Raw genomic sequence first — 109,574 nt, forward strand, 5'->3', positions numbered from 1 at the left:
TCAGGGTCTTGGCCAGGGTGCTGAACTGCGCTTGCAGGGCAGCATCCTCGGTCTGGGCGGCCAGGGCTTGTGCCCAGTACAGCGCCAGGTAGAAGTGGCTGCCGCGGTTGTCGATGTTGCCGACTTTGCGCGATGGCGACTTGTTGTTGTCGAGGAACTGACCGGTAGCCTGGTCCAGGGTCTTGGCCAGTACCAGGGCTTTCGGGTTGTTGTAGGTGTTGCCCAGGTGCTCGAGGGAAGCGGCCAGGGCCAGGAACTCACCCAGGGAATCCCAGCGCAGGAAGTTCTCTTCCAGCAGCTGTTGCACGTGCTTCGGGGCCGAACCGCCGGCGCCGGTTTCGAACAGGCCGCCACCGTTCATCAGTGGCACGATCGACAGCATCTTGGCGCTGGTGCCCAGTTCCATGATCGGGAACAGGTCGGTCAGGTAGTCGCGCAGTACGTTGCCGGTCACCGAGATGGTGTCCTTGCCGTCACGGGTGCGGGCCAGGGTGAACTTCATGGCTTCAACCGGGGACATGATGCGGATGTCCAGGTCGCTGGTGTCGTGATCCTTCAGGTAGGCCTGAACTTTTTCGATCATCACGCCGTCGTGGGCGCGCATCGGGTCCAGCCAGAAGATCGCTGGGGTGCTGCTGGCGCGAGCACGGTTGACGGCCAGCTTGACCCAGTCCTGGATCGGTGCGTCTTTGGTCTGACACATGCGGAAGATGTCGCCGGCTTCGACTTTCTGCTCCAGCAGCAGCTTGCCTTGGCTGTCGGTCACGCGAACCACGCCATCAGCCTTGATTTCGAAGGTCTTGTCGTGGGAGCCGTATTCTTCGGCTTTTTTCGCCATCAGGCCGACGTTCGGCACGCTGCCCATGGTGGTCGGATCGAACGCGCCATTGGCTTTGCAGTCTTCGATCACGGCCTGGTAGATGGTGGCGTAGCAACGGTCCGGGATCACTGCCTTGGTGTCGTGCAGTTGGCCGTCGGTGCCCCACATCTTGCCGGAGTCACGGATCATCGCCGGCATCGAGGCGTCGACGATCACGTCGCTCGGCACGTGCAGGTTGGTGATGCCTTTATCGGAGTTGACCATGGCCAGGGCCGGGCGGGCTGCATAGACGGCCTGGATGTCGGCTTCGATCGCGGCTTGCTGATCGGCCGGCAGGGCCTTGATGCGGGCGTACAGGTCGCCGATGCCGTTGTTCAGGTTGAAGCCGATTTCTTGCAGGACGGCGGCGTGCTTGCTCAGGGCGTCCTGATAGAACTCGGCAACGATCTGGCCGAACATGATTGGGTCGGAGACTTTCATCATGGTGGCTTTGAGGTGCACCGACAGCAGTACGCCTTGTTTCTTGGCGTCTTCGATTTCGGCGGCGATGAAGGCGCGCAGGGCCTTTTTGCTCATCACGGCGCAGTCGAGGATCTCACCGGCTTGCACGGTGGTTTTTTCTTTCAGGACGGTGGCGGTGCCGTCTTGGGCGATCAGTTCGATCTTGACGCTGTCTGCGGCTTCGATCAGCGCGGCTTTTTCGCTGCCGTAGAAGTCGCCGTTGCTCATGTGGGCAGCGTGGGACTTGGAGTCCTTGGCCCAGGCGCCCATCTTGTGCGGGTGCTTGCGCGCGTAGTTCTTCACCGACAGCGGAGCGCGGCGGTCGGAGTTGCCTTCACGCAGGACCGGGTTCACGGCGCTGCCCTTGACCTTGTCGTAACGCGCCTTGGCGTCTTTGTCGGCGTCGCAGGTCACGGTTTCCGGGTAGTCCGGCAGGGCATAGCCCTGGGCCTGCAGTTCCTTGATCGCGGCTTGCAGTTGCGGTACCGAGGCGCTGATGTTCGGCAGCTTGATGATGTTGGCTTCCGGGGTAACGGCCAGTTCGCCCAGTTCGGCAAGGTGGTCCGGTACCGCTTTGGCACCCAACTGCTCAGGGAAGCTGGCGAGGATGCGGCCGGCCAGGGAGATGTCGCGGGTTTCCACGGCGATATCAGCCGAAGCGGTGAAGGCTTCTACGATAGGCAGCAGGGAATAGGTGGCGAGGGCCGGGGCTTCGTCGGTGAAGGTGTAGATGATCTTCGAGCGGGTGGGCATATTCGGATTAACTCTCTTCTTTGCTAAAGCGTGCGCAGAAACTCGAGGTGCGCCGGGTAAGCGCTTTCGTTCAAAGGTCATCCATGAGCCGAATGTCGAGGTTTCTTCGCGGTGATGTTGGGTGCATCAGTCGAGCGTCAAGCGGGTGGGCTGCGGTAACAACCCGGCTTTGGGCGGCCATTCTCGGCTTGTTTTTTTCGGTAGCAGAGCGTTCGGCCGTCGTGACTCTGTGGTCAGCGGCGGCATTATACATAGGTAGCTAGCAAAACGCCGATGCTTCATAGGAGCCCGTTCTCGTCCATTGGTCTAAAGGTCGCAGGCGGGGGGTAGGCGTAGAGTCGCTCGAGGTGCTCGATTTTGGCACTTTTCCCTTTGCTTTCAGGCTTGTAGGCCGCGAACTGTGCAGCTTTCACGGCATATGGGTGGAACATGAGGTTCCCGTCCAGATTCAACTGGGTTACGCTCGAACGCAGCCAGATGTTCAATCCACACAACGGAGTTCAGCATGGGATACAAGAAGATTCAGGTTCCAGCAGTCGGCGACAAAATCACCGTCAACGCAGACCATTCTCTCAATGTTCCTAACAACCCGATTATTCCTTTCATCGAAGGCGACGGTATTGGTGTTGATATCAGCCCGGTCATGATCAAGGTTGTCGATGCTGCGGTTAAGAAGGCTTACGGCGGCGAACGCAAGATTTCCTGGATGGAAGTGTATGCCGGGGAAAAAGCGACTCAAGTGTACGACCAGGATACCTGGCTGCCTCAGGAAACCCTGGACGCGGTGAAGGACTACGTGGTTTCCATCAAGGGCCCGCTGACCACTCCGGTCGGTGGTGGCATCCGTTCCCTGAACGTGGCCCTGCGTCAACAGTTGGACCTGTATGTATGCCTGCGCCCGGTGCGCTGGTTCGAAGGCGTGCCTAGCCCGGTGAAAAAGCCTGGCGATGTGGACATGACCATCTTCCGTGAAAACTCCGAAGACATTTACGCCGGTATCGAATGGAAGGCCGGTACGGCAGAAGCCACCAAGGTCATCAAGTTCCTTAAAGAAGAAATGGGCGTTACCAAGATCCGTTTCGACGAAAATTGCGGTATCGGCGTCAAGCCGGTTTCCCTGCAGGGCACCAAGCGTCTGGCGCGCAAGGCGCTGCAGTATGTAGTGGATAACGACCGCGACTCGCTGACCATCGTCCACAAAGGCAACATCATGAAGTTCACCGAAGGTGCCTTCAAAGAGTGGGCCTATGAAGTGGCGGCTGAAGAGTTCGGCGCAACCCTGCTGGACGGCGGTCCTTGGATGCAGTTCAAGAACCCGAAAACCGGCAAGAACGTCATCGTCAAGGATGCTATCGCTGACGCCATGCTCCAGCAGATCCTGCTGCGTCCGGCCGAATACGATGTGATCGCCACCCTCAACCTCAACGGTGACTACCTGTCCGACGCCCTGGCGGCGGAAGTGGGTGGTATCGGTATCGCTCCGGGTGCCAACCTTTCTGACACCGTGGCCATGTTCGAAGCGACCCACGGCACCGCGCCCAAGTATGCCGGCAAGGACCAGGTCAATCCGGGCTCGCTGATTCTCTCCGCGGAGATGATGCTGCGCCACATGGGCTGGACCGAAGCGGCCGACCTGATCATCAAGGGCACCAACGGCGCCATCTCGGCCAAGACCGTGACTTATGACTTCGAGCGTCTGATGGAGGGAGCGACCCTGCTGTCTTCGTCGGCATTCGGTGATGCACTGATCTCGCACATGTAAGCGAATTTGGGCTGAAAGCAAACCGGCCGACTCAATCCCTTGAGTCGGCCGGTTTTTTTATGACTGGATGTTGGATGAATCAGCTCAGGGCGCTTTCGGTCTGGACCTCGGCGGTGACGATTTCGCCGGGTACCTTCAAGGCGCTGATTTTGATTGCATGCAGCCCCTTGGGGCCTTGGATGATCTCGAAGCTCACTGCCTGCCCGGCTTTCAAGGTCTTGTAGCCATCCATATCGATGGCCGAGTAATGGGCAAACAGATCGTCAGTCTTGCCCTCCTCATTAATAAAGCCATAACCCTTGGCATTGTTGAACCACTTGACCTTACCGCTAGCCATACTCATATCCCTCTGCAACAGACTCCATCACTGGAGTATCATCCAGTTCATCCGCCGCCAAACTTGGTAAAAAGGTTGACGCCGCGGACGTTTATTACCCAATGTGGGCCCTATTGGTTGTAACACCGTTTTGCCGATAGTCAAGGTGACCCGGCGGTCGGAGTTGAATTCCGTCCAGGGCGCCCCCACCACTGTATTTGCACAACTGACGAACCTTTCTTTCCATGCATGCAATCAGCCAGATTCGACTAACATTCAATCAGGATCGCCCGGACTTGCACGACGACGATTCCGCTGGCTTGGCTGTACAGGAAGCTAAGCCTGCGTTACAGGCGCCGCCGATGTACAAGGTGGTTTTGTTCAACGATGACTACACCCCGATGGATTTCGTCGTCGAAGTGCTCGAGATGTTTTTTAACCTGAATCGCGAGCTGGCGACCAAGGTCATGCTGGCCGTCCATACCGAAGGGCGGGCAGTGTGTGGATTGTTTACCCGCGACATCGCCGAGACCAAGGCCATGCAGGTCAACCAGTACGCCCGGGAAAGCCAGCATCCGCTACTCTGTGAAATCGAGAAGGACGGTTAACGCCGACCACTTGGGTATGAGGTGAAGCTATGTTAAACCGCGAGCTCGAAGTCACCCTCAATCTCGCCTTCAAGGAGGCCCGTTCGAAGCGTCATGAATTCATGACCGTCGAGCACCTTCTGTTGGCTCTTTTGGATAATGAGGCCGCCGCCACCGTTTTACGTGCCTGCGGAGCAAACCTCGACAAACTCAAGCACGACCTGCAGGAGTTCATCGACTCCACCACGCCGCTGATTCCTGTGCACGACGAGGATCGCGAGACTCAGCCAACCCTGGGTTTCCAGCGTGTGCTGCAACGTGCTGTCTTTCATGTACAGAGCTCGGGCAAGCGTGAAGTCACCGGCGCCAATGTGCTGGTGGCAATCTTCAGTGAGCAAGAGAGTCAGGCAGTCTTCCTGCTGAAACAGCAGAGCGTTGCCCGTATCGATGTGGTCAATTACATCGCCCATGGCATTTCCAAGGTGCCTGGGCATGGTGATCATTCTGAAGGTGAACAGGATATGCAGGACGAAGAGGGTGGTGAGTCGTCTTCTTCGGGCAATCCTCTGGATGCCTATGCCAGCAACCTCAACGAATTGGCCCGTCAAGGGCGGATTGATCCGTTGGTGGGTCGCGAGCAGGAGGTGGAGCGCGTTGCGCAGATCCTCGCTCGTCGACGCAAAAACAATCCGTTGTTGGTGGGTGAGGCGGGTGTGGGCAAGACCGCCATTGCCGAAGGCTTGGCCAAGCGCATTGTCGACAATCAGGTTCCAGATCTGCTGGCCAATAGCGTTGTCTATTCCCTGGATCTCGGGGCGTTGCTGGCGGGTACCAAATACCGTGGCGATTTCGAGAAGCGCTTCAAGGCGTTGCTGGGCGAATTGAAGAAACGTCCCCAGGCAATTCTGTTCATTGACGAGATCCATACCATTATCGGTGCCGGTGCGGCCTCCGGTGGGGTAATGGATGCCTCGAATCTGCTCAAGCCGCTGCTGTCTTCGGGTGATATCCGTTGCATCGGTTCGACCACCTTCCAGGAATTCCGTGGGATCTTCGAGAAGGACCGGGCCCTGGCTCGGCGCTTCCAGAAGGTCGATGTGTCCGAGCCTTCGGTCGAGGACACCATTGGCATCCTGCGCGGTCTCAAAGGTCGCTTCGAGCAGCATCACAGCATCGAATACAGTGATGAAGCCCTGCGTGCCGCGGCTGAGCTGGCCTCGCGCTACATCAATGACCGGCATATGCCGGACAAGGCCATCGACGTCATCGACGAGGCGGGCGCCTACCAGCGTCTGCAGCCGGCCGAGAAGCGCGTGAAGCGCATCGAGGTGGCTCAGGTCGAGGATATCGTGGCGAAAATTGCCCGTATTCCGCCAAAACATGTCACCAGTTCCGATAAAGAGCTGCTGCGCAACCTTGAACGCGATCTCAAGTTGACGGTGTTTGGCCAGGATGCGGCGATTGATTCGCTGTCTACCGCCATCAAGTTGTCCCGTGCGGGCCTGAAGTCTCCGGACAAGCCGGTGGGTTCGTTCCTGTTCGCCGGTCCTACCGGTGTCGGCAAGACCGAAGCGGCCCGGCAGTTGGCCAAGGCCATGGGTATCGAACTGGTGCGCTTCGACATGTCCGAGTACATGGAGCGGCACACCGTATCGCGCTTGATTGGTGCGCCTCCCGGCTACGTCGGTTTCGACCAGGGTGGCTTGCTGACCGAAGCGATCACCAAGCAGCCGCATTGCGTATTGCTGCTCGATGAAATCGAGAAGGCGCATCCGGAAGTCTTCAACCTGCTGCTGCAGGTGATGGATCACGGCACCCTGACCGACAACAACGGGCGCAAGGCGGATTTCCGCAATGTGATCGTCATCATGACCACCAACGCCGGTGCTGAAACCGCGGCGCGAGCCTCTATCGGCTTCACTCATCAGGATCACTCTTCCGATGCCATGGAAGTGATCAAGAAGAGCTTTACGCCAGAGTTCCGCAACCGTCTGGACACCATTATCCAGTTCGGTCGCCTGAGCCACGAAGTGATCAAGAGCGTGGTGGACAAGTTCCTTACCGAGCTTCAAGCGCAGTTGGAAGACAAGCGCGTACAGTTGGAAGTGACCGATGCCGCTCGCAGCTGGCTGGCCGCCGGTGGTTACGACGTGGCCATGGGTGCACGCCCGATGGCGCGTTTGATCCAGGACAAGATCAAACGTCCCCTGGCCGAGGAGATCCTGTTTGGCGAATTGTCCGATCATGGCGGTGTGGTACACATCGACATCAAGGATGGCGAGTTGACCTTCGATTTCGAGACCACGGCGGAAATGGCTTGATGGCCGCGTAACGCAGCAGTACCGCCAAAGGCACCGGAGGGTGCCTTTGTGCTATCTGGGGTTTGCCGGTTTATTCGAGACGAACAAAAACGCCCGGCATAACCGGGCGTTTTGTATTGACTTGCTTAGCGAGCGCGGTAAGTGATGCGCCCTTTGCTCAAGTCATAGGGCGTCAGCTCGACGCGCACTTTGTCACCGGTAAGAATACGAATGTAGTTCTTGCGCATCTTGCCGGAAATATGCGCGGTTACGACGTGCCCATTTTCCAACTCCACACGAAACATGGTGTTGGGCAGGGTGTCGACGACAGTGCCTTCCATTTCGAAGCTGTCTTCTTTCGACATGCAGTAAAGCCCTCGGTGTCCAATGAATGGCCCGGTGCAACTGCGCCAGGCAAAAGCGGCGTGCATTGTGCCCGAAAAGTGGGGTTTAAGCCAAGACCTTCTAGTTGAGGATCACCCATCTCTGGTTAACCAGCAGCTCTATGGGGCGATATTGGGTCTTGTAGTTCATCTTTTTGCAGTTTTTGATCCAGTAGCCGAGGTACACCGCGTCCAGTCCCAGGCGCAGGGTTTCGCCGATTTGCCAGAGGATCGCGTAGCGCCCCAGGCTGCGGCGCTCTTCATCGGGTTCATAGAAGGTGTAGACCGCCGAAAGCCCGTTGGGCAATAGATCGGTAACGGCCACTGCCAGCAGGCGCCCCTCCAGGCGGAACTCGTAGAAGCGGGAAAACGGCAGGTCACGCACCAGGAAGGTCGAGAATTGGTCGCGGCTGGGGGGGAACATGTCGCCGTCGGCGTGGCGTTGCTCGATGTAGCGTTGGTAAAGGTCGAAGTACTCTTCGCTGAAGCCAGGTTTGGCCGCTTGTACGCTCAGGTCGCTGTTGCGTTTGAGAATGCGTTTTTGCTGACGATTGGGTAGGAACTGCGCCACTGGAATGCGCGCCGGGACGCAAGCGTTGCAGTTTTGGCAGTGGGGGCGGTACAGGTGATCGCCGCTGCGACGAAACCCCATTTCCGACAGATCTGCGTAGACATGCACGTCCATGGGCTGGCTGGGATCGAGGAACAAGGTGGTGGCCTGTTCGTCGGGCAGGTAGCTGCAAGAATGGGGTTGAGTGGCATAAAACTTCAGGCGCGCCAACTCGGTCATGAGTCAACCCTCGGAATAAGCTTTGAAATTAAGTGTAAGCCACAGCCGTCAAACCCGCCTAGGAAACCCATGTGGCGCGGCTCGGCTGATCCAGGTGGCGCGCGAGGTAGTCGGCGAACTCGGGTCGGGAAATGGAGCGCGCACCCAGGCTGTGCAGATGCTCGGTAGGCATCTGGCAGTCGATCAATACAAATCCCCACTCCTTCAGATGCTGTACCAGAGTGGCGAATCCGAATTTCGAGGCGTTGTCGGCACGGCTGAACATCGATTCGCCAAAAAACAGTTGGCCCATGGCCAGGCCGTACAGCCCTCCCACCAACGTGCCTTGATCCCAGACTTCCACCGAATGGGCATAGCGGCGCTGATGCAATTGCAAATAGGCCTGTTGCATCGCCTCGCTGATCCAGGTGCCGTCGGCATAAGCCCGAGGTGCTGCGCAGGCACTGATGACCGCAGCGAAGTCCTGGTCGAATGTCACTTGATAGCGCTGTTTGCGCAACAGCTTGCCCAGGCTGCGGGAGACATGCAGCTCGTCCGGCAGTAGCACGGTGCGTGGGTCGGGGGACCACCAGAGGATCGGTTGCCCCTCGGAAAACCAAGGGAAGCAGCCGTGACGATAGGCCTGAATCAGGCGATCGGCGGACAGATCACCGCCCGCAGCCAGCAGCCCGTTGGGCTCGCGCATGGCCTTTTCCAATGGGGGGAAATCAAGCTTGTTGCGTTGTAACCAGGTCAGCATGGCATCCAGACTTACGGCAGGGGAGGGCGGTGGCGGGCCGATGATGGCCCGCCACAAGCGTAGGGCGAGGGCTTAGTTGTCGTCGAGGAATTTTTCTGCGTCCAGAGCTGCCATGCAGCCGGCACCGGCGGACGTAATGGCCTGGCGGTAGACGTGATCGGCCACATCACCGGCGGCGAACACTCCCGGGATGCCGGTGGCGGTGGCATTGCCTTCGCTGCCACCTTTGATCAGCAGGTAGCCGTCACGCATCTCCAGTTGCCCCTGGAACAGGTCGGTATTGGGCTTGTGGCCGATGGCGATAAATACCCCGGCCAACGCCAGGTCCTTGGTGGCTCCGCTGTGGCTGTCCTTGAGGCGGGCGCCGGTCACGCCGCTAGCATCACCCAGCACCTCGTCCAGATGCTGGTTCCAATGCAGGCGGATATTGCCGTTGGCGGCCTTGTCGAACAGTTTGTCCTGGAGGATTTTCTCTGCGCGGAGCTTGTCGCGGCGGTGCACCAGGTGCACTTCCTTGGCGATGTTGGACAGGTACAGAGCCTCTTCAACGGCGGTATTGCCACCACCCACCACTGCCACCACCTGATTGCGATAGAAAAAGCCGTCGCAGGTGGCGCAGGCGGAAACCCCTTTGCCGGCAAACGCTTCTTCCGATGGCAGGCCCAAGTACTGCGCCGACGCGCCGGTGGCGATGATCAGCGCGTCGCAACTGTAGGTGCCGCTGTCGCCGATGAGGATAAACGGCCGTTGCTGCAACTGAGCGGTGTGGATGTGGTCATAGACGATCTGGGTGTCGAAGCGCTCCGCGTGTTTCTGCATGCGCTCCATCAGCACCGGGCCGGTCAGGCCTTCGACGTCACCAGGCCAGTTGTCGACATCGGTGGTGGTGGTCAGTTGGCCACCGGCTTGCAAGCCGGTGATCACTGTCGGTTTGAGGTTGGCGCGCGCGGCATAAACGGCGGCGCTGTAACCGGCAGGGCCGGAGCCCAGAATGATCAGGCGTGAATGCTTCGCTTGGTTCATAAAAACACCTCATAAGCCTTTGTCACAAAAGAGAATGCATGCTCCAATTGAACAGTGCGTATTACGCAATTGGCTATGCTTAACAGACTGTTCTGACGTGGCATGGTGTGAACAAACCCGTACAATACGACGATGTACCAGGCTTATTCAGAATTGCACCGTTTCAGAAGCAAGGGGCAGAGTGTTAAAAGTAGCCCCAGTTACGCCGGTCAACTTTATTTACCTGCTCGGATTGAGCAGTATCTTGTAGTCAATCACCCGTTGGACGCGCTTATGGCGCAGGAAAAGACGCGTTTTGAAGAAATCCACCGCAGCACCTAAACCTGTTGTTCCGCTCTGGCGTCAGCAATTGCACTACCGGCTCAAGGAAGGTGCATTGATCGCCATTGGAGCCCTGTGCCTGTTCTTGATGATGGCACTTTTGACCTACGGTAAAGATGATCCGGGTTGGAGTCATAACAGCAAGATCGAAGATGTGCAGAACTTCGGCGGTCCCGCCGGCTCTTACAGCGCCGATATCCTGTTCATGGTGTTGGGTTACTTCGCTTATATCTTCCCGTTGCTGTTGGCGATCAAGACTTACCAGATCTTCCGCCAGCGCCATGAACCCTGGCAGTGGAGCGGCTGGCTGTTTTCCTGGCGGCTGATTGGTCTGGTGTTCCTGGTGCTGTCCGGCGCTGCGCTGGCCCATATCCATTTTCATGCCCCCACCGGCCTGCCTGCCGGTGCCGGTGGTGCCCTGGGCGAGAGCCTGGGCGACCTGGCCAAGAATGCCCTGAACGTGCAGGGCAGTACCCTGATGTTCATTGCCCTGTTCCTGTTCGGCCTGACGGTGTTCACCGACCTGTCGTGGTTCAAGGTGATGGACGTCACCGGCAAGATCACTCTCGACTTGTTCGAGCTGTTCCAGGGCGCGGCCAATCGTTGGTGGGATGCTCGCGTTGAGCGCAAGCAACTGGTGGCGCAATTGCGCGAAGTGGATGCCCGGGTCGATGAGGTGGTGTCCCCGAGCATTGCCGACAAGCGCGAGCAGGCCAAGGTCAAGGAGCGTCTGATCGAGCGCGAGCAGGCTTTGAGCAAGCACATGTCCGAGCGCGAGAAGCAGGTGCCGCCGGTGATCACGCCGGTAGCGGTCAAACCGCCAGAGCCCAGCAAGCGCGTGCAGAAAGAGAAGCAGGCGCCGCTGTTCGTCGACAGCGCGGTGGAAGGCACCTTGCCGCCGATCTCGATTCTTGACCCGGCGGAAAAGAAACAGCTCAATTATTCGCCCGAATCCCTGGCGGCCGTCGGCCATCTGCTTGAAATCAAGCTCAAGGAGTTCGGCGTCGAAGTTGCGGTGGATTCCATCCATCCCGGCCCGGTGATTACCCGTTACGAAATCCAGCCGGCGGCCGGGGTGAAAGTCAGCCGTATCGCCAACCTGGCCAAGGACCTGGCCCGTTCCCTGGCGGTGACCAGTGTGCGCGTGGTGGAAGTGATTCCCGGCAAGACCACCGTGGGCATCGAGATCCCCAACGAAGACCGGCAGATCGTGCGCTTCTCTGAAGTGCTCTCGACCCCGGAATACGACAACTTCAAATCCCCGGTCACCCTGGCCCTGGGCCATGACATCGGCGGCAAGCCGATCATCACCGACCTGGCGAAAATGCCGCACCTGTTGGTGGCCGGTACCACAGGTTCCGGTAAGTCGGTGGGGGTCAACGCGATGATCCTGTCGATCCTGTTCAAGTCCGGCCCGGAAGACGCCAAGCTGATCATGATCGACCCGAAGATGCTCGAACTGTCGATCTACGAAGGCATTCCGCACCTGCTGTGCCCGGTGGTCACCGACATGAAGGACGCAGCCAACGCTCTGCGCTGGAGCGTGGCGGAGATGGAGCGGCGCTACAAGCTGATGGCCAAGATGGGGGTGCGCAACCTTTCGGGCTTCAACGCCAAGGTCAAGGAAGCCATCGACGCCGGCACACCACTGGCCGATCCGCTGTACAACCGCGAAAGCATCCACGACGAAGCGCCGCTGCTGACCAAGTTGCCGACCATCGTCGTGGTGGTGGACGAATTCGCCGACATGATGATGATCGTCGGCAAGAAGGTTGAAGAACTGATCGCCCGTATCGCCCAGAAGGCCCGGGCCGCCGGTATCCACTTGATCCTCGCGACCCAGCGGCCGTCGGTGGACGTGATCACTGGCCTGATCAAGGCCAACATCCCGACCCGCATGGCGTTCCAGGTGTCGAGCAAGATCGACTCGCGGACCATCATCGACCAGGGCGGCGCCGAACAACTGCTGGGCCACGGTGACATGCTCTACATGCCGCCGGGCACCAGCCTGCCGATTCGCGTCCACGGCGCCTTCGTCTCCGACGATGAAGTGCACCGCGTGGTGGAGGCCTGGAAGCTGCGGGGCGCGCCGGAATACAACGACGACATCCTCAACGGTGTTGAAGAGGCGGGCAGTGGTTTCGAAGGCAGTAGCGGCGGTGGCGACGGCGATGATCCGGAAGCTGACGCGCTCTACGACGAAGCCGTGCAGTTCGTCCTGGAAAGCCGCCGGGCCTCGATCTCGGCGGTACAGCGCAAGCTGAAGATTGGCTACAACCGCGCTGCCCGGATGATCGAGGCCATGGAAATGGCTGGGGTGGTGACGGCGATGAACACCAACGGCTCCCGCGAAGTGCTGGCGCCGGGCCCGATGCGCGACTGATCCCTGTTTCGTTTTCAGCGGCGTGATGCCACGCCGCTCGCATACCCATCCAATTTATGAGGAATTCCATGCGCCTGATTCGCATGTTGCTGCTGCCGGTACTGGCTGTGACGTCCCTGTCGGCCCACGCCGACCCCAAAGACGTGGCGCGCCTGACCCAGTTGCTGGAAAAGTCCCAGACCCTGACCGCGCGTTTCTCCCAGCTGACCCTGGACGGTAGCGGCACCCAGTTGCAGGAAACCGCCGGCGAGATGTCCCTGCAGCGCCCGGGCCTGTTCTACTGGCACACCGATGCGCCACAAGAACAGCTGATGGTTTCCGACGGCCAGAAAGTTTCCCTGTGGGACCCGGACCTGGAGCAGGTGACCATCAAGAAGCTCGACCAGCGCCTGACCCAGACTCCGGCCCTGCTGTTGTCCGGTGATGTGTCGAAGATCAGCGAAAGCTTCGACATCACCTCCAAGGAGGCCGGTGGCGTGATGGACTTCACCCTCAAGCCGAAAACCCGCGACACCCTGTTCGACAGCCTGCGCCTGTCGTTCCGCAACGGCATGATCAACGACATGCAGTTGATCGACAGCGTCGGCCAGCGCACCAATATCCTGTTCACTGGGGTCAAGGCCAACGAAGCGATCCCGGCGTCCAAGTTCAAGTTCGACATCCCCAAGGGTGCCGATGTGATCCAAGAGTAAGCAGCCGCAGCCGCAAGGTTTCGAAGGTAGTCCATGGACCTGTTTCGTAGTGCCCCGATCGCCCAGCCACTGGCCGCACGCTTGCGTGCGACCAACCTGGACGAGTACGTCGGTCAGCAGCATCTGCTGGCTCGGGGCAAGCCGCTGCGTGAGGCCCTGGAGCAGGGTGCCCTGCATTCGATGATCTTCTGGGGCCCTCCGGGAGTGGGCAAGACCACCCTGGCGCGGCTGCTGGCGGAAGTCTCGGATGCTCACTTCGAAACCGTCTCGGCGGTGCTGGCCGGGGTCAAGGAGATCCGCCAGGCGGTGGAAATCGCCAAGCAGCAGGCCGGGCAATACGGACGGCGGACCATTCTGTTTGTCGATGAAGTGCATCGTTTCAACAAGTCCCAGCAGGATGCCTTCCTGCCCTACGTGGAAGACGGCACGCTGATCTTTATCGGTGCCACCACGGAAAACCCGTCCTTCGAACTCAACAATGCACTGCTGTCCCGGGCCCGGGTCTATGTGCTCAAGAGCCTGGATGAAGCGGCCCTGGGCACCCTGGTACAGCGCGCCCTGACTGAGGAGCGCGGTCTGGGCAAGCGCCAGTTGCGCCTGAGCGACGAAGGCTTCCAGATGCTGCTGTCGGCGGCCGATGGCGATGGCCGGCGCATGCTCAATCTGCTGGAGAACGCCTCGGACCTGGCGGAAGACGGCGGCGAGATCGGCGTTGATCTGTTGCAAAGCCTGCTGGGGGATACCCGTCGGCGTTTCGACAAGGGTGGCGAAGCCTTCTACGACCAGATTTCCGCGTTGCACAAATCGGTGCGCGGCTCCAACCCCGACGGCGCCCTGTACTGGTTTGCGCGCATGCTCGACGGCGGCTGCGACCCGCTGTACCTGGCCCGGCGCGTGGTGCGCATGGCCAGCGAGGACATCGGCAACGCCGACCCGCGGGCGTTGAGCCTGTGCCTGGCGGCCTGGGATGTGCAGGAGCGCCTGGGTAGCCCCGAAGGCGAGCTGGCGGTGGCCCAGGCCATTACCTACCTGGCCTGTGCGCCGAAAAGCAACGCCGTGTACATGGGCTTCAAGGCCGCCATGCGCGCCGCTGCCGAGCACGGCTCCCTGGAAGTGCCGATCCATCTGCGCAACGCCCCGACCAAGCTGATGAAGCAGTTGGGTTACGGCGACGAGTACCGCTACGCCCACGACGAGCCGGATGCCTACGCCGCCGGTGAAGACTATTTCCCCGAAGAGCTCGAGCCTTTGCCGCTCTACCAGCCGGTGCCCCGTGGCCTGGAACTGAAGATCGGCGAGAAGCTCAAGCACCTGGCCGCCCTGGACCGGGCCAGCCCCTTGCAGCGGAGAAAACCGTGATCCCCCTGATCCTCGCAGTTTCCGCCGGCGGCGTGGCCGGTACCCTGTTGCGCTTCACCACGGGCAACTGGATCAACGCCAATTGGCCGCGGCACTTCTATACCGCGACGCTGGCCGTTAATATCGTGGGCTGCCTGCTGATCGGCGTGTTGTACGGACTGTTTCTGGTCCGTCCGGAAGTGCCGATCGAAGTGCGTGCCGGTTTGATAGTGGGCTTCCTCGGTGGCCTGACGACTTTTTCATCCTTTTCACTGGATACCGTGCGTCTGCTGGAAAGCGGACAAGTGGCGCTGGCCCTGGGCTATGCGGCACTGAGCGTATTCGGCGGGCTGCTTGCTACCTGGGCCGGCCTGTCCTTGACCAAACTTTGATAAACGAGAGAACGACATGCTCGATTCCAAACTGTTACGTAGCAACCTCCAGGACGTAGCGGATCGTCTGGCATCCCGCGGCTTTGCCCTGGATGTGGCACGCATCGAAGCGCTGGAAGAACAGCGCAAGACCGTGCAGACCCGCACCGAGCAACTGCAGGCTGAACGTAACGCGCGCTCCAAGTCCATCGGCCAGGCCAAGCAACGCGGCGAAGACATCGCCCCGCTGATGGCCGACGTTGAGCGCATGGGGAACGAGCTGAGCACCGGCAAGGCCGAGCTGGAAAACATCCAGAGCGAACTGGACTCGATCCTGTTCGGCATTCCCAACCTGCCTCACGAATCGGTGCCGGTGGGTGAAGACGAAGACGGCAACGTTGAAGTGCGCCGCTGGGGCACCCCGACCACCTTCGACTTCCCGATCAAGGACCACGTGGCCCTGGGCGAAACCCACGGCTGGCTGGATTTCGAAACCGCGGCCAAGCTGTCCGGCGCGCGCTTCGCCCTGTTGCGCGGCCCTATCGCCCGTCTGCACCGCGCCCTGGCGCAGTTCATGATCAACCTGCACACCGGCGAGCACGGCTACGAAGAGGCCTACACTCCGTATCTGGTGCAGGCTCCGGCCCTGGTGGGCACCAGCCAGCTGCCTAAGTTCGAGGAAGACCTGTTCAAGATCACTCGCGAAGGCGAAGCCGATCTGTACCTGATCCCGACCGCCGAAGTGTCCCTGACCAACATCGTGGCCGGCGAGATTCTCGATCCGAAGCAACTGCCGCTGAAGTTCGTCGCCCACACCCCGTGCTTCCGCAGCGAGGCCGGTGCTTCGGGCCGCGACACCCGCGGCATGATCCGCCAGCACCAGTTCGACAAGGTCGAGATGGTCCAGGTGGTCGAACCTTCGACTTCGATGGAAGCCCTGGAAGGCCTGACCGCCAACGCCGAAAAGGTCCTGCAACTGCTGCAACTGCCGTACCGCGTACTGGCCCTGTGCACCGGCGACATGGGCTTCAGCGCGGTCAAGACCTACGATCTGGAAGTCTGGGTGCCGAGCCAGGACAAGTACCGCGAGATCTCCTCGTGCTCCAACTGCGGCGACTTCCAGGCCCGTCGCATGCAGGCGCGCTTCCGCAACCCGGAAACCGGCAAGCCGGAGCTGGTTCACACCCTCAACGGTTCCGGCCTGGCCGTGGGCCGCACCCTGGTGGCGGTGCTGGAAAACTATCAGCAGGCCGACGGCTCGATCCGTGTGCCGGACGTGCTGAAGCCGTACATGGGTGGTCTTGAGGTCATCGGCTAAATGGAATATCTGCCGCTGTTTCACAACCTTCGCGGCAGTCGTGTGTTGGTGGTCGGTGGAGGGGAGATTGCCTTGCGCAAATCCCGTCTGCTGGCCGATGCCGGTGCGCAGCTGCGAGTGGTCGCGCCTGAAATAGAAGCGCAATTGCAGGAACTGATCGTCGCCAGCGGCGGTGAGTCCCTGCTGCGCGGTTATGTCGAGGCAGACCTCGACGGCTGCACCCTGATCATCGCCGCCACCGACGACGAATCCCTCAATGCCCAGGTCTCCGCCGATGCCCGTCGGCGTTGCGTCCCGGTCAACGTGGTGGACGCGCCGGCCCTGTGCAGCGTGATCTTCCCCGCCATCGTCGACCGTTCGCCGCTGGTCATCGCGGTGTCCAGCGGCGGCGATGCGCCGGTGCTGGCGCGGTTGATCCGGGCCAAGCTGGAAACCTGGATTCCTTCCACCTACGGCCAGTTGGCCGGGTTGGCGGCGCGTTTCCGGGCCCAGGTCAAAGGCCTGTTTCCGGATGTGCAGCAGCGCCGGGCGTTTTGGGAGGATGTATTCCAGGGCCCCATCGCTGATCGCCAACTGGCGGGGCAGGGCGCGGAGGCCGAACGTCTGTTGCAGGCCAAGATTGCCGGCAAGGCGCCCCATGCGCCGGGCGAGGTGTATCTGGTGGGTGCGGGCCCGGGTGATCCGGACTTGCTGACCTTTCGCGCCCTGCGCCTGATGCAACAGGCCGATGTGGTGCTCTACGACCGTCTGGTGGCACCGGCGATTCTCGACCTGTGCCGCCGCGATGCCGAGCGCATCTACGTTGGCAAGCGCCGCGCCAATCATGCCGTGCCTCAGGAGCAGATCAACCAGCAACTGGTGAACCTGGCCCGGCAAGGCAAACGCGTGGTGCGGCTCAAGGGGGGCGATCCGTTCATCTTTGGTCGTGGCGGCGAAGAGATCGAAGAACTGGCGGCCCACGGCATTCCATTCCAGGTGGTGCCGGGGATTACCGCGGCCAGCGGTTGCTCGGCCTATGCCGGGATTCCCCTGACTCACCGCGACTACGCGCAGTCGGTGCGCTTTGTCACCGGTCACCTCAAGGACGGCACCAGCAACCTGCCCTGGAGCGACCTGGTGGCACCGGCCCAGACCCTGGTGTTCTACATGGGCCTGGTGGGCTTGCCGACCATCTGCGAGCAACTGATCAAGCATGGGCGCAGCGCCGACACGCCGGCGGCCCTGGTTCAGCAGGGCACCACCAGCAACCAGCGAGTGTTCACCGGTACCCTGGCCAACCTGCCGGCGCTGGTGGCGGAGCACGAAGTGCACGCGCCGACCCTGGTGATCGTTGGCGAAGTGGTCCAGCTGCGCGAGAAGCTGGCCTGGTTCGAAGGCGCTCAGTCCGAGGTCTGAAAAGCTTCGCCGGCAAGCCGGCTCCTACAGATCCCACTGTTGTAGGAACCGGATTGCCGGCGAAAGCGTCCTCAACCCCTGCACCACACCCCCATCCCGCTCAACCGTTGCCGATCATGGCCGCGACTGAAGTCCTGCAACGGCCCCTTTGGCACGATCCCGGTCGGATTGATGGTGCTATGGCTGGCGTAGTAGTGCCCCTTGATATGGGTAAAATCCACCGTCTCGGCAATCCCCGGCCACTGATACAGCTCCCGCAGCCAGTTCGACAGGTTGGGGTAATCGGCAATCCGCCGCAGGTTGCACTTGAAGTGGCCGTGGTACACCGCATCGAAACGGATCAGCGTGGTGAACAGCCGCACATCGGCTTCGCTCAGGTACTCGCCGGCCAGGTAGCGCTGTTTGTCCAGCAACGCTTCCAAAGCGTCCAGCTCGGCGAAGACATCATCGAACGCCGCCTCGTAGGCCTGTTGTGACGTGGCGAATCCGGCGCGGTACACGCCATTGTTCAGCGCGGGGTAGATGCGTGCGTTGAGTTCATCGATGCGTGCGCGCAATGGCTGCGGATAAAAATCCAGGTCATTGCCGGTCAGGCCGTCAAAGGCGCTGTTGAACATGCGGATGATCTCCGCCGACTCGTTGCTGACGATGCGCTGTTGCTGCTTGTCCCACAGCACCGGCACGGTGACGCGACCGGTGTAGTCGGCGCTGTCGGCGGTGTAGCGCTGGTGCATGTAGTCGAAGTGATCCAGTGCATCGCCGCTGGAGCCGTAGGCGCTGTCGAAGGTCCAGCCGTGCTCGCGCATCAGCCAGCTGACCACCGAGACGTCGATCAGCTGTTCCAGGCCCTTGAGCTTGCGCAGGATCAGCGTGCGATGGGCCCAGGGGCAGGCCAGGGAGACATACAGATGATAGCGCCCGGCCTCGGCGACAAAGCCGCCTTCGCCGCTGGGGCCCGGGCGGCCATCGGCGGTGACCCAGTGCCGGCGTTGCGCCTGTTCCCGTTGGAAGGCGCCGTCCTTGCCGCTTTCGTACCACTGGTCATGCCAGCGCCCATCGATCAGCAGTCCCATGGAATGCTCCTCAGCTATTGTGCGTTGGAGTGCAGTCTATGCCCCTGGGTTCGAACAAAAAGCGCAAAGCATGGGCGGTTTTGATCGATTAAATCGATCTGTCCCTGGCATCCCAATACTGCTGGGCCAGCGCGAAGGCCTGCTCCCGCGGCGTGCCCAAACCGCGCAAGGCCAGGGCCATGGTCGCCAGCAGGGCCAGTTGCGGGTAACTGTCCTCAACATCACCGCGCCACAGCGCCTTGAGGTGCTCGGGTTCCAGGCTGGCCGGCTTCACATGGCGTTGTGCCGACAATGCCGGCCACTCTTCGTCCCAGCTAACCCCGCCGGTGCTGCCGTACAGATGGCTGGTGGTGTCCGGGTTGATCTCGATCTCGCCGCCGTCGCCCTTGATCACGATGACGTTGTCCCCCAGCAGGCCGCTGGCATCGCGGTGCACTGCCTGGTAGCCGGGGTGGAAGATGCTCTGCAGGCCGCAACGGGCGCCCAGGGGGTTGAGCAGGCGCGCCAGGGAATGGATCGGTGAGCGCAGGCCGAGGATGTTGCGCAAATCGATCATCCGTTGCAGCTGTGGCGCCCAGTCGCCTAGCGGCATGAAGGCCAGGTTGCCCTGGTCCAGTGCCTGGCTGACCGATGGCCAGTCACGGCACAGGGGAATCCCCAGGGGTTCCAGCAACTGTTCGGTGTACAGGCGCCCGGCAGTATGGGCGCCGCCGCCGTGGAGCAGGATGCGCACGCCGCTCTGCGCCAGGCACTTGGCCGCCAGCAGGTACCAGGGCAGATGGCGCTTCTTTCCGGCGTAGGTCGGCCAGTCGAGGTCCAGGGCGATCGCTGGGGCGTTGAGGCGTTCGCGCAAGGCTTCGGTAAAGCCCGCCAGCTCTTCCGGGCTTTCTTCCTTGTGCCGCAGCAGCATGAGAAAGGCGCCCAGCTGAGTGTCCTCCACCTTGTCGTCCAGCAGCATGCCCATGGCTTCCCGGGCTTCCTCGCGGGTCAGGTTGCGCGCACCGCGCTTGCCTTTGCCCAGGATGCGCACGAACTGGGCAAAAGGGTGTTCTTGGGGGGTCTGGGTGAGCAGGGGGGCGAAATCGTTCATAGGCAATTGGTCGGCTTCGGCAGGCCCGCCAGCTTGGCGGCAAGTTTGGCGGGAGTGCCTTTGAACAGTCGGTTCAGGTGCAGGCTGTTGCCCTTGTCCGGGCCCAGCTTGAGGGCGGTGTACTTGATCAGCGGGCGGGTGGCTGGGGACAGCTGGAACTCTTTATAGAAGCCCTGCAGCAGTTCGAGGATTTCCCAATGCTCCGCGCTCAGCTCCAGCTCTTCGTTGGCGGCCAGGGCTTGGGCTACGTCGGCGGACCAGTCGTCGAGATTGACCAGGTAACCGTCCTTGTCCAGTTCGATGGCGCGAGCGCCCACAGTCAGGGTACTCATAGCCAGGTATTGACCTTGTCATGCTCAATCGACAGCTCGACGAAGCCTGGGTAATCCACCGCACGGGCCCAGGTCGGCAGCTCCAGTCCCCGGGCTTGCAAGTCCTCTTCCAGCACATACAGCTTCAGGTCGCTGCGGGCGCCCAGTTCGCCGTAAAGAGTGGTGCCCGGCTGCAGGGCATAGGCGGCATCGCCGCACAGCAGCAGGCCATCGGCGCTGCCCAGCAGGCGCAGGCAACTGCTCAGGCGGGTGTCGGTGAAGGGCGAGTGGGACAACACGTGCAAGGTCGACATCAGAGGGTAATCACCTGGTCAAAACGGTCGATGATCCCGGCCAGTTCCGGGGCGTTGAGCAGCTGTACCGCGTCAAGGCTCAAGGTTGCCGGGTCCAGACCACGAGCAGCAAGGCTGGCGCTACAGGCAAACAGTTCGTCGACGCCGAACAGCGACAGCGCCTGCAGGTTGGCGCTCAGGTCTTTCTGGCGCAGCAGCGACGCCTGTTGCCCCGGCGCCAGTTGCAGCACGCCATCGTCGAGAAACAGCAGGCCGATCGGCAGGTCGAAGGCGCCGCCGGCCAGGACGATATCCAGGGCCTCGCGGGCACCAGGGCCGGACCAGGGCGCCTGACGGCTGATCAACAACAGGGATTTGGCCATCTCACGCCCCTCCAAAACAGATCAGGCGGTCGGCGGCCTGTACCGCGTCATGCAATTGCCCGAGCCCCGACAGTTCCCAGGGCGCCTCGACGTTCACCGCCGTGCGCTGATAGCGCTGGGCTTCGTCGGCGTTCAACACACCCCGGCGCAGGGCGGCGGCGATGCACACCACACCATCGAGCTGATGCTGCTCGACAAATTCGCGCCATTCCCGGGGCAGGTCCTGTTCGTCCTGGGGCGTGACGATGCTGTTGGCGGCGTTGTAGACGCCGTCCTGGTAGAAAAACAGCCGGACAATCTCATGCCCGCCCGCCAGCGCCGCCTGGGCGAACAGCAGGGCGCGGCGCGAGGACGGCGCGTGAGCGGCGGAGAACAGGGCGATGGCGAACTTCATGACGGACTCGATGGATGAAACTGCGGCCATGATAAAGCTTTCTCCGTGGATCGGCTAAACCCCTTTCGTCCCGAAGGCTCTGGCTCCGGGAGCTCAGGACATATCGGGTAAAGCTTTGCCCGGGCCCTGAAGCAGCAACCAGGGATAGACTCGCGCCTTCAATCAACCTGGGACAAGGAGCAAGGGATGATGGATTTGAATTCGGCGGTGGTGGTGGTCACCGGTGCCGGTCGTGGTCTGGGCGCGGCACTGGCCATCAGTCTGGCGGACCTGGGCTGCAAACTGATTCTCTGTGGGCGTAACCCTGAAGCCCTGGCGCAGGTGAGTGCGGCCATTGAGACGCGCACCGGCCAGGCCGCCGATTGCGTGGTGGTGGATCTGGCCAGCAGCGACAGCGTCAAGGCGGCCCTGGCGGAGATTCATGTGCGTCAGCCCCAGGTGGACATTCTGATCAATAACGGCGCCATGTGGCTGGAGGCCAGCGAGCAGCCCCACAGCGCGGCCGAGGTCACCGGAGTGATCGATGCGGCCCTGACGGGCACCTTCCTCCTGACCCAGGGCCTGATGCCGGCGCTCAAGGCCTCCACGCGTCCGGACATCGTCACCATCGGCTCCATCAGCGGCTTGCCCAATGCCCCCCTGCACAGCGTGTCGCTGCCGTTCTATGCGGCCAAGCACGGGCAACTGGCCCTGGCCGACGGTCTGCGCCAGGTGCTCAAGGGCACGCCGGTGCGCTCGCTGTGTGTGCATCCGCCGTATCTGGAGGATATTTCGCCCCTGGACCCGGCCTGGCAGCAGGTTCCGGCACGACATAAGGGCGAGCAGGGCACCAACCGCGACGTGGTGGAAGCGGTGGTCTTCGCCCTGACCCGACCGCGGCACATCAGCCTGTCATCGATCGTCATCGATACCGACTGCGGCGGTCTGTTCGACTGATGGACGTACAGGTCAGCGGGTCTTGTAGCCCAGTTGCCAGCGGCGCGGAATCTTCAGTGACGCGATGCCCAGCAGGGCGGCAAGCAACCCGCTGACATACAGCGCCTGGAGCCCCAGGTGCTGTTCCAGCAAGGCACCCAGCACCGCTCCGGCGAACATCCCGCTCCACGGCACCAGCTGTACCCGCCAGCCGTTGCGCCGTTCGCCGAGCACCCATCTCCCCAGCCCGCGGCCAAAGCGCGACAGGGCCCCGGTGACGTAGGTCAGGCCGATGGGCAGGCCGTTCACTTCCTCCACCGCCGCATTGAGCATGCCCATGGCGATGATGGCCGCCAGCAGGGCCGGCAATTGCTGCTCGAAGGGCCAGGCGGCGGAGGCGCAGAGCAAGGCGCCAATGCTCAGCAGCAAGGGCAAGGCGCGGTGCCCGGCCAGGCGGCTTACCACCACGCCCAGGGCGTTGCCGACGACAAAGGTCGCCACCAACAGCAGCAGGCGCAGCACCAGGGCCGGTTCGCCATCGCTGATGGCCACCGCCATGCGCGTGGTGTTGCCGCTCATGAAGGACACGAAATCCCCGGTGGCCATGAAGCCGATGGCGTCGGTCATGCCAGCCAGCACCGAAAGGCAAGCCACCAGCCCGAGGCCGACCCGCCCGCGCCATTTCTGCGTGTGCTGCAGGGCGGCGCTGGCCGATTGGGTGGAAGTCGAAGGCAACATCGTCGGTTCTCCTGAACAGGGACTACGGGGGACGCGTGCAGGTCAAGGTTGTGGATCGAGAGAATGCAGGGCGCAGTATTCATCCCACGGCATGCCGGCCATTTCCGCCACTTCCCTGTGCACTTCAAGGCGCTGGGCGTGGAATTCCTCGGGGCTGGCGGCGGTCAGTTGCAGGCTCAACTCCCAGGCGAACAGCCCCAGGCGCTCGGCTTCGGCTTCAAAGGCTTCATGCAGGCGTTCGTTGCGGTACTGCTCGGGCGTCTCGCCCTTGACCTGGGCCTCCAGCGGATTGAGCTTGTCCAGGGCTTCGCGCAGTTCGGGGCGGGCGGCGAGAAATCTTTCCAAGGCTATTTCGTGGTGCAGGGCATCGGCGGGCATCGGGGCTCCTTGAGGGGAACGGGCAGTCTTCAGGCATCAAGCCCGGGACAGGGGGTGTGCTGGCATTTCACTGCGTATCTGCTGCAGATCCTTGTGCGGGATCACGTAGGTGCGGGCGAGCATATCGCCTATTCGCTGGCAGCGGCTTGATTCCACGCAGGCCATCAGCGGGACAAAGGCGAACGCGGCCTCCAGATAGCGGGTGGCGCTTCTGATCAGTACCTGGATCAGCGTCGGCGGCGTTCCGGCGGCGTTGATCACCACCAGGCCCAGGGCACACTTGCCGGGCGTGCGGCCCTTGAAGAAATACTCCCAGGCCACGAAGTACAAGGGCCAGACCAGCATGAACAGCATTGAGTGCAGGTAGGGCTCCAGCCCCGTCTGTTGCGCGAGGTCGAGCAAGCGTCTGACCGGCTGCAACGCCAGCACCCCGTGCAGGCTCAGCGACAGGAGCACATACACCGCCAGCGCCAGCACCTGGTCGAGCATGAAGGCGGCGGCGCGGCGCAGGATCAGTCGGGTTCTTGAGACTTCCATGGTCGATTCCAGAGTTTTTTCCATCATGTCGGGCGCAGTGTAATCCCCGCAGGGCGGGGAGTAGCAGTGGTTTTGGCGGGGGCCTACTGCACCCGCACCGAGTCAGCTGACCACGGGCTGTTCGCGACCGATCTCGCTGCGCAGTTGGGCAATCAGGTGCAGGCAGTGGGTGAGCCCCGGCGACGGCTCGCCGACCCGGCGGCTGAGGATGATCGGCGAGGTGGCCTCGGGTTCCTGCAGCGGGCAAAAACCGATGTCGTCGCGATGCAGCACCTGCACCGAGGCCGGCACCAGGGTGATGCCGATCCCGGCGCCCACCAGGCCGATGGCGGTCTGCAATTCGTTGGTCCACTGAGCGATCTTCAGGTTCAGGCCACGGGCACTGAACAGCGCGATCACATGGTCGGCGTAGCTCGGGCGCGGGTTGGCCGGATACAGCACGAAGGGCTCGTTGGCCAGTTGCTCAAGGCTCAGCTCTTGTCCCAGCAAGGGATGACCGGCGGGCAGGGCGACTACCAGTCGGTCCTCGGTCAGCACCCTCTGCACGATGGCCGGGTCGTCGATGTGAATCCGCCCGAAGCCGATATCGATGCGCCCGGCCTTCAAGGCCTCCACCTGTTGCAGGGTGGTCATTTCCGACAATCCCAGCTCCAGTTCCAGGGTTTCGTTGCTGCGCAGGCGGCGGATCAGTTGCGGCAGCACACCGTACAGGGTCGAGGGAGCAAAACCGATGCCTAGCCAGGTCTTGTGCCCCAGGCCGATGCGCCGGGTGTTGTCGCAGACCTTGCCCAACTGCTCCAGCACCCGGTTGGAATGCTCATAGAAAAACCGCCCGGCGGCGGTCAGGCGCAGCGGCCGGCCACGCTCCAGCAACAGCACCCCCAACTCGTCCTCCAACTGCTGGATCTGCCGGCTCAAGGGCGGTTGGGCAATGTGCAGGCGCTCGGCGGCGCGGGTGAAGTTGAGGGTTTCCCCCAGCACCTGGAAGTAGCGCAGATGACGCAATTCCATGACAGCTCCCCTGTAGAGATGTGCATACCTTTAAGGTATCAAGCCAGACCAATTCTATATTGGAACCCCGGAAAAAGCCGGGACAGAATCGAGCGCAGAACTTCAAGAACCTCACGGGTATGGACATGCACGCTTCTGCCATTGAATCGATCGAAACGATCATCGTCGATCTGCCGACCATTCGCCCCCACAAGCTGGCCATGCACACCATGCAGAACCAGACCCTGGTGCTGATCCGCCTGCGCTGCGCCGACGGCATCGAAGGCCTGGGGGAATCCACCACCATCGGCGGCCTGGCCTATGGCAATGAAAGCCCGGACAGCATCAAGACCAACATCGACCGCTTCTTCACCCCGCTGCTGATCGGCCAGGACGCCAGCAACATCAACGCCGCCATGCTGCGCCTGGAGCAGAGCATCCGCGGCAACACCTTCGCCAAGTCCGGGATCGAAAGCGCCTTGCTCGACGCCCAGGGCAAGCGCCTCGGCCTGCCGGTCAGCGAACTGTTGGGCGGCCGGGTGCGCGATGCGCTGCCCGTGGCCTGGACCCTGGCCAGCGGCGACACCGCCAAAGACATCGCCGAAGCTGAGAAGATGCTCGACCTGCGCCGCCACCGCATCTTCAAGCTGAAGATCGGTGCCGGTGAAGTGGACCGCGACCTGGCCCACGTGATTGCCATCAAGAAGGCCCTGGGCGACCGTGCCAGCGTGCGGGTCGACGTCAACCAGGCCTGGGACGAAGCTGTGGCCCTGCGCGCCTGCCGCATCCTCGGCGGCAACGGCATCGACCTGATCGAACAACCGATTTCCCGCAACAACCGCGCCGGCATGGTGCGCCTGAATGCCAGCAGCCCGGCGCCGATCATGGCCGACGAATCCATTGAATGCGTGGAAGACGCCTTCAACCTGGCCCGGGAAGGTGCGGCCTCGGTGTTCGCCCTGAAGATCGCCAAGAACGGCGGCCCCCGCGCCACCCTGCGCACCGCGGCGATTGCCGAAGCAGCGGGCATCGGCCTGTACGGCGGCACCATGCTCGAAGGCGGCATCGGCACCCTGGCCTCGGCCCACGCCTTCCTGACCTTGAACAAACTGAGCTGGGACACCGAGCTGTTCGGCCCGCTGCTGCTGACCGAGGACCTCCTCGCCGAGGCGCCGGTGTACCGGGATTTCCACCTGCATGTCTCACGGGCACCGGGCCTTGGCCTGAGCCTGGACGAAGAGCGCCTGGCGTTCTTCCGTCGCGACAAAACCACCCCCGTGCTGCATCACACCTGAGGAGGGCTGCATGCTATTCCACGTGAAAATGACCGTGAACCTGCCGGTCGACATGAACCCCGAGCGCGCCGCGCAACTGAAGGCCGAGGAAAAGGCCCTGGCCCAGCGCCTGCAGGCCGAAGGCAAGTGGCGCCACCTGTGGCGCATTGCCGGGCTGTACGCCAACTACAGCGTGTTCGACGTCGACAGCGTGCAGGAACTGCACGACACCCTGATGCAATTGCCGCTGTACCCGTACATGGCCATCGAAGTTAACGCCCTGTGCAGGCATCCTTCGTCCATTCATGAGGATGACCGCTGAGTTCGCATCAGCCCGTTCACCACTCTAATAAATACAAGATGAGGATTAATCATGAACGTCAGAATTTCCCAGACTGCCAGCGCCCAGCGTTTTCTTGAAGAAGCCAGCGGCCAGTTCACCGAAGGCGGCAACCCCCGGGCCAAGGCCATCGTCTACCGCATCCTGCGGGACACCGTGAACATCATCGAAGACCTGAACGTCACCCCGGAAGAGTTCTGGAAAGCCGTCAACTACCTCAACGTCCTCGGTGCCCGCCAGGAAGCCGGCCTGCTGGCCGCGGGCCTGGGCCTGGAGCACTACCTGGACCTGCTGATGGACGCCGCCGACGAACAGGCCGGCAAGACCGGCGGCACCCCGCGCACCATCGAAGGCCCGCTGTACGTGGCCGGCGCGCCCCTCAGCCAGGGCGAGGCGCGCCTGGACGACGGCCTCGACCCGGGCGTGGTGCTGTTCATGCAAGGGCAGGTGACCAATACCGCCGGCCAGCCCCTGGCCGGGGCTGTCGTCGATGTTTGGCACGCCAACACCGGCGGCACCTATTCCTACTTCGACGGCAGCCAATCGGAGTTCAACCTGCGCCGGCGCATCGTCACCGACGCCGAGGGCCGCTACCGTTTTCGCAGCATCGTGCCGTCTGGCTACGGCTGCCCGCCGGAAGGCCCGACCCAGCAACTGCTGGATCAACTGGGGCGTCACGGCCAGCGCCCGGCGCACATCCACTTCTTCATCTCGGCCGATGACCATCGCCACCTGACCACCCAGATCAACCTGGACGGCGACCCCTACCTGCACGACGACTTCGCCTACGCCACCCGCGACGAGCTGATCGCCAAGATCACCTTCAGCGAGGATCAGGCCCGGGCCAAGGAGCTGGGCGTGAGCGGCCGCTTCGCGGAAATTCACTTCGACTTCACCCTGCAGTCCTCGGCCCAGCCGCAAGAACAGCAGCGCCACGAACGGGTGCGTGCCCTGGAGGACTGACCCCCAGCACGGCAAGACCGAGCCACGGACGTCTTGTGCGGCCCGTGGCTTTTGTCGTTGTCGGTCTGGGCTTTTTGACCTTGCGTGATTGCCTGCCTGCGCGGCCTGCCACCGCGCGGTGCAGCCCCAACAAGAACAATCAGAGTGACCCGATTATGCAAATGCATCTGTTGAGTGAACGCAGCCGCGTGTTTGTTCAAGCCGATCCCCATGCCGTGTCCGGTTACGTCAATCAGCACGTGGGCAGCCACTGCATCCGCTTGCCCCGGGCGGGCCATCCCCAGGCCAGCCTCAACCATCGGGCGCTGGCCAGCCTGGACCTGTGCAGCCTCAGCTATGGCGGCAGCGTGCGCGTCACCTCGCCAGCGCTGGAAAGCATCTACCACCTGCAGGTGCTGCTACGGGGCCACTGCCTGTGGCGCAGCCGCGACCAGGAACACTGCTTCGCCCCGGGGGAACTGCTGCTGATCAACCCGGACGACCCGGTGGACCTGACCTATTCCGACGACTGCGAAAAATTCATCATCAAGATTCCCACGCCCCTGCTGGAAGCCGCCTGCCAGGAACAGCGCTGGCAGTACCCGGGGCAGGGCGTGCGCTTTCTGCGCCAGCGTTACCAACTGCAGGAACTGGAAGGCTTCGTACCTCTGCTCAGCCTGTTGTGCCAGGAGTCCGAAGCCCTGGAGGCCATGCCCAAGGTGCAAGAGCATTACGCGCACATCCTGGTGAGCAAACTGCTGGGCCTGATGCAGACCAATGTCCAGCGCGGCACCCTGAGTGCCTCGGCGGCGACCTTCGAACGCATTGCCGACTACATCGAGCGCAACCTCAAGCGCGACATCGGTTGCGAAGAGCTGGCGCAACAGGCGTGCATGAGCCTGCGTTCGCTGTACGCGCTGTTCGAACGCAACGTCCGCACCACGCCGAAGCACTACATCCGCCAGCAGAAACTGCAACGGGTGCACGCCTGCCTCAGCGACCCGCACAGTCCGGTGCGCAACGTCACCGAACTGGCCCTGGACTTCGGCTTTTCCCACCTGGGTCGCTTCGCCCAGAGCTACCGCCAGCAATACGGCGAACGGCCGTCCGACACCCTCAAGCGTCGCCACTGACCGGCCCTTCCGACCTGTGCCTGGCGATCACCCGGCAGACCTTCGGTGTCCTTGGGATCCTTGCGTCTCCTGCGGAGCCGTTCGCAGCCTGCGGCAGCGGCTACAAGGCAATCTGCAGAAAACGGATACAGGTCTGCACGCATCGGCTATTGCCCTGCCAACCCCCGTCCTAGCATGGCCCTGCCTGAATAAAAACAATGGAGGCGGCGGCCATGTCCCTGCGACCCGAATACCTGCATTCCCTGCTTGAAGAAGACCCTGACCAGGGCGTCTACCGCTGCAAGCGGGAGATGTTCACCGACCCCCGGCTGTTCGACCTGGAGATGCAGCACATCTTCGAAGGCAACTGGCTGTACCTGGCCCACGACAGCCAGATCCCCAATCCCAATGACTACTACAGCACCACCATGGGCCGGCAGCCGGTGTTCATCGCGCGCAACAAGAACGGTGAACTCAACGCCTTCATCAACGCCTGCAGCCATCGCGGCGCCATGCTCTGCCGGCACAAGACCGGCAACAAGGCGTCCTTCACCTGCCCGTTCCACGGCTGGACCTTCAACAACACCGGCAAGCTGCTCAAGGTCAAGGACCCAGCCGCCGCCGGCTACCCGGCCAGTTTCAACTGCGAAGGCTCCCACGACCTGACCCGCGTCGCGCGCTTCGAGTCCTATCGCGGCTTTCTGTTCGGCAGCCTCAACCCCGACGTGCTGCCCCTGGTGGAGCACCTGGGGGAGTCGGCGAAGATCATCGACATGATCGTCGACCAGTCCGCCGACGGCCTGGAAGTGCTGCGCGGCTCCTCCAGCTACATCTACGAAGGCAACTGGAAGCTTACCGCCGAGAACGGCGCCGACGGCTACCACGTCAGCTCGGTGCACTGGAACTACGCCGCCACCCAGAACCAGCGCAAGCAGCGCGAAGCCGGGGAAGACATCCGCACCATGAGCGCCGGCACCTGGGCCAAGCAGGGCGGTGGCTTCTACTCCTTCGACAAGGGCCACATGCTGCTCTGGACCCGCTGGTCCAACCCCGAGGACCGGCCGCTGTACGAGCGCCGCGACGAGCTGGCCCGGGACTTCGGCCAGGCCCGGGCCGACTGGATGATCGAGAACTCGCGCAACCTGTGCCTGTACCCCAACGTCTACCTGATGGACCAGTTCAGCTCGCAGATCCGCATTGCCCGGCCGATCTCGGTGGACCGCACCGAAATCACCATCTACTGCATTGCGCCCAAGGGCGAGAGCGATGAAGCCCGGGCCCGGCGCATCCGCCAGTACGAAGATTTCTTCAACGTCAGCGGCATGGCCACCCCGGACGACCTGGAGGAGTTCCGTTCCTGCCAGCTCGGCTACCAGGGCAGCACCACGGCCTGGAACGACATGTCCCGTGGCGCCGAGCACTGGGTCCAGGGGGCGGACGAGGCCGCCAAAGAAATTGACCTGCAGCCGATCCTCAGCGGCGTGCGCACCGAGGACGAAGGCCTGTTCGTGATGCAGCACAAGTACTGGCAGCAGACCCTGCTGGCGGCCCTGGAGCGTGACGCTTCGCGCCGGATCGATGTGGAGGCCGTGCAATGACTGTTTCCTACGACACCGTGCGCGATTTCCTGTACCGCGAAGCCCGCTACCTGGACGACAAGGACTGGGACAGCTGGCTGGAACTCTACGCCCCGGACGCGACCTTCTGGATGCCGTCCTGGGACGACAGTGACCAGTTGACCGAAGACCCGCAGCGGGAAATCTCGCTGATCTGGTACGGCAACCGCAGCGGCCTGGAAGACCGGGTGTTCCGCATCAAGACCGAGCGCTCCAGCGCCAGCATTCCCGACACCCGCACCTCCCACAACCTGAGCAATATCGAGCTGCTGGAGCAGGGCGACGGCCTGTGCAAGCTGCGCTTCAACTGGCACACCCTGAGCTTTCGCTACAAGACCGTGGACAGCTACTTCGGCTGCAGCTTCTACACCCTCGACCTGCGCGGCGAAAACCCGCTGATCCTGGCCAAGAAAGTCATCCTGAAGAACGACTACGTTCGCCAGGTCGTCGATATCTACCACCTCTGAGGCGACCGCCATGAGCCATCAAATCGCACTCAATTTCGAAGACGGCGTGACCCGTTTCGTCAACGCCAGCCCGGGCGAAACCGTGGCCGACGCCGCCTACCGCCAAGGCATCAACATCCCCCTGGACTGCCGCGACGGCGCCTGCGGCACCTGCAAGTGTTTTGCCGAGGCGGGGCGCTACGAGCTGGGCGAGGACTACATCGAAGACGCCCTGAGCGCCGATGAGGCCGAGCAGGGTTTTGTCCTCACCTGCCAGATGCGCGCCTTGAGCGATTGCGTGGTGCGGGTGCCGGCTTCGTCCCAGGTCTGCCGCGCCGGGCAGGCTACGTTTCAGGCCAACATCAGCGCGGTGCGCCAGCTGTCCACCAGCACCATTGCCCTGTCGATCAAGGGCGAGGCCCTGAGCCAGCTGGCGTTCCTGCCGGGGCAATACGTCAACCTCGGAGTGCCCGGCAGCGAACAGACCCGGGCCTATTCCTTCAGCTCCTTGCAGCGCGACGGTGAGGTCAGCTTCCTGATCCGCAATGTGCCCGGCGGCCTGATGAGCAGCTTCCTCACCGGTCTTGCCAAAGCCGGCGACAGCATGACCCTGGCCGGGCCCCTGGGCAGCTTCTACCTGCGGGATATTCGCCGGCCCTTGCTGTTGCTGGCCGGCGGCACCGGGCTGGCGCCGTTCACCGCCATGCTGGAGAAAATCGCCGAGCAGGGCAGTGAGCATCCGCTGCATTTGATCTACGGCGTGAGCAACGATTTCGACCTGGTGGAGCTGGATCGCCTGGAAGACTTTGCCGCACGTATCCCCCAGTTCAGCTTCAGCGCCTGCGTGGCCAACCCCGAAAGCCACTACCCGCGCAAGGGCTACGTGACCCAGCACATCGAACCGGCGCACCTCAACCAGGGTGATGTGGACGTGTACCTGTGCGGCCCGCCGCCGATGGTCGAGGCGGTGAGCCAGTTCATCCGCGAGCAGGGCATTGCCCCGGCGAATTTCTACTACGAGAAGTTCGCCGCCAGCGCCGCCTGAAGGGCGCCTCGCCGCTGTAGGCGCTGGCTTGCCAGCGAAGGCGTCGACAAGGGCGCTGCAAGGCTCAAGGGCCCCTTCGCCGGCAAGCCGGCTCCTACGTCGGGTGGCGTGCTCTCCATCTTTTTGTATTCACGAGGTTTCCATGAACCGTTTCCACAACCAAGTCGCCCTGGTCACCGGCGCCGCCCAAGGCATCGGCCGTCGTGTTGCCGAACGCCTGGCCGAAGAGGGTGCTCGCGTGGTGCTGGTGGACCGCTCCGAACTGGTCTTCGAACTGGCCGCCGAACTGACCCCACGCTTCCCGGTCCTGGCCCTGACCGCCGACCTGGAGCAGTACCGCGAATGCAGCCGAATCATGGCGGCGGCCATCGCCCACTTCGGCCGCCTCGACGTCCTCATCAACAACGTCGGCGGCACCATCTGGGCCAAGCCCTTCGAACACTACGAGCCCGCGCAGATCGAAGCCGAAGTCCGTCGCTCATTGTTCCCGACCTTGTGGTGCTGCCACGCCGCCTTGCCGCAGATGCTGGAGCAGGGCAGCGGTGCCATCGTCAACGTCTCCTCCATCGCCACCCGCAGCCTCAACCGCGTGCCCTACGGCGCGGCCAAGGGCGGGATCAACGCACTCACCGCCTGCCTGGCCTTCGAAACCGCCGGCCGTGGCGTGCGGGTCAACGCCACCGCTCCGGGCGGCACCGAAGCCCCGCCGCGGCGCATTCCGCGCAACAGCGCTGAACAAAGCCCCGAGGAGCAAGTCTGGTACCAGCAGATCGTCGATCAGACCCTCGACAGCAGCCTGATGAAACGCTACGGCAACATCGACGAACAAGCCGCAGCCATCCTGTTTCTGGCCTCCGCCGAAGCCTCCTACATCACCGGCACAGTGCTGCCGGTGGGCGGCGGCGACCAGGGCTGAGGGGCAACCTCCTGCTGACTGACCGACCTGTAGGAGCCGGCTTGAGAGATCGCGTTCGCCGGCAAGCCGGCTCTTACGGCAATCGCGTATTGGGTTGGCTTTTGCACGAGAGGTAGGTTGGGGATTGTGTACGCCGAAAATTAATCCTAGGGATTTATTATTAATCCAGGGGTTGAATATTCATCGGCAGATGGTTCTTAATGCACCACACAGGCAACGGCTGTTTATGGGAATCCCCGGCCGGCCGTGAATGCTCAAGGACGCGAGGCACACATGAACCCAACCCTTCCTTTGTTTCATCAGCAACCCTACCTGCAAACCGTGCAATGCCAGATCCACCGGCTTGAACGGGACGATTCGGGTGCGCCCTTCGCTCTATTGAGCGAGACAGTGTTCTATCCCCAGGGCGGCGGCCAACTGGGGGATCGGGGGCTGCTGACCCTCAGCGAACCCGGGGCCGGTGATGTGCCGCAGGTGATCGAGATCACCACCACCAAAAGGAAGGACGACGAGATCAGGCATTACCTGAAGCTGGATGACGCCGGGTTCGGGCAACTGCAATCACTGGTGCCGGGGCAGGGGGTGACGGCGACCCTGGACTGGTCCCTGCGCTATCAGCAGATGCGCATTCATTCGGCCATGCACCTGATGCACTGCCTGCTGGAGCAGACACTGGGGCGCTCGATTCCACACCCGGTCCGCTCGCCGTTGAATGACCAGGGCGGGGAAAATCACTATGAGTTCATGGGCGAGTTCGATGAGCAGAGCCTGGAGCGCGCCACGCAAGAGCTGAATCGCTTTTGCGCGGCCGGTCATGCCGTCAGAACCCAGGCCGACACCGGCAAAGGAGCAGGCTATCGCTGGTGGCAATGTGGCGAGTGGTCGATCCCCTGTGGTGGCGTGCATGTCGGCAATACACGAGAGATAGGGGCCGTCACTGCCAGCATGAGACTCAGGAAGAACACCACCCGGGTCGCTGTTTCGTTCGCGGTAGAGGTTGAGTAAATGTCGGCGAACCAGCAGGCCTTTGGCGCGTTTCTCACCCAGTTGCGCCTCGAAAGCGGCCACCTGAAGATTTCAACTTTTCTGGAAACCGTGAACATTCCGTTTTCCGCCAACCACTACCGGGACGTCGAGGCAGGGCGCAAGCACCTGAGCCTTGAGTCAGCCGTCGAACTGCATGACCAACTGGGCATCGTCCCCGTCAGCAAGTCGAGCTTCGATTACTACTGGCATTACTTTCGTGACTTGTTGCCGGCCCCCGTGCACGAAATGCTGTTTGGCAAAGGGGTGGAGGTCAAGGATCTTTCCGCCATGCTCGAGGTGCGCGAACACGACTCCAAGCTGCTGCGCCGCGCCTTGAGCCTGAGCCGCTACGAACGTGAGTTCATCGTCACCGAAGAGATCATTGCAGCCTTCAAGGAACACTTCGAACTGCTGCCGTTGATGACCTATCTGTACATGGTGGACAGCGCCTCGGTGGCCGAAATCCAGGCGGTGTGCCAGCAGCTCGGCCTGGCCTACGACGCGCGTACCGAAGCCTTCCTGAGCCTTGTGGCCAAGGAGCGCAGCACCCCGCAGTCACCCTTCGTGCGCCATGCCCCCACCTTGAGAATGCCCAGAACCGCAGAGGCCCTGGCGCTCAAGGACCGGTTCCTGCGTCACGAGATCGATCGATCGTTGACCAAGCCCGAGCAAAGCGAATACTTCAATGTGTCCGGATCATTCAAGTACAGCGCGATGGTCACGCTCAAAGCGGCGGACATCGAAGAGATCCAGGACCGTCTTGTCGATCTGTTTTCAGTGATCGAAGTGCACAACAAATCTTCCGGACAACTGGAAGACCCAGGGGCTGATCCCTACTTCTTCGGGCTGGTGGTGTCGGGCCGCCCGGAGTACGACGGGCGCGCGGGGCGATCGAAGAAAAAGAGCCGGGGATGAAGCAGGCGCTGGCCGCTGCCACCCGTGGCCACAGCCGAGCTGCGGGTGGAGACGGCCCAGGCGGCGCTATGACCTGTTCTGGGGAATGGCATAGGGCAGGGTGATGGGCGGCGCGTCCTGCAAAGGCCGCGAAGACTTCGCCATCAGATAACCGATGATCTGCGCCGAGCTGAGCTCGATATGCAACAGGTCTTCATCGTCAAACCACGCGTTGGGCCAGAAGATCAGGTCCGAGGCATTGGCTTCGGGGAAGTTGGTTTCCAACAGGCCCAGGGCGTAGTCCGTATCAGACTCCGTGCCTTCGCACTGGCAGATGAAATCCGCCACGGCGCACGCTTCGTCGAAGCTCAGGTCGTCAACGTAGCGCTCTTGATGAAAGGCCGTGCGCAGAAAGTTCGCCGCGCTGGTATGGCTGTGCATGTCGCGAAATTCGTGGAACTCGAAAGGCCGGCCGGCGTGGCTGTTCCATTGCTGGATCAGCGCACTGATCTCGGGGCTTTCCCGTTCCTGGTTGTCCCAGATCTGGTCGAGGATCTGCTTGAGCAAGTCCTTCATCAACGCCCGTATTTTCGGCGTCGCGGGTGTTGGTTTCAGCCGTTCCGGCATGGCCATGGGGGGCTCCCTGATTGTCATTTCATGCGGCTGGCGGAGGGGCCGCCAGCCCCCCGATTCCCGAGCGGCGCACAGGATAGGCCCTTCGCGCCGCCGACTAAAGCACCGGCCCCAGCCGCAACAACGCACACAACCCGCCCTCAGGCCGATTGCGCAACTCCAGACGGCCACCGATCTTGCTGACGATCATCTGCACAATCGCCAGCCCCAGCCCGGCGCCATGGGCGTTGCCCTGGCTGTAGAAACGCTCCAGCAAACGTCCGCGTTCCTCTTCGTTGATACCGGGCCCGGCATCTTCCACGCACAGGTGCATCGCGCCATCGGCCTGGGGCCGCAGGCCGACCCGCACCTCGCTGCCCGCGGGGGCAAAGTTCAGGGCGTTGGTCACCAGGTTCTGCAGGGCAATGGCCAAAGCCACCGGGTCGGTGTCGATCAGGCAGCCTTCGTCGCCTTCGAGCACCAGTTCAACATCCTTCTCCAGGGCCAAAGGCGTCAGCTCCGCCAGCTCTTCGCGCACCAGGGCGCTGAGGTCAATGCGGCTCAGGCGCGGATTGCTCAGCTGCGGCTCGATGCGCGCCATGGTCAGCAGCTGACTGCCGATGCGGGTGGCGCGGTCGACGCCGCTCACCAGAAAATCCAGGGCTTCCTGGCGTTGCTCCGGGCTGCCGGCGCTCTGGGCGTTCTGCGCGTGAATCCGCAGGATCGCCAGGGGCGTGCGCAGTTCATGGGCGGCGTCGGCAATAAAGCGCCGCTCGCGCTCCAGCAGGCTGTCGATCTGGGCCAGTAACTGGTTGAGGGCGGTCTGCATCGGTTCCAGGTCCTGGGGCAACGGCTTGAGCCCGAGCGGCTGCAAGGTGTCGCTGCTGCGCCCGCGAATGGCCCGGGCCATGGCCCGCAGCGGCGCCAGGCCCCAGCCGATGGTCAGCCAGATCAGCAGCGCCAGCAGTGGCACGCCGATCAGGGTCGGCCACAGGGTATGGCGCACGATGCGCTGGATCAGGTCCTGGCGAATGTCATCCCGTTCGCCCACCCAGATCAGCAGGCCCTGCTGCGGGTCGGCCAGGAGAAAGACGCACCATTCCTTGTCGTTTTCCAGGATGTCGTGGGCCCCCAGGGTGGTGGGTGGCGCCTCCAGCAGCGGGGCCTCGGCGGAGCGCATCAGCAACTGGCCATCGTCGCGCCACACCTGGAAGGTCAGGCGGGTTTCATAGGGGTGGGCGGCGCCGTCCACGCCGACCCGGCTCATGGCCTGGTCGAAGGCCTGGTGCAGGCGCTCCCAGTCCGCCGCGTCCGTCTGTTGAGCCGGGTCGCGCTGGCGCAGCACCCCTTGCAGCAGCCGCGCGCTCTGGGCCAGCTGGGCGTCGTAGACCTCTTCGATTTCGTGGTGGCTGTCGCGCAGCACCAGCCAGCTGATCAGCAAATCCCCCAGCAGCACCAGGACCAGGACCGGCAGCAGAATCCGCGTGCGCACCGAGTTCATGGCTTGAGCTCCAGCACATAACCGACGCCGCGCACGGTGCGGATCAGCTCGCTGCAGAGCTTCTTGCGCAGGTTGTGGATCAGCACTTCCAGGGTGTTGCTCTCGACCCGGTCCTGCCAGCCGTACAGCGCCCGGGACAGGCGTTCGCGGGTCACCACCTTGCCCGGGCGCACCATCAGCTGATGCAGCAACTGGTATTCCATGGGGGTGAGCACCACCTCGGCGTCCTGGTAATGCACCTGCTGGTTGGCCGGGTCGAGGCAGATACCGGCGTGCTCCAGCAGCGGCTGGGCACGACCCTGGCTGCGGCGCAGCAGGGCGCGGACCCGGGCCTTGAATTCCTCGACATCGAAGGGCTTGACCAGGTAGTCGTCGGCCCCGGCATCCAGCCCGGCGATGCGCTCGGCGGTGCCGTCGCGGGCGGTGAGAATCAGCACCGGCAGGTCCTGGCGGGCGGCACGCAATTGCTGGAGCAATTCCAGGCCGTCGAGCCGCGGCAGGCCCAGGTCCAGCAGCAACAGGTCGAAGTTTTCCGTGCGCAGGGCATGCAGGGCGCTGGCGCCATCCTGCAGCCAGTCCAGGGTGTAGCCTTCGGCGCTCAGGGCCACGCGGATGCCCTGGCCGAGGGCACGATCATCTTCGACAAGCAGCAGGCGCATGGGGTGTTCTCGGTTGGGCGGGGGGCAGGGAAGGGGCGCATGATGACGCCGGCCAGGGGCTGCCGGCAGGGGTTTTAGGCGGGGAAAATGTTACCGCGCGTTGCCAACTAAGCTTTCACTAAGCTTGGTTTTGCACAGTGCAATCTCCCCCCTTACCGGAGCGTTTCTCTATGCGCAAAGTCCTGCTGCTGTCCCTGGTTCTCGCCAGCCCCCTGGCCATCGCCGGCCCGCAATGCACCACCGCCGAACGTTCGCAATGGCAAGACCCGCAAGCCTTCCAGGACCAGCTCAAGGCCCAGGGCTACCAGATCAGCAAGTTCAAGGTCACCGACGGCAACTGCTACGAGATCTACGGCTTCGACAAGGACCAGCGCAAGGTCGAGATCTACCACGACCCGGTCACCGGCAAGGCGGTGAAGACCGAGATCAAAGGCTGATGCCGCACGCGTCCCTGCGGCTGTGGGACCCGCTGGTGCGACTGTTTCACCTGTCCATCGCCGGGGTCTTTATCGGCAACTACTTCTTCAATGAAGCCGGTGACGACTGGCACGTCTGGCTGGGCTACTACGCCATGGCCTGGCTGCTGCTGCGCACAGTCTGGGGATTTGTCGGGCCGCGCAGTGCGCGCTGGTCCGACTTCTGGCCGACCCGGGCCCGGCTGGCGCGGCACCTGCGCTCGCTGTGGGCCGGGCGCCCCGAGCACCGCCTGGGGCATTCACCCCTCGGGGCTTTGGTGATGTTGCTGATGCTGCTGGCGCTGTTGCTGATCGGCATCAGCGGTTTCTTGATGGAGGAGGTCGATGCCTTGTGGGGCGCCGACTGGCCGCTGCAGGTGCACGAAACCAGCGCCGATCTGCTGCTGGGCCTGGTGCTGCTGCATGTGTGCGCGGCGATTTTTGAAAGCTTCCAAGTGCGCGACAACCTGCCGTTGTCGATGCTCACCGGCCGCCGCCGACCCTTGCCGAGCCCTGAGCGGCGCTGACGTTTTCCCTTGTTCCCAACCGGCACTTGCCACGGGCTCCTTTATGCGTGCGCTGTCCTTTCGCCTGAGCTTCATCTGCAGCAGTCTGCTCTTGGCCGCCGTCTTTATCGCCGCCTGGCGCAGCCATCCGCCTCATCAACTGGCGCCGTTTGCCCAGGCTGCGGTCAGCAGCGATACGGCTACGACCGACAGTACGCCGCAATACAACAGCCGCTTCGTCTCCTCGGACCTGGATGACTTCGTGCATTCGTCCTCGGTGACCGCCTTGCCCGGCGGCGACCTGATGGCCGTGTGGTTCGCCGGCTCCCGGGAAGGCGCCGCCGACGTCCAGGTGCGCAGCGCACGCTTTGACGCCAAGACTGGCGAGTGGGGCGCCGAGCAGGTGCTGGCCACCCGCGAATCGACCCGGGACGGCACCGGGCGCTACATCCGCAAGCTCGGCAACCCGGTGATCGCCCTGGGCCCGGACCAGCGCCTGTGGATGTTCTACGTTTCGGTGTCGGTGGGCGGTTGGGCCACCAGCGCCATCAACCTGATGGTCTCCGACGACCTGGGGCGCAGTTGGTCGGCGCCGCGGCAGCTGGTGACCTCGCCGTTCTTCAACATCAGCACCCTGGTGCGCGCCGCGCCGGTGTTCCATGCCGACGGCGCCATCGGCCTGCCGGTGTACCACGAGTTCATGGGCAAGTTCGCCGAGTACCTGTACCTGAGCGCCGATGGCGCGGTGATCGACAAATTCCGCATCAGCCGTGGCAAGCACTCCCTGCAACCGACCATCGTGCCCCTGGACGAACGTCGCGCCGTGGCCATGCTGCGCTACGCCGGCGACACCCACCACAAGGTCCTGGCCAGCCGCACCGAAGACGCCGGGCAGACCTGGAGCGAGCCCTATCCGCTGCAACCGTCCAACCCCAACTCCTCCCTGGCGGCAGTGGGCACCGACGACCAGGGCCTGCTGGTGGCCCTCAACGACCTGCAGGACGGGCGCTTCAGACTCAGCCTGTACGGCACCGACGCCGGCCTCAGCCAATGGCGCCCGCTGGTGGAGCTGGACCAGTCCCCCGACCCTTTGGGCCAGCCGTTTTCCCACGAGGCCTACAAGGACATCATCGGTGAAGGCTTCCGCGCCTCCAGCGGCGCCCGGCGCCTGCCCCTGGAACAGCGCTTCTTGAGCAACCTCGACTATCGGGTGTGCAAGCCCCAGGGCTGCGACTTCGAGTACGAATACCCCTACTTCAGCCGCGGGGCGGACGGCCTGTACCACCTGGTCTATTCCTGGAACAACACCTTTATCAAGCACGTCAGCTTCAACGCAGCGTGGCTGGCGGAGCGCCTGTGATGCTGTCCCTGTGGCAAGCCCACCTGAGTTTTATCCTCCTGGGTTTCGTGCTGCTTGGCAGCCTGCGCCTGAGCGCGCCCTGGCGCCCCTGGCTGCTGCCCGTGCTGGCCCTGGTCAGCTTCATCCCACTGAGCCAACTGCCGCTGGCGGCCTATGTGCGCAGCTTCACCGATGATCTGGCCATCAGCACCCTGGTGCTGCTGGGCTGGGTCAGCCTGCGGCACTTGGGGGTGATTGCGCCCTTGCCAGCCAAACACCGGGTGCAGGTCCTGCTGCTGTTTATCGGCCTGACCCTGAGCCTGTACCCCGCGACCCTGGGCCTGACCTATTTCGACCCCTACCGCTGGGGCTACAACCCACGGCCGATGATCGTGCTGATGGGCCTGGCGGCGCTGTTGCTGCTGTGGCAGCGCAACCTGCTGGGGGTGCTGATGCTGGCGGCCGGGACCCTGGCCTTCGCCCTGCGTCTCAAGCCTTCGGAGAACTACTGGGACTACCTGCTGGACCCGCTGCTGGCGGGCTACTGCCTGATCGCCGGCAGCGGCGGTCTGCTGCTGTGGCTGTGGCGCCGCGTCACCCAGCGCAGCCGCGGGCAGCCCCTTGCCGGGTAAACCAACTGGCCGCACCGCGGCCTTCGACAACACCACACAGAGGTCAATGATGGGCGGGTTGCAATCACGCCGCCTGCGCTACGGCGTGGGCGCAATCGGGCTGGTATTCGGCTTGCTGGCACTGCTGCGGCTGCTGTTCGCCGTGGGGTTTTCCGAGGTGGACTTGAGCGCCGCCGACCAGCGCGAGGCCATCCTCCAGACCCTCGGCATCGGCCTGCGCTTCGACCTGCGCCTGACCCTGCTGCTACTGCTGCCCCTGGCCCTGCTGGCCTGGCTGCCGCGCTGGAACCTGCTGCGCCTGCCGGCCCTGCGCTGGCTGGCCCGGGCCTACCTGCTGCTGGTGCTGGGCGGGGTAGGGCTGCTGTACATCATCGACTTCGGCCACTACGCCTACCTGGGCGTACGCATCAACGCCACCGTGCTGCGCTACCTGGACGACGCACAGATCTCCCGGCAAATGCTCTGGGAAAGCTACCCGGTGCTGTGGATCGTCCTCGCCTGGGGCGGCGCCCTGGCCCTGTGCTGCTACGCCTTGCTGCGCCTGGAACGCCTGACCCTCGACCGCCCGGCGCAACCCCTGGGCCGCTGGTCCCTGGCCAGCGTCAGCGCCCTGGGCATCGCCGCCGTGTTCCTCGCCCTGCTGGGCCGGGTAGAAAACCTCAACCTGGAAAACCCCGTGCCCCTGCGCTGGAGCGATGCCTACTTCTCCGGCAACAGCCAGATCGCCGCCCTGGGCCTGAACCCCGTACTGTTCTTCTACGACACCCTCAAGGCCGGCCAGGCCCAGTACGACGAAGCCCAAGTGCGCCAACACTATCCGGCCCTGGCCCGCTACCTCGGCGTCGACCACCCGGACCCACAGCGCCTGAACTTCACCCGCCAACAAGGCGTGCAACCGTACCGCATCGACCGCCCCCGGCCGCCCAATGTCATCTTCGTCATGCTCGAATCCCTCGGCACCAGCGCCGTGGGCGCCTACGGCAACCCGCTCAACCCCACCCCCAACCTCGACCGCCTGGCCCGCCAGAGCTGGTTCTTCAAACACTTCTACGTCCCGGTCACCGGCACCGCCAAGACCGTGTGGGCCAGCATCACCGGCGTGCCCGACGTCACCCGCCAAGAGACCGCCACCCGCCAGCCGCTGATCACCCGCCAACACAGCCTGATCAACGCCTTCAGCGACTACCACAAGCTCTACCTGATCGGCGGCAACGCCGGCTGGGCCAACATCAACGGCCTGATCCGCCAGAGCATCGACAACGTGCGCTTGTACGACGAAAACCACTGGCAATCGCCCCTGGTGGACGTCTGGGGCATCTCCGACCTCGACCTGTTCAAGGAAAGCGACCGCCTGCTGCGCGCCATCCCCCAGGACCAACCCTTCTTCGCCTACCTGCAAACTTCCGGCAACCACCGCCCGTTTACCATTCCCAAGGACAACGACGGCTTTCAAGCTCAAGACCTGCCCCTGGAACAAGTCCAGGCCGCCGGTTCCCGGAGCCTGGCGCAATACAACGCCGTGCGCCTCTTGGACTTCAACATCGGCCGGCTAATGGACATCGCCAAGGCGGGGGGCTACTACGACAACACGATTTTCGTGTTCTTCGGCGACCACAACACCCGCATCAGTCAGATCCCCCACATGGCCCCCGCGTTTGAACAGCTAGGGCTGGAAAGCAACAACGTCCCGTTGCTGATTCATGCCCCGGGGATGTTGCAGCCCAGAGTGATCGAAGAAGCCGTCGGCCTCGCCGACCTGCTGCCCACCGTGGCCGGCATGGCCGGGATGCCCTTCACCAATGGCGCCATGGGGCGGGACATTCAGCAGCCCGCACCGGAAGGGGAGCGGGTGGTGCCGCTGGTATTGAGGGAAGGGACCTTTCCGGTGATTGGCGGTGTGACCAAGGATTTTCTGCTGCAGATGCAGCACGACGGCAGTGGTGCGACCTTGCATGATTTGGCGTCAAACACACCGCGTGAGGATGTGGCGCAGGAGCATCCGCAGGAGTTTGAACGGTTGCTGGAGTTGACGCGGGGGATGCATGAGGGGGCGCGGTTGATGTTGTACCGCAACGTTCGCTGAAGGAAAACACCTGCTTTTGGACGAAGTTGACTTTAAAGCGCTCCCCGCTTTTTCTCGGCTCTTTGCGGTGATCCACATTCAGTCATCAGCATATAGCTTCAGCGTTTCTGGGTTGATACGAGTGTGATATTTTCAATAATGCTGTATGTTTAAACAGTTTTTGGGCTGCGCTTAGCACAGCGGATGAGGGCTGGAAGCTTACGTATGGTTGCTTAGCTTACTTCTTCGTTGGACGGCTTGATGTGGTGAGGGAAACCCTGTTGGGTGATAGCGCTCAGTTTGCCTTCTACGAAGACTAACTAGCCCAAGGAAGGTGAAGCTCCACGCATTCATTGGCACTTCGTGGGCGATTTGGCTGGATTCAAATTGAGTGTGGTTCGATTGCATAGCAGTCGCGCTGAAGATTGTTAGGTATCACGTTATTACGTGATATTGCCCAATGGTGGTCGGATAGGGCTCTAAATCCTGTACAATTTTGGCCCGCGAAATAGGTGGAAACATGGTTCACAAGGTGCAGGCAAAGAAGACACGGCAGGAAGACTACATAACTACTGCGGAAACCCCGAGCCAGGTTGTTGCCTCTGCACGTGTCATGGCCCGTGCCTTGGCCGTCACATTTCCAGCTGATCAACAGCTGGGCTTGGCGCGTGCATTTGGTGTTTGTCTGATAGAGGCCTGGTGGCGTGGGTTGACGAGCGTCGATATTGTTCCTCAGGAGTTACGTGAACCGCTCGTGCCATTTCCCACAGAGCAACTGCCCGAGGCGGCTGCTACGTTAGCGGAGACCATTGGTCGTACTGCCGCGAGTTTCGATGCAGAGACGGCTGCTTACCAGATCGGACTGACTTACACAGGTATGCTCCCAGCTGAGCACCGTGGGCAGTACGGAATTTTCTACACTCCTCCCTTGCTCACTTCTCGCCTGATCGATCAGGTAACAGCAGCCAAGATCGATTGGGCGAAGTGTCGTGTACTTGATCCCGCCTGCGGTGGAGGAGCCTTTCTAGCTCCTATCGCCCGGCGTGTTATGGATGAGCTGAAAGATTGCAGTCCGAAGTTATTGATGCAGAGCATCGGTAATAGGCTGCGCGGCTACGAAATTGATCCCTTTGGGGCTTGGCTTAGTCAGGTCACTCTGGATGCTGTCGTTTTACCGATCAGTCGGCTTGCTGGGCGCAGATTGCCGGTTATGGTCACCGTCTGTGACTCTCTGCGGCGCAATCCACCTAAAGATCGATTTGATCTAGTGATTGGTAACCCCCCATATGGTCGGGCCAAGCTGGATTCTGAGACTCGTGAGCGCTACAAACGCTCGCTGTACGGACATGCCAACTTATATGGATTATTCACCGATCTGGCGATACGCCACACCAAGCTGGGTGGTGTTGTTGCGTATGTTACCCCGACCTCATTCCTGGCTGGTGTCTACTTCAAGAACTTACGGGCTTTGCTTGGACGTTCAGCTCCGCCACTGTCCATCGATTTCGTCAGTGCTCGTAAGGGAGTTTTTGACGACGTGCTGCAGGAAACAGCCCTGGCAACGTATCGTCGTGGTGCTGACGTTGCTGCTGTTGTTGTTTCTGAGGTTGCGCCTAGTACGGGCGGGCTGGATATTCAACAAACGGGCGAAATTACCTTGCCCTCTGACCTATCACTACCTTGGCTGTTGCCCCGTACTACTGAGCAACGCACCCTCGTCGAATGTTTGACGCACATGCCCCATCGCCTTGCTGACTGGGGATATAGCGTGAGTACGGGACCGTTGGTATGGAACCGTTTCAAGAGTCAGCTCGCACATCGTCCTAGTAGCAAGCGTTTGCCCTTGATCTGGGCCGAGGCAATCACGACTGACGGTCAATTCGTGTTTCGTGCGGATAAGAAGAATCATGCCCCTTACTTCGAGCTGAATAGCGGGGACAACTGGATGATTACCACTAAACCTTGCGTCCTGTTGCAACGAACCACGGCAAAGGAGCAAAGCCGGCGACTGATCGCCGCTGCGCTACCTGCCGAGTTCCTGGAGAAGCACGGTGGTGTCGTCGTTGAGAATCATATCAACATGATCCGACCAACTACCGAAGCACCTAAGGTCAGTGCTGCAGTGTTGGGGGTATTCATCAATAGTGAAGCCGCAGACCGTGCATTTCGCTGTGTAAGCGGATCAGTTGCGGTCTCTGCCTATGAGTTGGAGTCGCTACCGCTGCCAGCACCTGAGGATCTTGGGGTGCTGACCCAACTGGTTGATGCTGGCTCAGAGCGTGAAGCCATTGAGGCTGAATGTAGCCGATTGTTTGAAGGGGGAATGTGAGTGCTACCACCATTTGTACCAAGGGATTTGGTCGCTGAAAGACTTCCTGTGATCTTTCCTGAAGGAACTCCAAATCGAACCTACTGCACGCGCGAGTTGGCCGCAAGCACGGTATTTACCATGCTGTATATCGGAGCCGTCGAGCACACAAACGTGCGGCTGGGGCCTGTGCATGTCTATCGCATGACTGACTTACAGGCGACGAGTAGTACTGATGAAGAGCGTCTTAGTTACAGGTCAAATCTGCGTAAGAAGTCGTTTGAGGTTCCAGGTAAGCGTTGGTACGCCGATAATACCCGTGAACCTATTCGCGATGAGACTCTCCGCGAAGGCCTCGTAGCGATTGGTGCTGTCATGGAAGATAAGGACATTCCTACTACGTCTGGGAAACCTCGGTATGCTCTCAAGTCCGATCTCGCAGCACTGTTTGATCCTGCGCTCCAAGGGAGCACTCTTCAAGCCGCCATTTTCAAGTGGCAAGAGGAACATCTGAATAAGGGGGCGCTTGCCCGTGTTTCGTTGATGCGCCTTGGTGCCGTCGACAAAGATGGCGTAATGATTCACTTCCCAAACGGTGAGACGCGCATTCTGGCTTATGGCCCTAGTTCATTGATTTCGCGAGCAGTCGTTGAGGTGTTTGCCCAGCAGTTCCTTGAGAAACCTGGTGTATTGTGGCTCAGTGAGTCGAGTAATAAAGTTGCAATGCAAGACTTGCGCATGGCTTCTACTATTGGCCTCGATATTGAGGCGCATAAAAATCTTCCTGATCTGATCCTAGTGGACTTAGGCCCGGCTCAGCCTTTAATCGTCTTTGTCGAAGTAGTAGCCACTGATGGGGCTATTACTGCGCGTCGCAAGGATGCACTTTTCGAATTGACGGATAAAGGCGGCTTCAAGCGCTCTCAGGTAGCATTTGTCACCGCATATGCAGATCGGGAATCACCTGGTTTCAAGAAAACTGTCACAGGTTTAGCCTGGGGCTCGTTTGCTTGGTTCATGAGTGAGCCTGATAAGATTTTTATGCTTCGCGGCGAAACCAGCCAGTTATCTGATTTGAATCGGTTGCTCGCTGATTTGGAGAGTTGATTGCGCTCAAGTGGTATCGCAAACAATAAAAAGCCGGCTTGTGGCCGGCTTTTTAGTTTTTAGATCAATTCCTTATTACTTGCGCTTCAATGACAGTCAATACATCTCGCACATCCTGTAGTAACAACCTCGCTGTATTGGTCACCGTGCTAATGTCCTTGTCACTTGCATCACGCAACGTAATGCAAGTCATCAAATTCAGATAATCAAGCAAAGTCACCAATCGCTCACTCGCACACGCATGCAAATCCACCAACGGCGCCTGGCTGTCAACAAACAGCACTGGCCCATCGCTGGCGATTGGGGTCATAGGAATAAATCGTTCGGATAGATCTTGAGTATTCATGGCGTCATCCTTTTCAAGAGTAGAAAAGTTGCCACCTGTTGCTGCGAATCAACGGGGTGGCAGCTGTACGCGGGTTCGCAGACCGAGGAAAAGAACAAACCCGGCAGACCCGGAGGTCTCCCACGTACAGCCGCCATAAAACGAAACGCAGGCGAAGTGTGCCTGAGTTGGCATGAGCGGTGTAGTTCGACTTTTCTGTTGGGCTGCGAAACCCTGCCGCTGACAAAATTCAGCGAACGATAAAACTATAGGTACGCGGTCAATCAGGGGCAATGGCAGCCCTGTAGGAACGGTCTCTCTTACAGGTAGGGACAGGCTGAATTTCCTGAAGATTTCATATCCGTTGCAATAGAGGCGATCAGCATCAGCAATACCCTCTGTCTCCCAGCGATTTTGCTATCCTGCGCCCCTTTTCCCCACCGCAAGGAGCGCAGGTATGACCCAGCCCATTGGCAGCAGTACGCAAACAAGGGCTGGCAAACAGCATGACCTCCAACACTTTCTCTCCCATTTAGCCCCGGCACTTCTACTGAGCCTGGCGTTCATCACCCCAACCGCCCAAGCCAACCCCACCACCACCTACCGCGGCACCCTCGGCGACACTCCGGTTGAACTGGCGCTCACCTACGACTCCCAATACGGCGGCGGTATGTCCGGCTATTGGTTTTCCGAGTCCGAGCGCTTGCCCATGGCGTTGGAATCCACCCCTTTCCACCCTGGCTCCGCGCTGTTGATCAACATCATGGACAACCCGACCCTGCCGGCGACGGCGGTGTCGTTGCAGCCGTTCGCCGAGGGGGCAGAGGCGCTGCAGGGCAGTCTGGTGGATTTGCGCACGGGCACGCAGCAGCCGTTGCAGTTGCGGCGGGTGACGCGTTTTGGCGGCAGTCAGCGGGAGGCGTTTGAGGGGGAGTTGTTGCAGCCGGTGTTCGATCGGGATTTCTATTTCAGTGTGCATGCCGCGCGCAAGGCCGGGGAGGAAGTGGCGCAGGTGGACAGTATCCGGGTGATCAGCCGGGCCACCGGTAAGCGGGTGCAGGAGATTGGCGGGCAGTGGTGTCTGTCGTCCGTGGGCACCAGGACGCTGACCTTCGGGCATTTTCATGACGAGGCGCGGATGGACTTTCAGGTCCAGGGCTATCGCGTGGGGGAGGCGGATGGCCGGGTGTGGTGCTCGCCCACGCAGTATTACCTGTACAACCGGGATCTGCGGACCTATCGGCGCCATCCGCAGTTGGAGCAGTTCGCGGCGGACGGTGATCTGCGCTTTTCCCCCAGTGGGCAGATGGAATTCAGCAAGCAGGACTTCATCAATTACGACCAGCGCACTCGGCGTTGGGATTATTACCGGGTGATCACCCCTGAGCGTTTGGAATATCTGTCGTCGGGCGAGGAGCGTTTCTGATGCGTGGGTTTGATCTTGTTCGGGGGCTGGTGGTGCTGGTGTTGGCGCTGTGGCTGTTGCCGGCGCAGGCGTCCCATGGGGTGTATGAGGGGACCTTGGGCAAGCAGGCGATTGTCTTGACCCTGGGCAGCCAGAATGCGGTCTACCAGGGCACCTATGCCTATCAGCGCTATCGCACGCCGATCCGCCTCAAGCCGACCTTCAGCTACAGCAACAAGACGCTGGCCATGGATGAGCTGGACGAGCAGGGCTTGCCGGTGGCGCGTTTGCAGTTCAATGACTTGCTGAACTCCCGCCAGCAGGAGCAGGTGCGCGGCACCTGGACCAGCTATCGCACGGGCAAGACCTTGCCCATTGCGCTAAAGCTGGTGGGCCTGGTGGATTCGGATCGCTCGTGGCCGCAGCCGGTCACCACGCTGTTGCAGAGTGCTTCCACTAAACGCTGGTATTTCCAGGTGCCGATGCCGGGCAATGATCAGCGGATCACGACGGTGGAGGTGATGGACAAGGCCACCGGCAAGTTGCTGGTGAGCCTGGCGATCGCGGCACCGGGCTGTCCGAATCAGGGGGTGGATACCTTGCAGTTGCAGGGTGAGGGGGAGCAACTGCGGATTGCTTTCAAGGACTGCACGTTTCCGGGGTTTCGGTGGAATGAGGGCGGTGGGAGCTTTGCGCCGTTGCCTTGAGGCCCGTTCGTTTGCGCCCTTTGGGGACGTGGCGGCTGGTGGATTAGATGAGTCTGGTGTTGAACCTGGAAGTTGTGGAGCCTCGTATGGACGACAAGCAATCCCCTGTGCTGATTCAGGTGTACATGGCCGATGACGATGGCGCCGTTCGCGAGGAGTTGCTGGCGCGGCGCATCGATGAGGATATTTACGAGTTGCTGTCCTCACCGGGCCTGGCGCAAAACCTGGCGCGGGGCGATATCGTTTCCATCCGCAATCCCGATGCGCCGGCGCAAGTGCTGAAGCGCGGCGGGAATTTCTGCATTCAGATCTATGCCGATTACATTGATCCGACGGTGATCAGTGCGCTTGAAAACGAGGTCGCTGGTGAACTGAGCGGAACCCTGGACGGGCTGTTCGAGGGGAACCTGTCATTCGCTGTTCCTGCAAGGAATGGCATGGACCGTATCAATGCGGTGTTCGATCGCTTCCGCGAGCAAACCGGGATCGAGTGGTACTACGCCAATGTCTATAAAAACCTCGATGACGATGAGGACGAGACGCTGTTGAACTGGTGGTTGGACTGCTGATCTTTCCCGGGGCCTGGGCATGCCACCCAACAAACCGACCAAGTAAGCGACCAAGTCAGCACCCGGTAGTGCTCCAGCGGCCGTTCTGTGGTGTGGGCCTGCATGGGCGTGGGGGAGCGCTAATCGTCCAACAGCGTGTTGGACGATTGAGACTTTTGTACTGGCATTGGAAAGAGGCGGGCCGACCTTTTGTTTGCTCAATCGTTGGGTGTGCTTTTTACCGGCGAGGGCGTGCTTGAGGACGCCTTCGCCGGCAAGCCGGCTTCTGCGGTGGATGTAGGAAGGGTCTGTCTTTTCTGTAAGGCAGGCTGGAGGCGCTGATTGCGGTGCTGTTCTGTGGGATAACCATCAGCGCAACCCTGGACGTACTGATCGATACCAGGGCGTATCCCACGCAGAGAGGTCGTAGCCATGGGCCAGGAAATGCGGCTGTTTCAAGAGGACTTGCTTAAGGCGGTTGCCGATATGAGCGCCGGTAAGGCTGTGCGCTCAGTGACGCTGTCCGTGGCGACTCGTCGCCAAGGATGGGCGGGAGACGCGCAAGGTGTGTTTGTCGAGATTTTGATGGCTGGCCTGTGCCGGCGCTGCAGTTTTTCCGGCAAGCCACAACGCCCGGGATTTCGTGGGCGTTGTAGCCGCTGCCGCAGGCTGCGATCGGCCCCGTAGGGGCCGTCTGCATCAGAAACTCACTGAAGCACTCAACCGCGCCGTCAACGGCGCGCCCTGGAACAGGTAGTCGTCGCCCATGTATTCCCCTGCATCGCGCCAGTAGCGTTTGTCGAACAGGTTGTCCACGGTCAGGCGGAACACCGTCTCGTAACCGTCAATGCGGGTGCTGTAGCGGCTGCCGATGTTGAAGATGGCGTAGGCGCCGGTGGCGACGTTGCCCTGGCGGTCGGCGTATTTGCTGCCGCTGTATTGCATGCCGCCCAGCAGGGCCAGGCCGTCGAGCCAGGGCAGGGCGTAGTCGCCTTGGAGGCTGGCTCGCAGGCGGGGGACGTTGAGGGTTTGGTGGCCTTCGTGGGCCGGGGTGCCGGTGTCCTCGACTCGGGAGCGAATCGCCGCGACGCTGGCGGCAATCTGCAGGCGCTGGGTGGCCCAGCCGTTGGCGGAGAGCTCCAGGCCGGTGTTCTTTTGCTGGCCCTGCTGGACGTAGGTGAAACCGCCAGCAGCATCCGGGCGCGAGTACTGGTAGGCCTGGCGCATCTGGAACAGCGCGGCGCTAAAACTCATGCGCTGCCAGTCGTACTTGACCCCGGCTTCGATCTGCCGCGAGACGGTGGGGGCCAGGGTGTCGCCACTGTTACTGGCGAACCAGGGCGCCTGACCGCCCAGGCTCAAGCCCTTGCTGTATTGGGTGTACAGCGACAGTTCGCTGATCGGTTTGTAGATCAGCGCGGCCTGGGGCAGGAATACATAGCGTTGGGTGTGGCGATCGCGCACGCCGTCCTTGTCGAAGCTCTCTTCGTCGAGGCGTACTTCGCGCCCGCCGAGAACGGTCTGCCACTGTTCGTTGAAGCTGATGCGATCGCTGAGGAACAGACCGTATTGGCGGCTGTCGAGGCGTTTGTGGGAGTCATTGAGGGCGCCGTTGTAGCGGGCGAAGTTTTCCGGCTCGCTCTGGATATTGCCCGTGCCAATCCATTGGTTGATGGACTCGCGCCGGTCCACCACGCGGCGAAATGCACTGGTCCCCACGCTCAACTCATGGCCCAGGCCCGCTGCGTCGAAGCGGCCATTGAGCACTGCCTGCACTTCATCGTTGCGCCGGGTGTCGTCGGGGCTGCGGAAGTCGTAGATGTCGTAGTTGCCTTCGGGGCTGAAGTAGTTGCCGTTGGCATTGATGCAGCCGGTGGTGCAGCCGCCCCAGGCAAACGAACTGTAGTCATCGATCACCACCCGGCTGCGGGACGCGCTGAGGCTGCCGGTCCAGTCATCGTTGAAGCGGTACTCGAAGTTGCCACCGATGTTCAGCGATTCATTGGTCACCGGCTTTGACCCGCTCTGGTGTCCCAGGAGTCTTTTCGGCGAGGCGTGGTGGGGCAGGCTGGAGCCACCCAGCAGTTGATAGCCCGGGGCCGAGCGCTGCTGCTTGTTCTGGTATTCGATATCCAGTTGCAGCAGGGCGTCGGGGCTGATGTTCCAGTCGAAGGCCAGGGAGGCGAAGTCGCGCTGGCCATTGGTGTGTTCGACATAGGAGTGCAGGTCTTCATGGGCCAGGTTGGCGCGCAGGCCGAACTGCTGTTCGCTGCCGAACCAGCCGCCCACGTCGGTGGCCAGGTAACCGCTGCCGCGATCGTCGGTGGAGACGGTCACCGAACGAATGTCCGTGGGCCGCTTGGTCACGTAGTTGACCAGGCCGCCGGGCTCGCTGACCCCGCTTTGCAGGCCGGAAAGGCCCTTGAGCAGTTCCACCCGCTGTTTGTTTTCCAGGGCGACGTTCTGCTCGCCGGTGATGGTGCGGTTGTTGATCTTGTAGCTGCTGGCCGCGTTCAGCGAGAAACCGCGCACCTCGAAATTTTCGTAATAGCCCACCGGCGCGTAGCTCTGGCCCACCGAGGCATCGTTCTTCAGCACGTCGCTGAGCAGCCGGGCCTGCTGGTCGAGGATCATGTCTTCGTTGATCACGCTGATGGAGGCCGGGGTGTCCAGCAGCGGCGTTTCGCTGAAGCCGCCCACCGAGGCGCTGTCGGCGCGATAGCCGTATTGCTCTTCGCCACTGACGGTCTGGGTCGGTAACTGGGTGCCGCTGGCGTTGGCCACCGCGTGGCTACCGGCCAGCAGCAGGCCCAGGGTCAGGCGATTGAAAGGCAATCCTGTGGAGCTGGCGCGTGTGGGGGGCGTCGGGTGAGTCCGGCTCATGAACAATCCTAGAAGGCGACGCTGTCCCCATGGCAGAAGCCGGGGGAGGTTCCTGAGAAGGCTACGATCGTCGACCTGAGTGTGTAGTGAGGAACAGCGCGGGAGCCCTGCGGGCATCAGGCAAGGGCCTGGCGGTTGCCGCTGGGTGCTGTCGGGCAGGCGCCATCATACAAGCTGCGGCGCGGGGGTAAAGGCGGGAGAGGGATTGGCTCAGGTTACCGAGGGGGGCGGCCCTGATGCATGAAAAGAAACGGCGTTACCGGTCAGGTTCAGGGGCGTTCATTTGCAGGGATTCGATCTGTTGTTCCAGGGTTGCAATCTTGCCCAGCAGGATATTGATGAGTTTCTTGTCGTGGCTACGGGCTTCGGTGGCGACCAGCGACTTTTCCAGTCGGTCGACGATTTCATTGTTCATGCTGCGGTTTTCCTGCTTGGCGATGCGCTTGACTTGGGTGTGAAGCTCACCAGGCAGGCGAACGATGAATTTTTGAGCGGGGGCGCACATGCCGGACCTCGGGTGATATCAAAAAGAAACATCATAGAAAGGTCGGGGCAGGCAGGGCTGCAAGAAAATTCTGAAAAAACAGCAAGATCGGGCTTAGTTTCGCTGAGCAGGCTTGGCGATCCGCCGGGCCGCATCCAGACATTGCGCCCCATCGAGCCAGGCCCCTCGCCAGCGCTGAACGGCCGTTGGCAACCGGGCCTCTGGCCGCTGGCTGAAGCCCGGTGATCGACCTTAACGCCGATCCAGCCACACCGTCTGCGCGTTGCAGAACTCGCGCACGCCGAAGTGCGACAGCTCGCGGCCGAAGCCGCTTTTCTTCACCCCGCCGAAGGTCACCCGAGGGTCGCTGGCGCTGTAGCCGTTGATGAACACGCCGCCGGTTTCCAGTTCGTCGGTCATCTGCCGGGCCCGTTCCAGGTCCTGGGTGAAGATCGTCGCGGTGAGGCCGAACTCGCTGTCGTTGGCCAGCGCCAGGGCGTGTTGCGCGTCCCGGGCGCTGATGATGGCGGCCACCGGGCCGAACAGTTCCTGCCTGAAGGCGGTCATCTGCTCGGTGACGTCGGCCAGCACCGTGGGCTGATAGTAGTTGCCGGCGCCTTCGACCTTGTCGCCTCCCAACAGCAGGGTGGCGCCTTCGGCCAGGGTGGCCTGGACTTGCTGGTGCAGCTCGTCACGCAGGTCGAAGCGGGCCATGGGGCCGAGGTAGGTGTCGCTGGCCAGCGGGTCGCCCATCACCAGGGCGCGGGTGGCCTCGACGAATTTGCGGGTGAATTCCGCGACCACCCCTTGCTCGATGATCAGGCGCTTGGCGGCGGCGCAGACCTGGCCGGTGTTCTGGTAGCGGCCGATCACCGCGGCCTTGACCGCTTCGTCCAGGTCGGCGTCGTTGAGCACGATAAAGGGGTCGGAACCGCCCAGTTCCAGTACGCATTTCTTCAGCGCGGCGCCGGCCTGGGCGCCGATGGCGATGCCGGCGCGCACGCTGCCGGTGAGGGTCACGGCGGCGATGCGGCGGTCGGCGATGGCGCGGGACACGCCGTCCGGGGTGACGTTGAGCAGCTCGAACACGCCTTCAGGGAAACCGGCACGCTGCATGACGTCCAGCAGCAGGTAGGCGCTGCCCATGACGTTCGGCGCGTGCTTAAGCACGTAGGTGTTGCCGGCCAGCAGCGCCGGCACCGCGCCGCGCAGCACCTGCCAGATCGGGAAGTTCCACGGCATCACCGCCAGCAGCGGGCCCAGGGGGCGGTACTCGATGCGCGCCTTGTTGTTTTCCACCAGGGTCGCTTCCGGGGCCAGCATGGCCGGACCGTGCTCGGCGTACCACAGGCACAGCTGGGCGCACTTTTCGATTTCGCCGCGGGCCTGGGGCAGGGGCTTGCCCATTTCCTGGCTGATCATCCGCGCCATGGCCTCGCTGTTGTCCCGCAGGGCCTGGGCCAGGGCGGTCAGGTGCGCGGCGCGGGCGGCGACGCTCTGGCGCTTCCACAGGGCAAAACCGCGGGCGGCGCGCTCCAGGGTGGCGTCGCTTTCAGCCTCGGACTGGTAGGGGTAGGCGCCGATCTGCTCGCCAGTGGCGGGGTTGATCGACAAGGCGTGGGTGTGGCTGGAAACAAGGTTCATGGCACCGTCCTGCAAGGTGGGAATGACGGCAGGTTACGGTGCTGGATCTTTGCTGAAAACTGAATAATATTGAGCGAGTCATTCATGTTTGGAGAATGCTGTGGATCTGGTCCAGCTGGAAATTTTCAAGGCCGTTGCCGAGCAGGGCAGCATCAGCGCCGCCGCGCAATTGATCCACCGGGTGCCGTCGAACCTCACCACGCGGATCAAGCAACTGGAGCAGGACCTGGGGGTGGAGCTGTTTATCCGCGAGAAGAGCCGCCTGCGCCTGTCGCCCGCCGGGTGGAACTTCCTCGACTACGCCCGGCGCATTCTCGACTTGGTGGCCGAAGCGCGCCTGACCGTGGCCGGCGAGGAACCCCAGGGCCCGTTTGCCCTGGGCTCGCTGGAGAGTACGGCGGCGGTGCGCATCCCGGCGCTGCTGGCGGCCTACAACCAGCAATACGCCAAGGTCGAGCTGGACCTGTCCACCGGCCCTTCGGGGACCATGATCGACGGCGTGCTCTCCGGGCGTCTGGTGGCGGCCTTCGTCGACGGCCCGGTGCGCCACCCGGCCCTGGAAGGGCTGCCGGTGTTCGAGGAAGAAATGGTCCTGATCGCGCCCCTGGGGCACGCGCCCATCACCCGAGCGCGGGAGGTCAACGGCGAAAGCATCTACGCCTTTCGCGCCAACTGTTCCTACCGCCATCACTTCGAAAGCTGGTTCACCCAGGACGCCGCGGTGCCGGGCAAGATCCACGAAATGGAGTCCTACCACGGCATGCTGGCCTGCGTCAGCGCCGGCGCCGGGCTGGCGCTGATGCCCCGCAGCATGCTGGAAAGCATGCCCGGCTGCGCCACGGTGAGCGTCTGGCCGCTGTCGCCGCGCTTTCGCTTCCTGCGCACCTGGCTGGTCTGGCGGCGCGGCACCGTGTCCCAGAGTTTGAGCAGTTTTGTGAAGTTGCTGGAGGAGCGTGGGGCGGTGCTGGCCGAGGTTTGAGGGGCGCGATGTTCAACGCCTGCTCAAGGCCAGGCGCGCGGCGAACAGCACGAAGATCATCCCTGTGGTGCGGTCCATCCACTGGATCACCTTTTCCCGCTGCAGCATCCCGCTCAGGGAGCGGGTGGCGCCAATCAGCAGCAGGGACCAGATCAGCCCCAGCACCACGTGAATGCTCACCAGACCGAAGGTCCAGAGCACCAGCGGCTGTCCCTGGGGAATGAACTGCGGCAGGAAGGACACGTAGAAAACCCCCACCTTGGGGTTGAGCATGTTGCCCAGCAGGCCCTTGAGAAACCAGTGGGTGCCGGGGCTGCCGTCCGGGTTGGCCGGAGCAAACGAGCGGCGCGGGCGCAACAGCATGTTCAGCCCCAGCCAGGCCAGGTAGGCGGCGCCGCAGTACTTCAACAGGTTGAAGGCCAGTTCCGACACTGCAATCACTGCCCCCAGGCCGAAAGCCACGGCCGCGCCCCAGAGCAGGCAACCGGCGTTGATGCCCAAGGCCGCGCGCAGGGCCTGGTGCTTGCCTTCCACGGTGGCGGTGCGCAGTACCAGGGCAGTGTCCAGGCCTGGGGTCAGGGTCAGCAGGGTGGCGGCCAGGGTGAAGGCCAAGAGATTTTCAGTGATCGACATGGGCAGGGTTTCAGGCCGGGACGTTGGCGAACGTTAGCACAGCGGCGGAGTGCCACTGCGCGCCAGGAGTGTGGTCATGTTTGTGGGGGCGAGCTTGCTCGCGATGCTTGCCAAAGCGCCGCCTATTCCCAACGAGTGCGCATTATCGTTGGCGTCCTTCGCGAGCAAGCGCGCTCCCACAAGGGTGGGTCAATACGGGCAGCGGGGTTCTGGGATGCCCAGTTGCTGTTGCCGGGCTGCGATCTGTTTGTCCAGGCTGTGTTTGCCACTGAGTAGCTTGAGGTGCTGCACACTGGGCGGCAGTTGGCTATCGATCAGTGTTAGTACATCCACCTGAGGAACCTTGATGAGGCGCAGGTCAGCGATGTTCGAGGTTTTCAGGCCGCTGATTTTCCCCAGGGTCTTGAGGTTGTTCAGGCTCAGCTTGCGCAACTGCGGCGCCCCGCCAAGGTCCAGCCGGCTCAATTGCGCCTGATCCTCGATCTTCAGCGCTTCAAGCTGTGGAAAGCCGTCCAGGTCCAGGCGGTTGAGGCCGCGAACCCGCATGATCTCCAGCTCCCTGACGTAGGGATTATGTAGCTCAGGCATCTGCTCACGGCTGCCGAACGCCACCGACAGACTGCCAGGCCGCTCATGCCGGCGACCATCCCCAGGGTTGTCTCGGCCGGCAGGCGACGCAGGCTCAGGGTGCTGATGCTCGGACACTGGCTCAGAATCTCCAGGTCATGGCTCTGCGGGCTGATGTGCAGGCTCTGCAACTCGGACATGCGGGCAATCGGCGCCAGATCGATGGCCGGGCCCTGGTCCAGGGAGAGCCGCAGGCTGTGCAGGCGTTCGAGGTTGGGCAGGGCCAGAAGCCCGGGCAGCTCGGCGCGGAAGACTTCCAGAGCAAGCTCCCTGAGCAGGTGCAGGCTGCCAATGGCCTGGAAATGTTCCAGGGTTTCGAGGCCGTCCAGGCTCAGCGAGTGGACGTTGGGCAGGGCGAGCAAGGTCCGGCCATCAAAACCTCTGCTCGAATAGTGGTTGTAGAAACGCACGGTAAGGCGCTCGCCATAACGTGCGCAGAGGGCATCGAGCTGTTCCAGCAGTTGGCAATCGTATTGCTCGACGCTGTGCCACTGGACGATGACCCGGGCCCGCGGATCGGCCTCCAGCCGGGCACCGACCTGCAGGCGCAGGTCGGCCTGGGTCGGTGCTTTGATTCGATGGGGAAACATCAGCGGTCCTTGAAGCTTGTCGCGCGGCATCATGTCATACAGCATGCCCGGCTACGCCACGCTGAGCGTCTGGCCACTGTCGCCGCGCTGTCGATTTCTGCGCAGGGGCGATGGGTGCACTGCAGGCCAGCCTCAGGCCTTGCACCGGACCAGCGCCAGATACACCCCCGAGCCTTTCCCGGGTTCGATGTAATGCGCGTCGTCCAGGTCGGCTATCCGGGTTGGTTTCATCTCCAGTTCCAGCTCCGGTGCGTCGGCGTACCACTCGTTGTTGTCGTTCAGGCCATTCTCGAAAGCGTCGAGAAACGCCTGGCAACTGTCGAACTTGCCATAGCTGTAGTTGCCTTGCTGGTCACTGTAGAAGCGTGAGTAGCTCAGCAGCACAATGCCCCAGCGCTCGATGCGCTCATCGGGACTGGTGCGGGGGATCTGCTTGACCAGGTCCTTGCGGATTTCCCAGATCTTGTAATAGGCATTCTTATTGTTGTGCACCACCTTGAACTCGATGGCGGTTGCGGCCTTTTCGCCGTAGCTGTCCTCGACCCAGATATCCACCTTGCGCCGCTCGGCGGCGATCAGCCAGCGCGGGACGTTGCAGCGAGGAACGCTGATGTGGCTGGGGCGGTAGTCGTCGCGTTGATCCAGCTGGCCGCCGAGGCCGAAGTGCTCGCGATTGATGTCCAGCAACGCCGCCGATTCCAGGCTCAACCAGAGTTCGGGAGCGGCGCTGACCATGATGGATTTGAGGATGCGCTGGCGCTCGTCTTTTTTCAGGTGATTGAGCAGCAGTTCGGTAAAGCCGGGAACAAAGGACATGAGATCTCCTTATCAGGTCCGAAAGGGTGGAGCGGTGAGGTTGATGCTGTTCTGTAGGAGCGAGCTTGCTCGCGATGATCTCCAAAGCGCCGCAGGTTTCCTGTGAGTGCGGGTTATCGTTGACGTCCTTCGCGAGCAAGCTCGCTCCCACAAGGGTGGGTCAATATGGGCCACGGGGTTCCGGGATGCCCAGTTGCTGTTGCCGGGCCTCGATCTGTTGGTCCACGGCGCGTTTGCCACTGTGCAACTTCAGGTGCTGCAGGCTGGGCGGTAGCTGTTGCTCGATCAGGGCCAGCAGGTCCACTTGTGGGATCTTGATCAGGCGCAGGTCGGCGATTGTCGAGGTGTGCAGGTGGTTGATCACTCCCAGGTTCTTGAGGTTGATCAGGCTCAGCTTGCGCAACTGCGGCGCACCGCTCAGGTCCAGTTGGCCGAGTTGCGCCTGGTCCTCGATCTTCAGCGCTTCAAGCTGTGGAAAGCCGTCCAGGTCCAGGCGGTTGAGGCCGCGCACCCGCATGATCTCCAGCTCCTTGACCTGCGGGTTGCGCAGCTCCGGCATCTGCTCGCGGCTGCCGAAGGTCACCGAGAGGCTGCGCAGGCCGCTCATGCCGGCGACCATCCCCAGGGGCGTCTTGGCCGGCATGCGGTGCAGGTCCAGGTGGCTGATGCCCGGGCACTGGCTGAGCACGTCCAGGTGATGGGTTTGTACGCTGAGGGACAGGGTGTGCAGCTCGGGCATGGCGGCCAGTGGCGCCAGGTCGATGGCCGGGCCTTTGTCCAGGGACAGGCGCAGTGTTTGCAACCGCCTCAAGTTGGGCAGGGCCAACAGGCCCGGCAGTTCGGCGCTGATGACCTGCAGGGCAAAGTCCCTGACCCGGTGCAGGCTGCCAATGGCCTCGTAGTGCTCCAGGCTGTCGAGGCAATCCAGGCTCAGGGACTGCACATGGGGCAGGGCCAGCAACACCCGGGCATCGAACGCGCTGCCCGGGTAATGGCTGTAGAAACGCACCTTGAGGCGTTCACCGAAACGGGCGCAGAGCGTGTCGAGCTCATTCAGCAGCTCGCCGTCGTACTGTTCGGCCTTGGCGAACTGGACGATGACCTGGGCCTGGTCATCGGCCTCCAGGCGGGCGCTCACCTGCAGTTCCAGGTCGGCCTGGCTGGGGGCTTGAATTCGATGGGGAAACATCGGCGGTCCTTGATGATTTTCGCCGCGGCATCATGCCATTGCGCATGCTTCATCACCATCTGCGCGCAGGCCCGGCCAGCTGCCGGGCCGCCTTTCCGGAAGCGTTACGGGTCGACCTGGCCCATCAGCTCGGCCACCGATTCCGGGCGCTTGGCGTAGCGCTGGGCCAGCACTGCGCAGACCATCAGCTGGATCTGGTGGAACAGCATCAGGGGCAGAATCAGCACGCCCATGGTGCTGCCGGCGAACAGCACCTGGGCCATGGGCACGCCGGTGGCCAGGCTCTTTTTCGAGCCGCAGAAGAGGATGGTGATGCGGTCTTCCTGGTCGAAGCCGAACAGCTTGCCGAGAAAGCTCGAGGCCAGCAGCACCAGGGCCAGGAGGATGCAGCAGGCCACCACCAGCCCGCCCAGTTCCCACAGCGGGATCTGGTGCCAGATGCCTTCGTTCACCGCCTCGCTGAAGGCGCCGTAGACCACCAGCAGGATCGAGCCCTGGTCGACGAAGCGCAGCCAGTGCTTGTTGCGCCCGACCCAGGCGCCGATCCAGCGCCGGGCGATCTGCCCGGCGATGAATGGCAGCAGCAACTGCACGCTGATCTTGATGATCGCATCCAGGGTCGAGCCGCCATCGCCGTGCACGTTCAGCAGCAGGGTGACCAGGAGCGGGGTGAGGAAGATGCCGAACAGGCTCGACGCCGCGGCGCTGCAGATGGCCGCCGGGATATTGCCCCGGGCCAGGGAGGTGAAGGCGATCGCCGATTGCACCGTGGCCGGTAGCGCGCACAGATACAGCATGCCCAGGTACAGGTCGTTGCCCACCAGCGGCGACAGCAGCGGCTTGAGTGCCAGCCCCAGGACCGGAAACAGGATGAAGGTCAAGCTGAACACCAACAGGTGCAGGCGCCAGTGGCCGGCCCCGGCGATGATCGCCTCCCGCGACAGCTTGGCGCCGTGAAGGAAGAACAGCAGGCCGATGGCGAGGTTGGTCAGCCAGCCGAAGCCGACCGCCACCTGGCCGCTGGCCGGCAGGAAGCTGGCCAGCAGGACCACGCCGATCAGGGTCAGGGTGAAGTTGTCGGGCAAAAGACGTGAGCGAGTCATAGCGGTTTCATCCGGGGGTTGCCAAGTGCAGTGGGGCGACTCTAACGTGGCTGCGGTTTACCGACTAACGCCAAGGAGCCCATTAATGCCGCCTAAAGGACATGAAAAGATCGTCCGCCGCAGTATTCCCGGGCTGCCGAGTCTGCCGCGACCGGTGTACGGGCGCACCGAATCCTTGCCCAACCGGGCCCTGACCCGGCGCCACAGTCACCCCTGGGTGCAATTGTCCTATGCGATCCAGGGCGTGCTGGAGATCCAGACCCTTGGCGGACGCTTTGTTGCCCCGCCGCAGCGCGCGGTGTGGATTCCCGCCGGGGTGCCGCACCGGGTGTTCAGCTCGCCGCGCACCGAAATGCGCAGCCTGTACCTGGATTGCAGCGTCACCGCCTGGGCGGCCACCGACAGCTGCCAGGTGCTGGCGGTCAGCAGCCTGTTGCGGGAACTGATCCGCGCCTTCAGCGAATTGCCGGTTGAGTATGTCGAGGACAGCGCCGACGGCCGCCTGGCCCAGGTCCTGCTGGACCAGCTGGCTGCCGCGCCGCAACTGGACCTGATGCTGCCGCTGCCCCTGGACGCGCGCTTGCGCACGATCTACCGCAGCCTGCAGGCGCACCCGGAGCAGCCGACCACCCTGGGCCAGTGGAGCCAGAAGCTCGGGGTTACGGAGAAGACCCTCAGCCGCCTGTTTCTCAAGGACACCGGGCTGACCTTTCGCGCCTGGCGCCAACGCTTGCGCCTGCTCGGCGCGCTGACCCCGCTGGAGCAGGGCGAGCGGGTCACCGATGTGGCCCTGGCCTGCGGCTATGACTCGACCTCGGCGTTTATCGCCGCGTTTCGCCAGCAGTTCGACGCCACCCCCGGCGAGTTCTTCCGCGACCTCTGAACCCCCGCGATTCCTGTAGCCGCTGCTGAGCCCGCGAAGCTGCGCAAAGGTCCGCAGGACCTTGCTTGGCGACCTCCCGTCGAACCTCTATCGATCTTAAGAACCCTACGTCCCTTCGGGCCGTTCGCAGCCTGCGGCAGCGGCTACAGGGTGCGACGGTGCGGCAGGTGCGACGGTGCGACGATACGACGATACGACGATACGACGATACGACGATACGACGATGCGGCAGGTGCGACGATGCGACAGGTGCGACAGACGCGACAGGTCAGGCCTTTGATGGGCGCAGCAGTGCGATCTGCTCCGGCGGCACCAGGGTGCGCAGGGTCTTGTACAGGGCCCGGGTTTCCAGCAGGTTCCAGATCCGCAGCAGGGTTTCCAGGGCGTCCAGCGGCTTGCTGATGAAGTCCCGCGCGCCCAGGGCCAGGGCCCGCAGGCGGGTGTCGCGGGTGGCGTCGGCGGTGAGCACCAGGATCGGCAGGTAGTCGTGGGCCGGAATCCGCCGGTTGAGCTGTTCGAGCACGGCAAAACCGTCGAACTCGGGCATGTGCAGATCGAGGATCACCAGGTCCGGCTCGAAGCTGTTGAACAGCTCCAGGGTGCGCAGCGGCTGGGTGCTGCTCAGGACGTTGTGCAGGCCTTCGCGGGCCAGCAGCTGTTCCATCAGGTCGAGGTTGGGGCGCTGATCATCGACGATGAGGATGCGCATATCGGCAGTCATAGGGGCTCCGCTAAACAGGCGTCCAGGTGGGCGAAGAACGCCGGGATGTGAATGGGCTTGGTGAGAATCGCCGTGGCGCCGGCTTCCAGCAGGCTGCGCTGGGTCAGCTCGCTGGCGTCGGCGGTGATCATCAGGATCGGCGTGCTGGCGGTGCTGCCGGAGGCCCGCAGCCGTTGCAGCACTTCCAGGCCTTGCAGGTCCGGCAGGTTGACGTCCAGCAGGATCATCTGCGGTGAGTGCTGGCGGGCCAGGTCCAGGCCCAGCTGGCCCTGCATGCTCGACAGCAACTGAATACCCGGGCGGCGCTGCAGCAGGGTTTCGATCAGCGCCAGGCTTTGCAGGTTGTCTTCGATGCAGAGGATCTTGCCCCGATAGGGGCTGGGCGTGGGCAGCGTCGGCGGCTTCAGCGCCGGGGTGGCCAGGGGCGTTGCGAGCGGGGCATCGGGCAGGCGCACACAGGGCAGTTCGAGGATGAAGCGGCTGCCGCTGCCCATTGTGCTGTGCACCTCCAGGCTGCCATCCATCATCTCCAGCAGGCTCTTGCTCAGGGCCAGGCCCAGGCCGGTGCCTTCGACCTTGGGATCGGCGTCCAGGCGTTCGAAAGGCTTGAACAGGCGTTGCAACTGGTCGGCGGCAATCCCGGCCCCGGTGTCGATCACGGCAATGCGCAGGCGCGCTTCTTCCAGGGTCACCTCGATGCTGACCCGGCCCTGGGCGCGGTTGTACTTGATGGCGTTGGACAGCAGGTTGAGCAGGACCTGGATCAGGCGTTGGCGATCGGCAATCACCCCGCTGTCGGCGGGCAGTTCCGGCAAGGCGCTGAGCTGGATGCCGGCGTCGGTGGCCATCGGCGACACCAGGGTCAGGGCCTCATGCAGCACCGCCGCCAGGGGCATGGGTTCGACGTTCAGCGGCAGGCGCCCGGCTTCGATGCGGGCGATGTCCAGCACCTCGTTGATCAGCCCCAGCAGGTGCTGGCCGGCCCGCAGGATATGCCCGACCTGGGGGCGCTGGCCGGCGCTGGAGTCCATGTCGAGCAATTGCGCGAAACCGAGGATGGCATTGAGCGGCGTGCGCAGTTCGTGGCTCATGCGCGAGAGGAACTCGCTCTTGGCGCGGCTGGCGCTTTCGGCTTCTTCGCGGGCGGTGCCCAGGGCGATTTCCGCGGCGCGGCGGTCGGTGATGTCCCGGGTGATCTTGGAGAACCCCCGCAGGGCGCCGCTGGCGTCGTATTGCGCGGTGATCACCACGCTGGCCCAGAAGCGGCTGCCGTCCTTGCGGCAGCGCCAGCCTTCTTCCATGTAGTGGCCGTGGGCGGTGGCTTCGCGCAGGGCCATGTCCGGGTGCTGCGGGCATTCCTCCGGCAGGTAGAACAGGGAGAAATGGCGGCCGATGATTTCCTGGTCGCGGTAGCCCTTGATCCGTTCGGCACCGAAGTTCCAGGTGGTGACCATGCCGGCGGTGTCCAGGGCGAAGATCCCGTAGTCCTTGACCCCATCGATGATCAGCCGCAGGCGTTCCTCGTTGTCGCGCAGGGCGCGCTCGCGCTCGGCCAGCAGTTGCCCGGCTTCCACCAGGCGTGTGCCCAGCTGGCCGATTTCATCCAGCTCCGGGGCTTGCGGCAGCAGGGGCTGACCCAGGGCCAGGCGCTGGGCGTTGCCCTGGACCTGCTGCACCCGGGTGACGATGCCCCGGGACAGCAGCAGCACCGCGACGATGGCGCCAAACAGCCCGCAACCGGCGGCCAGCAGGGTGGCGAACAGCAGGCGCATGCGGGTTGCCGCCGCGGCCGCGGTGCGTTCGGCCAGCAGCGCATCCTCGTGGATGCGCATGGCGCTGATCTGTTCACGCAGCACGTCCAGCACCTGCTTGTTGTCGATGAGGATCGCGGTCACCGTGGCGCTGTCGTCGCGGCTGCCGTTGCGCAGGGCCACCAGGCCTTCGAGCTTGGTCTGGATCAGCGGGGTGATGGTGTGCAGGTACTCGCGCATGCGCGTGTCGCGCACGTTGCGGTCCAGGCGTTGCAGGGCCGCTTCGATCTGCGGACGGGCCTGGAGGTAGGCGGGCAGGAAGTCCTCGCTGCGGGTCAGCAGGTAGCCGCGCACGCTGGCCGCGGCCTCGGCCAGCAGGGTGTGCACGGTCTGGATGTCGCCCTGCACCAGCAGCACCCGGCGCACGTCTTCTTCGGCGCGGGCGGTCTGGCGTTCGGCGCTGTAGATCAGCACCAGGGACAGCAGCAGGATCACCAGGGGCAGGGAGATCACCACCAGCGCCTTGCCCCGCAGCGGCAGGTCGGCCCAGCGCCGGGCGCTGCGCAGGTTCATGGCCACTGCCCGCTGGGCTGGGCCACCAGTCCCAGGGCGATGCCGCGCACCGCTGCCTGGGTGCGGTCGGAGGCGCCGAGCTTGCCGATCACCCGCTCGACGTGGGCCTTGGCGGTGCCGGTGGTGATGCCGAGCTTTTCGCCGATCTCGCGGTTGCTGAAGCCGCCGGCCACCAGCCCCAGCACCTGGCGCTCGCGGGCGGTCAGGGCCTGGGCCTGGGGTATCTGGCCGTTGCCGCGTTCGGTCATGCGTCGCAGCAGGCGCGCGCTGACCGCACTGTTGAGGGCTTCCTCGCCCTGGGCCACCCGCTGCAGGGCGCCGATCACTTCGTCGCGGCTGGCGTCCTTGAGCAGGTAGCCCACGGCGCCGGCGGTCATGGCCGCTTCCAGGTGATCGGGGCTGTCGTCCATGGTGAAGATCACCACCTTGACCTCGGGCTGGCGCTGCTGCAGAAGGCGCGCGGCCCCCAGGCCATTGAGCCGCGGCATGCGGATGTCGAGGATGGCGATGTCCGGGCGCAGTTGCTCGCACAGGGCCAGGGCTTCTTCACCGTCCCTGGCCTGGCCCACCACCTCGAACTCCGGGTTGCCCGCCAGCAGGGCGACGAAGCCGGTGCGGGTCACTTCATGGTCGTCCGCCAGGACCAGGCGTATCAGGCTACTCATGGCGCTTGCTCCAAGGGTTGCACGGGCACGCTGGCCAGCAGCCGGGTGCCGCTGCCGGGCCGGCTGTCGCAGCTGAAATGGCCGCCCAGCAGATGGGCGCGCTCATGCATGGCGACCTGACCCAACTGCTCGGCCACCGGGGCCGGCGAGCTGACGAATCCGCAACCGTCATCGTTGACTCCGAGCAGCGCCAGGCCGTCTTCCAGGGCCAGGCTCAGGTGCACCTGCGAGGCCCGGGCGTGCTTGAGGATGTTGTTGATGGCTTCCTGGGCGATGCGGAACAGGGCGATCTCCACCGCATCGGGCAGGCGCTGCGGCGCGCGTTGCCCCCAGTACACCAGCAGACCGGCGTCGCGCAGGCGGTCGGCCTCGCGGTCGATGGCCCGCAGCAGGCCGAAGTCGTCGAGCACGTGGGGGCGCAAGCCGCCGATCAGTTGCCGGCCTTCGCCGACGCAGCCCTGGGCCAGTTGCAGGATGGTCTGCAGGTCCTGGTGCAGCTCGGCGGGCAACGGCGGACAGCGCCCGGCGAAGCCCTGCAGGCGCTGGTGCAGCCCGGCCAGGGTTTGCGCCAGGCCGTCGTGCAGGTCATAGGCGACCCGTTTGCGTTCGTCTTCCTGGGCGCTGAACAGGCGTTGCACCAGCTCCGACATGCTGCGCTCCCGGGCTTGCAGGTCGCGCAGCAGACGATGGTTTTCCAGGTGCGCCGCCAGCAGGGTGGCCAGCAGTTGCAGGGATTCCAGGTCTTCGCTGTCCGGCGGGCTGATGGGCACGCTGTTGGCCAGCAGCAGGGCGCCGAAGGCGCGGCCGTCGGCGCGGTGCAAGAGCACGCGCAGCACGGCGCTGTCCGGGGTCGGCGGCGGCTCCGGCCATTGCGGGTGATCGGCCAGGGCGCGCAGGCCTTGCAGGCGTTCTTCATGACCCAGGGCGGCGCGGGTGTGGATCACGCCATCCTCGGTCCATTCCAGCAGCAGCCCGTGGTCCATGGCGGCGAAGGCGCAGGCCCGTTGCACCACCCGCTGGCGCATCTGCTCGGGGGGCAGTTGCAACAGTTCCTGGCCGGTGTCCACCAGCAGTCGCAGGCGCGCGGCGCGGCTCTGGGACTGTCGATACTGGCTGCGCAGGGCCAGGGCGCTGGCGGGGTCGAAGGATGGGGTGGACATGGCGTTGCTCCAGTGCGGCGGCGCTGCGGTTGAACAAAAGCGGGCATTAGACCCGCTGCTGCACGTCACGCCTATCTGCCGAATGGCATAGGCCGAAAGCTCCAGTTGGCCGATGGCGCGGACGACGGCGATGGGCAAAGTGTGGCTCATTGAAACCCACTGGAGAAATCGTATGAAACTGAAAACCACTGCCCTGGCCCTGTTTTTCGCCTTCACCGCTCCACTGGCTGTGGCCGCCGAGGTCAAGCCCTATGTCTACAGCGCCGTTGCCGAGCAGCCGCAAGCGGCCCAGGACCGCGAGATCGCCGGCCTGTTCGATCGCTGGAACAGCGCCTTGCAGACCGGCAACCCGCAGTCGGTGGTGAGCCTGTATGCGCCGAACGCAGTGTTGCAGCCGACCGTGTCCAACCAGGTGCGCAGCACTCACGCACAGATCCAGGACTACTTCGAGCACTTCCTGGCGTCCAAGCCGGTAGGTCAGATCAACTACCGTGAAATCCGTCACCTGGGCCCGGATGCCGCCCTGGACAGCGGCGTCTACACCTTCACCCTGACCGACGCGTCCGGCAAGAGCGAGAAGGTCCAGGCGCGCTACACCTTCCTGTACGAGCGCATCGATGGCCAGTGGAAGATCCTCAACCATCACTCCTCGGCCATGCCGCAAGTCCAGCCGCAGCTGGCCGCTCACTGATCCACCTTGCGTTCCCTTCACGCCGAGCTTTCGCTCGGCGTTGTCGTTTCCCGCGGCTCACTGCTCGCGGTAGCGCCCCGGGGTCATGCCGAACCAGCGCAGGCAGGCCTTGTGAAAGCTGCTCTGGTCGCGAAAGCCCAGCAGGGCGCCGATGTATTTGACGCTGCGCATGGAGTTGCGCAGGAAGCTGTGGGCCAGCATCAAGCGGGCTTCGTCCAGCAAGGCCGAGAAATGCACGTCTTCATGTCCCAGGCGGCGTTGCAGGCTGCGGGTACTGACCCCGACGATCTGGGCGATGTTCGGCAGGTCGCTCGGTGCACCCTGGGCCAGGCGTTCGGACAACGCTCGACGGACCCGGGCGGTCATCGAACCGTTGTGCAGCAGGTTGAGGCGGTTACGCGCGTACTCCAGGTGCAGCACATCCAGGGCCGGGTCGGCGGTGGGCAGGGCAATGGCGCAATCCTGGCTGCTGAAGGACAGGCTGTTGTAGGGCGCGCAGAACTGCAGGTTGTCTCCCAGCAGCTGGCGCAGGGACCCGGTGTCCAGCGGCTCCTCGTAGGTGAAGGTGGCCGCCAGGGGCTGCACTTTGTGCTGCGGCAACAGCCAGTGCAGCAGGCCCAGGGTCTGGGCCGCGCCGGCGTCGATAAAGGCCCGGGGCATCATCGAGGGTTCGCTGGCCACGTCGAAGCCGATCAGGGTCAGCATCTGCGGCTTGCGCTCCAGGCACATGCAGAAGCCGTTGCTGATCAGCGCGTGGTAATCCACCAGGCGTTGCAGCGCGATGCCCAGGGTGGCGCAGGACATCACCGCATACCCCAATGCCTCCAGGTTGGCCGGATGGGCTTTGCTGTAGGCCAGCAGGCCCAGGTCCGGCTTGCCGGTGCGGCGCACCGCTTCCTGTATCACCTGATAGACCAGTTCCAGCCTCACGCCCTTGGGGTTTTCATACACATCCCGCAGGCTGCTGCCCAATTGCTTGAGCAAGGTTTCGACGTGGGCGCCGCCCTCATTCATGACATCGGCAAGCACCCTAAAGCTGGCGCTGGTCATTCTATGCATAGGTCTTCCTGGACTGATGGCTTAGTGATATCGGAGAGGCCGTTGGCATGATTGCAATAAACACGGGGCCACAGATGATTCGGCAGTGCCGCGCGTTTCCGAGGACAAGCGAAAGGTATCCAGGAACACTTCCTCAAGGCCTGTGCCGGGGTCGATCATGTTCGGCCAGGGCCCTTGGAAAGGGTGACGGCCAGCGCGTCGCATCCGGTTCGCCGCGAGGGTGCCGTTGTCTTGCCCGGGGAGTTGTCATGCAAAGCGTCAGAGACTTTTATCGTGAACTGGCCCAGGGCCGCCTGATGCTGGCGTTCCAGCCGGTGGTGTGGCTGCCCGACAGCAGCCGGGTGCTGTACCACGAAAGCTTGCTGCGCCACATCGATGCTCAGGGCGGCGAAGTCTATCCTCTGGCGCTGCTGGAAAAACACCAACTGATGCGCGAGCTCGATCAAAGCGTGGTGCGCTGCGTGATCGATGCGCTGCAGCGTGATGAACGCCTGCGCCTGGGGTGCAATATTTCCGCCCAGAGCGCGATCATCGACGGCTTCTGGTTGCCGATTCAGCAGGTGCTGCGCGACTCACCCTCAGTGGCCGCGCGCCTGGTGATCGAGATCACCGAAAGCGCTACGCCGCCGAGCATTGAGGCGGCCTGCGAGTTCGTCCTGTGCCTGCGGGAGCTGGGCTGCCGGGTGGCCATCGACGATTTCGGCGCGGGCCTGGGCACCCTGGAATTCATCCGCCAGACCCGGCCGGACATCGTCAAGATCGACAAGGGCTATATCCAGCGCGCCCGCGGTGAACTCAACAGCGCCCAGACCCTCAGCCACCTGGTGCAGCTGTGCAAGACCCTGGCGCCGTGCGTGATCATCGAAGGGGTGGAGACGGACAGCGACCAGAACCTGGCCACCGCCTGTGGTGGCGAGTGGGGGCAGGGTTATCTGTTCGGTCGCCCGCAGGTGGATCGGCTGGGGCGGCGCTGCTGCCTGGAGCAGCAGATGGCGCCGCGGTGTGCGCTGGATCAGGCCTAGCCCGGTGGCGCCATGACACGGCGCGAGCCCGCCTGACGGGGTTCAATCAACCTGCGGGGTGATGGGCGGGGTGTGGGCCGTCGGGTCTTGCACCTCGGCACTGATGGGCAATGCCGGCAGCTCTTCCTCGGGAATCTCCTTCATGTCCACGTGCCTGTTGCGCTGGGGCCGTTCCGGCTGGAACGCGTCGTAGGGCAGCAGCACGGTGTCGAGCGCCGCATCCAGGGGCAGGCTGGCCACCAGCAGGATCGGGCACACCACCGTCACCCAGCAGCCGCCGGTGATCATGCGTGCGTAGCCCATGTCATAGCCGGTGAGTACTTGGGCGTTGGTCTTGACGCTGCGGTAGTAGCGGTCGTCGCGAAAGTCCAGGGCATTGCCGCGAGTCATGTAGGTGCCGCAGCCGGACAGCAGCAGGGTGTTGAGCAACAACAGGTAATGGAGGATTCGGATGATCGGGCTTCCACGCAGGGGCGAAACAGGGTCGGGCGCGAATCAGTGATTCATCGCGTCATAGGGCAGCAGCGCGGTGTCGGCCACGGCATCCACCGGCAGGCTGACGATGGCCACCACCGGGCAGACGATGCTGACCCAGCAGAAGACCGTGGCGTAGCCGTCGTAGCCACTGGAGCCACGCATGGTCAGCAGCTCGATATTGGCCTGGGTGCCTTTGTAGTAGTCGTAGCCGCTATGGGCGTTGGGCGTGCGGGCGATCAGGGTGCCGCAGCCCGTCAGGGATATTGCGGATAACAGAAGTACAGCGTTGAGGGCTTTGATGATGCCATTCCTTAGCGAGCAGATTTTTGCCGTGCGCATCGTCGCAGAAGCCTGGGGCGCACGCTAGATAGGCTCGAATAAATAGTCGGCACCCGATCAGAGCGCTGATGGAATCAACAGCAACAGATCGGTATCGCCGATGTCCACGCCGGCTTGGGTCAGCAGGGTGCTGGCCTGGCCCCGGTGATGGGTCTGATGATTGAAAAAATGCACCAGCAGGGCATACACATTGCGCTCGGCGACCACGCCCCGGGTGTTGGCGTAATGCAGGCTGCTGTCCAGGTCGGTTTCGCTCAGGGACTGGCTGAAGTCGAGGATCAACTGATCCAGCCATTGGCGTTGCTGCCAGAGCCCGTCGAGGTTTGGGAACAGCAGGGTCTTGAGGTCCTGGGGCAGGGCCACCTGCTGCAGCGGGGCCAGCGCCGGATGCTGCGTCGGGTGTTGGGCAAAGCGCTTGAGCCAGATGGTGTCACCGGCCAGCAGGTGATTGAGGGTGCCGAGGATCGAGCCGAAAAACGCCTGGCGGTCGAGGACGATCTGCCCCTCGGGCAGGCTCATGGCGGCGTTGTACAGCTTGGCGTTCATCCATTGGTTGTAGCGGGCCATCAGGCCCAGGTGCTCGGTGCGGTTCATGGCCGTTCCTGGTGGTGTGGGGCGCTCGATCAGGCGGTCGTCAGCTTCGCAAGGTGGATGGCCGGCGCGCAAGGGTGGCTTGAAAGTCTCCGCGCGATGGGCGTTTTCCCGATCGGCGAGGCATTAAAAAAACCGCCCCTTTGGCCCCGATAACATCGTTTCTCGGGGCTTGGGCTTTTCTCTATATTGGCCACCAGATCCAGCGCGGCAACAGGCCGCGCGCCCTCTATGGTGAGCCGTTGCAATGAATAAAAAACCTGAACGCACAGGGCTGGAAAATCCCGGGACCGCCACTCGCGTGGTCTGGGGCGGAGAGCAAGTCCGTCACCCTTACAACGCCACGCAAACCCCGATTGTCGCCAGCGCCGCCTACGGCTACGACGACATCGACCAGTGGTACGACGTGGCCCTGGGCAAGGCCCCGGGCTTCATCTACAGCCGCATGAGCAACCCCACGGTGGAAACCCTGGAAGCCAAATTGTGCGACCTGGAAAACGCCGAATCGGCGGTGGCCTTCAGCAGCGGCATGGCGGCCATCAGCGGGGTGCTCTACAGCTTCCTGCGCCACGGCCAGCGGGTGGTGTCGACCAAGGACAGCTACGGCGGCACCAACAAGATTTTCGAAGAGTTCCTGCCGCGCATGGGCGTGGCCGTGACCCTCTGCGAAACCTTCGACCAGCAGCAGATCGAAGCCGAGATCGCCCAGGGTTGCGACCTGCTGTACCTGGAGACCCCGACCAACCCGACCCTGAAGATCGTCGACATCCAGCGTCTGGTCACCGCAGCGAAACAGGTCGGCGCCCTGGTGGTGGCGGACAACACCTTCGCCACGCCGCTGAACCAGAACCCCCTGGCCCTGGGCGTTGACGTGGTGATCCACAGCGCCACCAAGTTCCTCAGTGGCCACGGCGATGTGCTGGGTGGCGTGGCCTGCGGTAGCGAGGCGCTGATGAGTCAGGTGCGCCATTACCGGGAAATCAACGGCGCCAGCCTCGATCCGTTCTCGGCCTACCTGATCATCCGCGGGATCAAGACCCTGGCCCTGCGCATGCGCCAGCAACAGCACAGCGCGGCGCAACTGGCGCAGTTCCTGCTCAACGAGCCGCTGGTGGAAGCGGTGAATTATCCGGGGTTGCCCAGCCACCCGAATCACGCCGTGGCCTGTGCGCAGATGCGCGGTTTCGGCGCCATCGTCAGTTTTGTCCTGGTGGGCGGCATGGACAGCGTCAAGCTGCTGTTACCGCGCCTGCGCTACGCGCACTGCGCCGGCAACCTGGGGGCGGTGGAAACCATCTACGGCCCGGCGCGCACCACCAGCCATGTGGAGAACACCCTGGAAGAGCGCCAGGCCCTGGGCATTTCCGAAGGCCTGGTGCGGATCTCGGTGGGCATCGAAGACACCGATGATCTGCTGGCGGATCTGCAACAGGCCTTTGCCTGGCTGCGCCAATCGCTCAAGCACAACCCGGCGCCCGGCGCCGTCCCTTCCCTGAATGCCCGGGTCGAGGTGGCCCACTGAAAGAGCGCGCAATACCCCCACAGCAAGGCAGCCCGTGGGGGCTTCATGAAGAGGAATAACAATAAAAACCTGGCGGCATCCGATTTGTTTTCTGCCCATTTCCACAGTCGCAGAAATTGAGACTTGCCCTGACAACTTTCATGAGAACCATCATGTCCCTACAAGAACAACAGACCGACTTGCGCGGCGGCTTCAAGCAAGAAATGCAGACCCGGCACATCGTCATGCTCGCCCTTGGCGGGGTGATCGGCACCGGGCTGTTCCTCACCTCCGGCTACACGGTGAACCAGGCCGGCCCGCTGGGTGCGGTGATCGCCTACATCATCGGCGCGCTGATGGTGTACATGGTGATGATGTGCCTCGGCGAGCTGGCGGTGCAGATGCCCGAGACCGGCTCCTTCAGCACCTACGCCACGCGCTTTCTCGGCCCTGGCACCGGCTACACCGTGGCCTGGCTGTACTGGCTGACCTGGACCGTGGCCATTGGCTCGGAATTCACCGCCGCCGGTATCCTCATGACCCGCTGGTTTCCCGACACCCCGGTGTGGATCTGGAGCGCGCTGTTCGCCCTGGTGGTGTTTTTGTCCAACGTGGTCTCGGTGCGGCTGTTCGCCGAGACCGAGTTCTGGCTGTCGCTAGTCAAGGTGATCACCGTGCTGGTGTTCCTGGTGGTGGGTGGCGGGGCAATCCTGGGCCTGTTGAACATCGATCAGGCCCACAGCATCGGCTTGAGCAACTTCACCCGCGAGGGGTTGTTCCCCACCGGCTTCATGCCGATTGCCATGACCCTGCTGGCGGTGTCCTTCGCCTTCTCCGGCACTGAGCTGATCGGCATTGCTGCCGGTGAAACCCGCGACCCGCAACGCAATGTGCCACGGGCGATCCGCACCACGGTGCTGCGCCTGGCGATCTTCTTCGTCGGCACCATCTTCGTCCTCGCCACCCTGTTGCCCCGGGAGCAGGCCGGTTTGGTGGAAAGTCCGTTCGTCACGGTGTTCACCTACATCGGCATTCCGTACTCGGCCGACATCATGAACTTCGTGATCATCAGCGCGCTGCTGTCCGCCGCCAACTCCGGGTTGTACGCCGCCTCGCGGATGCTCTGGACCCTGAGCGACCAGGGCCATCTGCCCAAGCAGTTCTCGGCCCTGACCCGCATGGGCACGCCGCTCAACGCGATCATCGTGAGCATGGCCGGCGGTGCGGCCTCGCTGCTCAGTAGTGTGTTCGCGCCGGACACCATCTACCTGGCCCTGGTGTCGATTTCCGGGCTGGCGGTGGTGGTGGTGTGGATGAGCATCGCCGCCAGCCAGATCGCCTTCCGCCGTCACTACGTGGCCAATGGCGGTGATGTGCGCGAGCTCAAGTTCCGTGTCCGCGGCTACCCCTGGGTGCCGCTGGGGGCCTTGTTCTGCTGCGCCCTGGCCTGTGTCGGCATCGGCTTCGACCCCGAGCAGCGAGTGGCCCTGTACTTCGGTGTGCCCTTCATCGCCTGGTGCTACTTCGTGTATTACATTACCCGCAGTAGCCGCCAGCGGCGCCTGGCCCTGGCACCTCTGGCACGCTCGTCCGATGCCCTTCAGGGCTGAAGAACGGGAGCGGTCTCCAGGGTGTCCATGAGAGTCAGGCCATGAAGCAGAAAAGCTTGCCCCCGCTGAACTGGCTGCGCGCCTTCGAAGTGTCCGCCCGCTGCCTGAACTTCACCCACGCCGCCGAGGAACTGTTCCTCACCCAGGGTGCGGTGAGCCAGCAGATCCGCCAACTGGAAAGCCACCTCGGGGTGGCGCTGTTCAAGCGCCTGCCCCGGGGCCTGGACCTGACCGAGGAGGGGCGCTCCTACCTGCCGGTGGTGCAGGACGCCATTACCCGGCTGGCGGTGGGCACCAACGAGATCTTCGGCCAGCACCAGCACCGGCCGATCAAGGTGCGCGGCAGCCTGGCGTTCTTCGTCCACTGGCTGGCGCCCAAGCTGGTGACCTTCCAGCAGGCCCAGCCCCAAGTGGACCTTCGCTACATCAGCAATATCTGGGTCAAGGAACTGGACGGCGAGGACGACATGGAGATCCGCTGGGGCCGCGGTCATTGGCCGGGGCTGGTGGCCCAGCGCCTGACCTGGGACAGCCTGTTCCCGGTCTGCGCCCCGGCCTTGCTGGCGCGCTTGCCACTGCAGGTGCCGGACGATCTGGCCCGGCATCAACTGCTGCATGTACTGGGCTATGAGGAGGGCTGGGGCTACTGGCTCAAGCGTGCCGGCGCCAGAGGCGTGGACTCGTCCCGGGGCATGCAGTTCGACACCCTGATCTCGACCCTGCGCATGGCCGAACTGGGCCAGGGCGTGGCCCTGGCCCGTTCCTCGATGGTCGCTGAAATGCTGGCCGACGGGCGCCTGGTGGAGCCTTTCGAGCAGCGTATCGAGGCCAGCGAATCCTTTTATCTGGTGCGCGGCGCCGATGCCGAGCAACACCCCGATGCGCTGAAGTTCTCCACCTGGCTGGTGGAGCAGGCCCATCGCTATAAATGACTGGCCGGAGCCAAGCATGCGCTATGTGAGTACCCGCAGTGCCGCTGAACAGGTGGATTTTGCATCCGTGGTTTTGTCCGGCGTGGCCGCCGATGGCGGGCTGTATGTGCCGCAGCGGCTGCCGTGTTTCAGCCCCCAGGAAATCGCCAACTGGTCGACCCTGGATTACCCCGAACTGGCCTTTCGCGTGCTCAGCCCCTTTGTCGGCGACAGCCTGCCCGAGGCTGACTTCAAGGCGTTGCTGCACCGGGCCTACAGCGGTTTTGGCCATCGTGCTGTGGCGCCTTTGCGGCAGATTGATCGCAACGAATGGCTGCTGGAGCTGTTTCATGGCCCCAGCGGTTCGGCCAAGGACTTTGCCGCACGCCTGCAGGCCCAGCTGGTGAGCTACTTTCTCCAGCGCCGGCAGCGTCGCGGGGTGCTGGTGGGCGCCAGCAACGGCGACACCGGGCTGGCGGCGATCGACGCCTTCAAGGATTGCCCGCAGACCCAGGTGCTGGTGTTCTACCCGCAGCACGGCGTGCCCGAGCAGCAGGGGCGGCAGTTGCAGGCGGCGCATCACCCGGGGTTGTGGCGCTTTGCGGTACAGGGCAGTTTCGACGACTGCCAGACCCTGGTCAGCCGCCTGCTGCGCCAGTGGCCTTTGCCCGAGCACGAGGCGATCGGCTTCAACTCCAGCAACTGGGTGGGGGTCATGGCCCAGTTGGTGCTGTATTTCCATGCCGTGCTGCAACTGGGCGGCGGTCAGCGACCCATCGGCTTCAGCGTGCCGGCGGCGAGTTTTGCCGAAGTCTATGCCGGCTACATCGTGCAGAAGATGGGCCTGCCGATCACCCAGATGATTGTCGCCACCAATAGCAATGACGCGCTGCATCAGCTGTTCCTGAAGAACCGCTACTCCCGCGGGCAGGCCCGCCAGAGCCTGTCGCCGGCCATGGACCTGTCGCTGTTCGCCAACCTCGAACGTCTGGTCTGGGAGCTGTATGGCCAGGACCCGCAGGCGGTGGCGGCGCTGATGCGGGGGTTCGAGGACAGCGGCGAGATGAGCCTGAACAACGAGGCCTGGCTGCAGGCGCGGATGATCATCGACTCCTATTCGGTCAGCGACGAAGAGACCGGCAAGGAGATCGTCAGCCTGTACCGGGATACCGGCTACGTCATCGATCCCCACGCCGCCACCGGGGTGCTGGCGGCGCGCCTGTACCGCCGCAGTCTGGTGGCACCGATGGTCACCCTGGGGGAAATCGCACCGGCCAAGTCGGCGCGGCTGCTGGGCTCGCTGGGCATTCCCGGGGTGGTCCCGCCACCGGTGGCAGCGCCCTCGACGCTGCAGTGGCAGACCCTGGCGGCGGATGATTTTGCCGCATTGCTGCATTGCCTGAAGGCACTGTGATGGACCGGTTCAAGGGGGCTGTATGAAGCGGATTCTGGATCCTCTGGACGAGCGCATCCTGGCCGAGCTGAGCGTCAATGCCCGGGCGGCTCATGCCGAGCTGGCGGCCAAGGTCAACCTGTCGCGCAATGCCGTGCGCCAGCGCATCGAACGCCTGGAGCGCGACGGCGCGATCCAGGGCTACACCATTCGCGTGGGCGAAGGGCGCGGGGCGGATACCCGGATCAATGCGCTGATCTTCGTCTACCGCTACGACCGCATGCGCGGCGCCGAGGTGTTGCAGGCCCTGCGGGCGATGCCGGAGATCGTCCAGTGCGAAGTGCTCAGCGGCGAGTTCGATGTACTGGTGCGGGTCAGCGCCGCCACCGCGGAGCGGGTGCACCGGGTGTGGAATGACATCGCCGCCTTGCCCGGGGTGGAAAACACCGTGACTTCCTTTGTCTTGTCGTCGGTGAGTTAGGCGCTGTCTGCTGGCGGATCAACAGTCCGCTGACAAGAAACCTTTCCTGAAAATTCAGAAGCGTCTGATGTGTCGGTTGCCGGGGTCAATCTAGTATCGGCGCCCACTGCAAGGCCCGTATTCCGGGGGTACACGCAGTTTTTCTAGGCGTTCAGCGCTTATTTGACGCCACAATAGTGGCACATTAGCATCGTCCGTCCTGTCGTAACCCTTGCTGCCCTTTCGAAGGATCGAATATGTCCATCTCCACCTTCAGGATGAGGTTGTGCTGTGTGCTGTGTGCTGTGTGCTGTCCTGCCTGCAGCTGGCTGGCCCTTTGCACATGGCGATTGCCGCCCTCTTGCCCGCACCGACCTTCAACGCCGGCGACCAGGACCTGATCCGCGACCGGCAGAATCGCCTGCTGGAACAGCAGCGGCGTCTCGAACAACTCAAAGACTTTTCCGCGGTAAGCGCTTCGCCGCCGGCGTGACCTTTGCCCATTTCCTCAAGCGGCCAGATGCCCTGAGTGAGCGGGAAGCACCGATCTACTTCCGTTTGGATCTGTTCCTCTAATTCCGCTTTTTGCCTGAGATTTTCGACATGGACGTTCGTCAGCTTGCCTTCCTAGCCCGCCAGCCTTCGGCTGCCCTGCAATCCCGTGAGTCCTTTTGGGGCCTGCCCAAGCGTGGTCTGGCGTTCATCCTGGCCAACATGATGTTCTGGCAGCCGGTGGTGGCGATGGCCGACGGCATCGTGGTCAACGGCAGCGGCACCAGCCTCGGGCAAGCGGCCAATGGCGTGCCTATCGTCAATATTGCTGCGCCCAATGGCGGTGGGCTGTCCCACAACAAGTTCAGTGATTACAACGTCGGCCAGCAGGGCCTGATTCTCAACAACGCCACGCAAAACCTGCAGAACACCCAGTTGGGTGGCTACATCATCGGCAACAGCAACCTGGGTGGCCGCGCGGCCAATGTGATCCTCAACGAGGTCAATGGCGGCAGCCCCAGCCAGCTAAAGGGCTACACCGAAGTGGCCGGGCAATCGGCCCATGTCATCGTCGCCAACCCTTATGGCGTGACCTGCAACGGCTGCGGTTTCATCAACACCCCCAAAGCCACCCTGACCACCGGCAAACCGGTGATCGAGAATGGTCAGGTCCAGCGTTATCAGGTGGACCAGGGCAGCGTCGCCATCGAAGGTGCGGGGCTCAACGCGAGCAATATCGACCAGTTCGAAATCATCACCCGCAGCGCCAAGATCAACGCCGAGATCCAGGCCAAGCACCTGGCGGTGATCGCCGGGGCCAACGATGTCGACGCCCAGACCTTGAACGCCACGGCACGCACCGCCAACCCGGCGGATGCGCCGCAACTGGCGATCGACTCGTCAGCCCTGGGCGGCATGTACGCCGGGGCGATCAAGCTGGTGGGCACTGAAGCCGGGGTGGGGGTGAAGTTGGCGGGGGACATGGCCACCAGCGGCGGCGACCTGCAAATCGATGCCAATGGCAAATTGACCCTGGCTCGTGCTCAGGCCCTGGGCGATGTGCAACTCAAGGCGCAAGAGGTGCAACTGACCGAGTCGGTGTACGCGGACCGGAACGCCAAAGTGGTTGCTGCTGAAAAACTGGCGGTGGACAAAAACCTGACAGCGGGCGGCAACGTGCACCTCGAAGGCCGGCAGGTGGTCAGTCGTGGTCAGCTTAATGCGGGGCTCCAGCGGCAAGAGGCTAGCGAGACCATCAATCCCACCAGTCATCTGCAGCTTCAGGGCGGCAGTCTGACCAATACCGGCACTATTAACGCCCGGGGCAGCCTCACGACTGATCTGGAGCGCCTGGATAACCGGGACGCGGAACTGGTGGCTGCGGGTGATCTGCACCTCAAGGCCGGTCGTGTTGATAACCGTGGTGGTCAGTTGATTGGCCAGCAAGCTCTCAAGGTTGAGGGCAGCAGTCTGGATAATCGTGGCGGGACCCTGGCCGCCGAGCAGTCTGTCAAGGTGGTACTCGACACTCTGGACAACCGCGATCAGGGCCTGCTGCTCAGCAAAAGCGCAGACTTGACCCTGAACACCGACAGCCTGGATAACCGCCAGGGCACCCTGCAAGCCAACCAGGGCGAGCTCAAGGCCAGGGTCAAACAGGTCCTCGACAACGGCGGCGGCAAGATCCTCACGGGTGCCGGAAAACTGAGCCTGGAAGCCGATGAACTGCGCAACCAGCAAGGACGACTGAACGCCCAGACCGGCAAGCTTGAGGTCAAGAGCGCGACCTTCGACAACACTCAGGGGCAGGCCCGCGGGGCGGCAGTCGAGATCAGCAGCAGTTCCCGTCTGCTCAATGATCAGGGGCATGTGCTGTCCACCGCAGGCGACTTGCAGCTCAAGGGCGGCGAGCTCCGCAACAACGAGGGCGAGATCGCCAGCCAGAAGCACCTGCAACTCTCCGTCGACAGCCTGCAGAATCAGAAGGGCAGCCTCAGCGCCGAAACCATCGGGCTGGCGCTTTCCGGCAAGCTGGACAACGACGCGGGGCTGATCGAGTCTCGGGAAAGCCTCGCGGTGGACGCCGGTTCAGTGAGCAACGCCAAGGGTCGTTTGCGGGCCTTGGGCGAGCAGGGCGAGAGCCGCTTCAGCATCGGTGGTCGTTTCGATAACGACCAGGGCCTGGTGGAGATCGGCAATCAGCGCTTGATTCTGAGCAGTGGGGGCTTGAGCAATCAGCAAGGGCTGGTGCGCCACCTGGGGCAACAAGGCTTCGCGCTGTCCCTGGCGGACGCTGGCAATGCTGGCGGTAGTTTCATCACCAACAGTCGGCTGGATCTGGACCTGGCGGACTGGAGCAACACCAGCCGGATCCAGGCACAAAAGATCGGCTTGAAGGTCGGGACCTTCACCCAGACCCGCAGTGGCAAGCTGATTTCAGTGGAGGGCGTCGAAGCCAGTGGTAACCACTGGATCAACGACGGCGGCCTGGAAACCGATGGCGACCTGAAGCTGATTCTCAGTGGTTCTTACCAGGGCAACGGCCTGCTCAAGAGCCAGGGGCGCATGACTTTCGCTGCCGCCCGCGCCGACCTTGGCCAAGAGGCCGAGGTGCGCAGCGGTGCTGCCGCCGATTTCACCCTCGGCAGTCACCTGCAGAACCTCGGCACGCTCACGGCCGCCGGTGACCTGCAACTCAAGGTCGACAGCTTGAACAACCAGGGCACCTTGGGGGCGGGCAATGCCCTGCGTATTGAAACCCCGACCCTGGTCAACCAGGGCGGGCTGATCTTCAGCGGCGCCGACATGCAGCTGGAAATCAGCAGCCTGACCAACGACAAGGGTGACATCTACAGCCTTGGGCGCCTGGATGTGAATGCACCGGGACAACAACCGGCCAGCCTGATCGAAAACATCTCCGGCACCATCGAAAGCGCCCATGGCATGCAGTTGCTGGCCAACCGCCTGATCAACCGCAAGGAGAAGTTTGCCTTTGTTCCGGCCCTGACCTCCGGGCGTATCACCTTGCACTTCACCGACAACTGCAAGGGCAAGCACTGTGCAGCCTCCTACTCGGTGACCGAGGTCTACGGCACGAAAATCACCGAGGACTCCCAGCGCGGTAACCTGATTTCCGGCGCCGAGCTGACCTTCAAGGGCGACAGCTTCGAAAACCAGTTCAGTACCGTTTCTGCCGCCGGCGACATCAGCTTGCAAAGCAACAGCCTGAAGAACATCGGTGCCGGTGGTGGCGAGATCCGCAATTACGCTTACTCGATCTACACCAAGGACGACGGCGCCTACTACACCTTCATCAACAACATGGGGCGCTACAACGCCTACAACGACCCCAACTCTGCCAGTTACAACCCTGCGGCGATGCCATTGGGAGCGATCGCCCTTGGTAGCCTGAACGGCTTCAGCAAGGTTGAGACCTCCGGCAGTGGCGAAGCCGCCGCGGCAGTCATCCAGGGCGCCGGCAAGGTGGACATCACCGGCACCCAACTGCTGGAAAACAGCGTGATTCGTCCGGGTGAAACCGTGGCCGCCAGTGCCAGCCGGGTCGGCCTGACAACCGTGGACAGCAGCACCCAGGCCCTGCCACAGCTGAACCTGCAAGCCGCTCCGGACCTGCAGCAACAAGCGGTCAACCCTCTGGCCTTGCCCGGTTTCAGCTTGCCGCAAGGTGACAGCGGCCTGTTCAAGGTCAGCCGCAACCCGCAACACAAATACCTGATCGAAACCAACCCGGCGTTCGCCAACCTCAAGCAGTTCATCAGTTCCGACTACCTGCTCAGCCGCATCGGTTTCAACAGCGACCAGACCCAGCGCCGCCTGGGCGACGGTCTCTACGAACAACGACTGATCCGCGAAGCGGTGATCGCCCGTACCGGCCAGCGCTTCATTGCCGGGCTGGACAGCGACCAAGCGATGTTCCGCCACCTGATGGACAACGCGATCGCCAGCAAGACCGCCCTTGACCTGTCACCGGGTGTCGCCCTGACCTCCGCCCAGGTTGCGGCCCTGACCCACGACATCGTCTGGATGCAGGAACAGGAGGTCAACGGCGAGAAGGTCCTGGTACCGGTGCTGTACCTGGCCCAGGCCAACAACCGCCTGGCGCCCAATGGCGCGCTGATCCAGGGGCGCGACGTGAACCTGATCTCCGGCGGCACCCTGGCCAACCAGGGCACCCTGCGCGCCAGTGCTCAACTGCAGGCCAGTGCCCAGAACATCGACAACAGCGGCCTGATGGAAGCCAACGAACGTCTGTCGCTGCTGGCCACCCAAAGCATCCGCAACGCCCAGGGTGGGATTCTCAAAGGCCGGGACGTCAGCCTGGTAGCGACCCAGGGCGACGTCGTCAACGAACGCTCGAAAGTCGGCCAGGACACCCGTTATGGCGGTGGGGTCCAGCACAACGACTACCTCAACAGCGCGGCTCGGGTCGAGGCGGGCAACAGCCTGACTATCGACGCCGGACGGGATATCCGTAACAGCGGCAGCGTGCTCCAGGCCGGGGGGGATGCGAGTCTCAAGGCGGGACGTGATCTGGCGTTGGTGGCCACTGAGCAAGTGAACAGCAGCAGCGGGCGCCACAAGAAGACCAGCTGGAGCCAGAGCCAGACCACCCAGCACGGCAGTGAAGTGCAGGTCGGTGGCAATCTTTCCGCCACGGCCGGCCAGGATCTGCAGATAGTGGCCAGCAAGGTCGCTGCCCAGGGCAGCCTGGCACTGGCAGCGGCGCGTGATGTCTCCATCGAGGCTGCGGCCAATGAGAGCCACCGCGCGTCGAAGAGCAAGAAGGTCACCAGCAGTAACGATCAGGTACGTCAGCAGGCATCCTCGGTGACCGCTGGCGGCGATCTGTCGATCAAGGCGGGTCAGGACCTGACCTTGGTGGCCAGCCAGGTGAAGGGCGAGCAAAACGTCGCGCTGGACGCCACTCGCGATCTCAATTTGCTGTCCGCCAAGGACGAGAGCGCCTCTTTCTACTCGAAGAAGAGCAAAGGCTCCTTCGGGCGTAGCAGCAGCAAGCAGCAGGAGAGCTACCACAGCACCAACGTCGCCTCTGTGGTCGAGGCCGGGAAAGACCTGACCCTCAACACCAGCAAGAAAGCCGATGGCGGCATGAGCATCAACGGCGGCCGCGATGTCACGGTGATCGGCAGCCAGCTCAAGGCCGGTGCAGACCTGATGGTCGGTGCCACCGGCGATGTGGCGATCCTCTCCGGCGTCGAGGAACACGGCTCCTACAGCAAGAAGACCAAGTCCGGCTTCCTCGGCCTGTCCAAAAGCGGCAAGAGCCAGTTGCAAACCACCGCGACCCAGGTCGGCAGCGAGTTGAGCGCTGGCAACGATGTGGTGGTGGCCGCGGGCAACGATATCCGCTTGCGGGCCAGTGAAGCCACCGCCGGCAACGATGTGGAACTGCGTGCCGGGCTGGTCAAGGACACGGGTGATATCAACCTGGTTTCGGCCAACGACAGCGCCTACAGCCGCAGCGAGCAGTACAAGAAAAAAGTCGGGCTGTCCTCCTCCGGGGCCAGCGTCTCCTTTGCCTCGGCCAAGGAGTCCGGGCGCCAGGCGCAAAGCAGCACCAGCGTGGGCAGCCAGGTGTTGGCCGAGCGCGATGCGAGCCTGAAGGCCGAGCGCGACATCAACGTGGTGGGCAGCGGCATCAGCGCCGGACGCAATGTCAGCCTCGACGCCGGACGTGACGTCAATGTGGTGGCGGCACAGAACAGCTCGGCGGAGCAGGACTGGAAGAAGAGCAAGCAAGTCGGCGTAGGCGTCAGCAGTGACGACAACGGTGTCAGCCTCTTCGCCGGGGCCGAGCGCAACAAGGAAAAGAATCGCGTCGAAACCCAGACCGCCGCCGCCAGCCAGATCAGCGCCGGTGCAGACCTGACGGTCAACGCCAAGCGCGACATCAATCAGATCGGTTCCGACCTTCGGGCCGATCACGACATCAACCTGGTGGCCGGCCGCGACATCAAGATCGACGCCGCCCGGGAAGTGCGGGTGACCGAGCAGCAGCGTGAAAGCGAGCGCAATGGCCTGGGTGTCACCCTCAACCACAACTACGGCAAGACCAAGGACGCGGTCAATGGTGCCGGCGACGGTGAAAACAACACCAGCAAAGCCTCCAGCACCCTCAAGGCCGTCGACTCGGTCAGCCAGTTCCTCGCTGGGCCGACCGCCGACGTCAAGCTTGGCAACAGCAAGCAAAGCAGCAGCCAAGAGATCATCGAGCAGGGCAACCGCTCTTCAACCCTGCAGGCCGGCAACGACCTGAACCTCACGGCCAACAACGATGTGACCGTCAAGGGCAGTCAACTGAGTGCCGGGCGTGACATCAACGTCAAAGGGCGCGACGTCACTCTGGATGTGGCCAAAGGCAGCATCAGCGAGGAAACCCGCAACACCGAGATGTGGGGCGGCATTCACGGCGGCACCAGCGGTGGCTTCAAGATCGGCGTCGGCGGCAGCTTCGGCACCGCCAGCAGCGAGAGCAGCCAAGGTTCCTCCACCGCCACCCAACTGGATGCCGGGCGCGACATCAACCTCAAGGCCAGCAACGACCTGAACCTGATCGGCACCCAGGCCCAGGCCGGACGCAACATCGACCTGGATGCCGGCAACGACCTGAACATCCGCGCCGCGCAGAACGACCACAGCAGCGAGAACAACCGCAACAGTGGTGGCGGGGAAGCGGGCATTACTGTGGGAACCGAGAAAGGCATCGGCTTCTATGCCAGTGTCAGCTTGGGTAAGGGCAACCTGGAGCGTGAGGGCGAGCGCCAGCAAGAGGCTTATCTCTATGCCGGGGACCGTCTGGGTTTCACCAGTGGCAAGGACACCAACATTGCGGGTGCCAACTTGCGTGGTGATGAGGTGATCGGGCGTGTCGGGGGGGACCTGAACGTCGCTTCGGTCGCCGATACCGGCAAGGTCAAGGGCAAGGAGTTCGACATCAGCGTCACTGCCACCATCGGCCTGGGTGCTGGTGTTAGTGGCTCGGTCGGCTATGGCCAGACCACCGGCAAGACCGACTGGGTTGAAGAACAAACCCGCATCACCGGCAAGAACAAGGTCGATATCCGCACCGAAAACCACACCCAGATCGACGGCGCGCTGATCGCCGCCGACAACGGCAACCTCAAGCTGGACACCGGCACCCTGGGCTTCAGCGATATCGCCGGCAAGGACAAGGAGCACGGTTACTACCTGAACGTGGGTGGCACCTACAGTGCGGGCGGTAACACCACACAAGACAGCAGCCAGGTGGGCAAAGGCAAGGAAGGTGAAACCGGCTGGAGCGTCAGCGGCTGGGACTACCAGAAGGATCGCGAGCAGATCGTGCGCGCCACCGTTGGGGCGGGCGAGATCGTGGTGCGCAAGGATGCCGAGACCGGGGCCGATTCAACGGCCGGGCTGAATCGGGATGTGAACAAGGCGTATGAGATCACCAAGGATGAAGAGTCGCGTACGGATTTGTATGCGAGCAGTTCTTCCCTTGGGGCGGTGGCGAGTCCGAAGAAGACGTATGAGCAGTGGAAGAAGAATGTTGAGTTGTATGGGGAGAACAGTCGAGACGCGATCTTAAAGCTCGACGAGCTTATGGCCAGTATGGTCGTGCTGCTGACAGCGGGAAGTGATATCGAGTTTGCATCCAAGCATGTGAATAACGTGCTGGTGCTCCGTGAAAACGCTCGAAAACTCGTCAGCAAGGATGCGAACAAGCGCGCGGAGGGTATGGATTATCTGATCCGGGCGAAAGTCGGCGAAGCGAATGGGGAGGGGGGCAGACTTCTTATCGCTCGAATGAAGGATATCGCCCGCGAGAGCCCGGAAAAGTCACTTGAGCTGGCAGAAATGTTGGCCAATTTGAAGAACCCTTCAAATGGATCGCTAAATCTCGCTGCTGCTCCTGCCGCAGGAATGATGGGGGCTTTAGCGCTTGCGCTGGTTTACTCAGGAGCGTCGCCCCAGACTCAAGAAAATATGCGTAACACAGTCAACTCGGTTGTTGAGAACGCTAAAAAGTCAGGTGGTGTTGCAAAGGAAGAGGTGCAGAAGCAGCTAAAAATTTCAATCGGCCTTTGGGAGTTTATAACCCTCACTGCGTTTCCAATTCACCTGCTTGATGATGAAAACCGAAAGCTGGTCAATCCGATTGTTGATACGTCAGGAGGGAATCCTGCCAGTGGAGGCTACGCTGAGGGTGGCAGAGTTATTACAACGCCGCATACCGGAGGTACTCAACTGGATGGGGTGCAAAAGGATGGCGCCTATGTGACTCCGGAGCACAAGCTGAATCCGGGGGTGATGGCTAATTCATCTAGCACTCCTGAGGGGCGTGTACTGACAGGTCACTCGGTTGAAAGCTTGCGACGTCATGGTTTTAAGGATCTTAAACAGGTTGATGATGTGATTAACAATGCAACACATAAAGTCAATCAAAGGGATGGTGCTGTTGTTTTTGTTCAGAAAGTAGGAGTGGGTAGTAAGGCAAAGTATAATTTGGTTGTTGAAGGTGAAGAGGGTATTGTTACGGGTATGCGTAATTTTGATAGATTTGATGTTCAGAAGATGGCCCGAAACCAAGGCTGGGAAAGTTTTCCTTTTTAAGTGAGGAAGTAGCGTGAGGATTGAACTTGAATCCGAGGCAGGGGTGCTGAGATTTTTTGTTAAAAGCACAGAGGCTAAGAATTGTTTTTTTGATTTTGATGTTGTCTGTGATTGGAATAAGAAGTTTTCAGGTTGTCTGCCGGATAGACTTTTTTGCAGTTTGAACTTTGACGATATAAAAAGACTCGTGGAGTATTTTCATAGGCATAAACTGTCAGTGCTCGCTGATAAGGTTGATGGGGCGTTGGTTTTTATACCGTTGGAAAATGATTTTCAAATAAGACTTATGGCGGGAGAAGCTGATAGTTTGGAGGAGGGGTATTTTTGGATCGGATTTTTATTTAATTTTGGAGGGAAGGATGAAGATTCTTTAAATGTGTATTTTGGGTTTGAAGCTAGTATTGAGTTTTCAGCAGTAGATGATTTTTGTAGCTCTTTGATGGGGTTGATCCCTGATAAGTAGAGTAGTAGATCGCGTCGCCAGACAATCTTCAGTACAAATCCGAAGAAATTAATAGAGTCTTGGTAGAAGCTGAAAACTACCTAAAAGCCTTCAGTAAGGATGAGAACAGATGTGCGGAGGCTATTGAGTTTCGACTCAAGCAAAAGTTCGGAGATCCAAAATCTGACGGGGAAAAGCTTCTCGTCGCTCGAATGTAGGAAATTGCCCGTCAGAGCCCTGAGAAGTCAGTTGAACTGACAGCGCTCATCGGCCGCCTCCGCGATTCTCCTGCAGGCGCAAATAACTATGCTCAGGGGCTCGCTAGTTCTGGGGTTATGCTTGCCCTGGTCGGCGCACTGGCTTATCAAGCGTCCACACCTGAAAATCAAGCGCGGATGCGTAACGCGGCCAACTCCATGATTGAAAGTGTCAGCCGGGGCGTCTCTGAAACAAGGGAGCAAGTGCAGAGTCGGCTGAGGGTTTCGATGGGGCTTTGGGAGTTGGTAACCCTCACTGCGTTTCCAATTCACCTGCTTGATGACGAAAACCGAAAGCTGGTCAATCCGATTGTTGATACATCAGGAGGGAATCCTGTGTAACTCCGGAGCACAAGCTGAATCCGGGGGTGATGTATAGTGAAGATGGAGCGGCAAAAGGAGCTTTTACACCTAAAGACTTTCCAGAGGTAGCCGCGGAAATCAGTCGCCAGAAGCAGCTAAGACATCTAGAGGGAACACCTCAACTGGCTGAACGAGGTAAAGGTGGGTATTTGAGCAGTGCCGCTGATGCGCAGAAAGTTCTGGATGCTTACCGCTCTGGTAATGCGGTTATTCTGGGTAAAAATGCTCAGGGTTTCCCTGTGGTTCGAGTAGATGGAGTCACCGGAACGAATGTAAATATCGGCGCCGGGATAAATAGTCAGCCAACAAATGTTTTTGTAATTAAAGGAACGAAAAGTCCAAGCATTGTTCCTACCAGTCCAAATCCTAAATTGGTGAAGTGATATGGATATAAGTATTAGGAATCAAATAATTGTTGCATTGATGCAGGCTTTGCTAGGAGCAATTTCTTCTAACTTTAGAGCTGTTCTGATTGACTTCTCGCAAGGGCTAGATGTCAGGTTTTTCTTGGTGAAAGATTCAATTGAGGATGCTGATGAGATAGATGATGTAATCACGGAATTTGACTCGCTTTTAATGGGGGTTGAGGCATTAGCAGTAAAATATAGTGTTGAGGTTGGCGAAGGCAGGATAGATTTTTCTGGTGATAACGTGATTCCGATTTATATTAGACGCGAATAGTTGCTGCAAAAGGAACTGCAACGGCAGGGAAGGAGATTCCTGCTACCTCACCGATAGCCAAGAAGGGCTGAAAAACGATCTTCTTGCTGCGCAAGCAAAAGATCCACGTATTGGTACAGTTCTGCCTGGAGCCAAAGCACCAATTACTGTGACAGCAGAAAGTAATATCGGGGGGGCAAAATTCTAGTTGATACTAATCAGACTGCAAGGCCAGCAGCGATAGCTAATCCAAATAAACCGACTTTAATTGCAGATTTGATTCCTCCTGGGAAGCCAAACTCTACAATGGCTAATGCTCATGCGAAAATAGGACTAATACAACAAGCCTTTGATGCTGGTCTGACGCGAGGTCAGGGTATGACGATAGTTGTTAGAGGTGAGGAAGTTTGCTCATTCTGTAAGACTAATTTGACCGCTGCTGCTGATCGGTCTGGACTAAATAATCTCAAAGTTGTTGATACAGTTAAAGGGAGGGTTTATGAGTGGGTGTGTGGAAAAGGGTGGAAAGAATGAGAGAGAAGTGTGCTGATTTATTTTTGGAGCTATGTGCTCTAGATAACTCGATGAGTCCGCCTGCTGAGACTACAGAAAGACCAGTTTGGGAGAGGGTTTGTACGGCGCTTGAGAGTGCGTTTAATAATGGCGGATTTGTCTATCTTAGAGTGATTGGCCCTGGCTCTTCATTTATCAAAGAGCTATGCATGAAGTCATTGCCTAACCAATATAGAATAATCGCTTTGACAAACTCTTCTGACCCTAAAGATGAGTTGCAAGAGTGGTGGGAATCAGGAGGCTCTCCGTTCCGAGGGTTTGTTCGCTTTGGTGATGATGATTGGGATGCACGTACAGTCTGTTCTGATCTGTCAGTTGCGCAGGCTATATTTAGAGAGTTTTTCGATTGTGGTGATCTACATGTAGGATTACTACAAATGCGGTCTCAGTGGGATCCGAAGCCTTAATAGTTAAATGAAATAAATATCCCCCGGCATTGCCGGGGGTGATTCACCGACCTCCAAGGAGAATTCCATAATGGAAGATCGAGTAACTTATAGTGAGGTTAGGGCTTGTTTTTTAGCTCTCTATTATAATTATTGTAGGGTGAAACTTCGTCATAATGGTTCGTGGGTAGAAGGAGAGAGCGAGGCTGGTTATGCATATGCAGAGCTTGAAGGGAGTTTTGATAAGCCTGTTGAAATTTTGATGTTGGAAGTTGTTGCTCTGGTGCTTAGGGGGCGATCTTCAGAAAGGGTTCATGATTATCATCGGGCTGTTATTGAAGAAGTATTAAGAGATAATGATCTTCCTAGTATTTTAGAAGGGTTGCCACAAGAAGAAGCACTGGAGTTCAGTTCTGATCTCAGGCTGTTAGGGGTGATTTAGTCTATGGGTGCTCTGTTTGGATGATGGCATTTCTGGGGGGGGCGCGCGGATTGCGAGTGAGGTGTTCTTGATCTTTATGAAAAGGAACTCTCTGTCCCAGACTAAAGGGGCGGCTCTAATACCGCCCCTTTTTGCTTATGCTGATAGCTGACCTTGCATCCGTCGCCCTGCTACATCCATCAAATCACACCCATCTCGCAGCAAAATGCTGCACACCGGCGACAATTCCTGCAGTACCACTGCACCTTTGGGCGCTTCATCAGAAACCGCGAAACTCTCCAGCAGTTGAGTCACCGCGCGAATGCGATACGCCGCTGCATCGTGCAAGACGTCAATGGTGGCTTGGGTATCGATCAGCAGCGAGGGAATGTTGCAGTCGTGGCCGGTAATCGGCATGTATCGATTCAGAGTCCTCATGGGGCTTACTCCTGTATCAATCAGAGCCATCACCTTCTGCCGCCAAACAGAGTAAGGGTGACGGATTGCACAAGGTTGGCGGACCAGGGATACAGGACCAGGCACTCCCGAATGCGTCCCTGCGCAACCCGCCATGTTTCTATGCCCGCGCACCTGGCTCCAGGCGTGGGCAAAATGCTCAGCAAATACAGCAAAACGGCATATTTCACTGCCCGGGCCAGCCCCCTAACCTTGTCTCCATCAGCTTCTTCAACCCGGATGGAACACAACAAAAATGACTGAATACAACATCGCCCTGGTGGGCTTCGGCGGGGTCAATCGGGCCCTGGCGCAACTGATTGCCGAGCGCAATCAGGCATGGAAAAAACAGCTGGGTTTCAGTTTGAAAATCGTCGGCATCAGCGATCTGTTCCTCGGTTCTATCGTGGCTCCCCAGGGGCTGGATGCCGGTCTGCTGAGCAAGCTGCCGGCAACCAAAGGCGCGTTGGCGCAACTGCCGGGCGGTCAGGTGGAGGCGCTCAACGAACAGGTGATCAAGGACTCCGGCGCCGACATCATCGCCGAGGCCACCTTCACCAATCCGGTGGACGGCGAGCCGGCCAGCACCTTCTGTCGCTGGGCCCTGGAGCAGGGCAAGCACGTGGTCACCACCAACAAGGGGCCGATTGCCCTGCACGGCGCCGAACTCAAGGCCCTGGCCCAGCGCAATCAGGCGGCGTTCGAGTACGAAGGCGCGGTGATGAGCGGCACCCCGGTGATCCGCATGGCCAAGCAGTCCCTGGCCGGCAGCGAGCTGCTGGGTTTCGAGGGCATTCTCAATGGCACCTCGAATTTTGTGCTGACCCGCATGGACGCCGGCCTGGGCTTTGCCGAGGCGGTGGCCGAGGCCCAGGCACTGGGGTATGCCGAGGCTGATCCGACGGCGGATGTCGAAGGCTTTGATGTGCGCTTGAAGGTGGTGATCCTGGCCAATGAGCTGCTCGGTGCACAGCTGACCGTCAGCGATGTCAGCTGCCGGGGCATCTCCGGCCTGACAGCGGCCGACCTGGAGCAGGCTCGGGCCGAGGGTGCGCGCTGGAAGCTGATCGGTTCGGCCCAACGCCTGGCCGATGGTTCGCTGCAGGCCAGTGTCGAGCCGCGGTTGTTGCCCCTGGCTCATCCGCTGGCGGGTATTGGCGGGGCGATCAACGCGGTGTCGTTCTACACCGAACTGCTGGGCGCGGTGACGGTGTCCGGGCCGGGCGCCGGGCGCATCGAGACGGCCTTTGCCTTGCTCTCGGACATCATCCACATCCACCAGTCGCGCACCAGCCGCTAGGAGCCTGTCCATGAATCTGTCACGTCTGGCGCCGGTCGCCGATTCGATTGACGTCTACAGCCCCTTCGATGGTCGCCTGGTCGGGACCGTGCCACGCCTTGACGCCTGTGCCGTGCCCTACCTGTTGCAGCAGGCGCGCCAGGGCGTGAACGACTGCGCCGCGTTGCCGCGCCATCAGCGGGCACGGATTCTGGAGCGGGCGGCCTTGAACATCGAGCGCGACGCCGAGCATTTTGCCCGGCTGATCGTCGATGAAGCGGGCAAGACCCTGAAACAGGCGCAGAAGGAGGTCAAGCGCTGCGTCAACACCCTCAAGCTCTCGGCCGAAGAGGCCAAGCGCAATGCCGGCGAGGTGCTGCCCTTCGATGCTTACGAAGGTTCGGAGAACCGCCAGGGCTGGTTCTCTCGCGAGCCTCTGGGGTTGATCCTGGCGATCACCCCCTACAACGATCCGCTGAACCTGGTGGCGCACAAGCTGGGCCCGGCCATTGCCGGGGGCAACGGGGTGATCCTCAAACCGTCGGAGCTGGCGCCGCTGTCGGCCATCAAGCTGGTGGACTACTTGCGCGATGCCGGGCTGCCGACTTCGGTGGTGACCCTGGCCACCGGCGGCGCAGAATTGGGCAAGGCCCTGGTGGCGGCCCGCGAGGTGCGGATGATTTCCTTCACTGGCGGCTTTGTCACCGGCGAGCAGATCGCCCGCAGCGCCGGCCTGAAGAAGCTGGCCATGGACCTGGGGGGCAACGCGCCGGTGATCGTCATGGCCGACTGCGACCTGGCGGCGACGGTGGAAAGCTGTGTGTCCGGGGCGTTCTGGGCGGCGGGGCAGAACTGCATCGGCACCCAGCGCCTGCTGGTCCAGGCCTCGATCTACGAGGCGTTTCGCGAGGCCTTTGTGCGCCTGGCCCGGGAGCAGGTCAGTGGCGATCCATCGGCCGACAGCACGGATATCGGGCCGATGATCAGCCTGCAGGCCGCGCAGAACGCGCAGAAGGTCGTGGATGAAGCACTGCAGCAGGGCGCGCGGTTGCTCTGCGGGCATCAGCGCCGGGGTTCGTGCTACGCCGCCACGGTGCTGGAGAATGTCGACCATGGCAGTCGCCTGTGGCAGGACGAGGTCTTTGCGCCAGTGGTGGTGTTGCAGGCGTTCGACGATCTGGATCAGGCTATCGCCCTGGCCAACCAGCCCGAATACAGCCTGCATGCGGGGATCTTCACCAACGATCTGCGCACCGCCATGGACGCCGCGCGGCGGATCGAGGCCGGTGGGGTGATGATCAACGATTCGTCCGATTACCGTTTCGATGCCATGCCGTTTGGCGGCTTCAAGTACGGCAGCCTGGGCCGCGAAGGGGTGCGTTTCGCCTATGAGGAAATGACCCAGCCCAAGGTGGTATGCCTCAACAGCCTGAGCTGAGGCCGATTGCAGCAATACGACAGGTCGTCGGGCACCGGGCAGGTTTGGTCACCTGCCCGGTGTTTTTTTGTCTGCGCGGCAGCGGATCGAATCGACCCGGGGATCGGTGGTGGTAGAGTCCGCCTACCCAGGATGAAGGATGCAGGAAGCGCGAATGATCAAGCTGTTGTGGCAACAAGGGCGCGGGCTGTGGCTGGCTCTGTTTCTCGGGCTGCTGCTGCCGGCGCAGGGCTACGCCGAGCCGGTGCCACCGGGGTTGGCGAGGATTGAGCTGGACCGGCGGATCATCGATCTGAGCGGCACGCTGGACGCGGCGCAGCAGCAGCGCATGAGCGAGAAACTTGCGGCCCTGGAGCAGCGCCGCGGTGCGCAGATCGCGGTGATGCTGGTGCCCAGCCTCGGCCAGCAAAGCATCGAAGCCCTGAGCAACCAGCTGTTTCGCGCCTGGAAGCTGGGGCGCAAGGGGATCGATGACGGCCTCCTGCTGCTGGTGGCGAAGAATGATCGCCAGGTGCGCATCGAGGTGGGTTATGGCCTGGAGCCGGTGGTCACCGACCTGCTGGCCGGACAGATCATCGCCCGGGACCTGACCCCGGCCTTTCGCCAGGGGGATTTTGCCGGGGGCATCGAACAGGCCCTGGATGACCTAATTGTGCTGGTGGACGGTGGCGAACTGGCGGAACCGGCGCCCTTGCAGGTGCCCTTGCAGATCCCCCTCGAAGTCTATGCCTTGCTGCTGGCCTTCATCATCGGGGCGGTGGCGGGAGTGATGCTGGCCGCGGGCTGGAAGTGGCGCCGGGTCCTGGCCGCTCTGGTGCTGCTGGTGGCGTTGCTGGTGGGCGCGGTCGGCGGTCGCGAGTGGCTGGTGCAATTGTTCCTGGTGCCGCTGTGCATGCTGGTGGGTGGGGCGACGTTCGCCGGGCTGTGGCAGGCGCGCCGGGTGTTCTACGGGGTGCTGGGGCTGCTGCTGTACATCGCTGTGCTGACCCTGGTCAGTCAGTTCCTGGGCCGTTCGACCTTCCTCTACGGGCTGGCCTGGCCGGCCGGCATACTGCTGGTGCTGGGAGGGCATTGGCTGCTCTATCGCATGATGCGCAACCGCTGGCGCAAGAGCCCCAAGGGCTTTGCGTGGCGACTGGGGGCGCTGCTGGTGCTGATCCTGCTGATGGCCTGGGGGGTCGACGCCTGGAGTACGGCCCGGCAGTGGCTGACGCTGTTGCCGTTCGCCTACTTCCTCGGTTTCATGCTGTTTGCCAGTACCGGCGGTTTTCACTGGACCAGCGGCGGCGCCAGTGGTGGTGCCAGTGGTGGCGGTAGTGCCAGCAGTTCGAGCTCGGGAGGCGGGTTCTCCGGAGGCGGCGGTTCCAGTGGCGGCGGTGGAGCGTCGGGCAGTTGGTGATTCGCCTGTTGGCCTTTCCCATGGCGGACGGACCGGCCCAGGCGCTGCCGTGTCCGTCCGAGTTTGTGGATCAGACGACTTCGTCGATCAACGAGGTTTTTGGCGCCGTGACCGTGACCGGTGGCTGAGGCTGTTCCTTGGCCTTGTCTCTGAGTTTTTCCAGCGCCTCTTTCTGTTCCGCCGACAGGGGCGGTGGGGTCAGCACCTTGCCCGAGTCAGGCAGCTTGATGCCGGGCTGAGAGCCGCCGGCGGTCAGGGGGGGAAGGGGACGGTTGTTTATTTCCATTTCACTGCATCCTTGAGTGGGGTGAATAAAAGATAACGACCGCTTTGCGCTGATCTTTAGAGCCAATGCTCTAGGCCGCCAGCTGAACCTTCTTTCGAGGGGAGGGCTTGATTTGGTGTTGATAATTATTCTTGTTTGTAAATAAGATATGTTATTACGTTTTGAAATCACCCCAAGGAGTCTCTCCCATGAAAGTCCTGTCCTCCCTCAAAGAAGCCAAGAACCGTCACCGCGACTGCCAGATCGTCAAGCGTCGCGGGCGGATCTACGTGATCTGCAAATCCAATCCTCGCTTCAAGGCGCGCCAGGGCGGGGCGAAAAACCGCAACAAGGGCTGATCCGCCGCTTGCTCCTGTCCAGGACAGGGCGCCCGATACGTGGCAAGCACCGTCGGGCGCGTTGGCGGCTTATCTGCCGAGGCGGGCGATCAGGGGCTCGAGCGTCGGGCGTTTGCTCTGCCACTCCGCTTTGGTGATGCCCAGCAGGACCACGTCCATGCGTTGGCCATCCTTGAGGATGTTCTGGCGCCGTAGCCCCTCCTGTTGGAAGCCGAATTTCAGGTGCATGTTGATCACCGCAGGGTTGCTGGCCAGTACCTCGCAGTTGAGTTTTTCAAGACCGGCTTCGGTGAAGGCGTAGTCCAGCATCCAGAACTCGATCAGGCTGCCCAGGCCCTTGCCTTGCTGCTTGGCGTCCAGGTAGAACGCCCAGTCGGCGGTCTTCTGTCGGGCATTGATGGCATTCAGCGAAACGATGCCCAGGGCCTGGCCTTCGTCCATGACGACAAATACCGCCTGGGCCGGATTGTCCTGCAAGGAACTCAGCCAGCGCTGGTGTTCCTGCTCACTGATTTCGTGGGAGGTGTACATGTACTGGCGCACCTCTTTCTGGTTGCGCAGCGTGCGTACATGGGCCTGGGTGGCGGGATCGGCATCGACTAGCGGGATGAACTGCATCCTGATGTCCTTCTCGGATGGGTAAGCGGTGGTGGCGCATGATGGCATATCCACGGCCGTTGCATGGATTTGTCTCCCGGGACAAGAACCGGTAGAAAGAGCCCTCGCATTCAGAAAACAGATACCTGCATGAGCAACATCGAGAAACCCAATAGCCGCCTGTTCGACCTCGACTTGCTGCGGGCCATTGTCACGGTGGCCGATTGCGGCAGTTTCACCACGGCGGCCAGTCGCCTGCATTCGACTCAGTCCACCGTCAGCCAGAAGATCCGCCGCCTGGAGGAGATGGCCGGGCACCGCCTGCTGGAGCGTGGCAATCGCGATGTCCTGCCCACCGATGCCGGCGCCACGCTGCTGGGGTATGCCCGGCGCCTGCTGGCGCTGAACGACGAGATGCTTGAGGCGCTGTCCGGCGCCACGGTGGCGCTGACGGTGCGGATCGGCGTACCGGATGACTTTGCCGCGGGGCGCACCACCGAGCAGTTGGCCGCCTTCAATCGCCGCTATCCCCAGGTCAAGCTGGAAGTCACCAGCGGCATGAGTCGCGACCTGAGCGCCAGCTATGACCGCGGCGAACTGGACCTGGTGGTGCTCAAACAACTGCGCAACAGCCGCGAGGCCCTGGGCTGCTGGCCGGAGAAGACCCGCTGGGTGGACAGCGCGAAAAACCCCTGCATCGACCTCGACCCGCTGCCCATCGTCACCTTCCCGCCGCGTGGGGTGTACCGCGATGAAATGATCAATGCCCTGGAGTCCATCGGCCGGCGCTGGCACATCAGTTTCACCAGCTCCAGTCTCAGCGGCCTGCAGTCGGCGATTGCCGATGGCATGGGCATCGGCCTGCTGCCGCTGCGCGCGGTGACGGCGGGGCATCAGGTCCTGGCCCGCAGCAGCGGGTTGCCGTCGGTGGATGTGTTCGAGGTGGCGTTGCTGCACCGTCCGGCGGCGGATCCCATGGTCAAGGAGCTGGCCCGGGTATTGTCACGGGTGCTGGCCCAGGACACCCGTGGCTGAGTCTGTTTGCTATTTGATAAATGAATATACCGGATTCCGGTATTTAATTTGTGCATGAAGGCGGCGCTGGATATCGTGATGGCCAGCAGCGATCCGCAGCATTGCCTGGCGCGTCGCTCCGTAGATTTGTTCACCCCGGCGGCGCTACTGCACGGGGTAGCAAAACAACAATGAGGAGAGTCTCGATGTCCAAAACCACTTATTACGCACCCCACGGCGGGCACCCGGCGCAGACCGAAATGCTCACCGACCGTGCCATGTTCACCGAAGCCTATGCCGTGATCCCCAAGGGCGTGATGCGTGACATCGTCACCAGCCACCTGCCGCACTGGGACAACATGCGCATGTGGGTGATTGCCCGTCCGCTGTCGGGTTTTGCCGAAACCTTTTCCCAGTACATCGTTGAAGTGGGCGCCAATGGCGGCAGCGACAAGCCCGAGCAGGACCCCAACGCCGAAGCGGTGCTGTTCGTCGTCGAAGGCGAAGTCAACCTGACCCTGCAGGGCCAGGAGCACGTCCTCAAGCCCGGCGGTTATGCCTTCATCCCGCCGGCGGCCGACTGGAAGCTGCGCAACACCAGCGGCACCGAGGCGCGTTTCCACTGGATCCGCAAGCACTACCAGAAAGTCGACGGCGTGCCGTACCCGGACGCGTTCGTCACCAACGAGCAGGACATCGAGCCGCGGGTGATGCCGGACACCGAAGGTCGCTGGAGCACCACCCGGTTTGTCGACATGAGCGACATGCGCCACGACATGCACGTCAACATCGTCAACTTCGAGCCGGGCGGCGTGATTCCGTTCGCCGAGACTCATGTCATGGAGCACGGCCTGTATGTTCTGGAAGGCAAGGCGGTGTATCGCCTGAACCAGGACTGGGTCGAAGTCGAGGCCGGCGACTTCATGTGGCTGCGCGCCTTCTGCCCGCAGGCCTGCTACTCCGGCGGCCCAGGTCGCTTCCGCTACCTGCTGTACAAGGATGTGAACCGCCAGATGCGCCTGACCCTGAACGCGCCGCATTGATACTAAGGTGGGGCAGGGGCGCTCAAGGCCTCTGCAGCGGCGAGGGATGAAAACCGGCGAATATTCGCCGGTTTTTTTTGCTTCGCAGCAAGGCAGGCACCGGATGGTCGCGCCAGGTTGTTTCGCGTCGAGGTTCACTTAGCGATTGATGATTAGCACGACCTGTCGAACTGAGGGCCGAAAGTGGGCTCGGACAAGTAAAGGGCTATTCAGGGGGGTTGCAACTTATCAACGTTGAGCCAAGGCCGCCGACGGCAGCCTTGGCTGCTGTTAGTGCCTTAGGCGACCGGGTGAATAGTCTCACCGTGGTCTTTCACGGTGCTGCTATCAACTTCGATCTTGCTCGTGGCCTGGACATAGTAAGGCGCCTGGGTGCCGTTCCTTTTCAGGGACAGCACAAAGCCACGGTCGTCCGATCTGTCCCAGCTTTCCTGCTTGCCGCTGTCGATTCCAAAGAAGGTGGTGTCGCCGTCGCTGCCCCATTTGTTGATCGAGACTTCAATCTTTTTCGATGATTTGTTGGTAACGGTAATACCCATCTCTATATTCCTTTTAGATTGAGGTTTAGTTGATCTGGCTATTGACTGCTATCCAATGCTTACAGTCGTTATGTTGTTCCATACAACCTAACTAGAACTGCCAGTCAATGCAGGTGAAGCGCCTTGAAGTCTAGATACTATTTTGCTATCAGCAAGGCCGCACTCCTGGAGCTTCCTCAATGAATCGCCAATGCCCATCTCGCCTTGTCACAGCGCCTCCAGCTGCGCCGGGCAACGACGATTTTGCTCCTCACCCACCTATTTGGCAGCAAGATCCGGACTTGCCGATCATGGGCAGCGTTGCAGCGGCCATCATGGGGTTCTGTTTCTTGGTGCTTTGGTCCTTGCCGGTCTTGGTGCTGACGATATTGCTCCTTCTGGGGGCCGAAGCGATGCTAGGTGAACCGCGCAGCGATGGGTCGAGTTTCACAACGGCGCTTCTCATCCAGTTCCTGCTGGGCTTTACCGTGCTCATGGGACTGGTCTTCGCGTGGATTTTCTCTGTGCCCAGAGTGCTGGCCTTCACGTTCGACGAAAACCAGCAACTGCTGACCCTTACCGTCAGCCGGCGCGGCCGTAAGCCCACCGAAGTACGGGTGCCATATAGCGACATCATTGGCATCTACCCTTACGTGTTCGCCAGTTATGACCGCGATGGCCATTTCAGCGTTTTGTGTCAGGGGCCAAGAGGCAAGCAGTCGCTGTACCGATTGGCCGAGGGTACTTCTCTGGAAGAAATGGAGTTTCATTCGGCGTGGTTGCGAGGAGCGTTAGGCGAACGGATGCATAACCTGGCGGATCTGGACAAATGAACCAAGCGCGCCCATCCCGCCACTTCTTCGGGCGTTTATCCGCTCGAGGCATTGGGGGAGGTGGTACATGATCCTTGAATTCATGGCGCGTGGTTGATTGGGGTGAGGGTGTTATGGGGGACCTGATAGGGGAGGCGTTGTTTCATGCGACCTGTCTGGAGCGGCCGGCCAATAAGGGTGAAGCGCATTGGCGTCCAGACAGTTTCTTGCTGTCGGCAAGGCAGTGGACGGCAACCTGGCTGAGGTGTCGTCAGTTCAACTATGTGCAACTTGAGCCTTGAAGGAAAAGAGGACGCCACTTGTCGAACAGCCTGTGCGCGGCGTCTCTTGGTTGTTCAATGCACGCTGCGGGCGGCCTTCCAGAGGTCTTGCGCACCCAGGCCGGCCTGCCAGGCTTCGAAGCAGGATCGCCATTGTTCAAAAGCCGAGCCCAGGGGATGACGGGGGGCGCCGCTGAGTGAATAGGCCATACCCTCGATCAGCCCTGATGCCTGGCGTTGCCCGCCGGTGGTTGACCTTGAGCCAATGGTGATCTGGGCGAGGTGGTTGACCTTGCCAAGACCATCCGTGAAGTGTCGATGCGGTCGAGCATGGTCGCCGGCAAGGTGAGGTGCTGTTCATTGGCGACGCCGGCAAGGCTTGGGAACTAGGTCAGATTCAACCCGCCGTCCGAGAGGAGTATCTCGCCGGTCAAGTAATCCGACTCGACCAGCATGATCACGGCGTGGGCGATGTCATCTGGGCTGGCGGCCCTGCGCATCGGGGCGCGAGTTCGCCACAACTCTTGGGCATCGGTCCAATCTGCGGTCATGGGCGTGTCGACCAAGCCTGGCGCCACAGCGTTTACGCGAATGTCTGGCCCCAGCGATAACGCGAGCAAGCGGGTCATGTGATTCAGCGCGGCTTTGCTGACCGCATAGGGAATCGATGCGCCTTTAGGACGGATACCGGCATGTGAACTGATGTTCACGACACAACCCGCTCGCCGCTGACGGGCGGCATCACGCAATGCCGACTCGGCCAATGTGACGAGGTGGAACGGTGCCACGACATTCACCTCGTTCAGTTCGTGCCACACCATCGAGTTGGCCGAGGCAAGGTCGCCGTGGGGAATGACTCTGCTAATACCAGCGTTATTGACCAATACATCGAGCTGCCCCCACGCGGCGATCGCCTCGTTAACAAGCCTGACTCTGTCAGCTTCGACAGCAAGATCGGCTTGTACATAAACAGCCTGCTTCATTTCAGCGGCCATAGCGCGTCCCGTATCCGCAGAAGTTCGCGAATGGAGCACCACCGCATAGCCTGCCTGGCTGAGTGCACGTGCAATGGCTGCACCGATGCCGGAAGTGGATCCTGTCACCAACGCGACGCGTAATCCGTTATCGATTGTCGGATTGGGGGTCATATGGACTTCTCTGATGGATTGCTGGAAAGCCGTTATCGGAGCACCAAGCGGGCAAGGTTGGAACGGGTCGGCGTAACCAGGCACGCGCCTTGTTCATCAGCGTCTATTTCCCTGAGGGCCGAGTAGAGCGCCGCATGATAAGGGCTGCCGATTCCAAGTCCAGCATTCTGTCCGTTGGGCAGGTCGACAGGAGCCCTGTATGCGCAAAGATGGGAGCAGGGTTGACGTTGAATCCGACGCCTGTTAGACAGCCGGCCCAAAGTGTCGCCAAGGACTGCAATCAATGTTTCTGCTAATGATGGTTCTCTCGCTCTGGGCGGAGGATCCCGCCTATGTCGTCAACGAAGAACACTGCAAATTCGGGCATTTTGTTGAGTTACCGAAGGACAAGAGACAGGGGCGGCTGATCAAGGCGTGCATCTATCGAATGGAAGGTAAAACCCCGCCTCTTTTTGAACGCGTGCAGGCCAATCCTGTTCGGCCACTGACAGAACTCATGAAGGCGCCTGCTGAATTACGCTAACGCGGCTTGGCTAACCGTCCGCTGGAACTTGAGGAAAGTGCTGTGGGGAGGCTGATTTTATTTCAGGCATGACTTTGATGAAGTCCTGTGCCGCTGCACGTTATGCCAAGAGAACAGACTTCAGAGCGTAGTAGCGATTGCCAGGGCCAGTTGTTCGTCGGTCATGTACGGCGGGCCATAGGCCGAGTGGTAGTAGCGAACGGCTTGCTCGAATTGAGCGCCGCGAATCTCGCCATCTGAGCCTACGAATGCCAGTGCATCAGCCTTGGCAGGCTGGAATTGCTTCACCGCCAGCTCAGATAGTCCGGTTGTTCCTGAAAGAAGCAAGGTTGGAGCCAGCGTTATCATCATCATCGAGTTTTGATAGGAGCCCTTGTTTTCCGCCGCGGCTTGAGCACCGGTCAATGCCAGGATAACGAACACTAGAGTTTTCCATTTATGCATTCCTCACCGCTTCCTTGCTGCCTGCCGAATAGTGGTGCAACGATACCAAGGTGGGTCGCTGTATAGATAGAAGAATCCCGGTGCCGGGCCGGGCTCGATAGGGAGGCCTGTCAATCATCAGCCGTTGTTCACCACATCGCCCCCGGCGGGTTTGGTCGTAGGCTCTATCAGTTCCGCCCCGTGGTTCCTGACGTTGCCGATGGCGGTGCTGACTTTGAACCATTCGAAGGCGTCGGCGGGCTCACCCTGGTGCAAGGCCATCTGTTCGGCGCGCTCCTTCGGCGTGGCCGGATCGAGCCATTCCCGGGCCTGCTCCGGCGCCAGGACCACCGGCCGGCGGTCGTGAATATCGACCATGCCACCTTGGGCGTCGGCAGTGATGATCACAAAGCCGTCGTGCTCTGCGCGGCCTCGCTCTGGATCCGGAAGTTGTCCGATCGAGGCACAGAGGATGGGGGAGCCGTCGCGGTGCCGGATCAGGTAGGGCTGCTTCTTCGCACCGCCTTCATCCACCCACTCGAACCAGTTGTCGATCGGGCATAGGGCTCGGTGCGGCCAGATCTGGCGGAAGAACGGACCGTGGGCCACTTTTTCGACCCGGGCATTGACCGGGGTTGCGCGATCATCCGCCCAGTGCGGCCGCCAGCCCCAGCGCACGGCGTCGGCGGCAACATGGAAGAGGGCAAGCTGCATTGTCGGCGCTGCGTTGTAGCGCCCCAGGGGCTGGTCGCCAACGCTGTTGACCAGTGCCCCTGGCATGCTCAGGGCAGCGACGAAGTCGTGGATACCGCGATACTGAGAAAGTCTTCCGCACATTGCTGTGCCCTCACGCTAGGAGCGTAAGCATAGCGCCGCCTGTGGGCTTCTATTCATCAGCGCGCTCAGTGGTGAAGAGATTTGGCATGGCGCAGTTTGGCTTGAACATCTATGGCGTTGAGGAGGTTGACGGGACCCTCTATGCGCCAGCGTGGTGGTACCGTGTCGAGTAGCGATGTGGTGTGTTTTTTTGTTCGGCAGGACGCCGGAGGAGGGCTGGTTAGGGAACACGTCCACAATAGTGATGGAACGCTTTGAGTGGAATGGCACCAAACCTGGACGCCAGACACAAAAAAGCCCTGAAAAATCAGGGCTTTCTCGTTGAGATTTGGCGGAGGCGTAGAGATTCGAACTCTAGGACCTGTTACAGTCGGCGGTTTTCAAGACCGATAGAGAGAGGCAGGCTGGCCGCGCCTTACGTGCGTTTTCCGTTCCATTACTTTAATTTTTTGACACCTCTACAGGCCGCATTCTACAAGGGGCCTGCTTTAAGTTATGGAACGGATTTTCGAGCTATTTTGACGGCTTTGCGATGGCGCCGATGCGTCGATAGACGCGCTCTGTGATGTCGCCTTTGGTGTGGCCCAGCAGCAGGCTCGCTTCGCCTACGTCCGCGATTTCAGAGGCCGCTTTTGGCCGGATATCCCTGAACTGAAAGCCAGCAATCTTGGCGGCCAGCAGTTCGTCTCCGATCTCCAGCGCCGCCGATTTTGCACTTTCCCTAGCGGCGTCCCAGCGCTTCCTCAGCATCGGCGCAGTCATCCGTTTTCCGTGCCGACTGACGATCAAATAGCTCGACACATGTTGGGAGTTTCGCGCATTAATTTCCGCGATCAGCCGGCCAAGGCTGTTTGCCTCACCCTCAGCAGAAAGCAGGATGCGTAGCTTCTTTTGCGTCTTGTTCTGCTGCACCACCAGATATCCGCCATCGATATCGTCCTTGCGCATGACCAGTACATCTGCCGGCCTCTGCCCGGTCAGGTATGCCAGATCCATAGCGTCTTTCAGCTCTTGAGCTGCCTTCTTGTAGACTGCATCCCACACCACATCGTTTGCGTAGTAGTCCCTCGGTGTTTCCTTGTTCTTCCGCACGCCCTGGCAAGGGTTCTCTTTCGTCGTCAGCCCCCACTCGCGCGCGATGTTGAAGATGTGGGAGAGGGTGGCAATCTCACGGTTAGCCCGAACCTTGGCCGATCGGGCGTCCCGGTAACCGGCAATCGACGCCGGGGTGATTGCGTCAATTGGCGCGCTGTCGAACACAGTCCTCAGCTGCTTGATCTCTGCCAGGTTGTCCTTCTGCGTGCGCGGTGCTTTCTTGGGGACCACCTCGCGGATGTATCTATCGAAGATGCCTTTCATGGTGCGCAGGTCCAGCGGCTTTTCCTTTGCCTCGAGTTCGGCCCATTTCATCCTTGCCTGATCCAGGTCCTTGCCTAACGGGATATCCTTTCCGAGAAGGTCACGGTAGTAGTAAGCCGTCCATACGCTGCCGTTCTTGCGTGTCCGGGAGCGCTTGTACATGCGAGGCGGCAGGTGATGGTGCTCAGTCTTGCGGGGGCGCATATCAGTTCACTCGCGAAAAGTCTGGCGTCCATGCCGGCGCTGCCGGCGGCGGGTTAGGGTCAAGGATTGTCGGAACCAAAGCGCCCAGCTTCATGCGGGCGTACTGGCGACCCACTAGCGGCCGGCCGCCTCGGCTCTCGACATACAGCCACTTTCGATCGTCCAGCCAGCGTCTCTGGTGGAATCGACCCTTGTAGCCGGTGATGTCGGCTAGCTCTTCTTCCGAAAGGATCTCGGTTTCCATGGGGTTCTCCACGCCGCGCGTGGCGGCAGGCTGTTGTTGAATGGGGTGGCTTCAGCCTTGCAACTCACCATTGAATACGTCGAAGGATTCGTAGACGACCCAACCGCCTTCTGTCTCCGGCCCCTTGTTGTCGATCACATAGGACCCAGCCTTGAAATAGAACGGGTATTTGTTCCAGGTTGTGCTCACTGCTGCATTGGCGCTCAAGGTGTCGAGGGTGACACTCAGCTCGCCAAGGGCATCAACCTGGAGGCTGTAGCTAAATGGCTGGCCCAGCGGTACAGATTTCTCCAATAGTGTTTGGGCAAATCCACCCGGCTGCTGGCGTGTTTCGACTCGGACAATCCCGTTCCACCAAATCACCATCAGGAATGGGTTCGGGGCCTTAAGCGCATGGATCTGGCCGACAATGACCTTGCCACTGGATGGTGCTTTTTCGACTCGTACCCGGCCTGCCATCGAATGCTTGGCACTGCCGCGAATCCAGTTGAACGAGACAGGGGAGTCAGGAAGAGTCTGGCGGCTTTCCGTGCGCGGGGTTTTGGAGGTTCCCGAGGTGCCGCCTTGGACCGAGCACCAGTAGTTGGTGTGACCGTTATGGTCGATCCAGAACAGGTTTTGCGGTGGCCGTTCCGGATAAAGATAAAGCGTGCCGTGGGCGATAATGTTGCCGAAGTTGTTCATGGTTTTCTCCTTGGTTTTCTTGATGTTTGTTTCTCGCACACGGATTCCGTGCACGATTTATGGGGACGTGTATCTGAGTGCTTTGGTGGCGGGCGTGGGGAGTTGAAGAGGTGAAGTCAGATCTTGCTGATTGAGCCTGGCGTTGCGCCTGGCTATGGTTTGCAGCGTTCGCCCGGTCTATGTCTTGCTTACCACCCTAGGCTGACTGCTCCCGGGCCGGGCGGACTCTTCAGTTCTTGTAGCCTCTGCTGATCCGGTCGGCGATCCCTTCCAGGCTCTCAGCCATTCCCCACATTTCGTTGTTGTCGCGGCGGGATACGACCTTGCAACGGGCAACGTTGCGGCCGATCAAGATCCATGCAGCCAACCTGATTAACCAGGCCTCGGCCTTTCTGTGAAAAAACCTGTTCATGGCCTTGGCCCCCTGTAGATCAGATAGAGCATGTAGGCGAGGGGAGCTATCACTATTCAGCCTCCAAAGGCCCGCTTGTAGCGGGCTTGAGTTAACGAAATGGTTTACATCAGGGCCGCGATGCAGGCGTCAGCGATACGACGTCGTAGTACCTGCCTTTCCTCGACATTGATAAAACCCTTCTTCCGCAAACGTTCGGTCCATAGATCGCAACCTCTAAGAAATTGATTTCTAGCCTTGCGGGATTTGACCGGTGCAAGCGCAACCATTGACTCTGCAAACTGCCTCATGAGGATCTTCTCGCTGGTTATGGAAGGCACATGGTCAAGCGGTTGGGGTGTCGGTTTCCCGACTATTTGCGTCGTGCCCACCAGCAGACGGGGCCATCGTCGGTGTCGTGGATGGCCAGACAGAACCAGCCTTCACCATCTGGACGCTCAGGTTCCCAGTAGCTGAAGTCTGGGGCCCCGGATTCGAAGTAGCGATCCGCAACTGATTCGTCAGCGCACTCAAGGCGAACTTGCTTCACCGCAAGCCCTTGTTCGGCCACCCAAGCCTTGCACTTCTCGCTGTCGCCTTCTTCGAAGTCGGGCATATCAGGGTGCTGGAACGAGCCCATTTCGTCACGAACGACCGGTGCTGCTTGGATCAGTTTGATTTCTTCAGGCATGACTTCGTCCTTGGCCGCTATAGCGGCTGACTTTGAAGTTGGAGGGGGCGCTTCCTATATCTTATGGAGGGAGCTTCTATTCAGTGGAAACTGTGAGCGGCTTTTTCTTTTATGAGCGGACAGGTATATTTGGAGCCTGCTTAACGAAGCCAGGGAGTTGGGTCGTGCAAATTCAGTCAAAAATAGTCTTTCTCGATACAAATATTTATATATCAAAAAACTATCAATTTTTGACGCATAGCCTAGGGGCGATAAAGGGTCTATGTGAAGAAGACGAAATTCTTTTGGTTGTTACCGATGTAACCTCTGAAGAGGTTAAATCCCATATTCGTGAAGCATCAGCAGAAACGGCAGCTATTCTGAAGAAGGCTAAAAAGGATGCAATGCTTATTCGGAATTTACCTGGCTCGCCAGTATTTGGGGTATTCACTAATTTAACTGCTGACGAAATTGAGACTAAACTGCTAGCCGACTGGGAAGTGTTTCTTAATGGTGATGGAATTAGTTTGATTTCGGTAGATGGTGTTGCCCCGAGTCGTGTATTTAAGCGCTACTTTTCTTTAGAGCCTCCTTTTGCTAAGGGTGCTAAAGAAAAAGAGTTTTCTGATTCATTCATCTTAGAGCGATTAGTCGACTACTCGATAGAAATGTCGCAACCTGTTCATGTAATTAGCACCGATAAGGACTTGCAAAGGTATTGTGCGGGCGAGCCTAGACTTATATTCAGCGAATCTGTTGATGAGTTTATTGGGGCGGTCAACCTTCGTGTGTCTGTCGAGCCTGCCGCCTTCGCGTCTGAGGCCTTGAATAAGGTCAAAGATGCAATCCTTTCTTTGCTTCTAGATCGCCTCTACGAGGTGGATTATGAAATACGCTCTAGTGATTGGGACGCTCAATTGGAGGATGTTTCTATACAGCATCTTGAGTTCATAAAGGCGAACCTTGTTAGTGTTGGTCGAGAACAATGCGTGTATGAAATTGAGTACGCCGTGGTTATTGAAACTGTCGAATCAGTTAAGGATTATGATAGAAGCCCGTTTGATCACGAAGACGATAGCTATCCATTTGTTCTCGAAACTGAGGTTACTCGTACGTTTGATCCCGTTGTTTCGGTTGAGGCTACTATCAGTTATAAGGATAGACTCCTTGATAATGTTGAATTTGAAGTTGACATGCCTTACGGCATGACGCTGTCAAACCCAATAGAAGAACATCGACGCGAATTAGACATTGACGGCGAATAACTCACGAAAGGCGTTGATGGCGCTGCAAACCATGCCGAAAATATAATCGGTCAGACAGTATTGGTCGTCGATGGATGCCAGTCCGCCCACCCGACTATAGGTGCCCTGGTCTTGGGGTTGATCACTGGCTTGCCCTCGGCATCTGTAAGCACGGCCTTTGCCCTGATTCGCAGATCTCGGCATGGGCCGGCTTTCCTGGCTAGCTCTATGAACTGCTGCGCGTACTGAGGCGCATCGAACAGCTGGCTGAGCTGCTTCACCTTCTCGCCGCCGAAGATGGCCGCAGCCTGCTTTTCCACGGCCTCGTTCCAATCAACGAGTGTCAGCTCCAGGGGGAGGCGCCAGGCTTTCCGCTTGGCCTGGCGGTCTTGGTGATCCTCCTGGCCTCAGCCAGCGCTACACCGGCTGTCATGCCGAAGACTGCGAATGTGCTCATGATCAGTCCTCATCCAGTCTTTCCAAGCTGCAGAACATCCTGGCCACCAGAAGCAAGGCCGGCGTTCAGCTCCACACGCTGGCCCGCCAGCAACCCCTCGATCTGTGCGTTCAGGTCGAGCTCCACTTCGCGCGCCTTTCGGGCCTTGCCGATCTCCTTGCTCGCCAGGTACTGATCAACCAGGGCCTTGCTCTGGGCCTCAACCGCTACCAGGTCGCGCCCATTGGAATGCTGAGGCAGGGCCAGATCCTCCTCGCCGCGAGGAACCAATTCGTGAATCTTGCCGTGCACGGCGGAAACCCACGCGAGCGCAAAGTGATCACCTGCGGTTTCAGGCGAATAGGCGCTGCGCTGCTTGCCAGTCCGCACCCTGGCCACATACTCGCGTCGGGCCTGGGTAAGCTTGGCCAGAAGCGTTTCGTAGGCATACATCGCGATTTGCGGGCCTGGGTTTATCCCGACGTACATTTCGCACTCAACTACCCGACTGGTAGCGGTGCACCAGTGCCGGCGAGAGAAGGACCTGACGCTAAAGGCTTCGCCAATAACCGACCCGAGATTTCGGTCCCAGGTTGGCCGCCGCTTGGCCCTGGACATCTCCGATTCGACTTCCCCTACATCACTGAGGCGCACATCCATTTCGGTCAGGCGGTACTCACGCATCAGCGACTGCGCCTGGCGCATGGCTGTGGCCGCCTCGTTCTCGTTCGAGCTTTGGGAAAGCGCCAGGCAGCGCTTGATCTTGCGGATGACCCGTTCGAGCTTGCTTTCGTCTTGCTGTTGTTCGGTCATGTTGTCATTCCTGCAGGCAGCCGATGGCCGTAGCCTGGCTGGCGTGATTCATTGAAGTAGGGTATCTAGTCGGATTGCGTCGTTGGGTGAGAGTGCAGTTTTGAAAACAGGAATTTGTGGTTTGTGCGAAGGCGTAGGCATCATAAAAAAAAGCCATTTATTACCTAAATCAGCTTATAAGTACTTGAGGGATTTAGATTTTGACGGCGGAAGTTCGCCATTGCGAGTTGATATGGCTATGGCGCGTTTTGGCAAGACGGATAAGCAAGTTTGTGCTTATTTCTTATGTGGGGCATGTGAAGGAAGGTTTTCAAAGCTTGGTGAAAGTTTGGTTTCAAAAATTTGGGCTGGACGTTCTAAGTTTTTGATGCATGATATTTTGAGTGATATAGATCCGCAATTTATAAGTGCTAGCCGGTTGCTTTACTCTGCAGATCAGATTTCTGAAGAGATTTCATCTTCGCTCTATTATTTTGCAGTGAGTGTACTGTGGCGCGCAGTAGAGTGGCCGCAGCGATTAACGGGTGTTTCGCAATGTAAGACGGTTGTGTCTGATGCGCTACTTAAAGTTTTGGCGGGATTTCTTACTGGTTCGGTAAATAGGCTTGATGATGTTTTTGTAGTTGTAGATGTGAATAGTAATCGTGAGTTAAATGATTTTATATCGTTTCCAGCACCAACTGCGCATAAAGATTGTAAGGCTGTTCAGTTTGATATTCTTGGGCTTCGTTTTATCATGTTTTTAGGTCCGGATCTTCCCTCTGAGATTCAGAGGATTAGAGCCGAATATCATAGGAGTTTGGTTTTAAGTTGTTCTGACCATCTGCAGAGCAAAAATGTAAAAAAGATTGCAAGCTTTTTTAATGAACATAATGTGAAATAGTAGTAGGTAGCAGCTTGTAGGCGCCTGGACAGTGAGCCCGAATCGAGTCGGATTATGCACCCGCTTTAATCATGTACGAGACTCTCGTTTGGGTAATGGTGTTCCCCTAGCCTGAGTGGCTCGCGTAACAGTTTAGGGCGGTTCATGCCTGCCGAGCTTTGAAGCGCAGCATCGCCTTGATGCTGTGGCAGCAGTCCTGAAGTCGCTCATAGGGCTTGTATCTTGCCTGACCTCGAGTGGCTGCCCACACCCTGACCAAGTCTTCCAGGTCTTCTCGGTTCCAGCTGAGATCATCCCAATCATGATTGAAGGGGAGGACCAGCCACTCTTTGAGCGGGAGCGTTTCGGCCATCTCGCCATACTGCATTTCGTGGGAGGGGTGGTAGTTGCTGATGTAGTAGCCACGATCAGCCAAGATGAGACTGAGCTTCCCGTACGCGATGACGCGGCGACCGATCTTGACGGGCACCTAGTAGTGCTGCCGAACGTACTCGCAGTTGTAGTTGCTCATGGCTATCTCCATGCATGCGCCGCCCTCCGTGGTCGGATTTGGTGGCGTGAGTTTGGTTTGTGGTCTATTGCTTGACGGGCCGGCATGGGGCCGGTAGGAGAGGTTATGTTCGACTTGGGAAAAGCGCTTGCTGAGCTTTCTCGGCTCAATTCCTATCTGGCTGATATCAGAAGAGAGGTTCAACTTTATGAGCAACTCTATTGTGTGCCAAGCTCACTGTCGGTTCTAAATGGGAATCTGACGTCAGTGTTTTCGATAGTTCAGCGGTCAACGTTTATCAGTATTTTGACCCGTGTATCTGCTGTTTTCGATGCGAAGAGTTTCGGAAGTGATCCTAATTTGTCCCTTGCATTCGTGGAGGATAAATACCACGGGCTACTAAGCATGAGGACCTTGGGGAGATTTCAAGATTTAAATGATGAATTCAGAAGATTAAATATAAAGAAATTCAGAAATAAATTAATTGCCCATAACGATTTGTCAGCTGTTTTCGGTGCATCCCCAGTTTCTCATTCAATTAAGGATGGCGATATCGATAAACTTTTAGTAGGGGCGCGCGAATTCTGTATCTCGATATGCCATGACCTTCCAGGCGGTATTCAAGCTGTATTGCAAGTGATTCCATGGAGGCTGCGTTCGGGTGACGACGGGTTAGAGCTTGTGCGTCGAGTTGCATTAGGCGCCTGTGTGGAACACTAAGCACTGCCCTTCGAGACCATAGGCGCAGTGGTTGTGATATTTGGGGTGTGGCAGAGTAATGGCTCGGTTTTCAGCATCACGCAAGGAGCACCGCCAATGCGGTATTTGTTGATTCCAATGACCATCCTGGTTATCGCCGGCTGCTCAGGCCCTGGCGTCGTCCCGATGGGCCAAGACACCTACATGATTGCGAAGGATGGGAGCTTTACCACCTTTGGGGGAGGCGCCGTAAAGGCGGAGCTCTATCAGGAGGCCAGCGCTTTCTGCGAACGTAAAGGCAAGCAGCTCATGCCTGTCAAAGAGGCGTCCCGGGATTCTGGGTATGGCCGCTATGCCAATGCCGAGCTTCAGTTTCGGTGCCTAGACTCAAACGACCCAGAGCTGCGTCGGCCCACGATGGAAGCAGAGCCTACGATGAAGGTTAGAGTCGAATAGCTCCTCTGTAACCGGTGGTGGCAATTTGGAATGGGTTAGGGTATTACGGGTGACCGGCATGGAGCCGAGTCTCGGAAAGGAGCTATAAAATGGAAAAGTTAGATTTCGAATTCGACACTGACCGTTTCAACGGTATTCTCAGTAGAAACAATAGGATGCTTGCTGTGACTAAGCAGCATTTGTTGAACATTATCTCTCATTGGTCTGGATTTACCCAGTCCATGTTAGGCGGCAACGCAAGCATCGAGATTGATGAAAAAACGAAAAATGTTGCCGGGACAGTTCTTGGAAAGAGCTTCAACGTTATTTTCGGTGTGCTTGCAACTGACGAGTTTTGCCGTGTTGAAGCGATTGTTCTTGCTCCATCGGCTAAGGCTGATCGTAGCGTTGAAGTGGGGCGCTTTTACTTATCGTCAGATGGCGGGATATATTCAGCTTCAAATGAGCCCCTCGTGAATGAGCGTGATGACTTTCAAAGCTACTCTTTGTTGATCGCAGTGCTGCGAAAGGTACTGAGTACTCCTCAGGCAGTTTGATCCAAATCTGAAGCTATAACCAAAGCTACTGCTGTGCCGAAAGCATTAACACTCTTCAGCGTGTAGTCGAGATGCTTGACGCTGGCCAGCGGCATGAATCATCCGCGCCACGTTTTCGCTAACTTTGATTTTGTGGCGCGGGCTTTCGATTGCCTTGTAGGAAAGAGTTGGGCCCAGGGCGTGCGCGTTGAGGATCAGGTTCTGGATCGCTTCGCTGATCTCTTCGATATCGTTCCAGGCCATCAGCTCTCCAAGCTTCTGCCGGATGCCCATTCGGCACCGATGTCGCAGCTCCTTCTCGTCGTACTCGATCCGCTTCGCGGCGGTTTTCGCAGATCGCTCTTTTCCAGTCTTGGCCATGGCCTACCTCTTCAATGCCGCTGGCCGGTATCGTCGACCAGGTTTGACGTTTGCGCTGT

Annotated in this window: 112 protein-coding genes and 1 pseudogene (1 of these 113 running past the window's edge); 59 read left to right on the forward strand and 54 right to left on the reverse strand. The window is 61.1% G+C overall.

Annotated elements, in window-relative coordinates; genetic code table 11:
- A protein-coding gene (locus tag Q8O96_RS24095) for an NADP-dependent isocitrate dehydrogenase (RefSeq protein ID WP_305949532.1) crosses the window boundary here: on the reverse strand, positions 1-2,074 show its 5' portion. Its footprint begins 152 nt before the window's first position; 2,074 of the gene's 2,226 nt are visible here — the first part of the coding sequence; its start codon is at positions 2,072-2,074; its stop codon lies beyond the left edge, outside the window.
- A gap of 505 nt (positions 2,075-2,579) precedes the next feature.
- On the opposite strand from Q8O96_RS24095, the gene icd reads away from it, so the two are divergent.
- Positions 2,580-3,836 carry an NADP-dependent isocitrate dehydrogenase gene (gene icd, locus Q8O96_RS24100; protein ID WP_102864727.1) on the forward strand — a complete coding sequence of 419 codons (1,257 nt, stop codon included), beginning with the start codon at positions 2,580-2,582 and terminating at the stop codon, positions 3,834-3,836.
- Positions 3,837-3,915: 79 nt separating this feature from the next.
- On the opposite strand, the gene cspD is transcribed toward icd, so the two are convergent.
- Complete coding sequence (gene cspD, locus Q8O96_RS24105) at positions 3,916-4,173, reverse strand: cold shock domain-containing protein CspD (RefSeq protein ID WP_102864728.1); 258 nt, start codon at positions 4,171-4,173, stop codon at positions 3,916-3,918.
- Positions 4,174-4,397: 224 nt separating this feature from the next.
- Between cspD and clpS the strand changes: the two genes are divergently transcribed.
- Together clpS and clpA are read left to right on the forward strand one after the other, a co-directional pair.
- Positions 4,398-4,760, forward strand: a complete 363-nt coding sequence (gene clpS, locus Q8O96_RS24110; RefSeq protein ID WP_011062173.1) for an ATP-dependent Clp protease adapter ClpS — start codon at positions 4,398-4,400, stop codon at positions 4,758-4,760.
- Positions 4,761-4,789: 29 nt separating this feature from the next.
- Positions 4,790-7,060, forward strand: coding sequence for an ATP-dependent Clp protease ATP-binding subunit ClpA (gene clpA / locus Q8O96_RS24115; RefSeq protein ID WP_102864729.1), 2,271 nt, complete (start codon positions 4,790-4,792; stop codon positions 7,058-7,060).
- Between the two features lie 125 nt (positions 7,061-7,185).
- Here clpA and infA read toward each other — a convergent pair whose 3' ends face one another.
- The 4 genes from infA to trxB all read right to left on the reverse strand — a co-directional run bounded on the left by infA (position 7,186) and on the right by trxB (position 9,974).
- Complete coding sequence (gene infA / locus Q8O96_RS24120; RefSeq protein WP_002553999.1) at positions 7,186-7,404, reverse strand: translation initiation factor IF-1; 219 nt, start codon at positions 7,402-7,404, stop codon at positions 7,186-7,188.
- Between the two features lie 100 nt (positions 7,405-7,504).
- Entirely contained in the window at positions 7,505-8,212 is a 708-nt protein-coding gene (locus Q8O96_RS24125) for an arginyltransferase (protein ID WP_102864730.1), read from the reverse strand.
- A 58-nt stretch (positions 8,213-8,270) separates the two neighbouring features.
- Positions 8,271-8,951 carry a leucyl/phenylalanyl-tRNA--protein transferase gene (gene aat, locus Q8O96_RS24130; RefSeq protein ID WP_305949533.1) on the reverse strand — a complete coding sequence of 227 codons (681 nt, stop codon included), beginning with the start codon at positions 8,949-8,951 and terminating at the stop codon, positions 8,271-8,273.
- Between the two features lie 72 nt (positions 8,952-9,023).
- Positions 9,024-9,974, reverse strand: coding sequence for a thioredoxin-disulfide reductase (gene trxB, locus Q8O96_RS24135; RefSeq protein WP_115580494.1), 951 nt, complete (start codon positions 9,972-9,974; stop codon positions 9,024-9,026).
- A 295-nt stretch (positions 9,975-10,269) separates the two neighbouring features.
- Between trxB and Q8O96_RS24140 the strand changes: the two genes are divergently transcribed.
- From Q8O96_RS24140 to cysG, 6 genes are all read left to right on the forward strand, one after another.
- Entirely contained in the window at positions 10,270-12,678 is a 2,409-nt protein-coding gene (locus tag Q8O96_RS24140; protein WP_102864733.1) for a DNA translocase FtsK, read from the forward strand.
- Positions 12,679-12,746: 68 nt separating this feature from the next.
- On the forward strand, positions 12,747-13,370 hold the full coding sequence (gene lolA / locus Q8O96_RS24145; RefSeq protein ID WP_102881780.1) for an outer membrane lipoprotein chaperone LolA: 624 nt from the start codon (positions 12,747-12,749) through the stop codon (positions 13,368-13,370).
- A 33-nt stretch (positions 13,371-13,403) separates the two neighbouring features.
- A complete protein-coding gene (locus tag Q8O96_RS24150) occupies positions 13,404-14,729 on the forward strand; it encodes a replication-associated recombination protein A (protein WP_102864735.1) in 1,326 nt (441 codons plus the stop codon).
- Positions 14,726-15,100, forward strand: coding sequence for a fluoride efflux transporter CrcB (gene crcB, locus Q8O96_RS24155; RefSeq protein WP_041119048.1), 375 nt, complete (start codon positions 14,726-14,728; stop codon positions 15,098-15,100). Before Q8O96_RS24150 ends, crcB begins: the two co-directional genes overlap by 4 nt.
- 16 nt (positions 15,101-15,116) lie before the next feature.
- Positions 15,117-16,397: a serine--tRNA ligase gene (gene serS, locus Q8O96_RS24160; RefSeq protein WP_102864736.1), complete on the forward strand. Its 1,281-nt coding sequence runs from the start codon at positions 15,117-15,119 to the stop codon at positions 16,395-16,397.
- Complete coding sequence (gene cysG / locus Q8O96_RS24165; protein WP_207166223.1) at positions 16,398-17,792, forward strand: siroheme synthase CysG; 1,395 nt, start codon at positions 16,398-16,400, stop codon at positions 17,790-17,792.
- 71 nt (positions 17,793-17,863) lie between these two features.
- Here cysG and Q8O96_RS24170 read toward each other — a convergent pair whose 3' ends face one another.
- The 6 genes from Q8O96_RS24170 to tusD form a co-directional block, all read right to left on the reverse strand.
- On the reverse strand, positions 17,864-18,865 hold the full coding sequence (locus tag Q8O96_RS24170; RefSeq protein ID WP_305949534.1) for a glutathione S-transferase family protein: 1,002 nt from the start codon (positions 18,863-18,865) through the stop codon (positions 17,864-17,866).
- A gap of 88 nt (positions 18,866-18,953) precedes the next feature.
- On the reverse strand, positions 18,954-19,955 hold the full coding sequence (locus tag Q8O96_RS24175; protein ID WP_305949535.1) for a glycosyl transferase family protein: 1,002 nt from the start codon (positions 19,953-19,955) through the stop codon (positions 18,954-18,956).
- Complete coding sequence (locus Q8O96_RS24180) at positions 19,952-20,287, reverse strand: TusE/DsrC/DsvC family sulfur relay protein (protein ID WP_016966956.1); 336 nt, start codon at positions 20,285-20,287, stop codon at positions 19,952-19,954. The genes Q8O96_RS24175 and Q8O96_RS24180 overlap by 4 nt, the downstream gene beginning before the upstream one ends.
- On the reverse strand, positions 20,284-20,580 hold the full coding sequence (tusB, locus tag Q8O96_RS24185) for a sulfurtransferase complex subunit TusB (protein WP_305949536.1): 297 nt from the start codon (positions 20,578-20,580) through the stop codon (positions 20,284-20,286). The genes Q8O96_RS24180 and tusB overlap by 4 nt, the downstream gene beginning before the upstream one ends.
- Positions 20,580-20,942: a sulfurtransferase complex subunit TusC gene (tusC, locus tag Q8O96_RS24190; RefSeq protein ID WP_102864741.1), complete on the reverse strand. Its 363-nt coding sequence runs from the start codon at positions 20,940-20,942 to the stop codon at positions 20,580-20,582. The genes tusB and tusC overlap by 1 nt, the downstream gene beginning before the upstream one ends.
- Before the next feature lies 1 nt (position 20,943).
- Positions 20,944-21,336: a sulfurtransferase complex subunit TusD gene (gene tusD / locus Q8O96_RS24195; protein WP_102864742.1), complete on the reverse strand. Its 393-nt coding sequence runs from the start codon at positions 21,334-21,336 to the stop codon at positions 20,944-20,946.
- Positions 21,337-21,522: 186 nt separating this feature from the next.
- Between tusD and Q8O96_RS24200 the strand changes: the two genes are divergently transcribed.
- Positions 21,523-22,272, forward strand: coding sequence for an SDR family oxidoreductase (locus tag Q8O96_RS24200; RefSeq protein ID WP_305949537.1), 750 nt, complete (start codon positions 21,523-21,525; stop codon positions 22,270-22,272).
- Positions 22,273-22,284: 12 nt separating this feature from the next.
- Here the strand turns inward: Q8O96_RS24200 and Q8O96_RS24205 are convergent, their stop codons facing one another.
- The 4 genes from Q8O96_RS24205 to Q8O96_RS24220 all read right to left on the reverse strand — a co-directional run bounded on the left by Q8O96_RS24205 (position 22,285) and on the right by Q8O96_RS24220 (position 24,915).
- Positions 22,285-22,989: a YoaK family protein gene (locus Q8O96_RS24205; protein WP_102864744.1), complete on the reverse strand. Its 705-nt coding sequence runs from the start codon at positions 22,987-22,989 to the stop codon at positions 22,285-22,287.
- Between the two features lie 42 nt (positions 22,990-23,031).
- A complete protein-coding gene (locus tag Q8O96_RS24210; RefSeq protein WP_305949538.1) occupies positions 23,032-23,367 on the reverse strand; it encodes a DUF6388 family protein in 336 nt (111 codons plus the stop codon).
- A gap of 36 nt (positions 23,368-23,403) precedes the next feature.
- Complete coding sequence (locus tag Q8O96_RS24215) at positions 23,404-23,904, reverse strand: RDD family protein (RefSeq protein WP_060844096.1); 501 nt, start codon at positions 23,902-23,904, stop codon at positions 23,404-23,406.
- A 102-nt stretch (positions 23,905-24,006) separates the two neighbouring features.
- A complete protein-coding gene (locus Q8O96_RS24220; protein ID WP_305949539.1) occupies positions 24,007-24,915 on the reverse strand; it encodes a LysR family transcriptional regulator in 909 nt (302 codons plus the stop codon).
- Positions 24,916-25,040: 125 nt separating this feature from the next.
- Between Q8O96_RS24220 and Q8O96_RS24225 the strand changes: the two genes are divergently transcribed.
- From Q8O96_RS24225 to Q8O96_RS24270, 10 genes are all read left to right on the forward strand, one after another.
- Complete coding sequence (locus Q8O96_RS24225) at positions 25,041-26,189, forward strand: muconate cycloisomerase family protein (protein ID WP_305949540.1); 1,149 nt, start codon at positions 25,041-25,043, stop codon at positions 26,187-26,189.
- Between the two features lie 10 nt (positions 26,190-26,199).
- Positions 26,200-26,490: a muconolactone Delta-isomerase gene (gene catC / locus Q8O96_RS24230; protein ID WP_016966965.1), complete on the forward strand. Its 291-nt coding sequence runs from the start codon at positions 26,200-26,202 to the stop codon at positions 26,488-26,490.
- Positions 26,491-26,541: 51 nt separating this feature from the next.
- Positions 26,542-27,471: a catechol 1,2-dioxygenase gene (catA, locus tag Q8O96_RS24235; RefSeq protein ID WP_060840106.1), complete on the forward strand. Its 930-nt coding sequence runs from the start codon at positions 26,542-26,544 to the stop codon at positions 27,469-27,471.
- A gap of 155 nt (positions 27,472-27,626) precedes the next feature.
- Positions 27,627-28,583 (forward strand): AraC family transcriptional regulator, encoded by a 957-nt coding sequence (locus tag Q8O96_RS24240; protein ID WP_060840105.1) that lies wholly within the window; start codon positions 27,627-27,629, stop codon positions 28,581-28,583.
- Positions 28,584-28,795: 212 nt separating this feature from the next.
- On the forward strand, positions 28,796-30,160 hold the full coding sequence (benA, locus tag Q8O96_RS24245) for a benzoate 1,2-dioxygenase large subunit (protein ID WP_305949541.1): 1,365 nt from the start codon (positions 28,796-28,798) through the stop codon (positions 30,158-30,160).
- A complete protein-coding gene (gene benB / locus Q8O96_RS24250) occupies positions 30,157-30,645 on the forward strand; it encodes a benzoate 1,2-dioxygenase small subunit (protein WP_102864750.1) in 489 nt (162 codons plus the stop codon). Before benA ends, benB begins: the two co-directional genes overlap by 4 nt.
- A 10-nt stretch (positions 30,646-30,655) precedes the next feature.
- Complete coding sequence (gene benC, locus Q8O96_RS24255; protein WP_305949542.1) at positions 30,656-31,669, forward strand: benzoate 1,2-dioxygenase electron transfer component BenC; 1,014 nt, start codon at positions 30,656-30,658, stop codon at positions 31,667-31,669.
- Positions 31,670-31,811: 142 nt separating this feature from the next.
- Entirely contained in the window at positions 31,812-32,585 is a 774-nt protein-coding gene (locus Q8O96_RS24260) for a 1,6-dihydroxycyclohexa-2,4-diene-1-carboxylate dehydrogenase (RefSeq protein WP_102864752.1), read from the forward strand.
- A gap of 273 nt (positions 32,586-32,858) precedes the next feature.
- Entirely contained in the window at positions 32,859-33,590 is a 732-nt protein-coding gene (locus tag Q8O96_RS24265; RefSeq protein WP_305949543.1) for an alanyl-tRNA editing protein, read from the forward strand.
- Positions 33,591-34,526 (forward strand): hypothetical protein, encoded by a 936-nt coding sequence (locus tag Q8O96_RS24270; RefSeq protein WP_305949544.1) that lies wholly within the window; start codon positions 33,591-33,593, stop codon positions 34,524-34,526.
- A gap of 66 nt (positions 34,527-34,592) precedes the next feature.
- Here Q8O96_RS24270 and Q8O96_RS24275 read toward each other — a convergent pair whose 3' ends face one another.
- The 3 genes from Q8O96_RS24275 to Q8O96_RS24285 form a co-directional block, all read right to left on the reverse strand.
- Positions 34,593-35,138, reverse strand: coding sequence for a hypothetical protein (locus tag Q8O96_RS24275; protein ID WP_305949545.1), 546 nt, complete (start codon positions 35,136-35,138; stop codon positions 34,593-34,595).
- A gap of 97 nt (positions 35,139-35,235) precedes the next feature.
- Complete coding sequence (locus Q8O96_RS24280; RefSeq protein WP_305949546.1) at positions 35,236-36,618, reverse strand: ATP-binding protein; 1,383 nt, start codon at positions 36,616-36,618, stop codon at positions 35,236-35,238.
- Positions 36,615-37,277, reverse strand: a complete 663-nt coding sequence (locus tag Q8O96_RS24285; protein ID WP_305949547.1) for a response regulator — start codon at positions 37,275-37,277, stop codon at positions 36,615-36,617. Before Q8O96_RS24285 ends, Q8O96_RS24280 begins: the two co-directional genes overlap by 4 nt.
- A 170-nt stretch (positions 37,278-37,447) precedes the next feature.
- Here Q8O96_RS24285 and Q8O96_RS24290 point away from each other — a divergent pair, with 170 nt between their 5' ends.
- The 7 genes from Q8O96_RS24290 to Q8O96_RS24320 all read left to right on the forward strand — a co-directional run bounded on the left by Q8O96_RS24290 (position 37,448) and on the right by Q8O96_RS24320 (position 45,686).
- Positions 37,448-37,714 carry a PepSY domain-containing protein gene (locus Q8O96_RS24290; protein WP_060840094.1) on the forward strand — a complete coding sequence of 89 codons (267 nt, stop codon included), beginning with the start codon at positions 37,448-37,450 and terminating at the stop codon, positions 37,712-37,714.
- Positions 37,714-38,259: a cytochrome b/b6 domain-containing protein gene (locus Q8O96_RS24295; protein ID WP_305949548.1), complete on the forward strand. Its 546-nt coding sequence runs from the start codon at positions 37,714-37,716 to the stop codon at positions 38,257-38,259. The genes Q8O96_RS24290 and Q8O96_RS24295 overlap by 1 nt, the downstream gene beginning before the upstream one ends.
- 43 nt (positions 38,260-38,302) lie before the next feature.
- Positions 38,303-39,598, forward strand: a complete 1,296-nt coding sequence (locus Q8O96_RS24300) for an exo-alpha-sialidase (RefSeq protein WP_115580475.1) — start codon at positions 38,303-38,305, stop codon at positions 39,596-39,598.
- On the forward strand, positions 39,598-40,209 hold the full coding sequence (locus Q8O96_RS24305) for a hypothetical protein (RefSeq protein ID WP_305949549.1): 612 nt from the start codon (positions 39,598-39,600) through the stop codon (positions 40,207-40,209). Before Q8O96_RS24300 ends, Q8O96_RS24305 begins: the two co-directional genes overlap by 1 nt.
- 49 nt (positions 40,210-40,258) lie before the next feature.
- Positions 40,259-42,292: an LTA synthase family protein gene (locus tag Q8O96_RS24310; protein ID WP_305949550.1), complete on the forward strand. Its 2,034-nt coding sequence runs from the start codon at positions 40,259-40,261 to the stop codon at positions 42,290-42,292.
- A 499-nt stretch (positions 42,293-42,791) separates the two neighbouring features.
- On the forward strand, positions 42,792-44,600 hold the full coding sequence (locus Q8O96_RS24315; RefSeq protein WP_305949551.1) for a class I SAM-dependent DNA methyltransferase: 1,809 nt from the start codon (positions 42,792-42,794) through the stop codon (positions 44,598-44,600).
- Positions 44,601-45,686: a BsuBI/PstI family type II restriction endonuclease gene (locus Q8O96_RS24320; RefSeq protein WP_305949552.1), complete on the forward strand. Its 1,086-nt coding sequence runs from the start codon at positions 44,601-44,603 to the stop codon at positions 45,684-45,686.
- 64 nt (positions 45,687-45,750) lie between these two features.
- On the opposite strand, the gene Q8O96_RS24325 is transcribed toward Q8O96_RS24320, so the two are convergent.
- Positions 45,751-46,032 (reverse strand): fructose-bisphosphate aldolase, encoded by a 282-nt coding sequence (locus Q8O96_RS24325; RefSeq protein WP_305949553.1) that lies wholly within the window; start codon positions 46,030-46,032, stop codon positions 45,751-45,753.
- Positions 46,033-46,468: 436 nt separating this feature from the next.
- Between Q8O96_RS24325 and Q8O96_RS24330 the strand changes: the two genes are divergently transcribed.
- The 3 genes from Q8O96_RS24330 to Q8O96_RS24340 all read left to right on the forward strand — a co-directional run bounded on the left by Q8O96_RS24330 (position 46,469) and on the right by Q8O96_RS24340 (position 48,692).
- The gene (locus tag Q8O96_RS24330) at positions 46,469-47,437 is read left to right on the forward strand and encodes a hypothetical protein (RefSeq protein ID WP_305949554.1); all 969 of its coding nucleotides are present in this window, start codon (positions 46,469-46,471) and stop codon (positions 47,435-47,437) included.
- Positions 47,437-48,123: a hypothetical protein gene (locus tag Q8O96_RS24335; RefSeq protein WP_250330093.1), complete on the forward strand. Its 687-nt coding sequence runs from the start codon at positions 47,437-47,439 to the stop codon at positions 48,121-48,123. Before Q8O96_RS24330 ends, Q8O96_RS24335 begins: the two co-directional genes overlap by 1 nt.
- Before the next feature lie 86 nt (positions 48,124-48,209).
- Positions 48,210-48,692 (forward strand): DUF4265 domain-containing protein, encoded by a 483-nt coding sequence (locus tag Q8O96_RS24340; RefSeq protein WP_235759874.1) that lies wholly within the window; start codon positions 48,210-48,212, stop codon positions 48,690-48,692.
- Between the two features lie 678 nt (positions 48,693-49,370).
- On the opposite strand, the gene Q8O96_RS24345 is transcribed toward Q8O96_RS24340, so the two are convergent.
- The 3 genes from Q8O96_RS24345 to Q8O96_RS24355 form a co-directional block, all read right to left on the reverse strand.
- Positions 49,371-51,554, reverse strand: a complete 2,184-nt coding sequence (locus tag Q8O96_RS24345; protein ID WP_305949555.1) for a TonB-dependent siderophore receptor — start codon at positions 51,552-51,554, stop codon at positions 49,371-49,373.
- Between the two features lie 256 nt (positions 51,555-51,810).
- On the reverse strand, positions 51,811-52,059 hold the full coding sequence (locus tag Q8O96_RS24350; protein WP_115580463.1) for an Arc family DNA-binding protein: 249 nt from the start codon (positions 52,057-52,059) through the stop codon (positions 51,811-51,813).
- A gap of 231 nt (positions 52,060-52,290) precedes the next feature.
- Positions 52,291-53,682 carry an aldehyde dehydrogenase family protein gene (locus Q8O96_RS24355; RefSeq protein WP_305949556.1) on the reverse strand — a complete coding sequence of 464 codons (1,392 nt, stop codon included), beginning with the start codon at positions 53,680-53,682 and terminating at the stop codon, positions 52,291-52,293.
- 100 nt (positions 53,683-53,782) lie between these two features.
- Between Q8O96_RS24355 and Q8O96_RS24360 the strand changes: the two genes are divergently transcribed.
- Entirely contained in the window at positions 53,783-54,661 is an 879-nt protein-coding gene (locus Q8O96_RS24360) for a LysR family transcriptional regulator (protein ID WP_060841982.1), read from the forward strand.
- A gap of 12 nt (positions 54,662-54,673) precedes the next feature.
- Here the strand turns inward: Q8O96_RS24360 and Q8O96_RS24365 are convergent, their stop codons facing one another.
- From Q8O96_RS24365 to Q8O96_RS24390, 6 genes are all read right to left on the reverse strand, one after another.
- Positions 54,674-55,294: a LysE family translocator gene (locus tag Q8O96_RS24365; protein WP_305949557.1), complete on the reverse strand. Its 621-nt coding sequence runs from the start codon at positions 55,292-55,294 to the stop codon at positions 54,674-54,676.
- Positions 55,295-55,483: 189 nt separating this feature from the next.
- Positions 55,484-55,840: a hypothetical protein gene (locus tag Q8O96_RS24370; protein WP_305949558.1), complete on the reverse strand. Its 357-nt coding sequence runs from the start codon at positions 55,838-55,840 to the stop codon at positions 55,484-55,486.
- Positions 55,780-56,511, reverse strand: a complete 732-nt coding sequence (locus Q8O96_RS24375) for a hypothetical protein (protein WP_305949559.1) — start codon at positions 56,509-56,511, stop codon at positions 55,780-55,782. Before Q8O96_RS24375 ends, Q8O96_RS24370 begins: the two co-directional genes overlap by 61 nt.
- 132 nt (positions 56,512-56,643) lie before the next feature.
- Positions 56,644-57,327, reverse strand: coding sequence for a hypothetical protein (locus Q8O96_RS24380; RefSeq protein WP_305949560.1), 684 nt, complete (start codon positions 57,325-57,327; stop codon positions 56,644-56,646).
- Between the two features lie 160 nt (positions 57,328-57,487).
- Complete coding sequence (locus tag Q8O96_RS24385; protein WP_305949561.1) at positions 57,488-58,516, reverse strand: hypothetical protein; 1,029 nt, start codon at positions 58,514-58,516, stop codon at positions 57,488-57,490.
- A 104-nt stretch (positions 58,517-58,620) separates the two neighbouring features.
- A complete protein-coding gene (locus tag Q8O96_RS24390) occupies positions 58,621-59,619 on the reverse strand; it encodes a bile acid:sodium symporter family protein (RefSeq protein ID WP_060840078.1) in 999 nt (332 codons plus the stop codon).
- Positions 59,620-59,704: 85 nt separating this feature from the next.
- Here Q8O96_RS24390 and Q8O96_RS24395 point away from each other — a divergent pair, with 85 nt between their 5' ends.
- Positions 59,705-60,502, forward strand: coding sequence for a helix-turn-helix transcriptional regulator (locus Q8O96_RS24395; protein WP_060844070.1), 798 nt, complete (start codon positions 59,705-59,707; stop codon positions 60,500-60,502).
- Positions 60,503-60,770: 268 nt separating this feature from the next.
- Here the strand turns inward: Q8O96_RS24395 and Q8O96_RS24400 are convergent, their stop codons facing one another.
- From Q8O96_RS24400 to Q8O96_RS24415, 4 genes are read right to left on the reverse strand one after another with little or no spacing between them, the layout of a single operon-like run.
- Positions 60,771-61,223 carry a response regulator gene (locus tag Q8O96_RS24400; protein ID WP_060840076.1) on the reverse strand — a complete coding sequence of 151 codons (453 nt, stop codon included), beginning with the start codon at positions 61,221-61,223 and terminating at the stop codon, positions 60,771-60,773.
- On the reverse strand, positions 61,220-63,547 hold the full coding sequence (locus tag Q8O96_RS24405; protein ID WP_060840075.1) for an ATP-binding protein: 2,328 nt from the start codon (positions 63,545-63,547) through the stop codon (positions 61,220-61,222). The genes Q8O96_RS24400 and Q8O96_RS24405 overlap by 4 nt, the downstream gene beginning before the upstream one ends.
- Positions 63,544-64,212: a response regulator transcription factor gene (locus Q8O96_RS24410; protein WP_060840074.1), complete on the reverse strand. Its 669-nt coding sequence runs from the start codon at positions 64,210-64,212 to the stop codon at positions 63,544-63,546. The genes Q8O96_RS24405 and Q8O96_RS24410 overlap by 4 nt, the downstream gene beginning before the upstream one ends.
- Positions 64,209-65,372, reverse strand: coding sequence for a sensor histidine kinase (locus tag Q8O96_RS24415; protein ID WP_305949562.1), 1,164 nt, complete (start codon positions 65,370-65,372; stop codon positions 64,209-64,211). Before Q8O96_RS24415 ends, Q8O96_RS24410 begins: the two co-directional genes overlap by 4 nt.
- Before the next feature lie 172 nt (positions 65,373-65,544).
- Between Q8O96_RS24415 and Q8O96_RS24420 the strand changes: the two genes are divergently transcribed.
- Positions 65,545-66,063, forward strand: coding sequence for an SgcJ/EcaC family oxidoreductase (locus tag Q8O96_RS24420; RefSeq protein ID WP_102864778.1), 519 nt, complete (start codon positions 65,545-65,547; stop codon positions 66,061-66,063).
- A gap of 57 nt (positions 66,064-66,120) precedes the next feature.
- Here Q8O96_RS24420 and Q8O96_RS24425 read toward each other — a convergent pair whose 3' ends face one another.
- A complete protein-coding gene (locus Q8O96_RS24425) occupies positions 66,121-67,122 on the reverse strand; it encodes an AraC family transcriptional regulator (RefSeq protein WP_102864779.1) in 1,002 nt (333 codons plus the stop codon).
- A gap of 248 nt (positions 67,123-67,370) precedes the next feature.
- Between Q8O96_RS24425 and Q8O96_RS24430 the strand changes: the two genes are divergently transcribed.
- Positions 67,371-68,144, forward strand: a complete 774-nt coding sequence (locus tag Q8O96_RS24430) for an EAL domain-containing protein (RefSeq protein ID WP_305949563.1) — start codon at positions 67,371-67,373, stop codon at positions 68,142-68,144.
- A 42-nt stretch (positions 68,145-68,186) separates the two neighbouring features.
- On the opposite strand, the gene Q8O96_RS24435 is transcribed toward Q8O96_RS24430, so the two are convergent.
- The 3 genes from Q8O96_RS24435 to Q8O96_RS24445 all read right to left on the reverse strand — a co-directional run bounded on the left by Q8O96_RS24435 (position 68,187) and on the right by Q8O96_RS24445 (position 69,554).
- Positions 68,187-68,576: a YceK/YidQ family lipoprotein gene (locus tag Q8O96_RS24435; protein WP_242553878.1), complete on the reverse strand. Its 390-nt coding sequence runs from the start codon at positions 68,574-68,576 to the stop codon at positions 68,187-68,189.
- A gap of 63 nt (positions 68,577-68,639) precedes the next feature.
- The gene (locus Q8O96_RS24440) at positions 68,640-68,960 is read right to left on the reverse strand and encodes a YceK/YidQ family lipoprotein (protein ID WP_102864782.1); all 321 of its coding nucleotides are present in this window, start codon (positions 68,958-68,960) and stop codon (positions 68,640-68,642) included.
- Between the two features lie 57 nt (positions 68,961-69,017).
- A complete protein-coding gene (locus Q8O96_RS24445; RefSeq protein ID WP_250330103.1) occupies positions 69,018-69,554 on the reverse strand; it encodes a DinB family protein in 537 nt (178 codons plus the stop codon).
- 244 nt (positions 69,555-69,798) lie between these two features.
- On the opposite strand from Q8O96_RS24445, the gene Q8O96_RS24450 reads away from it, so the two are divergent.
- The 13 genes and pseudogenes from Q8O96_RS24450 (at position 69,799) to imm2 (ending at position 87,675) form a co-directional block, all read left to right on the forward strand.
- Positions 69,799-71,073 (forward strand): cystathionine gamma-synthase family protein, encoded by a 1,275-nt coding sequence (locus Q8O96_RS24450; RefSeq protein ID WP_115580451.1) that lies wholly within the window; start codon positions 69,799-69,801, stop codon positions 71,071-71,073.
- Positions 71,074-71,225: 152 nt separating this feature from the next.
- Positions 71,226-72,662, forward strand: a complete 1,437-nt coding sequence (locus Q8O96_RS24455) for an amino acid permease (protein WP_102864785.1) — start codon at positions 71,226-71,228, stop codon at positions 72,660-72,662.
- Positions 72,663-72,703: 41 nt separating this feature from the next.
- Positions 72,704-73,594, forward strand: a complete 891-nt coding sequence (locus Q8O96_RS24460; RefSeq protein WP_115580450.1) for a LysR substrate-binding domain-containing protein — start codon at positions 72,704-72,706, stop codon at positions 73,592-73,594.
- 16 nt (positions 73,595-73,610) lie between these two features.
- Positions 73,611-74,987, forward strand: coding sequence for a threonine synthase (gene thrC, locus Q8O96_RS24465; protein WP_207166185.1), 1,377 nt, complete (start codon positions 73,611-73,613; stop codon positions 74,985-74,987).
- Positions 74,988-75,009: 22 nt separating this feature from the next.
- Positions 75,010-75,447, forward strand: a complete 438-nt coding sequence (locus Q8O96_RS24470; RefSeq protein ID WP_060840062.1) for an Lrp/AsnC family transcriptional regulator — start codon at positions 75,010-75,012, stop codon at positions 75,445-75,447.
- A 265-nt stretch (positions 75,448-75,712) separates the two neighbouring features.
- Positions 75,713-75,916, forward strand: a pseudogene (locus tag Q8O96_RS24475) (ShlB/FhaC/HecB family hemolysin secretion/activation protein); the annotation flags it as partial.
- Between the two features lie 113 nt (positions 75,917-76,029).
- Positions 76,030-84,552, forward strand: a complete 8,523-nt coding sequence (locus Q8O96_RS24480; protein WP_305949564.1) for a hemagglutinin repeat-containing protein — start codon at positions 76,030-76,032, stop codon at positions 84,550-84,552.
- A gap of 13 nt (positions 84,553-84,565) precedes the next feature.
- Positions 84,566-85,015, forward strand: coding sequence for a hypothetical protein (locus Q8O96_RS24485; protein WP_305949565.1), 450 nt, complete (start codon positions 84,566-84,568; stop codon positions 85,013-85,015).
- Between the two features lie 314 nt (positions 85,016-85,329).
- Positions 85,330-85,593, forward strand: coding sequence for a hypothetical protein (locus Q8O96_RS24490; protein WP_305949566.1), 264 nt, complete (start codon positions 85,330-85,332; stop codon positions 85,591-85,593).
- Between the two features lie 29 nt (positions 85,594-85,622).
- Positions 85,623-85,997 carry a polymorphic toxin type 50 domain-containing protein gene (locus Q8O96_RS24495; RefSeq protein WP_305949567.1) on the forward strand — a complete coding sequence of 125 codons (375 nt, stop codon included), beginning with the start codon at positions 85,623-85,625 and terminating at the stop codon, positions 85,995-85,997.
- Between the two features lies 1 nt (position 85,998).
- Positions 85,999-86,295 (forward strand): hypothetical protein, encoded by a 297-nt coding sequence (locus Q8O96_RS24500; RefSeq protein ID WP_305949568.1) that lies wholly within the window; start codon positions 85,999-86,001, stop codon positions 86,293-86,295.
- A gap of 563 nt (positions 86,296-86,858) precedes the next feature.
- Entirely contained in the window at positions 86,859-87,254 is a 396-nt protein-coding gene (locus Q8O96_RS31370) for a hypothetical protein (protein ID WP_371826208.1), read from the forward strand.
- Positions 87,255-87,324: 70 nt separating this feature from the next.
- Complete coding sequence (imm2, locus tag Q8O96_RS24505; protein WP_305949569.1) at positions 87,325-87,675, forward strand: Imm2 family immunity protein; 351 nt, start codon at positions 87,325-87,327, stop codon at positions 87,673-87,675.
- Positions 87,676-87,810: 135 nt separating this feature from the next.
- Here imm2 and Q8O96_RS24510 read toward each other — a convergent pair whose 3' ends face one another.
- A complete protein-coding gene (locus tag Q8O96_RS24510; RefSeq protein WP_305949570.1) occupies positions 87,811-88,092 on the reverse strand; it encodes a hypothetical protein in 282 nt (93 codons plus the stop codon).
- Positions 88,093-88,366: 274 nt separating this feature from the next.
- On the opposite strand from Q8O96_RS24510, the gene Q8O96_RS24515 reads away from it, so the two are divergent.
- The 3 genes from Q8O96_RS24515 (at position 88,367) to Q8O96_RS24525 (ending at position 92,226) form a co-directional block, all read left to right on the forward strand.
- Positions 88,367-89,410: a homoserine dehydrogenase gene (locus Q8O96_RS24515; RefSeq protein WP_305949571.1), complete on the forward strand. Its 1,044-nt coding sequence runs from the start codon at positions 88,367-88,369 to the stop codon at positions 89,408-89,410.
- A 10-nt stretch (positions 89,411-89,420) separates the two neighbouring features.
- Positions 89,421-90,827: an aldehyde dehydrogenase family protein gene (locus Q8O96_RS24520; RefSeq protein WP_305949572.1), complete on the forward strand. Its 1,407-nt coding sequence runs from the start codon at positions 89,421-89,423 to the stop codon at positions 90,825-90,827.
- A gap of 154 nt (positions 90,828-90,981) precedes the next feature.
- Positions 90,982-92,226: a YgcG family protein gene (locus Q8O96_RS24525; RefSeq protein WP_305949573.1), complete on the forward strand. Its 1,245-nt coding sequence runs from the start codon at positions 90,982-90,984 to the stop codon at positions 92,224-92,226.
- A 70-nt stretch (positions 92,227-92,296) separates the two neighbouring features.
- Here Q8O96_RS24525 and Q8O96_RS24530 read toward each other — a convergent pair whose 3' ends face one another.
- The gene (locus Q8O96_RS24530; protein ID WP_305949574.1) at positions 92,297-92,512 is read right to left on the reverse strand and encodes a hypothetical protein; all 216 of its coding nucleotides are present in this window, start codon (positions 92,510-92,512) and stop codon (positions 92,297-92,299) included.
- Between the two features lie 188 nt (positions 92,513-92,700).
- Between Q8O96_RS24530 and ykgO the strand changes: the two genes are divergently transcribed.
- Positions 92,701-92,850: a type B 50S ribosomal protein L36 gene (ykgO, locus tag Q8O96_RS24535; RefSeq protein WP_011062095.1), complete on the forward strand. Its 150-nt coding sequence runs from the start codon at positions 92,701-92,703 to the stop codon at positions 92,848-92,850.
- Positions 92,851-92,919: 69 nt separating this feature from the next.
- Here the strand turns inward: ykgO and pseH are convergent, their stop codons facing one another.
- Positions 92,920-93,468, reverse strand: coding sequence for a UDP-4-amino-4,6-dideoxy-N-acetyl-beta-L-altrosamine N-acetyltransferase (pseH, locus tag Q8O96_RS24540; protein ID WP_102864791.1), 549 nt, complete (start codon positions 93,466-93,468; stop codon positions 92,920-92,922).
- Positions 93,469-93,597: 129 nt separating this feature from the next.
- On the opposite strand from pseH, the gene Q8O96_RS24545 reads away from it, so the two are divergent.
- Both Q8O96_RS24545 and Q8O96_RS24550 read left to right on the forward strand, forming a co-directional pair.
- The gene (locus Q8O96_RS24545; RefSeq protein ID WP_102864792.1) at positions 93,598-94,482 is read left to right on the forward strand and encodes a LysR family transcriptional regulator; all 885 of its coding nucleotides are present in this window, start codon (positions 93,598-93,600) and stop codon (positions 94,480-94,482) included.
- Between the two features lie 185 nt (positions 94,483-94,667).
- The gene (locus Q8O96_RS24550) at positions 94,668-95,504 is read left to right on the forward strand and encodes a bifunctional allantoicase/(S)-ureidoglycine aminohydrolase (RefSeq protein ID WP_047305085.1); all 837 of its coding nucleotides are present in this window, start codon (positions 94,668-94,670) and stop codon (positions 95,502-95,504) included.
- Positions 95,505-95,782: 278 nt separating this feature from the next.
- Here the strand turns inward: Q8O96_RS24550 and Q8O96_RS24555 are convergent, their stop codons facing one another.
- Positions 95,783-96,043, reverse strand: coding sequence for a hypothetical protein (locus Q8O96_RS24555; RefSeq protein WP_060844057.1), 261 nt, complete (start codon positions 96,041-96,043; stop codon positions 95,783-95,785).
- A gap of 179 nt (positions 96,044-96,222) precedes the next feature.
- Between Q8O96_RS24555 and Q8O96_RS24560 the strand changes: the two genes are divergently transcribed.
- A complete protein-coding gene (locus Q8O96_RS24560; RefSeq protein ID WP_305949575.1) occupies positions 96,223-96,855 on the forward strand; it encodes a hypothetical protein in 633 nt (210 codons plus the stop codon).
- 335 nt (positions 96,856-97,190) lie between these two features.
- Here the strand turns inward: Q8O96_RS24560 and Q8O96_RS24565 are convergent, their stop codons facing one another.
- Together Q8O96_RS24565 and Q8O96_RS24570 are read right to left on the reverse strand one after the other, a co-directional pair.
- Entirely contained in the window at positions 97,191-97,325 is a 135-nt protein-coding gene (locus Q8O96_RS24565; RefSeq protein ID WP_305949576.1) for a hypothetical protein, read from the reverse strand.
- Between the two features lie 176 nt (positions 97,326-97,501).
- Positions 97,502-98,263: an SDR family NAD(P)-dependent oxidoreductase gene (locus Q8O96_RS24570; protein WP_305949577.1), complete on the reverse strand. Its 762-nt coding sequence runs from the start codon at positions 98,261-98,263 to the stop codon at positions 97,502-97,504.
- 283 nt (positions 98,264-98,546) lie between these two features.
- On the opposite strand from Q8O96_RS24570, the gene Q8O96_RS24575 reads away from it, so the two are divergent.
- On the forward strand, positions 98,547-98,786 hold the full coding sequence (locus tag Q8O96_RS24575; protein ID WP_102864795.1) for a hypothetical protein: 240 nt from the start codon (positions 98,547-98,549) through the stop codon (positions 98,784-98,786).
- A gap of 120 nt (positions 98,787-98,906) precedes the next feature.
- On the opposite strand, the gene Q8O96_RS24580 is transcribed toward Q8O96_RS24575, so the two are convergent.
- The 7 genes from Q8O96_RS24580 to Q8O96_RS24610 form a co-directional block, all read right to left on the reverse strand.
- Positions 98,907-99,230: a DUF2388 domain-containing protein gene (locus Q8O96_RS24580; RefSeq protein ID WP_102864796.1), complete on the reverse strand. Its 324-nt coding sequence runs from the start codon at positions 99,228-99,230 to the stop codon at positions 98,907-98,909.
- Between the two features lie 117 nt (positions 99,231-99,347).
- Positions 99,348-100,046, reverse strand: coding sequence for an SOS response-associated peptidase family protein (locus Q8O96_RS24585; protein ID WP_305949578.1), 699 nt, complete (start codon positions 100,044-100,046; stop codon positions 99,348-99,350).
- A gap of 513 nt (positions 100,047-100,559) precedes the next feature.
- On the reverse strand, positions 100,560-101,609 hold the full coding sequence (locus Q8O96_RS24590) for a tyrosine-type recombinase/integrase (RefSeq protein WP_305949579.1): 1,050 nt from the start codon (positions 101,607-101,609) through the stop codon (positions 100,560-100,562).
- Between the two features lies 1 nt (position 101,610).
- Positions 101,611-101,853: a DUF4224 domain-containing protein gene (locus tag Q8O96_RS24595; protein ID WP_305949580.1), complete on the reverse strand. Its 243-nt coding sequence runs from the start codon at positions 101,851-101,853 to the stop codon at positions 101,611-101,613.
- Positions 101,854-101,904: 51 nt separating this feature from the next.
- Positions 101,905-102,537, reverse strand: coding sequence for a polysaccharide lyase family 7 protein (locus Q8O96_RS24600; RefSeq protein WP_305949581.1), 633 nt, complete (start codon positions 102,535-102,537; stop codon positions 101,905-101,907).
- Positions 102,538-102,766: 229 nt separating this feature from the next.
- Positions 102,767-102,949 (reverse strand): hypothetical protein, encoded by a 183-nt coding sequence (locus tag Q8O96_RS24605; RefSeq protein WP_305949582.1) that lies wholly within the window; start codon positions 102,947-102,949, stop codon positions 102,767-102,769.
- 352 nt (positions 102,950-103,301) lie between these two features.
- Complete coding sequence (locus tag Q8O96_RS24610; RefSeq protein ID WP_305949583.1) at positions 103,302-103,619, reverse strand: hypothetical protein; 318 nt, start codon at positions 103,617-103,619, stop codon at positions 103,302-103,304.
- Positions 103,620-103,702: 83 nt separating this feature from the next.
- Here Q8O96_RS24610 and Q8O96_RS24615 point away from each other — a divergent pair, with 83 nt between their 5' ends.
- Positions 103,703-104,863, forward strand: a complete 1,161-nt coding sequence (locus Q8O96_RS24615) for a PIN domain-containing protein (protein ID WP_305949584.1) — start codon at positions 103,703-103,705, stop codon at positions 104,861-104,863.
- A gap of 50 nt (positions 104,864-104,913) precedes the next feature.
- On the opposite strand, the gene Q8O96_RS24620 is transcribed toward Q8O96_RS24615, so the two are convergent.
- On the reverse strand, positions 104,914-105,162 hold the full coding sequence (locus Q8O96_RS24620; RefSeq protein ID WP_305949585.1) for a hypothetical protein: 249 nt from the start codon (positions 105,160-105,162) through the stop codon (positions 104,914-104,916).
- A gap of 146 nt (positions 105,163-105,308) precedes the next feature.
- Positions 105,309-106,091 (reverse strand): DUF2786 domain-containing protein, encoded by a 783-nt coding sequence (locus Q8O96_RS24625; RefSeq protein WP_305949586.1) that lies wholly within the window; start codon positions 106,089-106,091, stop codon positions 105,309-105,311.
- 100 nt (positions 106,092-106,191) lie between these two features.
- On the opposite strand from Q8O96_RS24625, the gene Q8O96_RS24630 reads away from it, so the two are divergent.
- Positions 106,192-106,974: a hypothetical protein gene (locus Q8O96_RS24630; RefSeq protein WP_305949587.1), complete on the forward strand. Its 783-nt coding sequence runs from the start codon at positions 106,192-106,194 to the stop codon at positions 106,972-106,974.
- A gap of 142 nt (positions 106,975-107,116) precedes the next feature.
- Here Q8O96_RS24630 and Q8O96_RS24635 read toward each other — a convergent pair whose 3' ends face one another.
- Positions 107,117-107,443: a hypothetical protein gene (locus Q8O96_RS24635; RefSeq protein WP_305949588.1), complete on the reverse strand. Its 327-nt coding sequence runs from the start codon at positions 107,441-107,443 to the stop codon at positions 107,117-107,119.
- Positions 107,444-107,590: 147 nt separating this feature from the next.
- Between Q8O96_RS24635 and Q8O96_RS24640 the strand changes: the two genes are divergently transcribed.
- Both Q8O96_RS24640 and Q8O96_RS24645 read left to right on the forward strand, forming a co-directional pair.
- Complete coding sequence (locus tag Q8O96_RS24640; protein WP_305949589.1) at positions 107,591-108,184, forward strand: hypothetical protein; 594 nt, start codon at positions 107,591-107,593, stop codon at positions 108,182-108,184.
- A 524-nt stretch (positions 108,185-108,708) separates the two neighbouring features.
- Positions 108,709-109,155, forward strand: a complete 447-nt coding sequence (locus tag Q8O96_RS24645) for a hypothetical protein (RefSeq protein ID WP_305949590.1) — start codon at positions 108,709-108,711, stop codon at positions 109,153-109,155.
- A gap of 45 nt (positions 109,156-109,200) precedes the next feature.
- Here Q8O96_RS24645 and Q8O96_RS24650 read toward each other — a convergent pair whose 3' ends face one another.
- Positions 109,201-109,515, reverse strand: a complete 315-nt coding sequence (locus Q8O96_RS24650) for a hypothetical protein (RefSeq protein WP_305949591.1) — start codon at positions 109,513-109,515, stop codon at positions 109,201-109,203.
- Positions 109,516-109,574 lie beyond the last annotated feature (59 nt).

Origin of the sequence: Pseudomonas sp. LPH60 (assembly GCF_030718165.1) — a bacterium.
GTDB lineage: Bacteria > Pseudomonadota > Gammaproteobacteria > Pseudomonadales > Pseudomonadaceae > Aquipseudomonas > Aquipseudomonas danubii.

Coding starts and splice junctions, on each gene's coding strand:
- icd (WP_102864727.1), top strand. CDS start 2,580: ATGGGATACAAGAAGATTCAGGTTCCAGCAGTCGGCGACAAAATCACC.
- cspD (WP_102864728.1), bottom strand. CDS start 4,173: ATGGCTAGCGGTAAGGTCAAGTGGTTCAACAATGCCAAGGGTTATGGC.
- clpS (WP_011062173.1), top strand. CDS start 4,398: ATGCATGCAATCAGCCAGATTCGACTAACATTCAATCAGGATCGCCCG.
- clpA (WP_102864729.1), top strand. CDS start 4,790: ATGTTAAACCGCGAGCTCGAAGTCACCCTCAATCTCGCCTTCAAGGAG.
- infA (WP_002553999.1), bottom strand. CDS start 7,404: ATGTCGAAAGAAGACAGCTTCGAAATGGAAGGCACTGTCGTCGACACC.
- Q8O96_RS24125 (WP_102864730.1), bottom strand. CDS start 8,212: ATGACCGAGTTGGCGCGCCTGAAGTTTTATGCCACTCAACCCCATTCT.
- aat (WP_305949533.1), bottom strand. CDS start 8,951: ATGCTGACCTGGTTACAACGCAACAAGCTTGATTTCCCCCCATTGGAA.
- trxB (WP_115580494.1), bottom strand. CDS start 9,974: ATGAACCAAGCGAAGCATTCACGCCTGATCATTCTGGGCTCCGGCCCT.
- lolA (WP_102881780.1), top strand. CDS start 12,747: ATGCGCCTGATTCGCATGTTGCTGCTGCCGGTACTGGCTGTGACGTCC.
- Q8O96_RS24150 (WP_102864735.1), top strand. CDS start 13,404: ATGGACCTGTTTCGTAGTGCCCCGATCGCCCAGCCACTGGCCGCACGC.
- serS (WP_102864736.1), top strand. CDS start 15,117: ATGCTCGATTCCAAACTGTTACGTAGCAACCTCCAGGACGTAGCGGAT.
- cysG (WP_207166223.1), top strand. CDS start 16,398: ATGGAATATCTGCCGCTGTTTCACAACCTTCGCGGCAGTCGTGTGTTG.
- Q8O96_RS24170 (WP_305949534.1), bottom strand. CDS start 18,865: ATGGGACTGCTGATCGATGGGCGCTGGCATGACCAGTGGTACGAAAGC.
- Q8O96_RS24175 (WP_305949535.1), bottom strand. CDS start 19,955: ATGAACGATTTCGCCCCCCTGCTCACCCAGACCCCCCAAGAACACCCT.
- Q8O96_RS24180 (WP_016966956.1), bottom strand. CDS start 20,287: ATGAGTACCCTGACTGTGGGCGCTCGCGCCATCGAACTGGACAAGGAC.
- tusB (WP_305949536.1), bottom strand. CDS start 20,580: ATGTCGACCTTGCACGTGTTGTCCCACTCGCCCTTCACCGACACCCGC.
- tusC (WP_102864741.1), bottom strand. CDS start 20,942: ATGGCCAAATCCCTGTTGTTGATCAGCCGTCAGGCGCCCTGGTCCGGC.
- tusD (WP_102864742.1), bottom strand. CDS start 21,336: ATGAAGTTCGCCATCGCCCTGTTCTCCGCCGCTCACGCGCCGTCCTCG.
- Q8O96_RS24200 (WP_305949537.1), top strand. CDS start 21,523: ATGATGGATTTGAATTCGGCGGTGGTGGTGGTCACCGGTGCCGGTCGT.
- Q8O96_RS24205 (WP_102864744.1), bottom strand. CDS start 22,989: ATGTTGCCTTCGACTTCCACCCAATCGGCCAGCGCCGCCCTGCAGCAC.
- Q8O96_RS24210 (WP_305949538.1), bottom strand. CDS start 23,367: ATGCCCGCCGATGCCCTGCACCACGAAATAGCCTTGGAAAGATTTCTC.
- Q8O96_RS24215 (WP_060844096.1), bottom strand. CDS start 23,904: ATGGAAGTCTCAAGAACCCGACTGATCCTGCGCCGCGCCGCCGCCTTC.
- Q8O96_RS24220 (WP_305949539.1), bottom strand. CDS start 24,915: ATGGAATTGCGTCATCTGCGCTACTTCCAGGTGCTGGGGGAAACCCTC.
- Q8O96_RS24225 (WP_305949540.1), top strand. CDS start 25,041: ATGCACGCTTCTGCCATTGAATCGATCGAAACGATCATCGTCGATCTG.
- catC (WP_016966965.1), top strand. CDS start 26,200: ATGCTATTCCACGTGAAAATGACCGTGAACCTGCCGGTCGACATGAAC.
- catA (WP_060840106.1), top strand. CDS start 26,542: ATGAACGTCAGAATTTCCCAGACTGCCAGCGCCCAGCGTTTTCTTGAA.
- Q8O96_RS24240 (WP_060840105.1), top strand. CDS start 27,627: ATGCAAATGCATCTGTTGAGTGAACGCAGCCGCGTGTTTGTTCAAGCC.
- benA (WP_305949541.1), top strand. CDS start 28,796: ATGTCCCTGCGACCCGAATACCTGCATTCCCTGCTTGAAGAAGACCCT.
- benB (WP_102864750.1), top strand. CDS start 30,157: ATGACTGTTTCCTACGACACCGTGCGCGATTTCCTGTACCGCGAAGCC.
- benC (WP_305949542.1), top strand. CDS start 30,656: ATGAGCCATCAAATCGCACTCAATTTCGAAGACGGCGTGACCCGTTTC.
- Q8O96_RS24260 (WP_102864752.1), top strand. CDS start 31,812: ATGAACCGTTTCCACAACCAAGTCGCCCTGGTCACCGGCGCCGCCCAA.
- Q8O96_RS24265 (WP_305949543.1), top strand. CDS start 32,859: ATGAACCCAACCCTTCCTTTGTTTCATCAGCAACCCTACCTGCAAACC.
- Q8O96_RS24270 (WP_305949544.1), top strand. CDS start 33,591: ATGTCGGCGAACCAGCAGGCCTTTGGCGCGTTTCTCACCCAGTTGCGC.
- Q8O96_RS24275 (WP_305949545.1), bottom strand. CDS start 35,138: ATGGCCATGCCGGAACGGCTGAAACCAACACCCGCGACGCCGAAAATA.
- Q8O96_RS24280 (WP_305949546.1), bottom strand. CDS start 36,618: ATGAACTCGGTGCGCACGCGGATTCTGCTGCCGGTCCTGGTCCTGGTG.
- Q8O96_RS24285 (WP_305949547.1), bottom strand. CDS start 37,277: ATGCGCCTGCTGCTTGTCGAAGATGATCGTGCCCTCGGCCAGGGCATC.
- Q8O96_RS24290 (WP_060840094.1), top strand. CDS start 37,448: ATGCGCAAAGTCCTGCTGCTGTCCCTGGTTCTCGCCAGCCCCCTGGCC.
- Q8O96_RS24295 (WP_305949548.1), top strand. CDS start 37,714: ATGCCGCACGCGTCCCTGCGGCTGTGGGACCCGCTGGTGCGACTGTTT.
- Q8O96_RS24300 (WP_115580475.1), top strand. CDS start 38,303: ATGCGTGCGCTGTCCTTTCGCCTGAGCTTCATCTGCAGCAGTCTGCTC.
- Q8O96_RS24305 (WP_305949549.1), top strand. CDS start 39,598: ATGCTGTCCCTGTGGCAAGCCCACCTGAGTTTTATCCTCCTGGGTTTC.
- Q8O96_RS24310 (WP_305949550.1), top strand. CDS start 40,259: ATGGGCGGGTTGCAATCACGCCGCCTGCGCTACGGCGTGGGCGCAATC.
- Q8O96_RS24315 (WP_305949551.1), top strand. CDS start 42,792: ATGGTTCACAAGGTGCAGGCAAAGAAGACACGGCAGGAAGACTACATA.
- Q8O96_RS24325 (WP_305949553.1), bottom strand. CDS start 46,032: ATGAATACTCAAGATCTATCCGAACGATTTATTCCTATGACCCCAATC.
- Q8O96_RS24330 (WP_305949554.1), top strand. CDS start 46,469: ATGACCCAGCCCATTGGCAGCAGTACGCAAACAAGGGCTGGCAAACAG.
- Q8O96_RS24335 (WP_250330093.1), top strand. CDS start 47,437: ATGCGTGGGTTTGATCTTGTTCGGGGGCTGGTGGTGCTGGTGTTGGCG.
- Q8O96_RS24340 (WP_235759874.1), top strand. CDS start 48,210: ATGGACGACAAGCAATCCCCTGTGCTGATTCAGGTGTACATGGCCGAT.
- Q8O96_RS24345 (WP_305949555.1), bottom strand. CDS start 51,554: ATGAGCCGGACTCACCCGACGCCCCCCACACGCGCCAGCTCCACAGGA.
- Q8O96_RS24350 (WP_115580463.1), bottom strand. CDS start 52,059: ATGTGCGCCCCCGCTCAAAAATTCATCGTTCGCCTGCCTGGTGAGCTT.
- Q8O96_RS24355 (WP_305949556.1), bottom strand. CDS start 53,682: ATGAACCTTGTTTCCAGCCACACCCACGCCTTGTCGATCAACCCCGCC.
- Q8O96_RS24365 (WP_305949557.1), bottom strand. CDS start 55,294: ATGTCGATCACTGAAAATCTCTTGGCCTTCACCCTGGCCGCCACCCTG.
- Q8O96_RS24370 (WP_305949558.1), bottom strand. CDS start 55,840: ATGCGGGTTCGCGGCCTCAACCGCCTGGACCTGGACGGCTTTCCACAG.
- Q8O96_RS24375 (WP_305949559.1), bottom strand. CDS start 56,511: ATGTTTCCCCATCGAATCAAAGCACCGACCCAGGCCGACCTGCGCCTG.
- Q8O96_RS24380 (WP_305949560.1), bottom strand. CDS start 57,327: ATGTCCTTTGTTCCCGGCTTTACCGAACTGCTGCTCAATCACCTGAAA.
- Q8O96_RS24385 (WP_305949561.1), bottom strand. CDS start 58,516: ATGTTTCCCCATCGAATTCAAGCCCCCAGCCAGGCCGACCTGGAACTG.
- Q8O96_RS24390 (WP_060840078.1), bottom strand. CDS start 59,619: ATGACTCGCTCACGTCTTTTGCCCGACAACTTCACCCTGACCCTGATC.
- Q8O96_RS24395 (WP_060844070.1), top strand. CDS start 59,705: ATGCCGCCTAAAGGACATGAAAAGATCGTCCGCCGCAGTATTCCCGGG.
- Q8O96_RS24400 (WP_060840076.1), bottom strand. CDS start 61,223: ATGACTGCCGATATGCGCATCCTCATCGTCGATGATCAGCGCCCCAAC.
- Q8O96_RS24405 (WP_060840075.1), bottom strand. CDS start 63,547: ATGAACCTGCGCAGCGCCCGGCGCTGGGCCGACCTGCCGCTGCGGGGC.
- Q8O96_RS24410 (WP_060840074.1), bottom strand. CDS start 64,212: ATGAGTAGCCTGATACGCCTGGTCCTGGCGGACGACCATGAAGTGACC.
- Q8O96_RS24415 (WP_305949562.1), bottom strand. CDS start 65,372: ATGTCCACCCCATCCTTCGACCCCGCCAGCGCCCTGGCCCTGCGCAGC.
- Q8O96_RS24420 (WP_102864778.1), top strand. CDS start 65,545: ATGAAACTGAAAACCACTGCCCTGGCCCTGTTTTTCGCCTTCACCGCT.
- Q8O96_RS24425 (WP_102864779.1), bottom strand. CDS start 67,122: ATGCATAGAATGACCAGCGCCAGCTTTAGGGTGCTTGCCGATGTCATG.
- Q8O96_RS24430 (WP_305949563.1), top strand. CDS start 67,371: ATGCAAAGCGTCAGAGACTTTTATCGTGAACTGGCCCAGGGCCGCCTG.
- Q8O96_RS24440 (WP_102864782.1), bottom strand. CDS start 68,960: ATGCGCACGGCAAAAATCTGCTCGCTAAGGAATGGCATCATCAAAGCC.
- Q8O96_RS24445 (WP_250330103.1), bottom strand. CDS start 69,554: ATGAACCGCACCGAGCACCTGGGCCTGATGGCCCGCTACAACCAATGG.
- Q8O96_RS24450 (WP_115580451.1), top strand. CDS start 69,799: ATGAATAAAAAACCTGAACGCACAGGGCTGGAAAATCCCGGGACCGCC.
- Q8O96_RS24455 (WP_102864785.1), top strand. CDS start 71,226: ATGTCCCTACAAGAACAACAGACCGACTTGCGCGGCGGCTTCAAGCAA.
- Q8O96_RS24460 (WP_115580450.1), top strand. CDS start 72,704: ATGAAGCAGAAAAGCTTGCCCCCGCTGAACTGGCTGCGCGCCTTCGAA.
- thrC (WP_207166185.1), top strand. CDS start 73,611: ATGCGCTATGTGAGTACCCGCAGTGCCGCTGAACAGGTGGATTTTGCA.
- Q8O96_RS24470 (WP_060840062.1), top strand. CDS start 75,010: ATGAAGCGGATTCTGGATCCTCTGGACGAGCGCATCCTGGCCGAGCTG.
- Q8O96_RS24480 (WP_305949564.1), top strand. CDS start 76,030: ATGGACGTTCGTCAGCTTGCCTTCCTAGCCCGCCAGCCTTCGGCTGCC.
- Q8O96_RS24490 (WP_305949566.1), top strand. CDS start 85,330: ATGCTTGCCCTGGTCGGCGCACTGGCTTATCAAGCGTCCACACCTGAA.
- Q8O96_RS24495 (WP_305949567.1), top strand. CDS start 85,623: ATGTATAGTGAAGATGGAGCGGCAAAAGGAGCTTTTACACCTAAAGAC.
- Q8O96_RS24500 (WP_305949568.1), top strand. CDS start 85,999: ATGGATATAAGTATTAGGAATCAAATAATTGTTGCATTGATGCAGGCT.
- Q8O96_RS31370 (WP_371826208.1), top strand. CDS start 86,859: ATGAGTCCGCCTGCTGAGACTACAGAAAGACCAGTTTGGGAGAGGGTT.
- imm2 (WP_305949569.1), top strand. CDS start 87,325: ATGGAAGATCGAGTAACTTATAGTGAGGTTAGGGCTTGTTTTTTAGCT.
- Q8O96_RS24510 (WP_305949570.1), bottom strand. CDS start 88,092: ATGAGGACTCTGAATCGATACATGCCGATTACCGGCCACGACTGCAAC.
- Q8O96_RS24515 (WP_305949571.1), top strand. CDS start 88,367: ATGACTGAATACAACATCGCCCTGGTGGGCTTCGGCGGGGTCAATCGG.
- Q8O96_RS24520 (WP_305949572.1), top strand. CDS start 89,421: ATGAATCTGTCACGTCTGGCGCCGGTCGCCGATTCGATTGACGTCTAC.
- Q8O96_RS24525 (WP_305949573.1), top strand. CDS start 90,982: ATGATCAAGCTGTTGTGGCAACAAGGGCGCGGGCTGTGGCTGGCTCTG.
- Q8O96_RS24530 (WP_305949574.1), bottom strand. CDS start 92,512: ATGGAAATAAACAACCGTCCCCTTCCCCCCCTGACCGCCGGCGGCTCT.
- ykgO (WP_011062095.1), top strand. CDS start 92,701: ATGAAAGTCCTGTCCTCCCTCAAAGAAGCCAAGAACCGTCACCGCGAC.
- pseH (WP_102864791.1), bottom strand. CDS start 93,468: ATGCAGTTCATCCCGCTAGTCGATGCCGATCCCGCCACCCAGGCCCAT.
- Q8O96_RS24545 (WP_102864792.1), top strand. CDS start 93,598: ATGAGCAACATCGAGAAACCCAATAGCCGCCTGTTCGACCTCGACTTG.
- Q8O96_RS24550 (WP_047305085.1), top strand. CDS start 94,668: ATGTCCAAAACCACTTATTACGCACCCCACGGCGGGCACCCGGCGCAG.
- Q8O96_RS24555 (WP_060844057.1), bottom strand. CDS start 96,043: ATGGGTATTACCGTTACCAACAAATCATCGAAAAAGATTGAAGTCTCG.
- Q8O96_RS24560 (WP_305949575.1), top strand. CDS start 96,223: ATGAATCGCCAATGCCCATCTCGCCTTGTCACAGCGCCTCCAGCTGCG.
- Q8O96_RS24565 (WP_305949576.1), bottom strand. CDS start 97,325: ATGGCCTATTCACTCAGCGGCGCCCCCCGTCATCCCCTGGGCTCGGCT.
- Q8O96_RS24570 (WP_305949577.1), bottom strand. CDS start 98,263: ATGACCCCCAATCCGACAATCGATAACGGATTACGCGTCGCGTTGGTG.
- Q8O96_RS24575 (WP_102864795.1), top strand. CDS start 98,547: ATGTTTCTGCTAATGATGGTTCTCTCGCTCTGGGCGGAGGATCCCGCC.
- Q8O96_RS24580 (WP_102864796.1), bottom strand. CDS start 99,230: ATGCATAAATGGAAAACTCTAGTGTTCGTTATCCTGGCATTGACCGGT.
- Q8O96_RS24585 (WP_305949578.1), bottom strand. CDS start 100,046: ATGTGCGGAAGACTTTCTCAGTATCGCGGTATCCACGACTTCGTCGCT.
- Q8O96_RS24590 (WP_305949579.1), bottom strand. CDS start 101,609: ATGCGCCCCCGCAAGACTGAGCACCATCACCTGCCGCCTCGCATGTAC.
- Q8O96_RS24595 (WP_305949580.1), bottom strand. CDS start 101,853: ATGGAAACCGAGATCCTTTCGGAAGAAGAGCTAGCCGACATCACCGGC.
- Q8O96_RS24600 (WP_305949581.1), bottom strand. CDS start 102,537: ATGAACAACTTCGGCAACATTATCGCCCACGGCACGCTTTATCTTTAT.
- Q8O96_RS24605 (WP_305949582.1), bottom strand. CDS start 102,949: ATGAACAGGTTTTTTCACAGAAAGGCCGAGGCCTGGTTAATCAGGTTG.
- Q8O96_RS24610 (WP_305949583.1), bottom strand. CDS start 103,619: ATGCCTGAAGAAATCAAACTGATCCAAGCAGCACCGGTCGTTCGTGAC.
- Q8O96_RS24625 (WP_305949586.1), bottom strand. CDS start 106,091: ATGACCGAACAACAGCAAGACGAAAGCAAGCTCGAACGGGTCATCCGC.
- Q8O96_RS24640 (WP_305949589.1), top strand. CDS start 107,591: ATGTTCGACTTGGGAAAAGCGCTTGCTGAGCTTTCTCGGCTCAATTCC.
- Q8O96_RS24645 (WP_305949590.1), top strand. CDS start 108,709: ATGGAAAAGTTAGATTTCGAATTCGACACTGACCGTTTCAACGGTATT.
- Q8O96_RS24650 (WP_305949591.1), bottom strand. CDS start 109,515: ATGGCCAAGACTGGAAAAGAGCGATCTGCGAAAACCGCCGCGAAGCGG.